Annotated in this window: 109 protein-coding genes and 1 pseudogene (1 of these 110 only partly in view); 55 read left to right on the forward strand and 55 right to left on the reverse strand. The window is 65.4% G+C overall.

The window, feature by feature from the left end; all coding sequences use genetic code 11:
• Positions 1-19: 19 nt before the first annotated feature.
• Together hisI and folE are read right to left on the reverse strand one after the other, a co-directional pair.
• Entirely contained in the window at positions 20-442 is a 423-nt protein-coding gene (gene hisI / locus ACXJMY_RS07005; RefSeq protein ID WP_456618579.1) for a phosphoribosyl-AMP cyclohydrolase, read from the reverse strand.
• Positions 443-469: 27 nt separating this feature from the next.
• Positions 470-1159, reverse strand: a complete 690-nt coding sequence (gene folE, locus ACXJMY_RS07010) for a GTP cyclohydrolase I FolE (RefSeq protein ID WP_456618580.1) — start codon at positions 1157-1159, stop codon at positions 470-472.
• 245 nt (positions 1160-1404) lie between these two features.
• Here folE and ACXJMY_RS07015 point away from each other — a divergent pair, with 245 nt between their 5' ends.
• On the forward strand, positions 1405-1860 hold the full coding sequence (locus tag ACXJMY_RS07015; RefSeq protein ID WP_456618581.1) for an iron-sulfur cluster assembly scaffold protein: 456 nt from the start codon (positions 1405-1407) through the stop codon (positions 1858-1860).
• A 118-nt stretch (positions 1861-1978) separates the two neighbouring features.
• Here the strand turns inward: ACXJMY_RS07015 and ACXJMY_RS07020 are convergent, their stop codons facing one another.
• Positions 1979-2872, reverse strand: a complete 894-nt coding sequence (locus ACXJMY_RS07020; protein ID WP_456618582.1) for a hypothetical protein — start codon at positions 2870-2872, stop codon at positions 1979-1981.
• 248 nt (positions 2873-3120) lie between these two features.
• Here ACXJMY_RS07020 and yidD point away from each other — a divergent pair, with 248 nt between their 5' ends.
• Together yidD and ACXJMY_RS07030 are read left to right on the forward strand one after the other, a co-directional pair.
• Positions 3121-3459 (forward strand): membrane protein insertion efficiency factor YidD, encoded by a 339-nt coding sequence (gene yidD / locus ACXJMY_RS07025; protein ID WP_456618583.1) that lies wholly within the window; start codon positions 3121-3123, stop codon positions 3457-3459.
• Between the two features lie 101 nt (positions 3460-3560).
• Positions 3561-3773, forward strand: a complete 213-nt coding sequence (locus ACXJMY_RS07030) for a hypothetical protein (RefSeq protein WP_456618584.1) — start codon at positions 3561-3563, stop codon at positions 3771-3773.
• Between the two features lies 1 nt (position 3774).
• Here ACXJMY_RS07030 and ACXJMY_RS07035 read toward each other — a convergent pair whose 3' ends face one another.
• Genes ACXJMY_RS07035 through ACXJMY_RS07045 form a run of 3 tightly spaced genes read right to left on the reverse strand, consistent with a single transcriptional unit; the run spans position 3775 to position 6618 of the window.
• A complete protein-coding gene (locus tag ACXJMY_RS07035) occupies positions 3775-4731 on the reverse strand; it encodes a PDR/VanB family oxidoreductase (protein ID WP_456618585.1) in 957 nt (318 codons plus the stop codon).
• Entirely contained in the window at positions 4728-5249 is a 522-nt protein-coding gene (locus ACXJMY_RS07040) for an MOSC domain-containing protein (protein WP_456618586.1), read from the reverse strand. The genes ACXJMY_RS07035 and ACXJMY_RS07040 overlap by 4 nt, the downstream gene beginning before the upstream one ends.
• Before the next feature lie 55 nt (positions 5250-5304).
• Positions 5305-6618 (reverse strand): MFS transporter, encoded by a 1314-nt coding sequence (locus ACXJMY_RS07045; protein WP_456618587.1) that lies wholly within the window; start codon positions 6616-6618, stop codon positions 5305-5307.
• A 347-nt stretch (positions 6619-6965) separates the two neighbouring features.
• Between ACXJMY_RS07045 and ACXJMY_RS07050 the strand changes: the two genes are divergently transcribed.
• A complete protein-coding gene (locus ACXJMY_RS07050; RefSeq protein WP_456618588.1) occupies positions 6966-7526 on the forward strand; it encodes a helix-turn-helix domain-containing protein in 561 nt (186 codons plus the stop codon).
• A 9-nt stretch (positions 7527-7535) separates the two neighbouring features.
• On the opposite strand, the gene ACXJMY_RS07055 is transcribed toward ACXJMY_RS07050, so the two are convergent.
• Together ACXJMY_RS07055 and ACXJMY_RS07060 are read right to left on the reverse strand one after the other, a co-directional pair.
• Positions 7536-8747, reverse strand: a complete 1212-nt coding sequence (locus ACXJMY_RS07055) for a hypothetical protein (RefSeq protein WP_456618589.1) — start codon at positions 8745-8747, stop codon at positions 7536-7538.
• 14 nt (positions 8748-8761) lie between these two features.
• Positions 8762-10117 carry an APC family permease gene (locus ACXJMY_RS07060; RefSeq protein WP_456618590.1) on the reverse strand — a complete coding sequence of 452 codons (1356 nt, stop codon included), beginning with the start codon at positions 10115-10117 and terminating at the stop codon, positions 8762-8764.
• A gap of 316 nt (positions 10118-10433) precedes the next feature.
• On the opposite strand from ACXJMY_RS07060, the gene ACXJMY_RS07065 reads away from it, so the two are divergent.
• Positions 10434-11765, forward strand: coding sequence for an alpha/beta hydrolase (locus ACXJMY_RS07065; protein WP_456618591.1), 1332 nt, complete (start codon positions 10434-10436; stop codon positions 11763-11765).
• A gap of 171 nt (positions 11766-11936) precedes the next feature.
• Positions 11937-12263 (forward strand): hypothetical protein, encoded by a 327-nt coding sequence (locus tag ACXJMY_RS07070; protein WP_456618592.1) that lies wholly within the window; start codon positions 11937-11939, stop codon positions 12261-12263.
• Between the two features lie 31 nt (positions 12264-12294).
• On the opposite strand, the gene ACXJMY_RS07075 is transcribed toward ACXJMY_RS07070, so the two are convergent.
• Complete coding sequence (locus ACXJMY_RS07075) at positions 12295-12687, reverse strand: hypothetical protein (RefSeq protein WP_456618593.1); 393 nt, start codon at positions 12685-12687, stop codon at positions 12295-12297.
• Positions 12688-12778: 91 nt separating this feature from the next.
• Positions 12779-13951, reverse strand: a complete 1173-nt coding sequence (locus ACXJMY_RS07080) for an MFS transporter (RefSeq protein ID WP_456618594.1) — start codon at positions 13949-13951, stop codon at positions 12779-12781.
• A gap of 184 nt (positions 13952-14135) precedes the next feature.
• On the opposite strand from ACXJMY_RS07080, the gene thrS reads away from it, so the two are divergent.
• From thrS to ACXJMY_RS07095, 3 genes are all read left to right on the forward strand, one after another.
• A complete protein-coding gene (gene thrS / locus ACXJMY_RS07085) occupies positions 14136-16190 on the forward strand; it encodes a threonine--tRNA ligase (RefSeq protein ID WP_456618595.1) in 2055 nt (684 codons plus the stop codon).
• A gap of 93 nt (positions 16191-16283) precedes the next feature.
• On the forward strand, positions 16284-16847 hold the full coding sequence (locus tag ACXJMY_RS07090; protein ID WP_456618596.1) for a nitroreductase family protein: 564 nt from the start codon (positions 16284-16286) through the stop codon (positions 16845-16847).
• A gap of 63 nt (positions 16848-16910) precedes the next feature.
• Entirely contained in the window at positions 16911-18170 is a 1260-nt protein-coding gene (locus tag ACXJMY_RS07095) for a serine hydrolase domain-containing protein (protein ID WP_456618597.1), read from the forward strand.
• On the opposite strand, the gene ACXJMY_RS07100 is transcribed toward ACXJMY_RS07095, so the two are convergent.
• Together ACXJMY_RS07100 and ACXJMY_RS07105 are read right to left on the reverse strand one after the other, a co-directional pair.
• The gene (locus ACXJMY_RS07100; protein ID WP_456618598.1) at positions 18156-20618 is read right to left on the reverse strand and encodes a putative bifunctional diguanylate cyclase/phosphodiesterase; all 2463 of its coding nucleotides are present in this window, start codon (positions 20616-20618) and stop codon (positions 18156-18158) included. The genes ACXJMY_RS07095 and ACXJMY_RS07100 overlap by 15 nt on opposite strands.
• A 1140-nt stretch (positions 20619-21758) precedes the next feature.
• Entirely contained in the window at positions 21759-22391 is a 633-nt protein-coding gene (locus tag ACXJMY_RS07105) for a PadR family transcriptional regulator (RefSeq protein WP_456618599.1), read from the reverse strand.
• Between the two features lie 159 nt (positions 22392-22550).
• Here ACXJMY_RS07105 and ACXJMY_RS07110 point away from each other — a divergent pair, with 159 nt between their 5' ends.
• The 9 genes from ACXJMY_RS07110 to ACXJMY_RS07150 all read left to right on the forward strand — a co-directional run bounded on the left by ACXJMY_RS07110 (position 22551) and on the right by ACXJMY_RS07150 (position 33371).
• Positions 22551-23228: a GntR family transcriptional regulator gene (locus ACXJMY_RS07110; RefSeq protein WP_456618600.1), complete on the forward strand. Its 678-nt coding sequence runs from the start codon at positions 22551-22553 to the stop codon at positions 23226-23228.
• The gene (locus ACXJMY_RS07115) at positions 23225-24487 is read left to right on the forward strand and encodes a dicarboxylate/amino acid:cation symporter (protein ID WP_456618601.1); all 1263 of its coding nucleotides are present in this window, start codon (positions 23225-23227) and stop codon (positions 24485-24487) included. The genes ACXJMY_RS07110 and ACXJMY_RS07115 overlap by 4 nt, the downstream gene beginning before the upstream one ends.
• Entirely contained in the window at positions 24487-25539 is a 1053-nt protein-coding gene (locus tag ACXJMY_RS07120; protein WP_456618602.1) for a GntG family PLP-dependent aldolase, read from the forward strand. Before ACXJMY_RS07115 ends, ACXJMY_RS07120 begins: the two co-directional genes overlap by 1 nt.
• 45 nt (positions 25540-25584) lie before the next feature.
• A complete protein-coding gene (locus ACXJMY_RS07125) occupies positions 25585-25959 on the forward strand; it encodes an MmcQ/YjbR family DNA-binding protein (RefSeq protein ID WP_456618603.1) in 375 nt (124 codons plus the stop codon).
• A 98-nt stretch (positions 25960-26057) separates the two neighbouring features.
• Positions 26058-27446, forward strand: a complete 1389-nt coding sequence (locus ACXJMY_RS07130; RefSeq protein WP_456618604.1) for an SWIM zinc finger family protein — start codon at positions 26058-26060, stop codon at positions 27444-27446.
• Positions 27439-28869 carry a DUF5691 domain-containing protein gene (locus ACXJMY_RS07135; protein WP_456618605.1) on the forward strand — a complete coding sequence of 477 codons (1431 nt, stop codon included), beginning with the start codon at positions 27439-27441 and terminating at the stop codon, positions 28867-28869. The genes ACXJMY_RS07130 and ACXJMY_RS07135 overlap by 8 nt, the downstream gene beginning before the upstream one ends.
• Entirely contained in the window at positions 28866-29942 is a 1077-nt protein-coding gene (locus tag ACXJMY_RS07140; protein WP_456618606.1) for an ATP-binding protein, read from the forward strand. Before ACXJMY_RS07135 ends, ACXJMY_RS07140 begins: the two co-directional genes overlap by 4 nt.
• A gap of 16 nt (positions 29943-29958) precedes the next feature.
• Positions 29959-32184, forward strand: a complete 2226-nt coding sequence (locus ACXJMY_RS07145; RefSeq protein ID WP_456618607.1) for a DUF5682 family protein — start codon at positions 29959-29961, stop codon at positions 32182-32184.
• Positions 32181-33371 carry a VWA domain-containing protein gene (locus tag ACXJMY_RS07150; RefSeq protein WP_456618608.1) on the forward strand — a complete coding sequence of 397 codons (1191 nt, stop codon included), beginning with the start codon at positions 32181-32183 and terminating at the stop codon, positions 33369-33371. Before ACXJMY_RS07145 ends, ACXJMY_RS07150 begins: the two co-directional genes overlap by 4 nt.
• A gap of 6 nt (positions 33372-33377) precedes the next feature.
• Here the strand turns inward: ACXJMY_RS07150 and ACXJMY_RS07155 are convergent, their stop codons facing one another.
• On the reverse strand, positions 33378-34271 hold the full coding sequence (locus ACXJMY_RS07155) for a LysR family transcriptional regulator (RefSeq protein ID WP_456618609.1): 894 nt from the start codon (positions 34269-34271) through the stop codon (positions 33378-33380).
• A 178-nt stretch (positions 34272-34449) separates the two neighbouring features.
• On the opposite strand from ACXJMY_RS07155, the gene ACXJMY_RS07160 reads away from it, so the two are divergent.
• Positions 34450-35097, forward strand: coding sequence for a VOC family protein (locus ACXJMY_RS07160; RefSeq protein ID WP_456618610.1), 648 nt, complete (start codon positions 34450-34452; stop codon positions 35095-35097).
• A 139-nt stretch (positions 35098-35236) separates the two neighbouring features.
• Here the strand turns inward: ACXJMY_RS07160 and ACXJMY_RS07165 are convergent, their stop codons facing one another.
• Complete coding sequence (locus ACXJMY_RS07165; RefSeq protein ID WP_456618611.1) at positions 35237-35737, reverse strand: MarR family winged helix-turn-helix transcriptional regulator; 501 nt, start codon at positions 35735-35737, stop codon at positions 35237-35239.
• 118 nt (positions 35738-35855) lie between these two features.
• Between ACXJMY_RS07165 and ACXJMY_RS07170 the strand changes: the two genes are divergently transcribed.
• The 4 genes from ACXJMY_RS07170 (at position 35856) to ACXJMY_RS07185 (ending at position 38115) form a co-directional block, all read left to right on the forward strand.
• Positions 35856-36257: an Ohr family peroxiredoxin gene (locus tag ACXJMY_RS07170; RefSeq protein WP_456618612.1), complete on the forward strand. Its 402-nt coding sequence runs from the start codon at positions 35856-35858 to the stop codon at positions 36255-36257.
• A gap of 83 nt (positions 36258-36340) precedes the next feature.
• Positions 36341-36751 carry a cupin domain-containing protein gene (locus tag ACXJMY_RS07175; protein ID WP_456618613.1) on the forward strand — a complete coding sequence of 137 codons (411 nt, stop codon included), beginning with the start codon at positions 36341-36343 and terminating at the stop codon, positions 36749-36751.
• Between the two features lie 47 nt (positions 36752-36798).
• Positions 36799-37671, forward strand: a complete 873-nt coding sequence (locus tag ACXJMY_RS07180; RefSeq protein ID WP_456618614.1) for a bifunctional helix-turn-helix transcriptional regulator/GNAT family N-acetyltransferase — start codon at positions 36799-36801, stop codon at positions 37669-37671.
• A gap of 57 nt (positions 37672-37728) precedes the next feature.
• Positions 37729-38115 (forward strand): ester cyclase, encoded by a 387-nt coding sequence (locus tag ACXJMY_RS07185; RefSeq protein WP_456618615.1) that lies wholly within the window; start codon positions 37729-37731, stop codon positions 38113-38115.
• A gap of 23 nt (positions 38116-38138) precedes the next feature.
• Here the strand turns inward: ACXJMY_RS07185 and ACXJMY_RS07190 are convergent, their stop codons facing one another.
• Entirely contained in the window at positions 38139-39359 is a 1221-nt protein-coding gene (locus tag ACXJMY_RS07190; protein WP_456618616.1) for an MFS transporter, read from the reverse strand.
• A 78-nt stretch (positions 39360-39437) separates the two neighbouring features.
• Positions 39438-40406 (reverse strand): LysR substrate-binding domain-containing protein, encoded by a 969-nt coding sequence (locus ACXJMY_RS07195; RefSeq protein WP_456618617.1) that lies wholly within the window; start codon positions 40404-40406, stop codon positions 39438-39440.
• Between the two features lie 98 nt (positions 40407-40504).
• On the opposite strand from ACXJMY_RS07195, the gene ACXJMY_RS07200 reads away from it, so the two are divergent.
• Together ACXJMY_RS07200 and ACXJMY_RS07205 are read left to right on the forward strand one after the other, a co-directional pair.
• Positions 40505-41575 (forward strand): alkene reductase, encoded by a 1071-nt coding sequence (locus tag ACXJMY_RS07200; protein ID WP_456618618.1) that lies wholly within the window; start codon positions 40505-40507, stop codon positions 41573-41575.
• Positions 41576-41606: 31 nt separating this feature from the next.
• Positions 41607-42191, forward strand: a complete 585-nt coding sequence (locus ACXJMY_RS07205) for an isochorismatase family protein (RefSeq protein ID WP_456618619.1) — start codon at positions 41607-41609, stop codon at positions 42189-42191.
• A 44-nt stretch (positions 42192-42235) separates the two neighbouring features.
• Here the strand turns inward: ACXJMY_RS07205 and ACXJMY_RS07210 are convergent, their stop codons facing one another.
• Together ACXJMY_RS07210 and ACXJMY_RS07215 are read right to left on the reverse strand one after the other, a co-directional pair.
• Positions 42236-43255 carry an esterase gene (locus ACXJMY_RS07210; protein WP_456618620.1) on the reverse strand — a complete coding sequence of 340 codons (1020 nt, stop codon included), beginning with the start codon at positions 43253-43255 and terminating at the stop codon, positions 42236-42238.
• Positions 43256-43368: 113 nt separating this feature from the next.
• Positions 43369-44793: an amidase gene (locus tag ACXJMY_RS07215; RefSeq protein WP_456618621.1), complete on the reverse strand. Its 1425-nt coding sequence runs from the start codon at positions 44791-44793 to the stop codon at positions 43369-43371.
• Positions 44794-45026: 233 nt separating this feature from the next.
• Here ACXJMY_RS07215 and ACXJMY_RS07220 point away from each other — a divergent pair, with 233 nt between their 5' ends.
• Positions 45027-45488 carry a cupin domain-containing protein gene (locus ACXJMY_RS07220; protein WP_456618622.1) on the forward strand — a complete coding sequence of 154 codons (462 nt, stop codon included), beginning with the start codon at positions 45027-45029 and terminating at the stop codon, positions 45486-45488.
• Positions 45489-45499: 11 nt separating this feature from the next.
• On the opposite strand, the gene ACXJMY_RS07225 is transcribed toward ACXJMY_RS07220, so the two are convergent.
• Positions 45500-46075: a DUF308 domain-containing protein gene (locus ACXJMY_RS07225; RefSeq protein WP_456618623.1), complete on the reverse strand. Its 576-nt coding sequence runs from the start codon at positions 46073-46075 to the stop codon at positions 45500-45502.
• 101 nt (positions 46076-46176) lie between these two features.
• On the reverse strand, positions 46177-46761 hold the full coding sequence (locus tag ACXJMY_RS07230; protein WP_456618624.1) for a TetR/AcrR family transcriptional regulator: 585 nt from the start codon (positions 46759-46761) through the stop codon (positions 46177-46179).
• 77 nt (positions 46762-46838) lie between these two features.
• On the opposite strand from ACXJMY_RS07230, the gene ACXJMY_RS07235 reads away from it, so the two are divergent.
• Entirely contained in the window at positions 46839-47336 is a 498-nt protein-coding gene (locus tag ACXJMY_RS07235) for a peptide deformylase (RefSeq protein ID WP_456618625.1), read from the forward strand.
• Between the two features lie 31 nt (positions 47337-47367).
• On the opposite strand, the gene ACXJMY_RS07240 is transcribed toward ACXJMY_RS07235, so the two are convergent.
• A complete protein-coding gene (locus ACXJMY_RS07240) occupies positions 47368-48522 on the reverse strand; it encodes a DJ-1/PfpI family protein (RefSeq protein ID WP_456618626.1) in 1155 nt (384 codons plus the stop codon).
• A gap of 95 nt (positions 48523-48617) precedes the next feature.
• On the opposite strand from ACXJMY_RS07240, the gene ACXJMY_RS07245 reads away from it, so the two are divergent.
• The gene (locus ACXJMY_RS07245) at positions 48618-49517 is read left to right on the forward strand and encodes a LysR family transcriptional regulator (protein WP_456618627.1); all 900 of its coding nucleotides are present in this window, start codon (positions 48618-48620) and stop codon (positions 49515-49517) included.
• 65 nt (positions 49518-49582) lie between these two features.
• Here the strand turns inward: ACXJMY_RS07245 and ACXJMY_RS07250 are convergent, their stop codons facing one another.
• The 6 genes from ACXJMY_RS07250 to ACXJMY_RS07275 form a co-directional block, all read right to left on the reverse strand.
• Positions 49583-50464 carry an AraC family transcriptional regulator gene (locus tag ACXJMY_RS07250; protein WP_456618628.1) on the reverse strand — a complete coding sequence of 294 codons (882 nt, stop codon included), beginning with the start codon at positions 50462-50464 and terminating at the stop codon, positions 49583-49585.
• 238 nt (positions 50465-50702) lie between these two features.
• Entirely contained in the window at positions 50703-51962 is a 1260-nt protein-coding gene (locus ACXJMY_RS07255) for a serine hydrolase domain-containing protein (RefSeq protein ID WP_456618629.1), read from the reverse strand.
• Positions 51963-52092: 130 nt separating this feature from the next.
• On the reverse strand, positions 52093-52455 hold the full coding sequence (locus tag ACXJMY_RS07260; RefSeq protein ID WP_456618630.1) for an ArsR/SmtB family transcription factor: 363 nt from the start codon (positions 52453-52455) through the stop codon (positions 52093-52095).
• Complete coding sequence (locus ACXJMY_RS07265) at positions 52455-53117, reverse strand: SRPBCC family protein (protein ID WP_456618631.1); 663 nt, start codon at positions 53115-53117, stop codon at positions 52455-52457. The genes ACXJMY_RS07260 and ACXJMY_RS07265 overlap by 1 nt, the downstream gene beginning before the upstream one ends.
• A 187-nt stretch (positions 53118-53304) precedes the next feature.
• Positions 53305-53688 carry a glyoxalase gene (locus ACXJMY_RS07270; RefSeq protein WP_456618632.1) on the reverse strand — a complete coding sequence of 128 codons (384 nt, stop codon included), beginning with the start codon at positions 53686-53688 and terminating at the stop codon, positions 53305-53307.
• Positions 53689-53761: 73 nt separating this feature from the next.
• Positions 53762-54502, reverse strand: a complete 741-nt coding sequence (locus ACXJMY_RS07275) for an SGNH/GDSL hydrolase family protein (RefSeq protein ID WP_456618633.1) — start codon at positions 54500-54502, stop codon at positions 53762-53764.
• A gap of 149 nt (positions 54503-54651) precedes the next feature.
• On the opposite strand from ACXJMY_RS07275, the gene ACXJMY_RS07280 reads away from it, so the two are divergent.
• Entirely contained in the window at positions 54652-55113 is a 462-nt protein-coding gene (locus ACXJMY_RS07280) for a GbsR/MarR family transcriptional regulator (RefSeq protein WP_456618634.1), read from the forward strand.
• Between the two features lie 63 nt (positions 55114-55176).
• A complete protein-coding gene (locus ACXJMY_RS07285; RefSeq protein WP_456618635.1) occupies positions 55177-55860 on the forward strand; it encodes a methyltransferase family protein in 684 nt (227 codons plus the stop codon).
• A gap of 78 nt (positions 55861-55938) precedes the next feature.
• Here ACXJMY_RS07285 and ACXJMY_RS07290 read toward each other — a convergent pair whose 3' ends face one another.
• On the reverse strand, positions 55939-56835 hold the full coding sequence (locus ACXJMY_RS07290; RefSeq protein WP_456618636.1) for a LysR family transcriptional regulator: 897 nt from the start codon (positions 56833-56835) through the stop codon (positions 55939-55941).
• Positions 56836-57108: 273 nt separating this feature from the next.
• Here ACXJMY_RS07290 and ACXJMY_RS07295 point away from each other — a divergent pair, with 273 nt between their 5' ends.
• Positions 57109-57843: an SDR family NAD(P)-dependent oxidoreductase gene (locus ACXJMY_RS07295; protein ID WP_456618637.1), complete on the forward strand. Its 735-nt coding sequence runs from the start codon at positions 57109-57111 to the stop codon at positions 57841-57843.
• A gap of 15 nt (positions 57844-57858) precedes the next feature.
• On the forward strand, positions 57859-58452 hold the full coding sequence (locus tag ACXJMY_RS07300) for an NADPH-dependent F420 reductase (RefSeq protein ID WP_456618638.1): 594 nt from the start codon (positions 57859-57861) through the stop codon (positions 58450-58452).
• Positions 58453-58592: 140 nt separating this feature from the next.
• Here ACXJMY_RS07300 and ACXJMY_RS07305 read toward each other — a convergent pair whose 3' ends face one another.
• From ACXJMY_RS07305 to guaA, 4 genes are all read right to left on the reverse strand, one after another.
• The gene (locus ACXJMY_RS07305; RefSeq protein ID WP_456618639.1) at positions 58593-58976 is read right to left on the reverse strand and encodes a hypothetical protein; all 384 of its coding nucleotides are present in this window, start codon (positions 58974-58976) and stop codon (positions 58593-58595) included.
• Positions 58976-59128 carry an integrase gene (locus tag ACXJMY_RS07310; RefSeq protein WP_456618640.1) on the reverse strand — a complete coding sequence of 51 codons (153 nt, stop codon included), beginning with the start codon at positions 59126-59128 and terminating at the stop codon, positions 58976-58978. The genes ACXJMY_RS07305 and ACXJMY_RS07310 overlap by 1 nt, the downstream gene beginning before the upstream one ends.
• A gap of 187 nt (positions 59129-59315) precedes the next feature.
• Positions 59316-59726 (reverse strand): SMI1/KNR4 family protein, encoded by a 411-nt coding sequence (locus tag ACXJMY_RS07315; RefSeq protein ID WP_456618641.1) that lies wholly within the window; start codon positions 59724-59726, stop codon positions 59316-59318.
• Positions 59727-59893: 167 nt separating this feature from the next.
• Positions 59894-61492 carry a glutamine-hydrolyzing GMP synthase gene (gene guaA / locus ACXJMY_RS07320; RefSeq protein ID WP_456618807.1) on the reverse strand — a complete coding sequence of 533 codons (1599 nt, stop codon included), beginning with the start codon at positions 61490-61492 and terminating at the stop codon, positions 59894-59896.
• Positions 61493-61641: 149 nt separating this feature from the next.
• On the opposite strand from guaA, the gene ACXJMY_RS07325 reads away from it, so the two are divergent.
• From ACXJMY_RS07325 to ACXJMY_RS07335, 3 genes are all read left to right on the forward strand, one after another.
• On the forward strand, positions 61642-62013 hold the full coding sequence (locus ACXJMY_RS07325) for a nuclear transport factor 2 family protein (RefSeq protein WP_456618642.1): 372 nt from the start codon (positions 61642-61644) through the stop codon (positions 62011-62013).
• Positions 62014-62321: 308 nt separating this feature from the next.
• The gene (locus tag ACXJMY_RS07330; protein ID WP_456618643.1) at positions 62322-62654 is read left to right on the forward strand and encodes a DHCW motif cupin fold protein; all 333 of its coding nucleotides are present in this window, start codon (positions 62322-62324) and stop codon (positions 62652-62654) included.
• A gap of 262 nt (positions 62655-62916) precedes the next feature.
• Complete coding sequence (locus ACXJMY_RS07335) at positions 62917-63126, forward strand: cold-shock protein (protein WP_045000506.1); 210 nt, start codon at positions 62917-62919, stop codon at positions 63124-63126.
• Between the two features lie 150 nt (positions 63127-63276).
• Here the strand turns inward: ACXJMY_RS07335 and ACXJMY_RS07340 are convergent, their stop codons facing one another.
• Both ACXJMY_RS07340 and ACXJMY_RS07345 read right to left on the reverse strand, forming a co-directional pair.
• Positions 63277-64578, reverse strand: a complete 1302-nt coding sequence (locus tag ACXJMY_RS07340) for an RsmB/NOP family class I SAM-dependent RNA methyltransferase (RefSeq protein ID WP_456618644.1) — start codon at positions 64576-64578, stop codon at positions 63277-63279.
• Positions 64579-64612: 34 nt separating this feature from the next.
• Positions 64613-65035: an MAPEG family protein gene (locus ACXJMY_RS07345; protein ID WP_456618645.1), complete on the reverse strand. Its 423-nt coding sequence runs from the start codon at positions 65033-65035 to the stop codon at positions 64613-64615.
• A 157-nt stretch (positions 65036-65192) separates the two neighbouring features.
• On the opposite strand from ACXJMY_RS07345, the gene ACXJMY_RS07350 reads away from it, so the two are divergent.
• The 10 genes from ACXJMY_RS07350 (at position 65193) to ACXJMY_RS07395 (ending at position 73815) form a co-directional block, all read left to right on the forward strand.
• Entirely contained in the window at positions 65193-65816 is a 624-nt protein-coding gene (locus ACXJMY_RS07350; protein ID WP_456618646.1) for an acriflavin resistance protein, read from the forward strand.
• A 70-nt stretch (positions 65817-65886) separates the two neighbouring features.
• The gene (locus ACXJMY_RS07355) at positions 65887-66726 is read left to right on the forward strand and encodes a metallophosphoesterase family protein (RefSeq protein ID WP_456618647.1); all 840 of its coding nucleotides are present in this window, start codon (positions 65887-65889) and stop codon (positions 66724-66726) included.
• Between the two features lie 142 nt (positions 66727-66868).
• On the forward strand, positions 66869-68164 hold the full coding sequence (locus tag ACXJMY_RS07360) for an amino acid deaminase (RefSeq protein ID WP_456618648.1): 1296 nt from the start codon (positions 66869-66871) through the stop codon (positions 68162-68164).
• Positions 68165-68178: 14 nt separating this feature from the next.
• A complete protein-coding gene (locus ACXJMY_RS07365; RefSeq protein WP_456618649.1) occupies positions 68179-68838 on the forward strand; it encodes an amino acid ABC transporter permease in 660 nt (219 codons plus the stop codon).
• Between the two features lie 10 nt (positions 68839-68848).
• Complete coding sequence (locus ACXJMY_RS07370) at positions 68849-69499, forward strand: amino acid ABC transporter permease (protein WP_456618650.1); 651 nt, start codon at positions 68849-68851, stop codon at positions 69497-69499.
• Entirely contained in the window at positions 69486-70214 is a 729-nt protein-coding gene (locus tag ACXJMY_RS07375; protein WP_456618651.1) for an amino acid ABC transporter ATP-binding protein, read from the forward strand. The genes ACXJMY_RS07370 and ACXJMY_RS07375 overlap by 14 nt, the downstream gene beginning before the upstream one ends.
• A 34-nt stretch (positions 70215-70248) precedes the next feature.
• Entirely contained in the window at positions 70249-71046 is a 798-nt protein-coding gene (locus ACXJMY_RS07380) for a transporter substrate-binding domain-containing protein (RefSeq protein ID WP_456618652.1), read from the forward strand.
• 56 nt (positions 71047-71102) lie between these two features.
• A complete protein-coding gene (locus tag ACXJMY_RS07385; RefSeq protein ID WP_456618653.1) occupies positions 71103-71447 on the forward strand; it encodes a RidA family protein in 345 nt (114 codons plus the stop codon).
• Between the two features lie 57 nt (positions 71448-71504).
• Entirely contained in the window at positions 71505-72533 is a 1029-nt protein-coding gene (locus tag ACXJMY_RS07390) for a succinylglutamate desuccinylase/aspartoacylase family protein (protein ID WP_456618654.1), read from the forward strand.
• A gap of 217 nt (positions 72534-72750) precedes the next feature.
• Positions 72751-73815: a LacI family DNA-binding transcriptional regulator gene (locus tag ACXJMY_RS07395; RefSeq protein ID WP_456618655.1), complete on the forward strand. Its 1065-nt coding sequence runs from the start codon at positions 72751-72753 to the stop codon at positions 73813-73815.
• A gap of 10 nt (positions 73816-73825) precedes the next feature.
• Here the strand turns inward: ACXJMY_RS07395 and ACXJMY_RS07400 are convergent, their stop codons facing one another.
• From ACXJMY_RS07400 to guaB, 3 genes are all read right to left on the reverse strand, one after another.
• Complete coding sequence (locus tag ACXJMY_RS07400; protein ID WP_456618656.1) at positions 73826-74152, reverse strand: hypothetical protein; 327 nt, start codon at positions 74150-74152, stop codon at positions 73826-73828.
• 165 nt (positions 74153-74317) lie between these two features.
• On the reverse strand, positions 74318-75340 hold the full coding sequence (locus tag ACXJMY_RS07405) for an NADP-dependent oxidoreductase (protein ID WP_456618657.1): 1023 nt from the start codon (positions 75338-75340) through the stop codon (positions 74318-74320).
• Between the two features lie 255 nt (positions 75341-75595).
• Entirely contained in the window at positions 75596-77089 is a 1494-nt protein-coding gene (gene guaB, locus ACXJMY_RS07410) for an IMP dehydrogenase (RefSeq protein WP_456618658.1), read from the reverse strand.
• 474 nt (positions 77090-77563) lie between these two features.
• Between guaB and ACXJMY_RS07415 the strand changes: the two genes are divergently transcribed.
• Entirely contained in the window at positions 77564-79054 is a 1491-nt protein-coding gene (locus ACXJMY_RS07415; RefSeq protein WP_456618659.1) for an MFS transporter, read from the forward strand.
• On the opposite strand, the gene ACXJMY_RS07420 is transcribed toward ACXJMY_RS07415, so the two are convergent.
• From ACXJMY_RS07420 to ACXJMY_RS07430, 3 genes are all read right to left on the reverse strand, one after another.
• Complete coding sequence (locus ACXJMY_RS07420) at positions 79051-80910, reverse strand: hypothetical protein (RefSeq protein ID WP_456618660.1); 1860 nt, start codon at positions 80908-80910, stop codon at positions 79051-79053. The genes ACXJMY_RS07415 and ACXJMY_RS07420 overlap by 4 nt on opposite strands.
• A 161-nt stretch (positions 80911-81071) precedes the next feature.
• Positions 81072-81749: an RlmE family RNA methyltransferase gene (locus tag ACXJMY_RS07425; RefSeq protein WP_456618661.1), complete on the reverse strand. Its 678-nt coding sequence runs from the start codon at positions 81747-81749 to the stop codon at positions 81072-81074.
• A 1-nt stretch (position 81750) separates the two neighbouring features.
• A complete protein-coding gene (locus ACXJMY_RS07430) occupies positions 81751-82824 on the reverse strand; it encodes a Ppx/GppA phosphatase family protein (RefSeq protein ID WP_456618662.1) in 1074 nt (357 codons plus the stop codon).
• A gap of 210 nt (positions 82825-83034) precedes the next feature.
• On the opposite strand from ACXJMY_RS07430, the gene ACXJMY_RS07435 reads away from it, so the two are divergent.
• Positions 83035-85404: a xanthine dehydrogenase family protein molybdopterin-binding subunit gene (locus tag ACXJMY_RS07435; RefSeq protein ID WP_456618663.1), complete on the forward strand. Its 2370-nt coding sequence runs from the start codon at positions 83035-83037 to the stop codon at positions 85402-85404.
• Between the two features lie 57 nt (positions 85405-85461).
• On the opposite strand, the gene ACXJMY_RS07440 is transcribed toward ACXJMY_RS07435, so the two are convergent.
• Both ACXJMY_RS07440 and ACXJMY_RS07445 read right to left on the reverse strand, forming a co-directional pair.
• Positions 85462-86904 (reverse strand): DUF5107 domain-containing protein, encoded by a 1443-nt coding sequence (locus tag ACXJMY_RS07440; RefSeq protein ID WP_456618664.1) that lies wholly within the window; start codon positions 86902-86904, stop codon positions 85462-85464.
• Positions 86905-87705: a hypothetical protein gene (locus tag ACXJMY_RS07445; protein ID WP_456618665.1), complete on the reverse strand. Its 801-nt coding sequence runs from the start codon at positions 87703-87705 to the stop codon at positions 86905-86907.
• 105 nt (positions 87706-87810) lie between these two features.
• Here ACXJMY_RS07445 and ACXJMY_RS07450 point away from each other — a divergent pair, with 105 nt between their 5' ends.
• From ACXJMY_RS07450 to ACXJMY_RS07460, 3 genes are read left to right on the forward strand one after another with little or no spacing between them, the layout of a single operon-like run.
• Positions 87811-88320: a YaiI/YqxD family protein gene (locus ACXJMY_RS07450; protein WP_456618666.1), complete on the forward strand. Its 510-nt coding sequence runs from the start codon at positions 87811-87813 to the stop codon at positions 88318-88320.
• Between the two features lie 2 nt (positions 88321-88322).
• A complete protein-coding gene (locus ACXJMY_RS07455) occupies positions 88323-90134 on the forward strand; it encodes an ABC-F family ATP-binding cassette domain-containing protein (RefSeq protein ID WP_456618667.1) in 1812 nt (603 codons plus the stop codon).
• Between the two features lie 3 nt (positions 90135-90137).
• On the forward strand, positions 90138-91217 hold the full coding sequence (locus ACXJMY_RS07460; protein WP_456618668.1) for a D-TA family PLP-dependent enzyme: 1080 nt from the start codon (positions 90138-90140) through the stop codon (positions 91215-91217).
• A 36-nt stretch (positions 91218-91253) separates the two neighbouring features.
• Here ACXJMY_RS07460 and ACXJMY_RS07465 read toward each other — a convergent pair whose 3' ends face one another.
• The 8 genes and pseudogenes from ACXJMY_RS07465 to ACXJMY_RS07500 all read right to left on the reverse strand — a co-directional run bounded on the left by ACXJMY_RS07465 (position 91254) and on the right by ACXJMY_RS07500 (position 100774).
• Positions 91254-92486, reverse strand: a complete 1233-nt coding sequence (locus ACXJMY_RS07465) for an NAD(P)/FAD-dependent oxidoreductase (RefSeq protein ID WP_456618669.1) — start codon at positions 92484-92486, stop codon at positions 91254-91256.
• A gap of 143 nt (positions 92487-92629) precedes the next feature.
• A complete protein-coding gene (locus ACXJMY_RS07470; RefSeq protein WP_456618670.1) occupies positions 92630-93547 on the reverse strand; it encodes an SDR family NAD(P)-dependent oxidoreductase in 918 nt (305 codons plus the stop codon).
• Between the two features lie 119 nt (positions 93548-93666).
• Positions 93667-94146: a MaoC family dehydratase gene (locus ACXJMY_RS07475; protein ID WP_456618671.1), complete on the reverse strand. Its 480-nt coding sequence runs from the start codon at positions 94144-94146 to the stop codon at positions 93667-93669.
• A 132-nt stretch (positions 94147-94278) separates the two neighbouring features.
• Positions 94279-95997, reverse strand: coding sequence for an AMP-binding protein (locus ACXJMY_RS07480; RefSeq protein WP_456618672.1), 1719 nt, complete (start codon positions 95995-95997; stop codon positions 94279-94281).
• Between the two features lie 132 nt (positions 95998-96129).
• Positions 96130-97035 (reverse strand): annotated as a pseudogene (gene mmsB / locus ACXJMY_RS07485) (3-hydroxyisobutyrate dehydrogenase); the annotation flags it as partial.
• 10 nt (positions 97036-97045) lie between these two features.
• Positions 97046-98113 carry an enoyl-CoA hydratase/isomerase family protein gene (locus ACXJMY_RS07490; protein WP_456618673.1) on the reverse strand — a complete coding sequence of 356 codons (1068 nt, stop codon included), beginning with the start codon at positions 98111-98113 and terminating at the stop codon, positions 97046-97048.
• Positions 98110-99255, reverse strand: a complete 1146-nt coding sequence (locus tag ACXJMY_RS07495; RefSeq protein ID WP_456618674.1) for an acyl-CoA dehydrogenase family protein — start codon at positions 99253-99255, stop codon at positions 98110-98112. The genes ACXJMY_RS07490 and ACXJMY_RS07495 overlap by 4 nt, the downstream gene beginning before the upstream one ends.
• A 22-nt stretch (positions 99256-99277) precedes the next feature.
• Positions 99278-100774 (reverse strand): CoA-acylating methylmalonate-semialdehyde dehydrogenase, encoded by a 1497-nt coding sequence (locus tag ACXJMY_RS07500; protein ID WP_456618675.1) that lies wholly within the window; start codon positions 100772-100774, stop codon positions 99278-99280.
• 102 nt (positions 100775-100876) lie between these two features.
• On the opposite strand from ACXJMY_RS07500, the gene ACXJMY_RS07505 reads away from it, so the two are divergent.
• Positions 100877-101785 carry a LysR family transcriptional regulator gene (locus ACXJMY_RS07505; RefSeq protein WP_456618676.1) on the forward strand — a complete coding sequence of 303 codons (909 nt, stop codon included), beginning with the start codon at positions 100877-100879 and terminating at the stop codon, positions 101783-101785.
• 112 nt (positions 101786-101897) lie between these two features.
• Here ACXJMY_RS07505 and ACXJMY_RS07510 read toward each other — a convergent pair whose 3' ends face one another.
• Together ACXJMY_RS07510 and ACXJMY_RS07515 are read right to left on the reverse strand one after the other, a co-directional pair.
• Positions 101898-102518, reverse strand: a complete 621-nt coding sequence (locus tag ACXJMY_RS07510) for a TetR/AcrR family transcriptional regulator (protein ID WP_456618677.1) — start codon at positions 102516-102518, stop codon at positions 101898-101900.
• A 59-nt stretch (positions 102519-102577) separates the two neighbouring features.
• Entirely contained in the window at positions 102578-103117 is a 540-nt protein-coding gene (locus ACXJMY_RS07515) for a PaaI family thioesterase (protein WP_456618678.1), read from the reverse strand.
• A gap of 155 nt (positions 103118-103272) precedes the next feature.
• On the opposite strand from ACXJMY_RS07515, the gene ACXJMY_RS07520 reads away from it, so the two are divergent.
• The 3 genes from ACXJMY_RS07520 (at position 103273) to ACXJMY_RS07530 (ending at position 107462) form a co-directional block, all read left to right on the forward strand.
• Positions 103273-104043, forward strand: a complete 771-nt coding sequence (locus ACXJMY_RS07520) for an enoyl-CoA hydratase (protein WP_456618679.1) — start codon at positions 103273-103275, stop codon at positions 104041-104043.
• A gap of 816 nt (positions 104044-104859) precedes the next feature.
• On the forward strand, positions 104860-106056 hold the full coding sequence (locus ACXJMY_RS07525; RefSeq protein ID WP_456618680.1) for an acetyl-CoA C-acyltransferase: 1197 nt from the start codon (positions 104860-104862) through the stop codon (positions 106054-106056).
• 110 nt (positions 106057-106166) lie between these two features.
• Positions 106167-107462, forward strand: coding sequence for an MFS transporter (locus ACXJMY_RS07530; RefSeq protein WP_456618681.1), 1296 nt, complete (start codon positions 106167-106169; stop codon positions 107460-107462).
• Positions 107463-107468: 6 nt separating this feature from the next.
• Here ACXJMY_RS07530 and ACXJMY_RS07535 read toward each other — a convergent pair whose 3' ends face one another.
• The 3 genes from ACXJMY_RS07535 to ACXJMY_RS07545 form a co-directional block, all read right to left on the reverse strand.
• A complete protein-coding gene (locus ACXJMY_RS07535) occupies positions 107469-108872 on the reverse strand; it encodes a carbohydrate porin (protein ID WP_456618682.1) in 1404 nt (467 codons plus the stop codon).
• Positions 108873-108884: 12 nt separating this feature from the next.
• On the reverse strand, positions 108885-109901 hold the full coding sequence (locus ACXJMY_RS07540) for a transporter (RefSeq protein WP_456618683.1): 1017 nt from the start codon (positions 109899-109901) through the stop codon (positions 108885-108887).
• A gap of 116 nt (positions 109902-110017) precedes the next feature.
• The gene (locus ACXJMY_RS07545) at positions 110018-110800 is read right to left on the reverse strand and encodes an acetoacetate decarboxylase (RefSeq protein WP_456618684.1); all 783 of its coding nucleotides are present in this window, start codon (positions 110798-110800) and stop codon (positions 110018-110020) included.
• A gap of 227 nt (positions 110801-111027) precedes the next feature.
• On the opposite strand from ACXJMY_RS07545, the gene ACXJMY_RS07550 reads away from it, so the two are divergent.
• Positions 111028-111435, forward strand: the 5' portion of a protein-coding gene (locus ACXJMY_RS07550; RefSeq protein WP_456618685.1) for a patatin-like phospholipase family protein. The gene runs 759 nt beyond the window's last position; the window shows 408 of its 1167 coding nt (coding positions 1-408); the start codon lies at positions 111028-111030; its stop codon lies off the right edge, out of view.

Raw genomic sequence — 111435 nt, forward strand, 5'->3', positions numbered from 1 at the left:
CCCCGGAATGACAGAGGGGCTACTTCTTATAGACCGCGCTGGGATCGAACAGCCGCTCGGCATCGACGAAGACGAGCTTGGCGCCGCCGCCCTCGGCCTCGACCTTGCGGTAGAAGCAGGACCGGCGGCCGGTGTGGCAGGCCGCGCCGATCTGCTCGACACGAAGCCAGACCGCGTCCTGGTCGCAATCAGTGCGCATCTCGACCACGCGCTGGGTCTGACCTGACGTCTCACCTTTTCGCCACAAGGCATTGCGGGAACGGCTGAAGTACCAGGCCTCGCCGGTCGCGATGGTCTTGCGCAGCGCCTCGCCATTCATGTGGGCGACCATCAGCACGTCACCGGTGGCAACGTCGGTCGCCACGCAGGTCACGAGGCCGGCGGCGTCGAACCTGGGCAGGAAGGAGAGGCCTTCCTCGATCTCATGGGAGTGAGCGGACACAGAAACCTCGCCAGTCAACTCGCGAGGTCAGCGCGTGCCTCGCACCAGGGACAGGAAACGGGCCTGCTCCGCCGGATTGTCGCGGAACATGCCGGTAAAGCGGCTGGTGAACGTGGAGGCGCCATGCTTGGCGACACCGCGCACCGACATGCAGGTATGCTCGGCCTCGATCAGCACGGCAACACCGCGGGGCTTCAACACCTCGTCGATGGCCGCTGCGATCTGCGCCGTCAGATGCTCCTGGGTCTGGAGCCTGCGGGCGAAGATGTCGGTCAGGCGCGCGAGCTTCGACAGGCCGACGACGCGCTCCACCGGGGTATAGGCGATGTGCGCCCTGCCGTAGAACGGCATCATGTGGTGTTCGCACTGCGAGGTGAACTCGATGTCGCGCACCAGCACGAAGTCGTCATAGCCGGCGGTCTCGCCGAAGGTGCGGTCGAGCACTTCGGCCGGGCACTGGTGGTAGCCCTGATAGAGCTCGTCGAAGGCCTCGACCACGCGGCGCGGCGTGTCGAGCAAGCCCTCGCGCTCGGTGTTCTCGCCGATATAGGCGAGCAGCGTCTTCACCGCGTGCTCGGCCTCGGCACGCGCCGGGCGCGGCTGGTCGGCGCGGACGGCGGCCGCGAGGAATTCGGCAGGGTCCAGCTCCGCGGGGCGGCTCTCGGGCTGCTTGTCGGAAGGCTTGCTGGGGCGAAGGGATTTGATCGCAGCGTCCATGTCTACTCCGTTCGACGGCCTAGCGGCCGGAGTGTCACCGGCAGACGGGGCGGCAAAGCCGCCGGACGCCTGAAGAGTACAGTTTTGGCGAAAGAGGTCTCAACTCTAACGTCGGCCGCGCGGCTCTGGATCAGCACCGCCGGACCGGACCGCTGGACTGTTTTTCCGCCAGTTCCGACCCTATATAGGACCGTGGACGGCGCCCGCCAAGGCCGATCCCGCCCGGAAGTGCTGGACTCCATCACATGCTGAACGACATCTACAACAAGCGAATCATCGAGCTGGCCGGGAATATTCCGCGGCTCGGGCGGCTTTCGGACCCCGACGCCACCGCCACCGCACACTCAAAACTGTGCGGCTCGACCGTGAAGGTCGATCTCAAGATGGACGGCGCCACTGTCACCGACTTCGCCCACGACGTGAAGGCCTGTGCGCTCGGCCAGGCCTCCTCATCCATCATGGCAAGTCACGTCGTTGGCTCGACCGCGAGCGAACTCCGTGAGTTACGCGAAACTGTTCGCAAGATGCTGAAGGAAAATGGCGCGCCGCCGGACGGCAAATGGGCCGAGATCAAGTTCCTGGAGCCGGTCCGCGACTACAAGGCGCGCCACGCCTCGACACTGCTGACCTTCGATGCCGTGGTCGACGCCATCGGTCAGATCGAGGCGAAGGCGAAGCAGCCGGCTGCGGCGCAGGGCTGAACCCCGCCCGCGTCGTTCCGGGCGTCGCGAAGCGACGAACCCGGAATCCCGAGATTACAGCGCGGGACTCCGGGTTTGCGCTACGCGCGCCCCGGAATGACTGCCAAGATTTGAGATCCTACTTCTGCGAGCCCGCGCTCGGCGCCGTCCCGGTCGGCACGACGGCTTCCGCCGTCTTGGTCGACCTGGCCGCCTGCTCCGGTTCCACGCCAAACCTGGCCTGCGTCTTCGGTGTCAGCTCCGCCATCGCCGGCGCCGAGACATCGACATGCGGCAGCACGTCGGCCACGAGATCGGTCGTCACCAGATTGGTGAGCTTGAGCTCGCCGGCGTCCAGCTCGTGCAGATCTTCCCACGGCGGCACATTCAGCGCGAGCGACAGGAGGTCGCCGGCACCGCCCATGTCGAAGGTGTATTTGGCGAGCCGGCCGATGTCGCGCTCCACGATCATCAGGTCCTGCGCGCTATAGGTTGCCGCCTTCGCATCGTCGGCACGGTCGCCCATCCAGATCTGATGGACCCGGACATGGGCGGCTTCCGGCACGTAGCGCTTCTTGCCGGCCAGCAGCAGGAACACGCACATGGATTCGCAATAGGCCTCGGGAGCGACGGCTGGACGGGCGCTCTGTCCGCCGCGGCTCTGCTGCGAGATCCCGACCGTGGTCAAAAGGCCGAGATTGCGGAAGCGCCGGCCGAGCGTGATCGCGTCATTGACGGAACCGCCGCTGGAGTCGAGCACGACGGTGGCGCCGCCGAGCTGGCGCCCGCGGGCAAACTCCTCGAAATCCTTGGGCGTATCAGCGGTGATGATGCCGACCGCGCTGACCCAGCCGCGGCAGTTCGGCTCGCAAGCGACCCAGTTGAACTTCATCGGCAGCTTGCGCTCTTCGAGCGTGGCACCGGCATGAGCCGTTGTGCCGGTCGTGGCGACAGCTCCGAAGAGCGCGACGCCAAGTGCGGCAGCCCCAAGCAACAACCAGCCGCGACGATCAAGGGAGTTCAGAAGTCTCAATCTGGTTCCTTCCCCAAGCCCCAAAGGTCCCCCAACAATCCCCGGTAGCGCCCTCTGAGTCCATCATACAGGCGTATGTTTCTACACACGGGCGTCATAAAAATGGTATCCGGGGGAATACAGATCGTCCACAGGTACTTGCTGCACTGCTCCCAAAAAGCACGATAAATATGGCGCAGAAACAACAACTTGCGGTTCCCTGCGCCGGAACCGCGCAATACCTCGCTCACGATCGCAGCACAGCGCCCATGAAGCATTCAGCCTGCGAGCACTGTTCCACTCACGTCGAGGGCGCGCTCCGGCTCCCGCGCAGATTCGGCCGCGCACTGATCTGGCTCTACCGCCACACGCTCTCGCCGCTGGTCGGCTACAATTGCCGGCACCTGCCGACCTGCTCTGTCTATGGCGACGAGGCGATCGAACGGTTCGGACTCTGGGCCGGCGGCTGGATGACGCTCGCGCGACTGCTCCGCTGCAATCCTTTCGGCACCTCGGGGATCGACAACGTCCCCCTCACCGCACCGCAAGGCGCGCGCTGGTATCTGCCCTGGCGCTATGGCCGCTGGCGCGGCGTCAACGCGTCCTGAATATGACCAGGAACGCCGCGGCGCCTCACGCATCGCCGCCTTGAATGGAACCGGAACTTCCCGCTCGCGTTGTTGTGATGCTCCCACGGGAGGAAACAAGAATGCGCTGGAAAATCAGCCCTCATTTTCACTTCAGGTTTGGGCCAAATCCCGATCACCGCGGGCATCATCACGATCCCAGAACCCTCGACATGCTCGCCATCATCGCACTGCTGGCGCTCGTGCTCGGCTCGGGCTGGTACCTGGCGACGAGCTTGGCCACGCCGCCGGGCACGACGGCGTTCATCGTGCCCAGCCAGAGCGTACACTGGTAGGCTAGAGATCCAGCACCAATCGATCCGCGTCTGAGCCTGCGACGCACACCATGAGATAGCGTTCGCGCTCGTAGGGCGACAGGATGCGGTCGCGATGGACGGGCTCGCCCTCGAGCCAGCCGACCTTGCAGGCGCCGCAGATGCCGCCGCAGCAGGACGTCGCGATGTCGACGCCTGCTTGCTGCAAGGCGGCCAGCATGGTCTGGCCGGCGCGAACCTGGATCTCGGCGCCGGAGCGCGCCAGTGACAGCGTGAAGGGCTTTGCGTCGGGATCGATGACCGGCGGCGGCGCGACGAAACGCTCGATATGAACATTGGCCGCGGGCCAGGCGGCGGTCACCCGCTCGAAATCGCCGGTCATGCTTTCCGGACCGCAGCAAGCGACCAAGGTCTCCGAGCCGCCCTTACCGACCAGCGACGCAAGATCCGGACGTCCGCCCCGGGACGTCCGATGCACGACGATGCGACCATCGCCGATCAAGGGCGCGAGGTGAGACGCGAGCGGCACCTCCTCGCGCACGATCAGATGAAGCGTGAAGTCGGCATGTCCCGTTCGTGCGAGGTGCCGCGCCATCGACAGGAACGGCGTCACGCCGATGCCGCCTGCGACGAACACATGGCGCGCAATCTGCGCGCCTGGCTCCAGCCCGCCGCGTGGCAGCGAGACGCCGATGACGTCGCCAAGGCCGACATCATCGTGAAGCGCGCGCGAACCGCCGCGCCCATCGGCCTCGCGCTTGACCGCGATGACATAGCGCGTGTTGTCGGCGGGCTCGTTGCACAGCGAATAGGTGCGGACGAGGCCGTTCGGCAAGTGCAGATCGATATGCGCGCCGGGCTTGAAGGGTGGCAATTCCCATCTATCGGGATCGGCCAGCGCAAACAGTTTTATTCCGTCGCCAGCCTCTTCGATGCCGGCGACGACTGTCTTGATCGTCGTGATCGGACGCGCCTTCATGCTGCGTTCCGCACGGTGTCGCCGACCCTGACGATGCCGCCTTGAAGGATTTTGCAGTTCAGCCCGGAGCGGTTGATGAGCGGATCGAAGATCGCCTTGCCGGTGATCTCCTCGATATGCCGGCATGGAATCGACAAGCGGGTTGCCTCCAGCAAGGTCTCGCCAAGCCAGAAGCGGCGTCCGACCAGATGGTTCAGCGGCACGCCCTCGACCGTCACGTTGCGGCGATGCTCCTCGGGGCCGAGCTCGATCCCGGCGTCGCGCTTGAGCGCAACCAGGGTCTCGAACTCGAACAGCGTGACTTGGCGGCCTTCTTCCGGCTTGTGCGAATAAAAACCCTCCTCGCGTCCGATCATGTAGCGGTCGCCTTCGATGCCACGGCCGGCGACGAGAGCAAGCTGCTCCATGGCGCGCATCGGCAGGAACGCGCGCGGGGCGAGATGGAGGAAGCGCACCACGCCGGTCCAGCCGAGGCGTGCTGCGCTCTGCGCGGAGCCGGTGTCGATCTTGTCAAGCATGACGGTATCCTCGTGAGAAGCGATGGCGCGCCGCAAGACGCGGCGCGCCCCGGGATCAGGTCAGTTCCTTGTTCGCCATCTCCGGCGCGAACGTGGTCGCGGTCGCGGTGATCGCCGCGCAGGCCATCAGCAGCAGCGAGACCGGCCACGTGGCGCCGCCGCTCCAGGCCATCAGAGATGCGGCAATCAGCGGCGTCAACCCGCCGCTGATGGCCGCGCCGACCTGAAACCCGAGCGAGGCGCCGCTGTAGCGCAGCCGCGCGGAGAACAGCTCGGAGTACCAGGGCGCGCCGATGCCGAACATCACCATCTGTCCGAACGTGATCGCGACCACGATGGTGCAGATGACGATGGTGGGATCGCGGGTATTGAGCAGCCAGAACAGCGGGAAGGCAAACAGCGCCGAGAACAGGCAGCTCCCGTAGAACATCGTCTTGCGGCCAAGGATATCGGACAGCCAGCCGAACAGCGGAATGGCAACCAGCGCGACCAACGATGCCGCGAAGGCGCCGTTCAGCACCACCGTGCGCGACAGGCCGAGACTCGTCGTCGCGTAGGACATCACGAACACGCCGCCGATGCTGGCATAGGCGATCTCAGAAATCTTGAGCCCGACCGCAGTGAAGAACGGCCTGCGGTGATGCCTGAAGATCTCGACCAGCGGCAGCTTCGCGACCTCCTTCTTGGCCTGGACCTGGCGGAAGGCCGAGGTCTCCTCCATGTTGAGGCGGATGTAGAGGCCGACGCCGACGAGGAGGATCGAGATCAGGAACGGAATGCGCCAGCCATAGGTCATGAACTCGCTTTCCGGCAGGCCCGCCACCAGCGCAAACATGCCGATCGCGGCGAGATTGCCGATGGGGTTGCCGACCTGCACCATGCTGCCGAGCAGGCCGCGGCGGTGCGTCGGGCAGTTCTCGACCACCATCAGCACGGCGCCACCCCATTCCCCGCCGAGGCCGATGCCCTGGAGGAAGCGCAAGCCGATCAGCAGCAGCGGCGCGGCGATGCCGATCTGCTGATAGGTCGGAAGCAAACCGATCAGGAAGGTGCCGACGCCCATTACCATGATCGTGATCGCGAGCATCGCCTTGCGGCCGACCCGGTCGCCGTAATGACCGAAGATCGCAGCGCCGAGCGGCCGCGCCAGGAATCCGACCGCATAGGTTCCGAAGGCCGCGATGGTGGCGAGCGCGGGGTTGCCCGCGGCGAAGAAGACCTTGTTGAAGACCAGCGCGGTCGCCGTCCCGTAGATCAGGAAGTCATACCATTCGACCGCGGTGCCGATCACGCTCGACCACACGATCCGTCGCAAGCTCGCCGCTTCGTCCGGCGCCACGTTCAGGGTTACGTCGTCTGCTACGGTCATCGATCTCTCCAAAAAGTACCGGCGCCAGGGGAAGCAGGTGGTTCTGTCCGTGGAGCCCATCGGCAGCCAGGAACGTCAAAAATCGACCATGTTTACTGTTGGAAATCAACGACGCGGAACGCGGCAAATGCCGCATCGATCGGCAAAACCCGCAATTTGCACTGTTTTTCAGCTATTATACGTGGAATGCCAGCGTCTCTGCCCACAATATCCGCGGCCCTGCTTGAAATTTCCGCGCATAAGTTTTCCATTGGGATACATCCGCGAGCGGCTGGCGCGAGCCGCCGGGCTGGCAGTCGGGCGGCATCTGATGCAAAAGAGGCATCAGCAGTTCAGGAGACTCATGCGTGCTTGACGTCAGCAAAGCGACGGCCGTCGGGGCCAACATCCGCCAGGCGCGGATCGCCAAGGGCCTGACGCTGGACCAGCTCGCCAGGCAGAGCGATCTCACGCGCGGCTACATCTCCCTGGTCGAGCGCAATCTGAAAATCCCCTCGCTCGCCGCCCTGCTGCGGATGGCCGCCGCGCTCGAGGTCAATGTCGCGAACTTCTTCGACCCCAACGCCGAGCCCGCGCCGCGCTACACGCTGTTCCGCCGTGAAGGCGGCAATGTGCCGCTGTTCCAGGACACGTTTGGCGTAGTCCCGCTGGTCACCGGGCGCACCCGCAAGATGATGGAGCCGTTCCTGCTGAGCCCGCCGCACAAATCGGCGACGCGCGCCTCGCATGCCGGCGAGGAGCTGCTGTTCGTCATCAACGGCAAGATCGCGATCAAGCTCGACGGCGAGGAGCTGACGCTCGGCAAGGGCGATTGCCTGTATTTTTCAGGTGAGACCCCGCACGAAGTCAGAAGCCTCGGCCGGCAGAAGGCTGAGGTTCTTGTCGTCGTGGCCCAGAGCCCGACCTGACGGCCGGTCCTAGCGGAACCAGAAAAAACGTCCGGACGACGGCGGGATAGATTCGGGCGGACGCGACCGCTTCGGACGCGGCTTCGGCGGCGGCTCGGCGGACGACGTTGTCTCCGCCGCCGGTGTCGTCTCGCTGCCCGGCACCCTCACCGACAGCAGCAGGTTAGATTCATGCATGCGCCAGCGATAGCCGACGCCGAAGTCGATCGGCTGGGCGCGCGCGAACAATTCGGCGTAGCGCTCCTGGTAGCGGCCCGGGAATTCGTTGATCGGGCCGAGATAGCGGCCGAACGGGAAGAACCGCCATTGCCGCGCATTGTAGTTCGCGAGCGGAATGCCGGAATCGTCCTGGATGATGGTCGCGCTGTTGGCGAGCAGCCAGTCGCGAGCAACCGTGAAATTTCCGGAGTGCAGCAGATAGGACGCGCTCTTGAGCAGGCTGTTACCGGGCCCGAGCGTCTCGCAGAACTTGAGGAAGCCCGCGGCGCGCGCGCCCGGGTTGGAGAGATCGGTCGAGAAATAATACAGCGTGCGCGCCTCGCCGTCGCTGCCGGCAAAGATGATGCGGACACCGTGCGTGGCGTTCGGCCCCGGATTGTCGTTGCCGGTATGCACCCCGCCCTTGTTGTCGAGCGCGACCGTCTCGACGTTGCGGATGGTCTTGCCGGACCGCGCGAGGAAGACATAGAGGATCGGCAAGGTGCCGTTGACCTGGTTGGCATGCAGGTCGACCTTCATCTGCTTGGTGATGAAGAAGGAGAAGCTCAGGATCGAGCCGAGCGAGCGCTCGACATTGTAGAGCGCGGCGCCGACCGAACCGCGCGGCAGCCGCGTCAAATCGGGCACCGCACCGACCGGCTCCAGCGCGCCGAGCACATAGGTGCTGGCCTTGGAATAGAAGGCATTGGCGTAGAGGAAATCCGGGCCGCTGAACATGTAGAACATGGTCGGCCTGGGCGCGGCCAGGTTGACCTCGGCCCAGTTGCGGATCTTCGAGAGCTGCCGCTGCTCGAGCTGGGCAAAGGCGCCGTCGAAGAATTTTGCGTGGCGCTGCCATCCCGGGTCCTTCGTCAACGGCACGAGCGGCGAGTCCGCCGAAGGCTGCATGCCCGCAAGGAAGCGCGCAGTGTCGTCGAAGGTGACGTCGGCGGCGTGCGCGGACGCGACGGCCGCAACCAGCAGGGCAAGAGCGATAGCCGCAATTCTCAGGGGTCGAAACATGTCTATTCGCGATGTTATGACGTGCCAGCGGCGACCGGCCGCCTGCGGAAAACAGCATAAATCAACAGGCCCGAGACCATGACGAGCATCCCCGAGAGCGACTGCACCGGCCGCTCGGTCAAGAGGTAGTACATCATGAACGCGGTCACGAGCAGGAAAACCAGAGGCGTGAACGGGTATCCCCAGGCGCGATACGGGCGCGGCAGATCGGGATCGGTGATGCGCAGCTTGATGACGCCGGCGACCGTGAAGAACGAGCAGAACAGCAGTGCGAACTGGATGAAGTCGAGCACCGCCTCGAAGCTGCGCGTGAACAGCAGCAGGTTCGCGACCGCGAGCTGGAACAGGATGGCATAGGCAGGCGCGCCCCTTACCGACCTCCGCGAGAAAACGCGCAGGGCCGGAATGTCCTCGCCCATCGTCATCATCACGCGCGGCCCGATCCACATCATCGCACTGATCGAGGAAATCAGGCCAACGCAGATCATCGCGCCGACGATCCGGCCGCCGAGGCTGCCGAAGATGGCGCTGCCGGCAACGCTGGCGACGTCGATCTGCCCGGCGAGCGCACTGATCGGCGTGGAGTAGAGGAACACCGCATTGAGCGCGACGTACAAGACGAGCACGATCAGCGTGCCCGTGAGCAGCGCGCGCGGCAGGCTCTGCTGCGGGGTGCTCATCTCCCCGATGATGTAGGTCGCGGCATTCCAGCCCGAGAACGAGTACATCACGAAGACCAGCCCGATCGCGAAGGGCGCGCTGACGATATGGACGAGATCGCCGGCCTGCGGCGCAAAGGAGATTGGCTGCGGCACRCCGACGACGAAGCCGGCGACCAGGAAGGCGACGATCAGCACGACCTTCAAGATGGTCGAGATCAACTGGAACGTGGAGGAGTGCCTGACGCCGGTCAGTTGCACGAGCGAGACCAGCCACACGACGCCAATGGCAAGCGGGATCGGCGGCAGATCGGGGACGACCGACTTGGCGTATTCGCCGAAGGCCATGGCGGCGAGCGCGACCGGCGCCGCAAAGCCGACCGTCGCCGAGACCCAGCCGGCGAGAAAGCCGAAGGCAGGATGATAGGCGCGGCCGAGGAAATTGTACTCGCCGCTCGAGCGCGGAAACATCGCCCCGAGCTCGCTGTAGGAGAACACGCCGCACAGCGCCACGATGCCGCCGATCGTCCACAGCGAGAGGATCGAGAAGCCGGAGGGGATGTCCTTGACCTGGAAGCCGAGGCTGGTGAAGACGCCGACCCCGATCATGTCGGCCACGACGATGGCGGTCGCGACCAGAACCGAGACGCCGGACCCGCCACCGGTCAGCCGGGCAATCCATGGCACGGTTCCCGCGTCTGATGCCGTCATCGGGGTCCCTAACCTCAGGCGTCACGCCTTGTGCGAAGCATCGTGCAGATTGGTCCAGTCAATTCAAGCAGGGTTAACAAGGGCTAAATGAGGCAGCCGATATCGGTATCATGCAACCGATTATGCACGCTCCTGGGCAATAAACCTAGGCAAACACCGGAGAATCCCGTTTCCCGCCCCCACAATCACGACACGATTGCGTGGTCCTTTTGAGCGTTCCGGATGTGGGGAAGTTTCTCCGGACACTTAACGTCGCCTAAACGCCAGTCGGCTCAATTTGCTTAAACATCGCCGCTGGACTCGGGGTCATGGGTGGATGGTCGGGGCCGTTCCGAACTTGAGAGCTGACATTCGTGCCGATCGGACGACGTCCGGCGCGCGCGGCCGTGCGCTCCGGATCGGCCTGATCTCAGCCTTGGTGCCGCTGTCGCTGACGCTGGTTCAATGCGGCAAGGCGCCCAATCCGGCCGCACTCGCGGCGAACTCGCAGGCCAACGTCCCGGTCGTCAATCAGGTCGTCGCCAAGACCAATCCGCAAGTCGCAAGCAACGTCACGTTCGAGGATCGCTTCCCGGCCCCGCAGTTCAAGGAGCGCTTCCCGTCGGCGAGCGAGAGCCTCCTGCAACGGCAGATGTCTGACTTTTCGCCGAAGCGTGCCGTACAGCAGCAGCCGGAGCATGCGCCCTACAAGGTGGCCTCGCTCGAGCCGCAGATCCCCTACACGCGTCCGCCGCGCGACGACCTGACGACGCTCGTCAGCATGAAGTCGTCCGCCTTCCCCTATTTTGGCAACAACCCCGCCTCCGAGGCGCCCTTCCTCAACATCGCCAAGGGCGACCGCCGCGGCCACCGCAGTTACTCCGGGCGCGTCTATTGGCAGGACGAGACCTACAGCGACAGCCGCGTTCTGATGCATGTCCCCGAGCATTTCGACGTGCGCAAGCCGGGCGTGATCGTGGTGTTCTTCCACGGCAATGGCGCGACGCTGGAGCGTGACGTGCGTGACCGGCAGCTGGTGCCGCAGCAGATCACCGATTCCGGTGCGAATGCCGTGCTCCTTGCGCCGCAGATGGCCGTCGACGCCGCCGATTCCAGCGCCGGAAAATTCTGGCAGCCCGGCGGTTTCAAGCGCTTCATGGAGGAATCGGCCAACCATCTCGCCCGCGTCACCGGCGATCCCAACAGCGTACGTGCCTTCGCCAACATGCCGATCGTGATCGTCGGCTATAGCGGCGGCTTCCTGCCGACCGCCTGGAGCCTCGAGGTCGGCGGCATCCGCGACCGCGTCCGCGGCGTCGTGCTGCTCGACGCCGTCTATGGCGAAATGGACAAGTTCGCCTCCTGGATCGCGAGCCACCGCTCCGGCTTCTTCGTCAGCTCCTACACCCACTACACCGCGCGGCGCGACCGCGAGCTGATGAGCATGCTGCGGCAGAAGGGCATCAGCGTCTCCGAGGACATGGACGGGCCGCTGCGTCCCGGCAGCGTGGTGTTCGTCGAAACCGGCGACGGCATCACCCATCGCGACTACGTGACCCGCGCCTGGACGAAAGATCCTCTCAAGGACGTGCTGGTGAAGATGTCGGCGACGCCGGCGCTGGCGCTGACGCGCGTGGCCGCCACCGCCTCCTCAACATCGAACCGCTAGGCCTGATATTGCGCCAGCCGGCATTTGGCGGCACTTGCCTGCAATTCTCCCACGCATTGATCAAAATGTAATGTTGATGGCCGAAGCTCCCGTGGGACACCGGATTGTTTCCGCCAGCCGTGGACATAATTTGCCGACCGGATTGCAATCGGAATTTCGCGGGGACGGGTCGTGCGTCAGGGATTGTACAAGGTCGACTTCCATACCGTGCATGGAACGGGCTGCGGCGTCGTCTATGTGACCGATGGCAAGATGCGGGGCGGCAATTCCGCCTTCGCCTTCGTCGGCAGCTATACCGGCGAAGGCGACGGCATCAAGGTCAAGATCTCCACCGAGCGCTACAACGACGACCCGTCCTTCAGGCCGTTGTTCGGCAACGACAGGATCACGCTGACGCTCAGCGGCCGGGAAGACGGCGACATGGCGGAATTCGAAGGCACCGCGCTACAGGCGCCGGGCGTTGCATTCAGAGCGGTGCTGAGCCGGATCAGCGACTAACCGTCCGACTCGAACCCACAGCGCTTGATTCTCAGTTCTTGGGCAGCTTCGGAATGCTCTCGGCAAAGCCGTTGAAGCAGGCCAGCCGCTCGTCCTCTTCCTTGAAGAAGCGGCAATCGGCGTAGCCCTTGGCCTTCGCCGGCTTCGGCTTCGGCGCCGGCGGAATCACCGCGTCGTAGCAGTTGAGACGGTCCTTGGTGCCGTCATCGAGGTCGAGACAGGCCTGGAGCCGTACCGCGATCGATTGCGGCTTGCCCTTCGGCGCCGCGGCGGCAGGCTTTGCAGCCGCCTCCTTGGTGCCCTCTTTGGTCCCCTTCGGCTTGACCTGCACCAGCGGCTTGTCCCCCACCATCGGTGGCTTGTCGGTTTGTGCGAACGCGGAGGCTGAATAGAGCACCGCGGCAACCGCCAAAATCATCCTCATTTCAGTCAACTCTCTTTGGTCCCCATGCCTCGCCTTCTAGCGCCCTCCCGCGCGGTTTGCCAAGCGCCTTGCGCACAGGAAAACGCTGCCTTCAGGCCGGAGCGGCAGCAGCCGGCCGCGGCCGGGTCGACATGACCAGGACCAGCGCCACAATGACGAAGCCGACCGCCACGAAGCCGAGCGTGTGCAGCAGTTCGCGGGCGAACAGCAGCCCGCCGACGGCGGAGCCGACAGCCTGGCCGATATAGAGGACGGACGTGTTGAGCGCGACGGTCGCCGATGCAAGCGGCGGCGCGGCCGCGACCAGCCGCACCTGCTGCATCGAATTGGTCGAGGCAAAACCCAATCCCCAGATCGCGACCGCGAACGCCATCAGAACGAGGGTGCCGGCGCTCAGCGCCCACCCCGTGATGCCCGCCAGCAGCAGGCAGGTGAACAGCAGCGAGGTCCGGTAGGGCCCCCTTGTATCGACAATGCGCGTTGCGATGACGACGCCGAGGAAGCCGCAGACGCCATAGATGCCGAACACCAGGCCGATCGCATCCGGGCTCGCCTCGGTCAGCTTCTTGAGCAGCGGGCCCATGAAGGTGAACACCACGAACTGTCCGGACATTTGCAGCATGGTGATCGCAAGCAGGAGCAGAATCGTTCTGCTGCGGCCGACCGCCGCCCAGGTCTTCAAATCCACCGGCGTGCCCTTCAACCCGCCAGGCAGGCGCATCAGCAGCAACAGGAAGCTGACACAGCCGAGCGCGCCGATCTCGCCATAGGCCGCGCGCCAGCCGTAGCGGCTGGCGATGAAGGTGATCAGCGGAAGACCCACGGCGGCAGCCAACGACCAGCCGAGAAAGATATAGGCGATCGTGCTGCCGCGCCGCTCGACCGGCACGATCAGCGCCGCGGTGCCGGCGGCCTGCGGCGTGTAGAGCGCACCGACCGCAAGCATCGCGAGGCGGATGACGAGGAGGCTCGTGTAGTCGGGTGCGAACGCCGAAGCCAGATTGCCGGCGGCAAGCACGGCGAGCGTCGTTGCGAGCAAGGTCCGCCGCTCGATGCGGCTGGTCAGCCACGCCGTCAGCGGCGAGCCGATGCACAGCGTGATCGCGCCGAACGTGATCAGGAGCGCGGCCGCATGGATGCTGATCCCAAGCCCCGCCGACAATTCCGGCAGCATCCCTGCCGGCGCCAGCACCGAGCAGCCGGTGACGAAATTTCCGAGCATCAGGGCGGTTGGCACGAAACGGCCGGCGCGGGCACTTTCCATGCAGGTGCATGTAGAGGAGACTCCCGGCCTGTTAAAGGGCCTCTGCGAAATAGTTGGTGCGCGACGGCGGCTTTACGGCCGATTTTCTTGGAATTGCCGGATTGCACAGGCCGAATCGCCTGATATATCGCTCGTTCCCGCTTACCTGCGCTCGTTCGCAGGAGTGAGCCTCAGGAGAAAAGCAATGACCGACCAGCCCAAGGACCAACCCAAGTCCGAATCCGGCTTCCAATACAGCCTCAGCAATTTGAGACCCGTGACCCCGCCGGAAAAGATCACCCTCACCTTCCCCGATGGCGCCCGGCGCGAATACGCCAAGAGCATCACTGGCCTTGAGATCGCCAAGGGCATCTCGCCGTCGCTGGCCAAGCGCACGGTGGCGATGGCGCTCGACGGCGAACTCGCCGACCTCAACGATCCGATCGAGGCCGACGCCAAGATCGAGCTGGTCAACCGCGACGATCCGCGCGCGCTCGAATTGATCCGCCACGACTGCGCGCACGTGCTGGCCGAGGCCGTGCAGTCGCTGTGGCCGGGCACCCAGGTCACGATCGGCCCGGTGATCGAGAACGGCTTCTATTACGACTTCTTCCGCAACGAGCCGTTCACACCGGACGACTTTGCCGCGATCGAGAAAAAGATGCGCGAGATCATCGCGCGCGACAAATCCTTCACGAAAGAGGTTTGGGATCGCGAAAAGACCAAGCAGGTGTTCCGCGACAAGGGCGAGGCGTTCAAGGTCGAGCTGGTCGACGCCATTCCCGGCACCGAGCCGATCAAGATCTACTACCAGGGCGACTGGTTCGATCTGTGCCGCGGCCCGCACATGACCTCGACCGGCAAGGTCGGCAACGCCTTCAAACTGATGAAGGTGGCCGGCGCCTATTGGCGCGGTGATTCCAACAACCCGATGCTGACCCGCATCTACGGCACCGCCTTCGCCAAGCAGGAGGACCTCGACGGCTACCTCAAGCAGATCGAGGAAGCCGAAAAGCGCGACCATCGCAAGCTCGGACGCGAGCTCGACCTCTTCCACTTCCAGGAGGAAGGCCCGGGCGTGGTGTTCTGGCACGCCAAGGGCTGGACCATCTTCCAGCAGCTCATCGCCTATATGCGGCGGCGCCTGACTGGCGACTACAGCGAGGTCAACGCGCCGCAGATCCTCGACAAGTCGTTGTGGGAGACCTCGGGCCATTGGGGCTGGTACCGCGAAAACATGTTCGCGGCGCAGTCGGCAGGCGACGAGGCCGAGGACAAGCGCTGGTTCGCGCTGAAGCCGATGAACTGCCCCGGCCACGTGCAGATCTTCAAGCACGGCCTGAAGAGCTACCGCGACCTGCCGTTGCGGCTCGCCGAATTCGGCGTGGTGCATCGCTACGAGCCGTCGGGCGCCATGCATGGCCTGATGCGCGTGCGCGGCTTCACCCAGGACGACGCGCATGTCTTCTGCACCGAGGATCAGCTTGCGGACGAGTGCCTCAAGATCAACGATCTCATCCTGTCGACCTATGCCGATTTCGGCTTCACCGGCGATCTCACCGTCAAGCTGTCGACCCGACCGGACAAGCGCGTCGGCACGGACGAGATGTGGGATCACGCCGAGCGCGTGATGGCGACGGTGCTGCGCGAGATCCAGTCGCAGAACAACCACATCAAGACCGAGATCAATCCGGGCGAAGGCGCCTTCTACGGGCCGAAGTTCGAATACGTGCTGCGCGACGCCATCGGCCGCGACTGGCAGTGCGGCACCACGCAGGTCGACTTCAACCTGCCGGAGCGGTTCGGCGCGTTCTACATCGATCATGACGGATCGAAGAAACCGCCGGTCATGGTGCACCGCGCGATCTGCGGTTCGATGGAGCGCTATATCGGCATCCTGATCGAGCACTATGCCGGCAACTTCCCGCTCTGGCTCTCGCCGGTGCAGGCGGTGGTCACGACCATCACCTCGGAAGGCGACGAGTACGCCAAGCAGGTCATGGAAGCCGCACGGCGTGCCGGTCTGCGGGTCGAGATCGACCTGCGCAACGAAAAGATCAACTACAAGGTCCGCGAGCACTCGCTGGCCAAGATTCCGGCGCTGCTCGTGGTCGGCAAGAAGGAGGCCGAGACGCATTCGGTCTCCGTCCGCCGCCTCGGCAGCGACGGGCAGAAGGTGATGCCGACGGCCGAGGCAATCGCCGCCCTGGTCGAGGAAGCAACCCCGCCGGACGTCGTGCGGGCACGGGGCGCGGCCTGACCTCTGAAATCGGTCTAAACTCGCTTTCGGTTGCGGGCGTGCATTCCTATGTGAGGACTGCACGCCCGACGACCAGCCGAAGAGGATACCGCAGTGCCCGACGCCATTGAACTCCTGAAGACCCGCCGCTCGGTCAAGCCGCGCGAGATGACCGGGCCCGGCCCTTCGGCGGCCGAGCTCGAGACGATCCTCACCATCGGCGCGCGCGTGCCGGATCACGGCAAGCTCACGCCCTGGCGCTTCATCATTTTCGAAGGCGATGCGCGCCAGCGCGCCGGCGAGGTGATTGCGAAGGTGTTTGCCCGGAAGAATCCGGGCGCACCGGCGGCCGATATCGAGACCGAGCGGAAACGGCTCACCGATGCCCCGCTGGTGATCGGCGTGGTCAGCTTCACCAGGCCGCATCCGAAGGTACCGGCCTTCGAGCAGGAACTGTCCGCGGGCGCCAGCGCCATGAACATCGTCACGGCCGCGACCGCGCTCGGCTACGGCGCCTGCTGGCTCACCGGCTGGTTCTCCTTCGATCGCGACGTGCTGGACGGGTTTGGCCTCAAGCCGGACGAAAAGCTCGCCGGCCTCGTTCACATCGGCACGCCGACCAAGCCGAGCGAGGATCGTCCGCGACCGTTCCTTTCGGAAATCGTGACGCGATTTTAATCGATGGCTTGTTGACGCCTCGAACGTCTTGCGGCTTTGATCCCGGCCAGGGAGGAAGCCCGGATGAGACGTCGCGAATTTCTGGTCGGGGCCGCGCTGTTGGCCGGCACGATGGCGCGAGGCCGTGCCGCCGACATCCCCGCGCCGTCGCCCGACGGACTCGAGCGCATCACCGCATATTTTGACAACGAGGTGACGAGCGGCCGGCTGCCGGGCGCGGTGATCCTGGTGCAGCAGCACGGCAAGCCGGTCTACTTCAAGACCTTCGGCGTACGCGACACCAGGACCGGCCTCGCGATGACGCCGGATACGATCTTCGCCATCCACTCGATGACCAAGCCGATCACGTGCCTTGGCGCGATGATGCTGATCGACGAGGGCAAGCTCGCGCTCACCGATCCCGTGTCGAAATACATTCCCCTCTTTGCCGACACCAAGGTGGGCGTGGAGCCGGACGGCAACTCAAAGCTCGAACTCGAGCCGCCGATCCGTCCCGTCAACATCGAGGATCTGCTGCGGCACACGTCGGGCATCAGCTACGACTATATCGGCGCCCCCTGGGTCATGCAGGTCTACACCGCCGCCAATATTTTCGAGGGGCCCTTCAACAACAGACAATTCGCCGACCGCATCGCCAAGCTGCCGCTGACGCGTCAGCCCGGGACGCTGTGGCGCTACGGCCATTCCACCGACGTGCTCGGCGCCGTCATCGAGATCATCTCGGGGCAGACGCTGTACGAATTCCTCAAGCAACGCATTCTCGATCCGCTCGGGATGAGCAGCACCAAATTCGTGCTGAAGACGCCCGAAGAGCGCGCACGGATGGCACGGCCGCTGCCGAACGACCCGATCCTGCTCGCCGGCGAGCGCGACCGTCTCGACCATCCCGAATGGGAGTCCGGCGGCGGCGGGCTACTCTCGACCATCACCGATTATCAGCGTTTCTCGCAGATGCTGCTCAATGGCGGCAAGTTCGAGGGCAAGCGTTACCTCAGCCCCGCCGCGTTCAAGGCCATGACGACCGATCAAATCGGGCCCGGCTCCGGCGTCGGACGCGATTATTTCTATTTTCCGGGCGACGGCTTCGGCTATGGCTACGGCATCGGTGTGCGGACCGATCCCGGCAACGCGAAACCGCCGCCGCCCGGCTCGATCGGCGAGTTGAAATGGGACAGTGGCAGCGGCACCTATTTCGGCGTCGATCCCAAGCTCGACATGGTCTACATCATGATGCAGCAGACCCAGAACGAGCGCAGCCGCATCACGCCCGCCTTCAGGGCGCTGGTCTACGACACCTTCCCGCCCGCGCTACGCCGCCCGTGAGGCACGCTGGCCGAAATCGGCAAGCAACTTGGCGATCTCGGCGGCGGGCCGCGCCGCGCTGAACAGAAAACCCTGCACTTCGTTGCAGCCTTCGGCGCGCAGCCAGTCGAGCTGATCCTCGGTCTCGACGCCCTCCGCGGTCGTGGTGATGTTGAGGCTGCGCCCGAGCCCCGAGATCGCGCGCACGATCGCGACGCAATCGGGCCGCTGCGCCAGGTCCTTGACGAAGGAGCGGTCGATCTTGATCTTGTCGAAGGGGAAGCTGCGCAGATAGCTCAGGCTGGAATAGCCGGTGCCGAAATCATCCATGGAGATGCTGACGCCAAGCTCGCGCAACTGATGCAATATCGCGAGATTGGCATCGGTCTCGGCCAGGAAGATCGACTCGGTGATCTCCAGCTCGAGCCGCCTGGGTGACAGGCCCGACTGCGCCAGCGCCGAGATCACGACCTGGACCAGGTTGCGGCTGCGGAACTGTGCGGGTGACAGATTGACCGCGACCTTGACGTCGGCCGGCCATTTGATTGCTTCGGCGCAGGCTTCGCGCAACACCCACTCGCCGAGCTGGGAGATCAAGCCGATGTCCTCGGCGACCGGGATGAATTCCGCCGGCGAGATCATGCCCTTGTCGGGGTGATGCCAGCGCAGCAGCGACTCGAAGCCGGAGATGCGGTCGGACGCGATCGACACCAGCGGCTGGTAGTGCAACTCGAACTCGCCATTGGCGAAGGCGCGGCGCAGATCGAGCTCCATGTCGCGCCGCTTCTGCGCCTGGAGGTCCATCTCGCGCTCGAAGAAATGGTGCACGCCGCCACCGTCCGACTTCGCCCGATACAGCGCCATGTCGGCGTTGCGCATCAATTCCTCCGACGTCACGCCGTCGCCCGGCGACAGCGCGATACCGATGCTGGCGCCGATCACCATCTCCTGGCCATCGAGGTCATAGGGCGCTCTCAGCATGTCGATCAGCAAGGTCGCGCAGGCACTGGCCTCGTTCGGCGAAACGTCGGCCGCGAGGATCACGGCGAATTCGTCGCCGCCGAGACGCGCCCCAAGATTGGCGCCGCGGACGGCGGTGGTCAGGCGTTCGGCGACTTGCTTCAGCAGACGGTCGCCCGCCGGATGCCCGAAGGAATCATTGATGTTCTTGAACAGGTCGAGATCGATATAGAGCACGCCGACCCGCTTGCCTCCGGCCTGGGCGAGCGTCTGTTTCAGACGTTCCTGGAAATATTCGCGGTTCGGAAGGTCGGTGAGCCCGTCATGGTGAGCCATGTGGGCGATCCGCGCCTCGGCCTTGCGCCGCTCGGTGATGTCGACCACCGCGACCAGGTAACCGTCGCGATCGTCGAAGGCAACGCGGCGGCCGAAAGTGAGCACCTCGATCTCGCTGCCGTCGGCGCGCAGATGCCGCCAGTTGCGCGAGGAGTGATAGGTTTCGCCGATGCGTTCGAGCGCCTCGGCGTGGCTGTCCCATTCGTCCTGCGGCCAGATCTCGTGCAACGTCATGCGCAGGAAGGCGGCGCGGCTGTAACCGTAATGCTGGACCGCGGCGTCGTTGACGCTGAGGAATTCCTTGGTTTGTGCGTCGAACACCCACATCGGCATCGGGTTGTTGTCGAACAACAGGCGGAACGAGGCGTCGCGCCGTTTCAGCGCGGTGACGTCCGAGATAGTCAGCGAGACCACGTCGGCGAAGGCGGTGGCGCTAAGCCGGAGATTCCGCCCCTCGCTTTCGATCTCGAGCTGTTCGCCGCGACCGCCGGAAACAGCCTTGAGCAGAAACTTGATGATGTCGGGCGAGGCGAGCAAATTGTCCCCCTCGCCGATCCGGCGCCATTGCAGGCCCGCGCTGCCGGCCCTCAGCAGCAATGCTGCACTCTTGTTGTGGTGCACGACCTGAAGATCAAACGGCCGTCCATTGGCGTCGCGCAGCGTCGCCAGCGAGACGACCGCATCGTCGGTCGAGGAAAAGATTGCGTCCAGCAGATTGTATTGCGTACCGCGCTCGTTGACGTAAGCGCCGACCAGCGTGGCGCCCCAGCGCGAGGCGGTCGGCAGCGCCAGCAGATCGTAGGTCCTGACCATGCCGTCGCGCACGCAATGCGCGCTGGCATGATGCGGCCGCCCGTTCGCGAGCGCGCTCGCCGCTGCTTCCGACAGCGCCGTGGCGCAATCGGGCGGCAGCTCCGCCAAAGGAATGTCCCAGCGCTCCTCGCCGAGCCATTTCTGCACGTAACGTCCGCTGCGCGACAGCTCGAGCGCGCCATCGCCCTTGAGCAGCGCGATGTGGTCGGCGAGCCGTCCGAGGCTGCCGAGCATGACGTCCTCGTAGCGCGGCAGCCGTTCGCCCGGCTTCAACGCGGCACGCCATTTGCGCTGAAGCACCGGTATGTCGTCGAACATTTCGGTGGCCGGTTTTCCCGGCGCTTTCTTCGCGGCACTCATTGCAGTCCCCAACGCACTATCCCGCCGCATCCAACGCAGGCCCGCTTAATGGCTTGTAAAGAACGTGCAGGCGCGGGTTTCCATCAGTGATTATGACAGTTTTAAGTCGGGCGTTGGTTAGCGCGCGTTAGAGACTATGACGGTTGTGTTCGAGGTGAGCGTTGCCACCCCCTCACTGTCGTCCTGGCGAAAGCCAGGACCCATAATCACCGAAGTTCGTTGTTGCGAACGCTTTGGCCACATCGTGCTTCGACAACGCCGACCGGGGTAATGAGTCCTGGCTTTCGCCAGGACGACGATGGAGGAGCATTGTGCGTACCTGCTTCAACACCGTCATTGCAGACACAGCCTCGCATCCTCGCGGCTTGCYTCGCCCGAGYTYTGCRTCGTCGCCTCACCCTCGCAAATGAAAGAGGGCGCAGGGAAGACCGGGAGCCGGCTGGCTCCTATTGATCCGCTATGCGCAAGGTAGATTGCGCTACGATGCACAGCGGGAAACAGGGCAACCGGAGACATCCCGGCCTTTCCCTGCGCAGTGGTTGGAACGGCTTATGTCGCGCTCTCCCCGGGGAGCGATGCACTATTGCCCCCGTCGCCCTGCGGATGGCTGATGCGYGYGCYCGGTYGGGCAGCRCACATCACCACAGGACTTGGCGCACAGACCCCGGGCGCCAGGACGACACGATTTGGCCGTACGCCGATCACACCGGTCGTGTGCGCGATGGTTTCGCTCACGGTTGCCCGCCCTGCGAAGCTTTTCGCGCCGATGTGACCCACGTCCACCGCCGCCCGGCCCGCGTGTCGTGACGATCGCGATACGCCCCTCTTCCTCGGGCCGGAGTGCGCGCACTATCCGCCAATTCCGAATTTCGGTAAAGCGGAATTTTTTTGCCACCGCGCATTGACCTACGGCTCGGGTGTTTTGCCCGACGGGCAACGCAAGGGATTGTAGCCCGGATGGAGCGCAGCGTAATCCGGGATTCGCGCCAGCGGACACAGCGGTCCCGGATTACGCTGCGCTCCATCCGGGCTACGGGAGATAGACCGTCCTCTCACTTCACCTTCAGCGACAGCTCCGTGCCGCCCTTGAGCGGCAGCGTCATCGAGACGAAGCCGATCATTCATTTCCTTTGCAGTCCGTCACTTCCCGAGAATTTCCGCTGCGGCGCGGTCCAGGATCGCAGCGATACGGCGCGCTTCGGCGGAATCGCAGCCGTGCTTGCTGCGCAGCGCGCGCTTGAGATTGTGGCGAGCCCGGTGCAGTTCGTCGGAGGCATCCGCGTCGAGATCGCCGATTCCGGCAAAGGCCTCGCGCACCTCGTCCATGCGGCGCCCGATCCGCGACAGCGCCTGAAGGATCGCGTCCGCGGTCGCACGCTGCTCGGCGAGATGCGCCTCGCCCTGCGGGGTGATGCTGTAGAGCTTGCGGCCGCCATCCTGTTCGACGCTGCTGTGGCCGACCTCTTCCAGATAGGTGAGTGCCGGATAGATCACGCCGGGGCTCGGCGTGTAAAAGCCGTCCGAACGCTCCTCGATGATCTTGATCAGCTCGTAGCCATGCGCCGGATTCTCGGCGAGCAGCGCCAGGATCACGAGCTGGAGGTCCTGCGAGGACAGCCGCCGCGCGCCCGGAAAATCACCGCCACCGCCGCGCCCGAAAAAGCCATGCCCGCCGCGGCCGAAGCGATGCCCGCCATGACGGCCCATGGCGAATGCGAAACGGAATTCCCGGTCGTCTCTGCCGTGTCGATTGTGATGCTTGTCTCGAAACATATCGTACGTCTCCTCTTTAGATATATCGTAAGATATATTTTCCGATGAGAAGCGCAAGCCACGAGACCGTGATTGCTGCTCGCGACCTCAGTTGGGCGACGAAATCAGGTCGATAGCTTGACATCCCGCTGATATGTCGCTGGTATGTCAGTTATGCCCATGGCCTCCCTCGACCGCGACCGCGCCTATGCCCTGCTCCGCGACCTCGTCATCTCCGGCGAGTTCGCCCCCGACGAACCGCTCTCCGAACGCAGCCTGTCGACCAGGCTGGCGCTCGGGCGCACGCCGGTCCGCGAGGCGTTGAGGGCGCTCGCCAAGGACGGCCTGCTCACCATTCATCCGATGCGCGGCACCTTCGTGCGGCAAATGTCGTTCGACGATCTGCGCGAAATTCACGAATTGCGGCTCGCGCTCGAAGGCATGGCGGCCTATCTCGCCGCAACGCGGGGCCCGACCGAGCCGCTGCGACATTGCGCGGAAGAGCTGCGCAGGATCTCCGCGGCCACGACCCTCGATGTCGAAGAGGCGCAGCAGGTCGGCTGGGCCTTCCACGACGAACTGTTCCGCGCCACCGGCAACGGCCGGCTGGCGCAGGCCTACGACAATCTGCGCGCCCAGAGCGGCCTCGCCCTTCAGAAGATGCGGCAATACAGCGTCGAGCGCACGCGCCAGGCGGTCAGCGAGCATCTCGACATCTACGCGGCCGTCGAAGCCCACGACCCCGATACCGCGCAGCAGCGCATGTGGCGGCATCTCGCGTCCGCCTTCGAGGCGCGCCTCACGGCGCTCGGCGCCATTCGCACGCAATATCCCGGACAAGGAGACCATCACGCATGATCTGGCGATTGATCCGGCTGCCGTTCGCGCTGCCGCTCGTGTTTCAGATGCTGATCGGGCTCGGCTTCGGCCTTTGCGCCGGATTGCTCTGGCCCGATTTCGGCGCAAGCCTGCGCCCGATCGGCACCGCCTTCGTCGAAGCGGTGAAGATGATCGTCATTCCCGTCGTCTTCGCCTCCGTCACGCTCGGCATCTACCGGATGGGCAGCGAGCTGAAAGTTCTCGGGCGCGTCGCCGCGATCAGCCTCGGCTATTTCTACCTCGCCACCGTGATCTCGATCCTGATCGGCCTGCTGCTCAACGCCGCCTTCCATCCCGGCGCCGGCGCCCCGCTGGCTGCAACCGGCAAGCTGCCGCAGAATCTTGCGGTGTCGGTCGACTGGATCAAGTTCTTCATGGACATGATCCCCTCCAACATCGTCGCGGCGATGGCCGAGCAGAAGATTTTGCCGACGCTCGTCTTCGCCATTCTCTTTGGTCTGGCACTGGCCTCGGTCGGCAAGGTCGGCGAACCCATGATCGCCGTGCTCGAGGCGGTGATCGCGGCGATGTTCAAGATCACCAGATGGATCACCAACCTCGCGCCGATCGCCATCTTCGCGGTGATGGCGTGGCTGTTCGCAACCCAAGGCCTCGCCACCGTGATCGCGCTCGCAAAGCTCGTCGGCGTGATGTATCTCGGCCTCGCGATCATGGTCCTGATCTTCTGGCTGATGCTGCTCGCGATTGGCGAGAAGCCGCTTGCCGTCACCAAGGCAGTGATGGAGCCGATGATCCTGGCCTTCTCCACCCGCTCCTCGGAGGTGACGCTGCCGCTGCACATGGAGAAGCTGCGGGCGATGGGGACATCCGAGCGCATCGTCTCGGTGGTGCTGCCGCTTGGCTATGCCTTCAACCGCGACGGCGCCATCATGTATTTCGCGCTCGCCGTCACCTTCCTCGCCGAGGCCTATGGCGTGCCGCTGACCTGGTCGACGCTGTTCACCATCGTGATGGTCACGACCATCGCGAGCAAGGGCAGCGCCAATGTTCCCTCCGGCGGGCTTGTCGCCATCGCCATGGTGCTGTCGGCGATCGGGCTGCCGATCGAGGCGCTGGCGGTCATTGCCGGCGTCGACGCCTTCCTCGACATGGGCCGCACCGCGATCAACGTGTTCGGCAACACGGTTGCGGTGAAGCTGGTCGAGCGGTTTGCCGGCGACGTCGTGGCGGATGAGGCCGAGCCGGCCGCAGCCGGCCTGCAAATGCAGGACGCCTGATGGCCGCGCAGGACAGCCGCAGCGACGGCATCGTCGATTTGCGCAGCGACACCGTCACGCTTCCGACGGCGGCGATGCTGGAGCGCATGCAGCGCGCTCCGCTCGGCGACGACGGCCGCGAGGGCGATCCCACCGTTCGCGAGCTCGAAGCACGCAGTGCCGCGTTGACGGGCAAGGAGGCAGCCCTGTTCGTGCCGAGCGGCACCATGGGCAATCTGCTGGCGATGTTCGTCCATGCCGAGCCCGGCGCGATCATCCTCGCCGATGGCGGAGCGCATCTCCTCAACTCGGAGATCGGCAGCGTCACCCGGATCGCTGGACTGGTGCCGGCGCCGGTGCCGGGCCACCAAGGCGCGATGGATGAAGCCGCGCTCGAAGCGACAATCCGGGCCTCCAGCGCTTCCGGCCGGCCCGGCCTGATTGCGATGGAGACGACGCATAACGGGGCCGGCGGCGCCGTATTGCCACTCTCGCACATGGCGCGGATCCATGCGCTCGGGCGGGCCAACGGAATCCCCGTGCATCTCGACGGCGCACGCCTGTTCAATGCATCCGTCGCGCTCGGCGTGCCGGCGGCACGCATCGCCCAGCATGCCGACAGCGCGATGTTCTGCGTGTCCAAGGGCCTGAGCGCGCCGGTCGGCAGCCTGCTCTGCGGCTCCAGCGATATCATCGCGAAGGCGCGCGGCTTGCGCAAGTTCATCGGCGGCACCATGCGCCAGGCCGGTGTCGTCGCGGCCGCGGGCCTCGTGGCGCTTGAGACGATGATCGAACGGTTGCGAGACGATCATGCGCGGGCGAAGCGGCTCGCCGCCGCGCTGACCTGGCTCGACCCGGCGCTCGCCGAGCCCGATCACGTGCAAACCAACATCCTGCGCCTCGACGTCTCGGCAAGCCCGCGCGACGCCGCCGCATGGGCCGACGGCATGAAGCAGCGCGGCATTCTGGTGCAGGCGAGCGGCCCGGCGCAGCTCCGGCTCGTCACCCATCGTCACATCGACGACGTGGCGGTCGATCGCACCATCGCCGCCTTCGCCGCGCTCGGTCGCTAGGGCGCGGGCGTTGCAAGCTCCGCGCGCCGTGCTATCGCTCGCGCCATGACGCCAAGAACCTTTGAAGCACGCTGTCTTCGTCTTCCCGCCGTCACCAAGGTGGTGCAGTGGGAGGGCACCTCCGTGTTCAAGGTCGGCGGCAAGATGTTCGCGCTCAGCGGCGGCTTCGCTGCGGGGTCGGGCGGCTACATGTTCAAGACCTCTGACATGGCCTATGCGATGCTGATCGAGCACGGCATGGCGCGGCCGGCGCCGTATCTGGCGCGCGCCAAATGGGTGCAGCTCGTCAGCAACGATGCCCTGCCCGATGCCGAGCTCGCGGGCTATCTGGCGCAGGCCCATGCGTTGGTGGTCGCAAAGCTGACGCGGAAGACCCGCAAGGAACTTGGCCTCGACTCTCCGGAGGGGCGACCGGCATAACGATCACCGCGTGCAGCCAACCGGCCACTCGCGGCGACATTGAGCTTTCATCCGTCCCCGATATACTGCCTGCTCTGGATTCGATTTGGGACATCGGCGTGGCGATTGATCTGAAGGCGGTCGAGCAACTCGCTACCGATCAATCCTCGCTCAAGGCGGCCGCCGGGCTTGCCAAGCCTGCCAAATGGTCCGGGGTCGGCGGAAGCCGGGACGGCGCTCTGATTTGGGGTGAATGCGCGGGTTCCGGCGCGAATCCCTACCGGGTGATGGCCGACCTCCGCGACCTCGGCAACAAGTGCACCTGTCCGTCGCGCAAATTTCCCTGCAAGCACGTGCTCGGCCTGTTGTGGCTGAACGCGGAAGCGATCGTGCCGTTCGCGCCCGCCGACACGCCGGCCTGGGTCAGCGATTGGCTGGGTCGCCGGCGCGGCGCATCCGCGGCGAAGCCGGCAGGCAATGCCGCACCGAGCAACGAGAAAGACTTGCGCGCCGCACGCGCCGTCGAACCGGAAACCGCCGAGGATCCGAAGGATGCGGCACGGCGGGAGGCCCAGGCAGCCAGGCGAAACGAGGAAACCGAGCGCCCCATCCTCGATGCGATGGATGCGCTCGAGCAATGGATTGGCGATCAGCTCCGCATGGGATTGTCAGGCTTCATCGACGATGCCACGGCACGATGCCGGCGGATCGCGGCGCGGCTGGTCGATGGCAAGGCCGCGGTGCTCGCCGGTCGGATCGACGAATTGCCGGCCCGTCTCCTCGCGCTTCCGGCAGGCGACCGGCCGCGCGGCGCAGTCGTCGAGCTCGGCAAGCTCGTGCTGCTCGCGCGCGCCTTCCGCGCCGCGCCGCGCGATGCCGAGACAAGGCGCGCCATCGCGACATCGGAAACCCGCGAGACGGTGCTGGCCGATCCGCAAGCGCTGCGGATCGAGGCGCGCTGGGAGGTGCTCGCCGAGCAGGTACAGACGCGCCGCGACGGGCTGGTGTCACAGACTACGTGGCTGCTCAATCTTGCCGCGGCCAGGCCGCGCTTCGCCATGCTGCTCGACTTCTTCCCTGCAAGCGCCGGACGGCGCGGCTCGGTCTTCACGCCCGGCGAGCGCTTCCACGGCGAGCTCGTCTTCTACCCGTCGCAACAGCCGCTGCGCGCCTTGCTGCTACGGCGCGACGCCGCGGAAGAGACGCCGGTTCTCAAATGGCCCGCGCCGGATGAAACGCTCTCCGACGCGTTGACGCGGCCGCTGCTGGCCGAGCCGTGGACGATCGACGTTCCCCTGCTGCTGCCACAGGGGCGGATCGCGCGCGACGACGCAGGACATGCGTGGTGGCGATCTGGCGACGGCACCGCCAAATTGCCGGTCGCCAACAACGCGGAGGGCCTGCTTTGCGGCACCGATCTCACGCGCACCGCCGCGATCTGGTCGGGCAGCCGGCTCACGATCCTTGCCGCGCAGACCCCCTGGGGACGGATCGGCAGTCATGACTGATGCGGTCAAGGCCGATACGATCTACGACGCGATGGGCGCGGTGCTGACGCGCTGGACCATGGGATCGGCGGCCGCGCCAGCAGCCTCGTTCTGGCGCGCCGAGCTTGGCGACGATCCCGCCGAGGCGGAGTTGCGGCTGCTCGCTTTGTCGGGCCAGTTCCTCGGCATCGCGGTGACGGCAGAGCCAGCCTCGGCGCTCCGCGTCCTGCCCGACATTCCCGCGCTCGCATTGCCGACATTGCCCGAGGCCCTGCGTCCGCTGGCGTGCCGCATCCTGGCGGCGAAGAGGCAGACGCAGGTCAAGACCGAACTCGTCCACTTCCTCGCGGCCCGCGGCTGGGCGATGCATCCCGCCGACTGGATGCCCGAGGCCGGCGATGATGATGTGCCCGATGTCTATGCGGCATGGCGCGACTGGGCAGAGATTGCAGCGTCCAACACCCCCGCGCGGCAGCAGACGAACGACCGGATTACCGCCGACAATTGGGAGGACTTCTGGCCGGCCGCGCGCAAAGCGACGCTGGCCGAGCTGAGGCGGCGCGATCCATCCACAGCACGCGCTGTGCTCGAGGCAAAGCTCGGCGGCGAGAATGCCGAGGCGCGATTGCGCCTGCTGTCGCTGCTGTCGGAGCGGCTGTCCGATGACGATATCCCCTTCCTCGAAGGCGTTGCGCAGGACGACCGCGCGCCCAAGGTCAAGGCGCTTGCGGCCTCACTGCTCGCACGTCTCGGCCGCGGCCCTGCGATCGGGGAGGATGCCGCCGAGCTCGCCGGCTTTTTCTCGGTGAAGACCAAGGGGCTGTTGCGCCGCTCGCGCGTCATCCAGGCCGAACCAGCCAAGACGCCGGCGCAATGGCAACGCCGCAAGGCGCTGTTCGATAGCGCCGACCTCGCGTCGTTTTCGGGCGCGCTCGGCGTGACGCAGCAGGAGCTGATTGCCGCCTGGGACTGGAACGTGGACCAGGCTGCCGATCTGGCGCTGGTCAACCTGATCGTGACGACTGGAACCGATGCGCAGGTCACGCAAGCGGCGGACATCATCAGCGAACGCGATGCGACCGGACTCGTGGTGACGCTGGCTCCGCGGCTTGCGCCTGCCGCGCGCGCAGAGCATGCCGGGGCAGCTTTGAACGCACACGGCATCCGCTTCGAACTGGCGCAGCTGATGGCGGGACCGGCGGCGCGGCTTAACAATCCGCTGTCCGCGCCTGCAGGCAAGGCGTTGCTTGCCGCGCTCCAGCGCGACGATGCAAAGCCTTCCGACCAGGCCGCAGAACTCCATGCGCTGGGCCTCATCGCCTCGCGCGAGGGCGCGCGACGATCGCTGGAACGCCTGACCGGCGCGGGCCTGGTGCAGGGCGACCCGCGCCTCGACATGCTGCGGCTCAACGCCGCTTTGGACGACAAGGGAGCGAAGCCATGAGCGAGAAACTGCGGTTGCCCGCCGAGGAGACCTATGCGGCCGAGCTGAAGGCGCTTGCCGCGGGCGATCAGCATCGCCCGCCGGGCTGGGCGCTCGCCCCACGTCAGGTCGTGACCTATCTGATGGGCGGAAAGGCAGCCGACGGCACGACGATCACGCCGAAATATGTCGGCGACAGGCGCCTGATCGAAACCGCCGTTGCGACCCTTGCGACCGATCGCGCGCTGTTGCTGCTCGGCGTGCCCGGCACGGCCAAGTCGTGGGTCTCCGAGCATCTCGCCGCGGGCATCACCGGCGACTCGACGCTCGTGATCCAGTGCACGGCGGGAACCGACGAGAACCAGATCCGCTACGGCTGGAATTACGCCCAGTTGCTCGCGCACGGGCCGAGCCGCGACGCGCTGGTTCCGACCCCGCTGATGCGCGCGATGGAAGGCGGCAAGCTCTGCCGCTTCGAGGAGCTGACGCGGATGGGCAGCGACGTGCAGGACACTCTGATCACGGTACTGTCCGAAAAGATGATGCCGGTCCCGGAACTCAACACCGCTATCTATGCGCAGCGCGGCTTCAACATCATCGCGACCGCCAACAACCGCGACAAGGGCGTCAACGAATTGTCCTCCGCGCTCAAGCGCCGCTTCAACGTCGTCGTGCTGCCGTTGCCTGACAACGCCGAGGAAGAAGTCGCGATCATCGTCAAGCGCGTCGGCGAGATGGCGCAGAACCTCGACCTGCCGGCGCCGAAGAACGTCGCCGACGAAGTGGCGCGGGTGGTCTCGATCTTCCGCGAGCTGCGCTCGGGCTCGACCGAAGATGGCAAGGTCGCCCTGAAGTCGCCGTCGGGCGGGCTATCGACGGCCGAAGCGATCGCAGTGATGATCGGCGGGATCAGCCAGGCGACTTTCTTCAACGACGGCAAGCTGACGCCGGAAACGCTCGCCAGCAACATGATCGGCGCGGTCGTGAAGGATCCGGTGCAGGATACTGCCGTGCTTGGCGAATATCTGGAGACGGTGCTGAAGAAGAAGCGCGGCTTCGAAGGCTATTATGCCTCGCTGACCGATCGGATCTGAGACAGGGACGGGCCAGATGGCAGGCCAGATCTCACTGTTCGGCATCCGGCATCACGGGCCGGGATCGGCACGGCGGCTTTTGGAGGCGCTCGACGCGCTCAAACCTGCCGCAGTGCTGATCGAGGGGCCTGCGGACGCATCGGAGCTGTTGCCGATGCTCGCCGATCCCGACATGGTGACGCCCGTGGCGCTGCTCGCTTACGCCGAGGACAATCCGGCGAACGCCAGCTTCTTTCCCTTTACCGACTATTCGCCGGAATATCAGGCCGCGTGCTGGGCGGTGCGCCACGGCGCGACCTTGCGCTTCATCGACCTGCCGGCATCGGATCGGCTGGGCGCCACTGCCGGCGACATCGCGGCGGAAAGCGCGGCAAGGTCGGAGGACGATCCGGTGAGTCGCGATCCGATCGGCGCGCTCGCGACGGCAGCCGGCTATGACGATGGCGAGTCCTGGTGGTCCGACGTCATCGAGGAGAATCCTGCGACGGGCCCGGTGTTCGCAGCCGTCGCCGACGCAATGACGGCGCTGCGCGCCGAAGCCAAGCCGCTGTCGGCGCGCGAGGCCGCGCGCGAAGCGCATATGCGGATCGAGATCGCGAAGGCGGTGAAGGAATGCGATGGCGCCGTCGCGGTCGTCTGCGGCGCCTGGCACGTGCCCGCGCTCGCCGAGCGGCGCAGCCTTGCCGCGGATCGCGAACTGCTCAAGGGCCGGCCGAAGGCGAAGATCAAGGCGACCTGGGCGCCATGGACCGCGCCGCGGCTGTCGCGCGCGAGCGGCTATGGCGCGGGCGTGGTCGCGCCCGGCTGGTGCACGCATCTCTGGGAGACGCGCGACGGCGACCGCGCAACCCTGTGGCTTGCAAAGGTGACGCGCACGCTACGCGATCGCGGCCATTTCGTCTCGACGGCCTCGGTGATCGAGGCGCAGCGGCTCGGCACCGCGCTCGCAGCGCTGCGCGACCGGCCCTCGCCCGGCTTCGAGGAGCTGCGCGAGGCGGCAATCGCCTGCCTGTGCAATGGCGAACGTGCGGTGTGGAACGATGTCGCCGCCGAACTCCTGATCGGCGCAGGCGTTGGATCTATACCGCCGGCGACGCCGCTCGCGCCGCTGCTCGAGGACCTGCAGCGCCAGCAGAAGGCGACGCGGCTCAAGCCGGAAGCGCTGGAGCGGCCGCTGACGCTCGATCTGCGCAGCGAAAGCGGGCTGATGCGCTCGACGCTGCTGCACCGGCTCAATGCGCTCGACGTGCCCTGGGGGCGGATGCTGGACGCCGGGCGCAGCCGCGGCACGTTTCGCGAGAACTGGCAGCTGCGCTGGGAGCCGGAATTCGCCGTACGGCTTGTCGAAAATCTGCTCTATGGCTCAACCATCGCGGAAGCCGCCGCCGGCCGCCTGATCGAGGCGATGGACAAGGAGGCGGAGCTCGGCGAGCTGGCGAGCCTCGTGCGTAGCGCCATGATCGCCGATCTGCCGCGCGCCACGGAACGCGGCATCGCGGCACTGGAGACGAAGGCGGCGCTCACCAGCGATGGCCACGCCCTGCTCGGCGCGCTGCCGCCGATGGCCGATATCCTGCGCTATGGCGAGGCGCGCGCCGGCACGGTCGAGCATCTTGCGGCGCTGATGCCGCGCATCGTGGTACAGGCAGCCCTTGCCCTGCCCTATGCCGCGCGCAATCTCGACGCTCCTGCAGCAGCCAAGCTGCGCGGCGCGATCCTAGCGGCCGATGCCGCGATCCAGCTCGCGCTGCTCGACACCGATGTCGTCGCCAAATGGCGCGACGCACTGACAACCCTGCTGCACGATAGCCAGGCGACCCGGCTGATCGCCGGCACCGCGGCGCGGCTGCTCTATGAGGCCGAGCTGCTCGCCGCCGATCACGCGGCGGATCTGCTGGCGCGGATGCTTTCGCCCGGCACGCCGGTCGCGGAAGCGGCCGGCTTCTTCGAAGGCTTCTTCGAGGGCGCAGGCCAGCGGCTGATCCATGATGCGGCGTTGCGCAGCGCGGTGGATGCCTGGTTGATGGCGCTGGACGAGGAGGCCTTCACCGCCAGCCTGCCACTGTTCCGTCGCGTGTTCTCGGCGCTCGACCGCACCGAGCGCAGGCGCCTGATGGATGCGTTGTTCGCGCGCAGCCCGAACGGCGCGAAGGGATACCGGCTGATCGCGGACGCGGACGCGATCTGGCCGATGCACCAGGCACGCGTGATCGAACTCCTCAGATCGGGAGCGGCGCGATGAGCGAGACCGACGAACGCGGCCGCCGCTGGACGCTTGCCCTCGGTGCCGACGCCGAAGACAGCGAGAACGGCCCTGCTCTGTCCGCCAGCGACCGCCGCATGTCCGAAGCCTTGACGGCGCTCTATGGCAACAGCGACGACGCGCCGAAGAAGGGCCGCGGCGGCCTCGGCGGCTCGGCGCCGCGCGTCGCAAAATGGCTTGGCGACATCAGGGAGTTCTTCCCCGCGCCGGTGGTGCAGGTGATCCAGAAGGACGCTTTCGAGCGCAAGGGGCTGCGCCAGATGCTGCTCGAGCCCGAATTCCTCGCAACAGTCGAAGCGGATGTAAACCTGATCGCCGATCTGGTCGCACTGCGCGGTGTGATGCCGGAGAAGACCAAGGACACCGCCCGCATCGTGATCGCCAAGGTGGTGGCCGAACTGATGGAGCGGCTCGAGCGGCGCACGGCGGACGCGGTCCGCGGCGCCTTGAACCGCTCGCTGCGCACCAATCGCCCGCGCTTTGCCGATATCGACTGGCCGCGCACCATCAAGGCTAATCTCCGCCACTACCAGGCGGAGCATCGCACCGTGGTGCCCGAACGGCTGATTGGTTTCCTGCGCCAGCAGCGTCGCATCGTCGATCTGGAGGAAGTCATCCTGTGCGTCGACCAGTCGGGATCGATGGCAACCTCCGTCGTCTATGCCTCGATCTTCGCGGCGGTGATGGCCTCGCTGCCGGTGGTCGCGACCAAGCTCGTCTGCTTCGACACCGCGATCGTAGACCTGACCGAGGAGCTCGCAGACCCCGTCGAAGTGCTGTTCGGCGTCCAGCTCGGTGGCGGCACTGACATCAACCGCGCCGTCGCCTATTGCGAGGAGCGCATCGAGCGGCCCGCGAAAGCGCACCTGATCCTGATCACCGATCTCTATGAAGGCGGCGACGCAGACGCGCTGGTCGACCGCCTGGCGCGGCTCGCAACGCGCGGCATCAACGTGATCGTGCTGCTGGCACTGACCGACACCGGCCGCCCGTCCTATAACCCCGCGCTCTCGGCAAGAGTGGCAAACCTCGGCATTCCCGTCTTCGCCTGCACGCCGGACCAGTTTCCGGACCTGATGGCAACTGCACTGAAGCGCGAGGACATTGCCGATTGGGCCGCCGATCAGGACATCAAGCTGATCCGGCCCGAAACCTCGGCGCTTTGAGTCCGGCTAGAGCCTGGCTTCGCCAAAGATGCGGCCGATCCAGTCGAGGAAGACACGCAGGCGCAACGTGAGCTGACGGTTTTGCGGATAGAGCGCCGACAACGGCGTCGGCGACGGCGGATGGTCCGGCAGCACCTCGACCAGCGCACCGCTGGCGAGATCGTCCGCAAAGCGATAGCGCGGCGCCTGAACCAGGCCGAAGCCGAGTCGCGCGAGGTCGGCCATGGTGTCGGAATTGTTCACCCTGATCCGGCTCGGCAGCACGATCTCGCGCAAGGCACCATCGACAGAAAACTCCAGCGGCAGCACGTCGCCGGTCCGCGACGAGATGAAGCCGACCATCTGGTGGCCGTCGAGCGCATCCGGCGTTGCCGGCGTGCCGTGTTTTGCCAGATAGGCCGGGCTTGCCACGGTGATCTCGGCGATCGTGCCGAGGCGGCGCTGGATCATGCCGCTGTCCTCGGGCTGGCCGGCGCGGATGACGCAGTCGACGCCCTCGCGCACGAGATCGACCAGGCGGTCGCCCTGCCCGATCTGCAACTCCAGCAGCGGATGGCGCGCCAGGAATTCCGGCAGCTTGGGCAAGATGAAGGTGCGCGTCAGCAGCGGGTGCGCATCGACGCGCAGCAGGCCGCGCGGCTGCGCATCGCGCATCGCGGCCTCCGCCTCCTCGACCTCCGACAGAATCGCGACGCAGCGCCGATAATATTCCTCGCCGTCGAGCGTCGGGGTGACGTGCCGCGTGGTGCGCTCGAGCAGGCGCACGCCGAGATGCGCCTCGAGGCTCCGCAAGACCTCGCTCGCCGTCGAACGCGGCAGTCCCAGATCGGCCGCGGCGGCGGTAAAGCTGCGCCTTTCGACGAGACGGACGAACAGGCGCATGGTGTCGAAACGATCCATGCCGATTGTTCAACATAGCCGACAGGTGATGGCAAGTGCGGCCGAATGATCCGCGCCGCGCGATCGGTTGTTTGGTGGACAGCGTGTATTTGGCCGTGGATCGCGCTAACCTAAATCCGTGTCGATCCGAAATGCACGCCCGCGCGGATGCCTTGCTGCGGGAACAATGGAGAGAGCCATGACCGAAGCCCCTCACGTCGACTTCAAGTTCGAGATCGCCGTTATCCCCGTCTCCGACGTCGATCGCGCCAAGGCGTTCTACACCAGGCTCGGCTGGCGGCTCGACGCCGACTTTGCCGCGGGCGACGACTGGCGCGTGATCCAGTTCACACCGCCCGGCTCGAACGCCTCGGTGATCTTCGGCAGGAACGTCACGCCCGCGGCGCCGGGCTCGGCGCAGGGGCTGTACCTGATCGTGTCCGACGTCGTGGCTGCTCGCGATGCGCTGTTGGCGCGCGGCGTCGAGGTCGGCGACATCTTCCACGGCGGCGACGTGCACAGCGGCACGGACACGCCGTATATCTCCGGACGGCGGCGCGAATGGGGTCTCGATCCCGCGCGCGGCAGCTACCGCTCATTCGCCTCGTTCAGCGATCCCGACGGCAATGGCTGGCTGCTCCAGGAGATCACGAGCCGCCTGCCCGGACGCGTCGACGCGGACACGACGTTCAACTCGCCGCGCGATCTCGCGGCGGCGCTGCGACGTGCGGCCGCCGCCCATGGCGAGCACGAGAAGCGGACCGGCGGCAAACACGACGACAACTGGCCGGACTGGTACGCCGACTACATCGTCAAGGAGCAGGCCGGCGAAGCGCTGCCGGTGTGAGCGGCGGCTCCGCGGCCGACGAAGCAGCCTCTCCACAACGTGGTGACATGATCATCACCGGCGCGCCGATCCGGCGCGCTTGCGTCGGAAGCGGTCTCGCTTCCGGCCTTTTATCCGGAACGAGCGCCGCGCGTTTCGCTCACCGCTTGTTCTCGCCGTCGCCCTGCGTCGCGCGCAGCAGATTGTCGCGCAGCCGGCTCACGGTCTTCTGCACCACCGGAAAATCATCGCCGAGTCCGGTTGCCTCGATCACGGACCCGCCGAGATCCTGCTCGATCAGCTTTCGCCCCGCCGGCGTCAGGCTCACCCGCACCTGACGCTCGTCGGCGGGATCGCGCTGACGCTTGATGTAGCCGGTCTGCTCCAGCTTCTTCAGGATCGGCGTCAGCGTGTTGGATTCCAGGAACAGCTTTTCGCCGAGCACGCTGACGGTCTGCTCGTCTTCCTCCGACAGCGCGACCATGGCGATGTACTGGGTGTAGGTCAGCCCGACCTTGTCCAGCAGCGGCTTGTAGGCCCGGCCGAAGGCGAGATTGGCCGAATAGACCGCAAAGCACAGGAAATTCGACAGTTTTCGGCCCTGGCCGGCGGCTTTGGGGGGACGGGACACAGGAACCTCCGCAATTCGTGATCTCGCCATCCATATAACTCGTATGCGATTAAATCGGAAGAGCTTGACCGGGCCGGGCGGCAGGGTTATTTCACATCGTATCCGATTAGATCGGACGCGATCAAAATCCAGCCCGAAAGGACACGCCATGTCATCCGCCGCAAAAGTTCTCTTCACTGGCAAGACCCACGTCACCGCCGGCCACGACGGCGCCGCGCGCTCACGGGACGGCCAGCTCGACATCAAGCTGCCGCAGCCGCACCCGGCCGCCGAAAACCTGTTCGCCGCCGCCTGGTCGGCCTGCTACCTCGGCGCAATCGGCCTCGCCGCCGCCCAGCGCAAGGTCAAGCTGCCGAGCGAGCCATCGGTCGACACCGCAATCGACCTGAACAATGCCGGCGGCTCCTTCTTCCTCCGCGCCCGTCTCGACGTCAGCGTTCCCGGCGTCGATCGCGCCGTCGCGCAGGAGCTGATCGAGGCCGCGCATGGCATCTGCCCCTACTCCAAGGCCGTTCACGGCAACATCGAAGTGACCACCACGCTGGTCTGAAGCGCCTCACCCCGACGCGGACCGGCCGGTTATCGGCCGGGCCCGCGCGGTGCCGACCATCACGCGACCACAAGGAGCCGACCATGAGCCATCGTCTGTTGCGAACCGTGCGTGTCCTCGCGAGCGCAGCCGTGCTCGCTGCAAATCTCGTCACCTTGCCGGCGGCGGCGCAGCCGGCCGGCGTCACCCGCACCGACCTCCAGCGCCACGATCTCAGCGCGCCCGGACGCGAGGCCATCCAGGTCCGCGTCGATCTCGCGCCCGGCGTGGCGTTCGGCCGCCACACCCATCCGGGCGAGGAGATCATTTATGTGCTGACCGGCGCGATCGAGTACGAGGTCGAAGGCCGGGCGCCGGTGACGCTGAAGGCCGGCGACGTGCTCTTTATCCCGGCCGGAACGGTCCATGCGGCAAAGAATGTCGGCAACGACACCGCGAGCGAGCTTGCGACCTATATCGTCGAGAAGGACAAGCCGCTGCTAACGTTGAAGTGAGCAGCGCCCCGATTGACTGAAGATTATATCTGACTAAAGTCAGATATATGCTTGACCCCGTTTCCCGCGTCCGCCGCTTCAACCGCGCCGTCACCTCCGCCGTCGGCGCGCTCGATACCTCGTTCCTCGGACGCGGCCGCCCGCTCGGCGCGGCGCGCGTGCTCAACGCGATCGGCCATGGGCGTTCGGATGTGGCCGACATCCGCGACTATCTCGGCCTCGATTCCGGGCTGATGAGCCGCCTTCTGCGCTCGCTCGAGGATGAAGGGCTGATCGAGACGACCGCGCATGACGACGATGCCCGCCGCCGCGTCGCCAGACTGACCCGCGCCGGCCGGCGCGAGTTCAACGCCTACGAGGCGCTGTCGAACGCGCAGGCCGAGGACTTCCTCGCCCAGCATGCACAACGCGAGGCGCTGCTGGCGGCGATGGACCTGATCGCCTCGGCTCTGACCCGCAGCCGCATCACCCTGGATGACACGGATCCGCAGAGCGACGCGGCGCGCTACTGCCTCGGCGAGTACTATGCCGAGCTTGGCCGCCGCTTCAAACAGGGTTTTGACGTCTCGCTGTCGCGCGATCCCGATGCCAAGGACATGCGCCGCCCGCGCGGCACGTTCATCGTCGCGATGTCGGACACGCTGCCGATCGGTTGCGTCGGGCTGAAGGGAACCGATCACGGCTATGCCGAGATCAAGCGGCTGTGGGTCGCGCCAGCCGCACGCGGACTGGGGCTCGGCCGGCGCCTGATGGATGCAGTCGAGAGCGCCGCGCGCGAGCTCGGCATCGCGCTGTTGAGGCTCGACACCAACAGCGCGCTGGCGGAGGCCAGCCAGCTCTACCGCCGCACGGGCTGGAGCGAGATCCCGCGCTTCAACGACGACCCCTACCCGGATTTGTTCTTCGAAAAACGCCTTTGAGCGCGGGCGTCGATTCCCCTGCTGCGGCGTTATGGTCGGAGCCGCAGGAGCATTGCCGTGACAAGGTCCGATCTCGCCGATATCTACCGCAACTACATCGCCTGCCTGAACCGGCAGGACTGGCCGACACTCGGACAGTTCGTTCACGATGACGTCGCCCACAACGCGCGACCGTTCGGACTGGCCGGCTATCGCGCGATGCTTGAGCAGGATTTTCGCGAGATTCCGGACCTGCATTTCAAGATCGAGCTATTGGCATCGGACCCACCCCGGATTGCCTGCCGTCTCAAGTTCGATTGCACGCCGGTCGGAAAATTCCTCGGGCTCGATGTGAACGGCAGACGCGTGTCCTTTTTCGAGAACGTCTTCTACGAATTCCGCGACGCAAAGATCTGGCAGGTCTGGTCCGTGCTCGACAAGGCCGCGATCGAGGCGCAGCTCTAGCGCTGCGCCTCGGATGGCCCTGCTCAAGCCGCCGCAGCCGCCGCCTCGCCTTGCGGCTTCGCAAACGGCCGGAACGTCATCGCCATCAGGAACGCACCGAGGCCCATGGCCCAGGAGCCGATATAAAGCCAGGCGTAGCTCGAGAACGCGTCGTAGATCAGGCCGCCGGCGAGCGGGCCCGTGGCCATGCCGAGGCTGCCGGCCATCGCCGTGCCGCCGATCACCGTGCCCATCATCTTGAGCGGAAAGTTTTCGCGCGCCAGCACCGCATAGAGCGGCATGGTGCCGGCATAGATGAAGCCGAAGATGGCCCCGACCACGTAGAACGTCGCGAGCTGTTGCGCGAAGACATAGCCAAGCGCGCCGAAGGCCTGCAACAGCAGGCCCGAGACCAGCACGCGCTTGGCACCGAAACGGTCGCCCATCAGGCCGAAGGCGATGCGGCCGCCCATGCCGGCAAAACCCTCGATGCTGTAGATCGTCACCGCCGCGATCAGCGGGATGCCGCAGCTCACGGCATAGCTGACGGTGTGGATGATCGGGCCGGAATGGGTGGCGCAGCAGAAGAAATTGGTGGCGAGCAGGATCAGGAATTGCGGCGAGCGCAGCGCCTCGCCCATCGACATCTCGGCCTGCGGCGCGCCCTCGCCCGACGGCGCGGACGGCGCCTGCGCAAGCGCCGGCGGACGGCGCACCAGCAGCGACACCGGGATCATGATGGCGGCGACCACCAGCGCCACGATCTGCATCGAGGTGCGCCAGTCGTGGTTGGAGACGAGCCAGGCCGCGAGCGGCGCCATCGTCATCGGCGCCATGCCCATGCCGGCGGACACCAGCGAGACCGCGAGGCTGCGATGGGTGTCGAACCAGCCGGTCACGGTCGCCATCATCGGCGCGAAAATCGCGGCGCAGGACGCACCGACCAGCAGGCCGAACACGAACTGGAACGCGATGAGCGAGGTCGCATGGCTCGCGGCGAACAGGCTCAGCGCCAACACCAATGATCCCGTCAGCACCACCGGCCGCGGCCCGAACCGGTCCGTGGCCGTGCCCCAGGCCATGCTGGTGCAGGCCATCGCCAGAAAGCCGACCGTCATCGCGCTCGATATGCCGGTCACCGACCAGCCGGTGTCCTTTGCGATCGGCTGCAAGAACACTGGCAGTGAAAACATGCCGCCAATCGCGACGCAGCCCAGCAGGCCGCCGGCGGCGACGATCACCCAGCGATAGTTGGAGGAGTTCATTTTCTTGTCTCCGTCAGTCTGTCCGGCTGAAAGACGAATGGGATCGGATGGAACCGACAGGCCCACCGACGTTCCGTCTTATTTTTTTCTGGTCCGGCTCGGCCTTGCGGTCGACGAAGATACACCTTGGCGGGCTCGCCGGCCGCCGGTCTCGGCCGCTTCCGCATGTCGTTCGCCCCGTCCCAGATTTGCCCCGAGGAACTCGATGAAGCGCTGCGTTTTTGCCGGCAGCAGGCGCGTCTCGGTGATCGCGTAGACGGAGATCGGAGCGGCCTGCCAATGCGGCAGCACGCGACGCAGCCGGCCAGCCGCCAGGTCATCGGCGACGATCGCTTCCGCGAGCAGCGCAATGCCCTGGTCGTGCGCCGCAAGGCGGGCGATCATGCCGACGCTGTTGAGCGTGAAGCGGCCCTTGACCGCGACCTCGACCTTCCTGGTGCCGGCATGGAGCTTCCAGATCGACGCCCGCGGCATGCACAGGCACTGATGCCGCACAAGATCGTCCGGCTGCCTGGGCTCGCCAGCCAGTTCGAGATATTGCGGCGAGGCATAGAGGTAGCCCGGCAAGCGCGCGAGCTGACGCGCAATCAGACCGGAATCGGCGAGCTCCCCCATGCGGATTGCGACATCGAACGGCTCGGCAACGAGATCGACGCGCCGCGGCGTCAGGTCGAACTCAAAGCTGATGCCGGGATAGCGCCGGGCAAATTCAGCGATCAGCGGCGTGAGATAGATCGCGGCAAAATCCACCGGCAGGGAGACGCGGAGCACCCCGCTTGGCTGCGCCACCATCTCGCCGAGTTGCTCGTGCGCCAGCCTCGCCTCCTCGACGATGCGCTTGGAACGCTCGAAGTAGAGCTGGCCGGCCTCGGTCAGCTCGATCCTGCGCGTCGTGCGGTTCAGGAGCCGCAGTCCGATCGCCTTCTCGAGGCCGCTGATCCGGCGCGACAGCGTCGAGTTCGGCACGCCGATCGCTTCGGCCGCGCGCCGGAAGCTTTTGGCCTTCACGACCTCGACGAACAGGCCCATGTCGTTGAGGTGCTCCATGCGGATTGCTCCATTATTGGATCAGTGATTTCAATTTCCCTGTATTTATCCCATTTATGATCTGGCGGACAATGCCCTCAACAATGGAGAGCACACCCATGAGCCCGCTATTCACCCCGGTCGATATCGGCCGCGCCACGCTTCGCAACCGCCTGGTCATGGCGCCGATGACACGCTCGCGCGCCGACAATGCCGGCGTGCCCAGCGACCTGGTGGCGACCTATTACGCCCAGCGCGCCGGCGCCGGCCTGATCGTCAGCGAAGGCGTCTATCCGGCGGCGATGGGCAAGGGCTATCTGCGGACGCCGGGGATCGAGACCGATGCGCAGGTCGCCGCCTGGAAGCGCATCACCGCGGCCGTGCACGCACGCGGCGGCCGCATCTTCATGCAGCTGATGCATTGCGGGCGGATCTCGCACCCGTCGCTGCTGCCCGGCAACGCCCTTCCCGTGGCGCCATCGGCGATCAAGCCGGCCGGCCAATCCTGGACCAATGAGGGCCTCAAGGATTTCGTCACGCCGCGCGCGCTGAGCGTGGGCGAGATCGCCGACGTCGTCGCGAGCTACGGTACCGCGACCCGCCGCGCGCTTGAAGCGGGTTTCGATGGCGTCGAACTGCATGGCGCGACGGGTTACCTGCCCGAGCAGTTCCTCTCCTCCGGCAGCAATACGCGCGACGACCGCTATGGCGGCTCGATCCAGAACCGCGCGCGCTTCGTGCTCGAGGTGCTGGAGGCCATGACGGCGGAAGCCGGCGGCAATCGCGTCGGCATCAAGCTGTCGCCGGAGATGGGATTCAACGACATGTCCGACGCGGCGCCGCAGGAAACCTACACCTATCTCGTCGACCAGCTGCGTGGCTTCGGTCTGGCCTATCTGCACGTGGCCCTGTTCGGCGCCAAGGTCGACTACCACGCGCTGCTGCGACCCCGCTTCGAGGGCGCGTATCTGATCGGCGGCGGCCTCGACAAGGCCACGGCCGAGTCCGCGCTGACGAGCGGGCGCGCCGACGCCGCCGTGTTCGGCGGCGCGTTCCTCGCCAACCCCGACCTGCCCGAACGCCTGCAACAGGACGCGCCGCTCAACGCGCCGGACAGGACGACATTCTACAGCCCGGGCGCGCAGGGCTACACCGACTATCCCCTGCTGAGCGCCACCGAGAACGCATGAGGCGGGCGACCAGCCCGTGAGGAGAGACGTCATGACTTACGAGAAATTCAGCGCCGACAACGCCGCGCTGCTGCTGATCGATCATCAGGTCGGCACCATGAGCTGGGTCAAGTCGATCCCGTTCGAGGAGATGAAGCGGAACGCGCTGATGCTCGCCAAGGTCGCCGGGATCTACAAGCTGCCGGTGGTCCTGACCTCCAGCATGGAGGAGTATGCGCAAGGCCCGCTGCTGGACGAGCTCGCACAGATCCTGCCCAAGGCGTTCGCGGCCCGCGTCAAGCGCATCGGGATCGTCAACGCCATGGACGACGCGAATTTCGCCGCGGCAGTGAAGGCGACCGGCCGCAAGAAGCTGATCATCGCCGGCGTCACCAATGACGTGTGCACGGTATTTCCGGCGCTCAGCCTGGTGCGCGAGGGGTTTGAGGTGCAGGTCGTCGCCGACGCCGGCGGCTCGCCGAGCAAGCTCAGCGACGACATCGCACTGCGCCGGATGGAGCGTGGCGGCGTGACGCTCACGAGCACCAATCAGCTCGTCGCAGAACTCGTCGGCAATTGGACCACGCCTGAAGGAAGCCAGGCGGTGCAGATCATCATGGAGGCGTTCCAGGCCTGAGGGCGCGCCACAGGCCCTGCCCCTTCGGCAGCGACGATCGCCCGCTAATTCGCCAGACCCTGCTTTTCAATCCAGTCGTTGACCAGCCTGGCGATGTCGTCGGAGTTGCGGTCCATCATCATCATGTGGGTGTTGCCCTTGATTCCCATCCTGGGCAGCTCGAACGTATCGACCTTGCCGCCGGCGGCTGCGATCGCCTGACCCCACTTGGTCGGATTGACCACGAGCTTCGACCACACCGGGACCCGGTCGAGGAAATCGCCCCATACGATCAGATGCGGCACGCCCTTCAGCGTGGCCGCATCGGCCTTCGCAGGATCCGGCGCGCCGGAGGGCTCGAGCGCGATCAGCGCCTTCACCTTGTCCGGCGCGTTCAGCGCGGCGGTGAAGCCGAAATTGCCGCCCTGGCTGTGCACCAGGACGATGCAGGGGCACACTTTCTGCACCAGTGCGTCATAGGCTTTTTGCGTGGCCGCGTCGTTCGTCGCCCAGCGCGGGATGCTCTGCTTGGCGAACTGGTCGAACGCCTCGACCGGGAATTGCTCGCCATCGAACGCCTCGCGCTTGCCGCCGACCTCATAGCTCGGCCCGATGCGGAATAGCTCCCAGGCCTCTTTCTTGGGCCGGAAGAACGGCTCGCTCTTGAAGATCTCGGGATAGCGCGCCCAGGAGGCGCGGCCGCGCTCGACCGCATCCGAGACGTAGACATCATAACCCGCATTGAGGAAGAATTGCTGCCAGCCCGGCTTGCCGTCGGGCTTGGTCTCCCATGTGACGCCCGCAAGCCCGCCGCCATGCCACAACAATATCGGCAGCTTCGACTTCGGCGCGGCCTGCTTGACGAACTGGACATACATCTGCTCGACCTCGAACTCGCCGTTCGGATCGACCTTGATCGGCGGCGCGCCGGGCGAGAACACGATCTCCTTCGACGGGAGCCCGTTCAGCGTTTCGGTGTGTCCGCCGACATGGAAGCTGCCGACCTCCTTGACCAGGTAGTCGGCCGCGGCCGGCGTCGCCGCCGCCGTGATGGCTGTCGCCAGTGCGATCATAATCGCGCGCATAAATTGCTTCCTCCGCTATCGACGCTTCTTGTTGGCGACATTGTTAGGCCATGCGCCGATGCGGGGCAATTCCCACATCGCGGTTACGCCGGGGAACGCCTATCGATCGGACATCATTGTCCTTGAGGAAAAGCTCGCGCTGCTCCGTCGACGAGGCCTGGTCGCGCAGCATTGGCGCAGGCCTGCTCGACGCACCGGCTCGCGCGCAGGATATTCTCCTCGCCGAACATCGGCCCCACGATCTGCAGCCCGATCGGCAGCCCCGCGACAAATCCGCAGGGCACCGAGGCCGCGGGCTGGCGCGTCAGGTTGAACGGCCATGTCAGCGGCGTCCAATCGAACCATTGCGGGAAGCGCGCGGCGTCGGGCGTATCGATGCCGGCCGCGAAAGCGGTGATGGGAACGGTCGGCGTCAGCAGCAGGTCGTAATCCCCGTGAAACAGCTGCATCTGCTGGCTCAATGCGCGCATCTCGACATGGGCCGCCTGCAACTCGCTCGCCGAAAATTCCTGGGCGGCAACGATCAATCGCAGCAGGCCCGGATCGAGCGCCGCCAGTTGCGCGCCGGTGAAATCGCGCACCAGCGCGGCATGCGACGCGCCCCAGATCACTTCCAGCGCATGCTGCGCGCCGGACAGATCGAGAGCAACATCCTGCACGTCGGCGCCCGCCGTCACCAGCGCGTCGAGCGCCGGCCGCATGCCGGCCACCACGGCGGGATCGGCGACCGGAAAGCCGAGATCGGGCGACCAGGCGATCCGCAGGCCCGCGACACCGCGGTCGAGGCCGTCGAGATAATCGATGCCGCGATAGGGAATGGCAAAGGAATCACGCGGGTCCGGGCCCGTGAGCACGTTCAACAACAGCGCGCTGTCGGCGACATCGCGCGACAGGCCGCCATAGACCGCGAGCGTCCCCATGACGCCGGGGAAATTCGGCACCACGCCGTAACTCGGCTTCAATCCGAACACGCCACTGAACGCCGCCGGGATGCGAATGGAGCCGCCGCCGTCGCCACCGGTGGCGAGAGGGACCACACCGGCCGCCACCAAGGCGGCCGAGCCGCCACTGGAGCCGCCGGGCGTGCGGGAAATATCCCAGGGATTGCGCGTGATTCCAGTCAGCGGGCCGTGGGTGATGCCCTTCCAGCCGAATTCGGGGGTCGTCGTCTTGCAGAAGAACACGGCGCCGGCCTCGCGCAGCCGGGCGACACCGGGCGTATCCTGCGTGCTGGGCGCAGCCGGAGTGGCGTGGGAGCCGATGCGCATCGGCCAACCCGCGACCTGCGCGGTGTCCTTGATCGCGACAGGCACGCCGTCGAGCGGCCCGAGCGGTGTACCGCGGCGCCAACGTTCCGCGGACTCCGCCGCCAGACGCCGCCCCTGTGGCTCGTCCAACAGGCAGACCGCGTTCAGGATGGGATTGACCGCGTGCAGCCGCGCCAGGGTCGCGTCCAGCATATCGACCGGCGACAGCTCGCCGTTGGCAAAACGCCGGACCATCTCGCGGGCGGGAAGCCAGTTCAGATCGTCAGACATGGCGAGCGCATTCGCGTGTGGAGAAGCTTCGCGCATTTTGGGTCATCGCCTGTACCTGCATGCAACGGATGTCATGGCGCCGCCGCCACGTCATAGACCAATCGTCGGCCACCCGATCATGCAATTTTCAAAGAGAGCACATGCGCGTTTTGCCCATGGTTCCGCAGCCGAGGCCGCTGGCGCAGCCCCGAGGCCCCGCCTAGACTTGAATGCAAAATTTCTGGGAAGATCATATGCCGAAAATCGACGTCGCGGCCGTACCGGCCCGCAAAGGCTCCGGCTATCCCGCGCCCTTCGACGCCCCTTGCGCCGAGCGCATTCGCAAGCGGCTCGGCAATGCCGGCGGCCTATCGGATTTCGGTGTCAACCTGATGCGCCTGCCGCCCGGCAATTGGTCGAGCCAGCGGCACTGGCACTCGCACGAGGACGAATTCGTCTACGTGCTCGAAGGCGAACTGACGCTGATCGAGGACGAATGCGAAACCGTGCTGCGCGCCGGCGATTGCGCCGCCTTCCCGAAAGGCACCGGCAACGGCCATCACATGATCAACCGGTCGGACGCGATCGCCGTCTATCTCGAAGTGGGATCGCGCTCGCCCGACGACCTCATCACCTGCTCCGACGTTGACATGATGAGCCCGGCTTCTGACGGCCGTTTCCTGCACAAGGATGGCACGCCCTATCGGGACGAATGAACGGCAACGCCTCAGATGGCTGCGCGACGCCGCCATTCGGTTACGGTCAGCCATACCGCCGAGACCAGGAAGTAGATCGCGCCGACTGCAGCGTAGCCCGCGACATTGGCGATCGTTGGAGACATTGGCGTCGTGGCCTGAAAGATGAAGAAGCCGCCGGCCAGGGCCGACTGGCCACCACTCAGCACCATGGCCCATTGCGCGCCCAAACTCCTCCAGCGCCGGATTGCCGTCCCTAACTGGAGCAAGCCGGACAGGATCGCCCATGCCCCGAACACGCCGAGCACCCAATTCATGCTGACCTGCAAGGCAAGAAGCACCGCGACGGTGGTCGCCAGGCTGACCAGGACATTCAGCGCCTGCGTGCGGTTTTGATTCATGCCGCCGCTGCGCAACGCGTCCACGAAATTGGCCGCGGCATCCCAAGCCGGATAGAGCACGAGCAAGACACCGGCAATCAAGGACGACGCCCCGACGGAAAACGCAGCAACGACCCAGGCGACGGAGAACGCCGCCCGAATGAAGTAGTATTGCTTCAGCCATCGCTCGCGATCGGCAAGAACGAGATCCAATTGATAATGCGCCACTACGGCCTCCTTTACCTACTAGTTGGTAGTTTTCATTCGTAGCAAGATTGGCTTCACGCCAGCTTGCCTGCGGGGTGTCGTTGCCGTCTCGCTGATCTCTCTCAGGGCTTGGCGGACAGCCGATCCAGCAGCGGCGCGGTAATCACACCGAACATTTTTGGATCGCCATAGGCACGCGCCGACAGCATCGCGCCGTGAATGGTCGCCATGAAGCCTTCAGCCTCGACCCGGGCTGTGCCGGAGAACTGCAACCGCCCCTTCCGCTTGCCGCGCTCCATCACCGAAGTCAGCCACGAAGCCAGCGCGCGGAAGTGAGCCCGGACTTCAAGCGCAACCTCCTCCGGCAGTATAGGAAGCTCGCTGGCGAGAAGCGCACACACGCAGAACGGCGCCGTCGCGTCGCTGATGCACGCCTCCCAATACGCGACATAGGTTTTAAGCTGGTCGCGCGGGTCCGGGATGTTGCGCTCGAGCGCCGACAATCCCGCCTGGGCTTCCTCGCGGTAGCGCGACACGAGGGTGCGGACCAGATCGACCTTGCTGGCGAAATGGTGGTGGATGCTCGGTTTGCGGATGCCGACGATTTCGGCCACGTCGGCGTAGCTGAAGCCGTTGTAGCCGCCTGCGATGATCAGCGTGCGTGCGCAGGCCAGAATGTCGTCGGCAGTCGAGGAAAGGTTGGTCATGGCGATTTAACTACCTTCCAGTTGGTAGGTCGTCAAGAACGGGGTGCTTCAACCATCCGTGAGTGTTAGGAGCCTGCATGACCATTCGCCCGATCGTCCGCTATCCCGACCGCCGGCTCGCGATGCCGGCCCGCCCCGTCACCGCATTCGACGACGCATTGCGCGAGCTTGCGCAGGATCTGCTCGACACCATGCGCGCCGCGCCCGGCATCGGCATCACCGCGCCGCATATCGGCGTGCCCTTGCGCGTCGTGGTGCTCGAGCTCGACGCCAGGGACGGCGCGCGGACCTACGTCAATCCGGCGATCGAATGGGCTTCGCCCGAGATGATCCTGCACCGCGAAGGCAGCGTCTCGATGCCCGGCGTCAATGACGAGGTCCAACGCCACGCGCGGGTGCGGATCAGCTATCAGGATCTCGACGGCACCATGCAAAGCGAGGAGTCCGACGGCTTGCGCGCCGTTTGCCACCAGCACGAGATCGACCAGCTCGATGGCATGTTCTGGATCCAGCGGCTGTCGCGGCTGAAGCGGGAGCGGCTGGTGAAGAAATTTGAGAAGATGTCGCGGGGGTGACGCATCGGCCGCCCCTCGCGGGCCGGCATGACTAGGCATCGAACAGATCGAATGTCTCGATGACGGGATCGCTGCCGAGAAAGGCACCGAATTGGGCGAGGTCGCCGCGCGCCTGACGCCACGCGATATAGCCCTGTTGCTGCTCCAGGGAGTCCCAGCCCTGGACCAGCAGGAACTCGCTCGGCGTCTTGGTGTGCTGATAGGAGTGGCTGTAGCGACATCCCGACGCGAGCCTGGTCACCGGGATCACTTTGAGAAGATGCTGTTTGAATGCGTCAGCATTCTTCGCGCTGAGCCGCAGCGTGACCATGACGGCCCTCGCATTGGGCGGAGCCGCAACGGCCGGCGGCCGATCGGTGGCCGAAGCGGAGGCGCCTGTTGCAGCCAGGACTGCGCCTGCCGCGGTACCGGCAACCAGCGCATCACGGCGGGTGAGACTCTCGGACGATGACATCGGTATTTCCTGCTTCTGTTGGGTGGACACTGGATTGGACGTGCGCGGCTTTTCGTCGAGCGCCTGGAGCACGAGCCTCGCCACGTCCGCCGATGATGCCGGGTTTTGCCCGGTGATCAGATTTCCGTCGCGAATCGCAAAGGATTCGAAATTGGGTCCTCTCTCGAACCTCGCACCCAGTTCGCGCAGGCGGGTCTCGAGCAGGAAGGGAACGATTGCGGCTAGCGCCTCGGCCTCCTCCTCGGCATTGGTGAAGCCGGCGACAAGGCCGCCCGCGACGATCGGCCTGCCGTCGCGCCGCCGGGCCGACACGAGCCCTGCCACGCCATGGCACAATGCGGCGATCACGCGCCGCTCATCGAACGCCTCGCCGAGAGCAAGCGCCAACGCTTCGCTTCCCGGCAGGTCCCACATCGCCCCATGCCCGCCGGGCAGGAAGATCGCGTCGTAGTCCCCGGCACGGATCGCTTCGATCGCGGGCGTTGCCTCGATGGCGGCCATGGCCCGCGCATCGCCGAGGAAGCCTTGCACCGCGGGCGGAGCACCAGTCGTCTTCGAGCTGCGTTGATCGACCGGCATGCGGCCACCTCTCACGGAGGCGATCGTCACCTCGTGGCCGACATCAAGGAACATGCAATAGGGTACGGCCAGCTCCTCGAGCCAGACGCCCGTCGCGCGTCCGGTATCGCCGAGTTTGCCGTGAGAGGTCGTCACGAAGAGAACGTTCGGCATGTCATTCCTAGGTTGAAGTGGATATGCCCCCGAACATAGGGCTCGCCCTCACCTTGGAAAAATCGTATTATCTGAAAGCATCGATCAGAATTCTTATGAGTCAGCTGACCCATCTCCGGACCTTCCTTGCCGTCTACCGCGCCGGCAGCGTGACCAAGGCTTCGTTGCAACTCGCGATCACGCAGCCCGCAGCATCAGGCCACATCAAGGCACTCGAGGCCCACCTCAAGCGAAGCCTGTTCAGGCGCGTCGGGCGCGGCATTGAGCCAACCGCCGCGGCGGACTGGCTCGCGCGTGCCGCGGCTCCTTATCTCGACGGGCTCGAGGAAACGCTGGGGGTAGCAGCAATGCGCCCAAACGGCCTCGCCGGCCCGCTGCGCCTCGGCGGTCCGGCGGAATTCCTTGCGGGAAAAGTGCTTCCCGGCCTCGGCGGATTGCCTGAGCTCGGCATGCACCTGGAGACGAAATTCGGCCTGACGCAGGATCTGGTCGAGCATCTCGAGGCCGGGCAGCTCGATCTTGTGGTTGCAACCGTTCGGATTCCACGCAAGGCGATCGGATACCAGGGCATCTACCGCGAGGATTTCGTCCTCGTTGGCGCGCCGAAATGGGCTGCCAAGGTTCCACCCGAGCTCGTTGCGAAGCGCGGAGCGGAAGCCGTGATCGATCTGCCATGGCTCGCCTATGGTCCTGAGCTTCCCATCATCCGCCGCTATTTTCGCCAGGTCTTCCGGGCCAGGCCGCCAAAGAAGGTCGTGCAGATCGTTCCCGACCTCAGGGCCCTCGCGGCGTCGTGCGCGGCAGGCCTCGGACTGACCGTGCTGCCGAGCTATCTCTGCGCAACGCAGCTCAGGGATGGCACGCTCGTCCGGTTGCACGAGCCGACGGAAATCCCAGGCAACGAGATATTCCTTGCCTGGAACCGTCTCGGACTACAGCAGCCACGTGTCGCCTTCATGCGGCGACGGCTGCTTGAGACTGCCGCCGATTGGTGAGGCCAGTTCCAGCGTGGCCAGTCCGTCTCTTGCGACCGAAACGGACAGGCCGCCGCCGGCGGGCGCTATTTCAGCGGCAAGAAAACGTCCGCGACCGCCTCATGCTCCGGCACCTCCGGGAAGAGGCTCAGCCGCTGGCAATAGATCGGGAAGTCGCGTGCTTCCTCGCCGCTGGCCGGAAGCCAGTCGCGATAAAGATAGAGCGCGGCGGGCTCCAGATTGTCGGTGTAGCCGACGACGCGCAGCACGGCACAGCGTCCGCCGGGGATCTCACCGGCCTTGATCTGCTCGCCATTCGCCGCGATCGGTTGGTCGGTCCCGACGCAAAGGTCGATGCTATATTCGTCCTGCTGCGCGGGACGGCCCTCGGAATGCCAGACATTGAAGGTCGGACTTGTCCTGGGGTGCAGGCCGGCGCCCCTGCGCCACGCGATAAACCGCCGGATCGTGTCACCAAGTGTCTCGGGGCTTCCCCGATGCTCCATGATCGCCACCCTCGTCGCCGGCACTTCGCGGATCGTCACGTCGTCACTGGTAAAACTCGTCTGCATGAGCTTGCTCCTCGCATTGTCCAGAGGCCCGAAGGCCGCAAGCCACGGCTCCCAGTCGGGAGATTTCCGGAACGACGACGGCGATTGCCCGAACCGTTGCCGAAAGGCGCGGGCGAAGGCGTCCGGTGCGTCGTAGCCGGCATCCATCGCGATATCAGTGACGCTCTGCGCGTTATTGTAGGCCAGCTGATGCGACGCGCGCTTCAGACGGGCCAGCTGGACATAGCGATGCACCGACAATCCGAAGGTCGCCGCGAACTGCCGGTGGAAATGAAATTTCGAGAAGGCTGCAACCGCGCTTAAGCTGTCCAGATCCAGATCAGCGTCGAGATGCCGGTCGATATGGTCCAGCACCCGCCGCATCCGGTCCTGATAGTTTTGCAGCGCCGCCTTCATCGTCCCTCCTCCGTGGCGGCTCCAGTTAAGCGGTGACGGCCGTGATGCGCTCGACCGATCTTGCGGTTTGGCAGAACCGTAGCCCGGATGGAGCCAACGGGTCGGCGCGAAGCGCCGCCCGATGACAGGCTCCGCGCAATCCGGGGTTCGTTCCGCACAGGCAGTCGCGCGATGCGGTTGGTCTGTCCCGGATTACGCTTTCGCTCCATCCGGGCTACGAAGAGACCAAGTCGCGCCCCTACCCACCCGCCACCAGCTGCTTCGCCAGCGCCATGTAGGCCGGCAGCGTCACCGGATCGTTGGCGGCGTTGCCTGCCACGGGATGCGAGGCGTAGCGGGCGATCACCATCTCGGCCTTGGGATCGATGTAGACGCCCTGGCCGTGAACGCCGCGCGCCATGTAGGCGCCGTGGGCGTTGTGCGTGACCCACCACTGATTGCGGTAGGAGGCGCCGGGCAACGTGGTGTAGCCGGCCGGCTTGAACTTTTCGGGATCGCCGCCGCGCGAAATGTCCTCGACCACGGATGACGGCACGATCTGGCGGCCGTTGAAACGGCCGTGATTGCGCATGGTTTCACCGAAGCGGGTGAGATCGCGCAGCGTCGTCGAGAGACCGCCGCCGCCGCTTTCGGTGCCGATGCGGTCGACGTGATAATGCGCGTCTTCCTCCGCACCCATGGGAATCCAGATGCGTTCCGAGAGAAGATCTGACAGCGTCATGCCGCTGGCGCGCCGGCAGATCCAGGCGAGCACGTCGGTGTTGACGGTCTTGTAGGCAAAGGCCTTGCCGTGCTCGCCCTGCTTCTTCTGCGCGACGAGGAAATCGAAGATGGTGGTCGGGCCGTCATAGTCGGGCGGAATCGGCGCCATGCCGTTGGCGCGCCGCAATCCCCACACATGCGAATTCCTGTCGGTGTAGACCTCGGTGTATTCGAGCCCCGTGGTCATATCCATGACCTCGTGCACGCGCGCATCGCCGAAGGCGCTCGCCTTCAGCTCCGGCACATAATCCGTCACGGGCGCCTGCGGATCGATCCTGCCCTCGCTGACCAGCATGCCCGCCAGCACGCCGGTGAACGATTTCGTCACCGACATCGCGATGTGCGGCTTGTGCGGCTTCAGCGCGCCGAAATAACGCTCGTAGATCAGCTTACCCCGATGCAGCACGGCGATGCCGTCGGTGTAGGTCTCCTCCAGCATTTTTGCGAACGTCATGGGCCGACCGTCCATCGTGGTCGAGGCGACCGCGCCGATGTCATGGTCCTCGCGCGACAGCGGAGACGCCGGCCCTGCCCCGCGCCAGACGTTCACCGTCGGCACCAGCTGGCGGATGTTGCTCCAAGCCCAGCGGAGCTCGGGGAAACGGCGGAACGAGCCGTCCTGGAAGGCGATGATGCGGTCGGGGGCCGGCGGGAAGCCCGTCATCCAGCCGAGCGTTTCCGGGTCGGTTTCGGTGGCAGATGCGGGTTGTTGGCTGGCGGCGGTAGCGACGGACATGCAAGCAAGCTCCGGAAGCGGATGAAGAGCTCGCTCGTATCATGGCGTCACGTGGTCAACATCCAGCATTTGCGCCGAGGTGACCGTCGCCGTGCGCTTGGCAATGAGCGGGACACGCAGGTCTCCCCGATCAGGCCCTCTTCCCGCTCCGTTTGGTCATCGGCGCGTTACGCCGCTCCCGTTTGCCGCGCGCGATCTCGGTCGCCAGCGCGTCCAGCTTCGGCTCCCAGAAATTCCTGAATTGACCGATCCACGCATCCACCGCCTGAAGCCCCGCAATGTCGACCGAATAGAGTCGTCTTTGCGCCTCCGCCCGAACCGTCGCAAAGCCGCTCTCGCGCAGCACCTTCAGATGCTGCGACACGGCGGCCTGCGTGATCCCGAACTCGGCCCCGATCACCTCCACGACCTCCCCGGACGCCATCTCCCTGGGGGCGAGCAGCTCGAGGATGCGACGGCGCACGGGATCGGCGAGGACCTCGAAGACGTGCATCAGCTTCCTGTACCGGGGTGCGCGATGTCAGGCGGCATCTCGCCGCGATAGAAAGCGATGGTGCGGTCTGAGCGTTCCTTTGCCAAGGCCGGATCGACCCCGCTCGCGACATGCGCTGCGCGCCAGTACTCGCCGCTCGTCGTCATGAATTCCTTGCCCGCAGGAGAGCCCATCCATGCCTCGGCCGTCTCGTGGTCGACCGATGCCCCGGTCACAAGATATCGTTCAAGTCCCGCAATGGCGAGGTCCCAACCGATACCCACCGCGCCTGGACCGAACTGGCTCCAATGATCCTCGATGATCGCGGTGTGCTCCAGCGTCAGGCGTGCCTGGCTACGTTCTGCCGCCAGCCTGACATCGATCCAGCTCATCGCCCCGCCGAACTCCCACGTCGCTGCAAAATGAGTTGGCGGCGCACAAGCCGTGATGGTGCCGCCCGCATTCCCCTTGAGCTGGTACCTTCCGCCGAGCTGGAGGTCTCCCTCGACCGGCAGAAACCAGCGCGGGATGCGCTCCTTGCTCGTCACTGCGTCCCAGAGATCGTCGACGCTCGTGTCGTAAAGCCGCGTCAACGTGACCGCGCTGGCCGCTTTCCCATCCTTCTCGAAATCGCGCACCGAACGCGTGACAAGCCCCAATACCCTGGCGACGTCGATCTCCATCCCGGTTCTCCCTGTCGTTTCACGCCGATGGATATCGGTATCGACTTATATAAGTCAATACTTAATTTAACAGCGGATCCGGGCCCTGCCGCAGGTGTTCGTCGTCGTCCACAGTGTGAACGTGCGTGTGAGATGCTTCACAAGGTGCGACGATCGAGCGCCGAAGAGGCTTGCGCCAGCGCCAGACCTACTCCGTCATCAGCCGGCACGGCCAGCCCACGCGGACGAGCAGGTCGTCGGGGCCATTGAGCGCGAATTCATACATGCCCCACGGCTTGTGCTCGGCCGCACCGCTCGGCTCGGCGATCTCCGGCAACATCGCCGCGGCCAGGCCGCGGACCCGGGGCGTGTAGACGTAGACGCCAAACGGGTTGCTCCCCGGAGTGAGCCAGCCTTCCACCGCCTGCTGCAGGTGCACCTCGCCACCAACACCATCTGACAGCATCCGATAGTCTTCGTAGCCTTGATCGACCGGCCTGAAGAAGCCGAGCCTGTTCCACCACCGCTCCGCTGCATCGAGGTCGTTGCAGGGAATGATTGCGATCACGCTCGATGTCTGCCGCTCGTCCATGGCGCTGCTCCGTTGAATATCATGCAGTGATTGTACCTTGTGCCTTGCTCGTGACCTCGCTTCGAGGATCACCCTAGCAGGCGTCGATGAACTCTTGAATGCGATCCGCCACGATCCGTCCCACGCGGCTGTTCAGGTGCACGCCATCGGTATGGAAACGCCATCCATTCATGCGCGCGACCTCGTCGATGCTTCGCCGCAGCACGAGCACACGGAACGCGTCACGATAGAATGGCAAAAAACTGAATGACGTGAATGCCTGACCGGGTGAAGCGCGAAGCTCCTCCGCGATCGCTTCATAGAGTTCAATGTAGCGGCAGTTCTCCTCATCTGCGACGGCAGCCACGATATCGGAATATTCCTTGACCCGGCGGTTGAGCTCCTTCTGGAACGGGTCCTCCGAATCCAGGTTCTCGCCGATCGGGCAGAGTGAGCAAAGCCCGATATCTGCAGCCGCGTCGCTCTTCAGCCTGCGGGCCAGTTCGGTGAGGTTCTCGCGGAACCAGCCAGGCGACGGGGCGCATGGAAGGTGCTTCGAAATCGAGAAGAAGCGCCGCGCCCGCCTTGACACGAGGGCGAGGACATCGTTGCCACCAACCCAAACGACGACCTTGCCGGGACGACAGGCAAGCACCGCAGGCAATCGCTTGAGCGCATTGTAGGCCAGGTCACCACCGACACCGAAGTTCTCGAACTCAACTTGCGCATTGCGCGGCCGGGTGCGCAGCTCGGCGATCCAGTCGAAGGCCTGCCCTTTGCCTGCCGTGCTGCTCGATCCGAGGCACGCCACGGTTTTCTGCTCGACGACCGTCATGGTGCTATGGCTCCCGCCGAAGCGTGAACGCCGGCGACATGATGCCGATCCTGCAAAACACGGGCAACAGCGCACTGACAGGGAGGCATGAGCCCCCGCTTGACACTTGCAGCCGGCCTTTAATTCTATATATTCGGGATATGCCGAATATGTCAAACAAAACCAGCAGGGACGAGCAGCGGTTCACAGAGGACGTGGCACGGCTGCTCACGCCCTGGGGCGTACCGCCCGTCGCCGCCCGTCTCTATGGCTATTTGCTTCTCTGCCCTCGCCCCGTCAGCCTCGATCAGATCACCGAAGACCTCGGGATCAGCAAGAGCAGCGCAAGCGTCGCCGCTCGACTGTTGGAGAGTTACACGCTGGCGCGTCGCCATAGCGAACCTGGGACGAAACGCGCGCTTTATGCCGTAGCAGACGACTACGAAGTCATGGTCCGGCAGCAGAATCGTCTGCTCGACGCGTTGGCCGGGCAGTTGAACGCCGGGGCTGAAATAGCTGCGTCCAAGGCGGCAAGCGCGCGTCTCAGGGAGATGGCCGACTTCTATCGGGTCATGCGCGGCGCCATGGAGGACGCCATCAGCCGCTGGACGCGCGGCCGACGACGGCAATGAGGAATCCCGCAGCGGCGCTGACCGTGCGGAAGACTCCGAACCTTCGACGGGAAAGGCAGAAAGATGGGTCTCGTACTAAATCTCATCGTCCAAACGATCGTCTGGTTCGCCTTCATGGGCGCGATCATCTTTGGTGCTGCAGGCACGACGGACTACACCGGCGGGTGGTTCTATCTCGGAGTGATGGTCGGGCTCTCGGTCGTGTTTGGAACAACCATGGCGCGGGTCGATCCGAGCCTGCTCAGAGAGCGCCTCAAGCCGCCCGTACAGAAAGATCAGCCGCTCGCGGACAAGCTGATTCTCGTCCCAATCCTGCTCCTCATATTTGGAGGAATGGGCTTCATGGCGGCAGATGCGGCGCGCTGGCGCTGGTCAGCAATGCCATCTTCCGTGCAGTGGGCAGGCTGCGGGCTCCTCCTGGCGGCGATGTTGTTCATTTACTGGACCATGCGCACGAACAGCTTCGCGGCGCCGGTCGTGAAACTGCAAAGGGACCGCGGGCAGGCGGTCATCACAACAGGCCCCTATGCCATCGTCCGCCATCCCATGTATTTCGGCACGCTCTTCTACATCGCCGGGACATCGCTCGTGCTCGGCTCGTGGTGGGGACTTGCGACGGTCCCCATCCTCGCCCTCTTGTTTGGCATCCGGATCGGCGTCGAGGAGCAGACGCTGCGCGCGGGCCTCGAGGGCTATGACGACTACGCGCGCCGTGTGCGCCGGCGCCTGATTCCGTTCATCTGGTGAGACGGTTCATCCTGCATGGCAACGCGAGAACGATCGCCTGCTATTGCTGACGCAACATCGCCTTAGTATGACGCCGCGTCAGTCGCGCGATACGGACAGCCCCGCGAGAAGCGGCGCATACGCGGCGAGCCTGCGGGATACGAACTCGGTGAAGAGCCGCACGCGCTTGGTCTTGCGTGTCTCGCCCTGTGTGAGAAGCCAGAGCGTTCCGTACATGTGCAGGCCGGTGCCCGGCACCCTCACCAGCAGGGGGTCGGCATCGCCGACGAAGCACGGCAGTGTCGTGATCCCGAGCCCTTGCCGTACGGCAACGATCTGCGCTCCGGCATCTGTGACCCTGAACGGAACCTCGGCGGTGCGAACCTCACCCGCGCTGGCCCAATCCGGAATTCCGTGAATGCTGATGACGATCCACCTGACAGGATCAGGCGCGCCGGCACGCCACGCGGCCAGTCGATCCCGGGACATGTAGACGCCGCCGAACACCTCCGGTCCCTTCAGGCCGTGAAGATTGAGCGGCAGGGTTTTGCGGTCGTAGACGACGCGGATCGCCACGTCGGCCTCCCGGTTGGTCAGATTTGCCAGCTCGCCGTACGACAGGATCTCCATCTCGATGTCAGGATGCTGACGCGCGAAATCGGCGAAATCAGGCATGAGCAGGTGAGTCGCAAGCGGCGGCGCCAGCGTCACCCGCAGACGCCCGCGCACGCTCTGGTCGCGCCCAAAGACGCGCGTCTCCAGCTGGTGCGACGACGCTTCCATCTGGTCCGCGAACTCGAGGACCTCCTCGCCCGCAGCCGTCAGGCGATAGCCCGACGGCAACTTCTCGAACATGTGGACCCCGAGGCGTTCCTCGAGCTGGGCGATGCGTCGCAGCACGGTCGCGTGGTTCACGCCGAGGCGCTCGGCGGCAGCCCGCACCGAGCCGCCGCGCGCGACGGCAAGAAAATAGCGAACGTCGTCCCAGTCGATCATGGTGCAATCCCGCACCGCGCGGTGCGCCTTCCAAAGCCCGTACCTAACACATCGAACAGCAGTACAGGCAGTCTTCACAGCCTGTGCCGACGAGCGTGGCCCAATTCCGAACCGCGGATACCGATCGTCGCGGCTGGCGTCGGCCGCCCAGCCGGATCGATTTCGCACCACCGATGTGCGCGCTTCCGCACTCAACGCATGCCTCCCGCGGACCTATGTCGAGCCTCTCGGGGGCGTCCCCGAACGACCGAAGACGGAGTCTGAAAGGAAGTCATGGGAAAGCTTGAAGGTAAGATCGCAGTCGTCACGGGTGGATCGAGCGGCATGGCGCTGGCGAGCGCCAGGCGGTTCGTTGAAGAAGGCGCCTATGTCTTCATCACGGGCCGGAGGCAGGAAGCGCTCGACGAGGCCGTCAGGCTGATTGGCCGGAACGTGACCGGCGTGCGCGGCGACGCAGCCAATCTCGACGACCTCGACCGCCTGTTCGACACGGTCAAGCGGGACAAGGGCAAGATCGACGTCCTGTACGCCAGCGCCGGCATGGGCGAAGCCGTCCCGCTGGGCGAGATCACCGAGCAGCATTTCGATGCGACCTTCGGCCTGAACACGCGCGGCACGCTGTTCGCGGTTCAGAAGGCGCTGCCGCTGTTTCGCGATGGCGGGTCGATCTTCATGACCGGGTCGGTTGCGTCGGTGAAAGGTTTTCCCGGCTACGGCGTGTACGCGGCGAGCAAGGCGGCGTTGCGCTCATTCGCACGCACCTGGCTCAACGAACTGAAGGGCCGGAATATCCGGGTGAACGTGCTGAGCCCGGGGCCGATCGCCACACCGATGCAGGACCAGGTTCTCACCGAGGAAGCGAAGCGGATGTTCGAATCCCTGATCCCCAGGGGAACGATGGGTCGTCCCGAGGAAATCGCGGCGGTCGCGCTGTTTCTGGCGTCAGACGATTCGAGCTTCGTGAACGGGGTGGAGTTGTCCGTCGACGGCGGCTTCTCGGCCATCTGAAAAAGGAGGAGCATTATGAGCTACGCAATCATAGGATTCGGCAAGATAGGCCAGGCCCTCGCCCATGCCTTCGCCCGCAAGAACATCGAGGTATCAGTCGCGAGCCGCCGGCCGCCCGAGGCGTTGGCGCCGCAGGCTCGGGCGATCGGCCCCACGGTCGTCGCCAGGTCGCTGTGGGACGCACTCGAGGCCGACACCATCATCCTGGCAGTCCCGTTCGGGGAGCATCGCGAAGTTGCGAAGGCGCTGCCGAGCTGGAAAGGCAAGACGATCATCGACGCGACCAACGGGTTTGGAGAAGAGCTGGACGGTCTTCTGTCCTCCGCCGTCGTCGCGAAAGCGTTCACCGGTGCCAGGCTCGTGAAAGGCTTCAATCATTTGGGTGCGACCAAACTGGCGGCCGATCCGGTCGTCGAGGGCGGCCACCGGGTCGTCTTTCTCTCGAGCGACGACGAGGACGCGACCGCTCCCGTGGCGGCCTTGGCCAAGCAACTCGGCTTCGCACCCGTCAAGCTGGGCAAGCTCAACGAGGGTGGCGCGCTGGTGCACGCCCGCGGCCGCGTTTGGGGTCCGCTCATCTTCCAGGATTTGTTCAGGAAGGAGCAGTAATCGATCGACGACCGTGGGATTGACACCGAGAACCGGTCGCGCGCACTAACTTCTTCGAGCGGCGCGCGACCGAATATTCTCTATCGCCTGGGGGTGCGCTGCGGGTCAATTACAGTTCTTGAGCTTTCGGTGCAGCCGGATCACTTTTTAGTCGTGCCCTCAGATGGCTGCTCTGCCGACCCGCCGATTTTCTTCGAGACCACGTAGACGTCGACGCCGCTCATCGAACATTCCTCGCTTGATGCCTGGCTTTTCGTGATGACCTCGATCGTCTTGCCATCCTTGGTGTGAAACGTGATGTCGTAAACCTGCTGGTAGAGGTCTTTGCCGATCTTTTCGGATGCGAGACGAACGGCCTTGGTCTGCGCCTCGATCACTGATGGGATATCAATCAGGCCGGCGTTCTTGAGGTGCGTGAGGGCCATGTTCGTGGGCCAACTCGCGCAGTCCGGAGACTTCGCCAGAGCCACCGCAGCCGGCATAGCAAATATTGCGGCCATCACCACTTTCAACGCAGCGCGCATCAATGCACCACCTTGATCGTGTGGTCGCCACTTTCCCAGATCTGCTTGCGCCTATTGATGGGCAGGACGGCAACGTACATGCCGTCGCGGTCGCCGCGCCTGTAAAGCTTCTCGCCAGGCTTGAGCTTCTGAGGTCCCGTATCGGTCAACAAGGTATTCTCCGTTCGGTTCGCCGCCAGATACCATCATGGACCATGATGGTACAGAACCGACCGAAACGGAGCCCCTAAAAATGTGCCCTCGACACTCAGTCTCTAAAAGTTACTCCCACTCAATCGTCCTAGGCGGCTTGTTCGTCACGTCGTACATGCACTGTCGCGATCCAATCTGTCGAAGCCGCTACGAATCGGGGACTAAAACAGCGAGAAACGCCGGGAAGCTCGTCGCGACCAACTCGACGCGATCCTCGCCAAGCTCCTGTTCATGATCCCACCAATAGACGGCTCCCGTGCTCGGACCGGTGCGGCAATCCAAAAGGTAGAGGTTACCACCTTGGTCTTCGCCAACCGGCAACATCCCATCGGGAAGGACGTCGGCAACCAGTGCGTAACAACGATCGACCTGAAGATAACTTTTAGCGTCGCCAATTTCGAAGATGCAGCTCACATCCCAGTAGTCTGGATTGGTCGAGACGACTTGAACCGGACGAGATGGCTCTTCCCTGTGTGACCTCAGGAAGGCGCGATACGCCACGGGCAAGCTGGTCCCAAGCGCTGCTTCCAAACTCTCAATTCGTTGTTCGGCGTTCACGACGCGATGCTAGAACTCGATCCGATTTGGATCAATCCCCAGATGATCGTCTTCCTCCCGAACCGTTCAAGGTCGCAAAGAGCACTATAACGATCGATCTCCAAGACTTAGATCTGCTGCTCCTCGAACAGATACCGGGACGCGACACTGCGATATCGGACGTCGGATCACTCCCACTCAATCGTCCCAGGCGGCTTGCTGGTCACGTCGTACACCACCCGGTTCACGCCCTTCACCTCGTTGATGATGCGTGTGGCGGTCTCGCCCAGGAATTTCATGTCGAACGGATAGAAGTCCGCGGTCATGCCGTCCGTCGACGTCACCGCGCGCAGGCCGACCACGAAATCGTAGGTGCGGCCGTCACCCATGACGCCGACGGTCTTCACCGGGAGCAGCACGGCGAAGGCCTGCCAGATGTCGTCGTAGAGGCCGTGCTTGCGGATCTGGTCGATGTAGACGGCGTCGGCCTTGCGCAGGATGTCGAGTTTTTCGCGCGTGATGTCGCCGGGGCAGCGGATGGCGAGGCCCGGGCCCGGGAACGGGTGGCGGCCGACGAAGATTTCGGGGAGGCCGAGCTCGCGGCCGAGCTTGCGCACCTCGTCCTTGAACAGCTCGCGCAGGGGCTCGACGAGCTTCATGTTCATGCGCTCAGGCAGACCGCCGACATTGTGGTGCGACTTGATCGTCACCGAGGGGCCGCCGGTGAAGGAGACGCTCTCGATCACGTCGGGATAGAGCGTGCCCTGCGCCAGGAAGTCGGCGCCGCCGATCTTCTTGGCCTCCTGCTCGAACACCTCGATGAAGAGACGGCCGATGGTCTTGCGCTTGGTTTCGGGATCGGTGACGCCTTCGAGTGCGCCGAGGAATTGCTTCGACGCATCCACGTGCACGAGCGGGATGTTGTAGTGGTGGCGGAACAAATCGACCACCGTCTTGGCTTCATCAAGACGCAGCATGCCGTGATCGACGAACACACAGGTCAGCTGGTCGCCGATGGCTTCGTGGATCAGCACGGCCGCGACGGCTGAATCGACGCCGCCGGAGAGGCCGCAGATCACCTTGCCCTTGCCGACCTGCTGGCGGATCTTCGCGATCTCCTCCTCGCGGAAGGCGCGCATGGTCCAGTCGCCGGTGAGGCCCGCGATCTTGCGCACGAAATTGCGGATCAGCTTGGCGCCGTCGGGCGTGTGCACCACTTCGGGGTGGAACATCAGGCCGTAATATTTGCGCGTCTCGTCCTGGATGATCGCGAATGGCGCGTTCGGCGAGGTGCCGGCGACGGAAAAGCCCGGCGGCATCTTGGTGATGCGGTCGCCATGGCTCATCCAGACCTGGTTCTTGCCGCCTGGCGACCAGACGTCCTCGAACAGCTTGCTCGGCGCCTTCACCTCGACATCGGCGCGGCCGAATTCGCGGTGGTGGCCGCCCTCGACGGTGCCGCCGAGCTGCTCCGCCATGGTCATCTGGCCGTAGCAGATGCCCATCACGGGAACGCCGGAGGCGAAGATCAGCTGCGGGGCGCGGGGCGAGCCTGCCTCGTGGACCGACTCCGGCCCGCCGGAGAGAATCACCGCCTTCGGCTTCATCTCCTTGAAGGCTTCTTCGGCCTTGTTGAACGGGACGATTTCGCAATAGACGCCGTCCTCGCGGACGCGACGCGCGATCAGCTGCGTCACCTGGCTGCCGAAGTCGACGATGAGAATCTTGTCATGCGCCGAGGCCACGGAGGGCGTCGACGCGGAGCGGTCGTGCTGTGCTGCTGTCATGGCAAGCAAATACGCGACCATGCCCCCGCCCGCAACCGCGCGGCGCGCGCGCCCACATTCTTCTTTGGGCATGGACAAATCAATATAGGTAAGTATTATTGACCTAATATGCCTCGCAGCCAACCAAGGGGCCAATCAGGGAGGAAACCATGCCACAGCACCATCAGCCATCCGAGCTCGCAGCCCTCGGCCGGACCTGGGTCGAAGCCTGGAATGCGCGCGACCTCGAGCGCGTGCTCACGCTCTACGACGAGGCCGCGGAGATGACCTCGGACCGGATCCCCGCGCTGGGGTTCGACGCCAGCGGCACCGTGCGCGGCAAGGACGCGCTTCGGGCCTATTGGGGCAACGCGCTCGGGCTGGTGCCGGAGCTGCATTTCTCGCTGATCGATGTGTTCGTCAGCCCGGACAGCGTCGTGGTGTTCTACGCGAACGAGCGGGGCAAGCGGATCTGCGAGTATCTGCGGGTCAACGCCGCGGGGCTGATTGTGCAGGGATCGGCGAATCATCTGGTGCAGTGAGCGCCTCGTCCACCGCCGTCATTCCCCGCGAAGGCGGGGAATCCAGTACGCCGCGGCTTCTCGATCAACCACGGACGTCTCGGAGTACTGGATCGCCCGCCCCAGTGCGCAAGTGCGCACAAGGCGGGCGATGACACCGAGAGTGAGGCACGAGCGTGCCTCAAGCTCGTCATTGCGAACGCAGCGAAGCAATCCAGACTGCCTCCACGGCTGCATCACTGGATTGCTTCGCTGCGCTGGCAATGACGGAGACTGCGGCGACGGCGTGCGATAACAGAAGCACTGCCGGCTCTGACATAGGATTCCCCATGAAACTCCCCACCTCCCCCTTCACCGTCACCGACTGGAGCAAGGTCGAGCCGACGACGCATCCAGGCGAGACCGGTCAAGCCCAGTGGCGGACGCTGAACATCGGCGATCTCCGGGTGCGGATGGTCGAGTATTCGCCGGGTTATCTCGCCGATCACTGGTGCGACCGCGGCCACGTGCTCTACGTGCTGCAAGGCGAGCTTGACAGCGAGCTGCGCGACGGGCGCAAATTCAAGCTGACGGCGGGGATGAGCTACCAGGTCTCGGATTTCGGCGACGCCGCGCACCGGTCGTCGACGGCTGTGGGCGCGACGCTCTTCATCGTGGATTGACGGAACCGCTGGCGGGCACGTTTGCACCGCAAAATAGAAAACCGTGCCGCGCTCGCGACGAGCGCGTGCTGCCTTGAAGTTGCCCCAAAAAATCGCTAGATTGTGATCATCGATCCTTGGCCGAACGACTGGGCCGCTCCGTCTCATTTCCAATGGACGAGCACGTTTCAGGTATTTCTCCAAAATCGACCAACCGGGACGATGGGCGCAAGCGATTGCGCATTTGTCCCCCTGAGTGCATCGTCAATGAAAGGAAATGACTATGGCAATGGGCACCGTGAAGTGGTTCAACAACCAAAAGGGTTTTGGTTTCATCCAGCCGGACAACGGCGACAAGGACGTCTTCGTTCACATCAGCGCGGTTGAACGCGCTGGTCTGAGCACCCTCAACGAGGGTCAGAAGGTTTCGTTCGACATCGTCGCGGACCGCCGCAGCGGCAAGTCCTCGGCTGACAACCTCCGCGCCGGCTAGTTCGCCGCGCATCTCGCGATCTGACCGCGGACGTACCGGCAGGTCGTAGGAATACCCAGGCCCCGCCCCCGAGATATCGGTGGCGGGGCTTTCGTTTGCGCCGTCATTCCCGGGCTCGCCCCTCGGGCGCCCCGGAATGATGGCGCGAGTTCAGCCAGTCTTCTTCAGCACCGAGACGAAGAACCCATCCGTGCCGGTCCGCCGCGGCGTCATCAGCCAGCCCTCGTCGGATTGCAGCGCGGCCTGCGCAAACTCCTCGGCCTTGTCCCAGAGCACGCTCGCGATCTGCTCGGGTGGCACAACCGAGAACGCGGGATGGCGAGCGACGAACGCCCTCACCTGCTCGCCGTTCTCTTCCGCTAGCACCGAGCAGGTGATGTAGGCGATGCGGCCGCCCGGCTTCACCAGCGGCACGGCGCGCTCCAGCACCTCGGCCTGGTCCTTCAGGCGGATCTCCAGCGCGCCGGGGCGCATGCGCCATTTGGCATCGGGATTGCGGCGCCAGGTGCCGGTTCCCGTGCAGGGGGCGTCGATGACGACGAGATCGGCCGAGGCGTGGATGTCCTGGAGCGTATCGGCCTCGCCCTTGGGCGTGCGGACGTCGGCATTGTGCACGCCGGCGCGCGACAGGCGTTCGTGAATGGGAGCAAGTTGCCGCTTGTCGCTGTCGGTCGCGATCAGCCGGCCCTTGCCCTGCATCTGGGCTGCGAGCGCCAGCGTCTTGCCGCCGGCCCCCGCACAGAGATCGATCACCTGCTCGCCGGGTTTTGCCGCGGTGAACTGGGCCGCAAGCTGCGATCCCTCATCCTGCACTTCAACGGCGCCCTTGATGAAATCCTCCTCAGCCTGGATGCCGGGATTGCGCGCATCGGCCGAAAGCGCGATGCGCAGACCGGTTGGCGACCAATGCGTCGGTTGCGCATGAAGATGAGCAAGCGCCTTCAGCACCTTGTCGCGATTGGACTTTAGCGTGTTGACGCGCAAATCGAGCGGGGCCCGGCTCGCCATCGCGGCCGCCTCCGCCGCGCGGTCCTCGCCGAACACTTTTGCCAGATGGGAATCGAGCCATTCGGGATAGTCGCCGGCCACCGCAGCCGGCGCGTCCTTCAGGGACCGGGAGGCGAGCGCCGCCTGCTCGGCCTCCGTCAGCGGCGCTGGCGCGAACCGGCTGCCGTCGAACAGCGCGGCCATGGTGGCGGTGTCCATGTCGCGCTCGAGGCGCAGCATGCCGATCAGCCGCGCCCGCGCGGTGTCGGCGTCCATCAGGAACGCGCTCGAGGCGTAGCGGCGCAGCACGTCCCAGACCAGGCCGGCAATCGCGGCGCGGTCGCCGGAGCCGGCAAAGCGGTGCGCGGTGCCCCACTCCTTCAGCGCTTTCGCCGCCGGCACGCGGTCTCTCTCGATGGTGTCGATCAGTTCGATGGCCGCGGACAGCCGGGCAGCAGGAGTCATTTGAATCTTTCAGATTGGATCCGAGGGCTAACCGTCAGATCAGCAACAGCATCTTCAGCGCGAAGTAGATCCACATCGCCAGCAGCACCAGCGCGCCCGCGAGCCAGATCGTCGAGCGCCGGCCAAAATCGTTCGAGGAGACGAAGATTCCGGCATGGGCAAAGCGCGTCACCACGAACACCCAGGACATCAGCACGATGAAGAGGTCGGCATGGCGCAGCGGCAGCGCCAGTGCGATCAGGGCATAGAACAGCACCGGCAACTCGAACTGGTTGCGGTAGCAATTGGCGATTTGTGTGGCGCCCTTCGACCAGTTCGGCTCGCCCAGCGCAACGTCGCGGATCTTGGTCTCGCCGGAGACGAGCGCCTGCCGGCGCCCCAGCGCCATGGCGATCAGGAGCGCGAAGGTGAGCCCGACCTGCACAAAGACCGGCAGCAAAACCATCTGAACGGACATCGGAATTTTCCCGGGAGGCGAAACGCCGCCGATCGTCAATAGCTGCGACTGCTGGCGCTGACAATGAACGACTTGAACCGGCGTTCCCGGTCTTGCGACCAAATATCGAGAGTTTAAGCGATTTCGGCCCCCGCGGGCCGCAAGGCGAGAGACCGCCATGAACACCCTGTCGAGCTTGCTCGGCATTTTGAGCGAATCTGCCGAGGCTCAGCTCGGCATCCTGATGTCGGCACTGGCCGGCATTGCGGCCGCGCTGGCCGTTGCGCTGGCGATGACGGTCTATTTCCGCATGAGCTACCGGACCTGGCGTGACGTCCTCAGGCACGGTCTCGCCGCCACGGCCGCGGCCGTCCTGTTCGTCTTTGTCGCCTACGACATGCGTCACGCCGCGCTGGCCTATCTCGGCCTCAACCCGTCCAAGCCCGCAGTCGAATTCGAGATCCGCATGCCCAGGGACACCCTGGGCTCCGCTGCCGGCACCCAGATCGAGCTGCACACCGACCGCAACCAGAAGCTGGCGCTTGTCGATGGCGTGACTGATTTGGCCGACGGACGCGCGCTGCTGCGCGGCGCGGTGGCGCTCAACTACCGCACCGCGGACCGGGTGCTGGTCGTGAGCCTGCCCGGGAAAGGCACGTTCGAATTCCGCCTCCGCCTGCCCGCAGAGCCGCATCGCTCCGAGCAATTCGGCCCCTGGCACCTCGCCGACCGCATCGCCTCGCCGCTGGCCGGCAGCGTCGCGCCGCAGGACGCCTACACCATCCGCTATCGGGTGCTTTAAACATTGTTCGATCGCGGATCGTGCGCGCGCCGTCATCGTTCCGACGCTTGGCCGGGCTATGCTTTGCTCCATGTCCGAATTTCGCCTGACGCAGATTTCCGACACCCATCTCGGCCAACGCTTTCCCGGCCTGATCGCAAACTTCCATCGCGTCAGCGAGCATATCGACGCTGATAGGCCCGATCTCGTCATCAACACCGGCGACGTCTCGTTCGACGGGCCGACCAGCCGCGACGATGTCGAATTCGCCAGGGGCCTGCACGACGCCCTGCCCGTCGCCTGCCGCTACCTGCCAGGCAATCACGACATCGGCGATAATCCCACCGCAATCGGTCCGGCGCCCAAGCCGCCGGTCGAGGAAGCGCACCGCCAGCAATTCCGCGACATCATCGGCGACGACCATTGGTCGTTCGAAGCCGCCGGCTGGCGCTTCATCGGCCTCAATTCGCTGGTGATGAATTCAGGGCTGGCCTTCGAGGCTGAACAGTTCGACTGGCTGGCCTCGGAAGTTTCGCGCGTGAACGGCAGGCCGGTGGCGCTGTTCGTACACAAGCCGCTGTTCCTCAACCTGCCCGACGATCCCGAACTGCCGGAGACCTCGATCCGCTACGTGCCGCAGCCGGCGCGGGCGCGGCTGATCAAGATGTTCTCGACGGTCGACCTACGTTTGATCGCCAGCGGCCACGTGCACCAGCGGCGCGACTTCACCTATCGCCACACGCGTCATGTCTGGGCGCCGTCGGCCGGGTTCAAGATCAATGACGCGCGCCAGGACCGGATCGCGATCAAGGAGACGGGCCTGGTCGAGTACCGCTTCCAGCCCGAAAGTTTCGAGGTCCGGCACGTCCGGGCGGCCGGCCAAGTCGATATCGACATCGAAGAGCTGCTCGCCCAGATGGGCGCGCATTAGCCTGGTCCACGGGCACTCATCCTTACCTTGATACCTCAATGCATCGATCTTGGTCCGAAAATGACTAAAAGACGCTAATGACAACGTTGTCATTTGCACATATCGTCACCGCCGGCGGTCGAGGGCCGCAGACGGAGTGACAATGCAGTCCATTTCCCGGTGGGGCGCCCTGCGCCTGTCGACGGCCATTCGGGGCATCCCCCTGGTCGACGGCCTGCCCGCCGAGGAGATCGGAAACCAGCGCTGGTCGCCGGCCCACGGCGATCTGGCCCTCCCCGCCCTCACCCTCGATGAGGCCGCCTTCGCGGCCAATCGCGACCTCTTCCTGCGCTGGTGCGCGAGCGCCGGCGTCAGCGTCGCGCCGCACGCCAAGACGCCGATGTCGCCGGAGCTGGCCCGCTCGCTGCGCGAGGCCGGCGCCTGGGGCACCACGGTCGCCAATATCCAGCAGGCCGCGGTGCTGCTCGCCCACGGCGAGCGGCGCCTGCTGCTGGCCAACGAGATCGGCGGGCTCGCGGCCGGCCGGCGGCTCGGCGCGCTGCTCGCCGCGTACCCCGATGTCGAATTTCATGCGTTTGCGGATTCGCCGGCCGCGGTCGCGGCACTGGCCGAGGCGGCGCGGATTGCGGAGCGCCGCGAATTGTCCGTGCTGGTCGAGCTCGGCGCCGGCCKGGCCGGCGCGCGCGACCGCGCCGCGATCGAGGCAACCACCGCAGCCGTGGTCGCCGCCGATCGGCTGGCGCTCGGTGGCGTCGCCACCTACGAGGGCGCAGCCGCAACACAAGATGCCGACGAGACCCTGCGCGCCATCGCGGCGCTGATGGAACGCACCATCGAGACATTCGCGCTGGTGCGCGCAGCCGCCCCGGGCCGCAAACTGATCATCAGCGCGGGCGGATCGGCCTATTTCGACATCGTGGCGCGGGCGCTCGCGCCGGCCGCGCAGGCTGATGGCAACGCCACCGTAATCCTTCGCTCCGGCGCGCTGTTCTTTGCCGATCACGGCGTCTATGCGCGCGCCTTCACCGAGCTCGACCGGCGCGGCGGTCTCGTCATCGCGGGAACGCGACATTCCGCGGCGGAAAGCTTTCGTCCTGCCCTGACGCTGTGGGCCGAGGTGCTGTCGCGGCCCGAGACCGGGCTCGCGATCGCGGGCTTCGGCATGCGCGATGCCTCCTTCGATCAGGGACTGCCGGTGCCGTTGCGGGTGTTCCGGGACGGCGTCGCGCAGCAAGGCCTTGCCGACGGCCTGGCGGTCACCCGCCTCAACGACCAGCACGCATTCCTCTCCGTCGCACCCGGCGGCGCGCTTGCGGTCGGCGACATCATCGCCTTCGGCATCTCGCATCCCTGCACCTGTCTCGATCGCTGGCGCGTGATCCTCGGCCTCGACACCGAGGGCGTCGTGACGCGCGCGCTCGCCACCCAGTTCGGCTGAGAGCGGACCGCGCGATGAATTTCCTGCCGCTCTGGCGCTATCAGAACCAGCTCATCGACGGGGCCATCGTCACGCTCGAGCTGACGGTGATCGCGGCACTGTTCGGGCTCCTGATCGGCGTCGCCGGCGCGGTCGCGCTCAGGGGACGCATCACGCCGCTGCGCTGGCTGGTGCGCGGCTACATCGAGCTGTTCCGCAACACGCCGTCGCTGATCCAGATCTTCATCGTGTTCTTCGTGCTGCCGAGCTTCGGCCTGAAGCTGCCGGCCTTCGAAGCCGCCGCCGTCGCGCTGTCGCTCTATTTCGGCGCCTATTCGGTCGAGATCGTCCGGTCGGGGCTCGACTCCGTGCCGAAGAGTCAGATCGAAGCCGGCCAATGCCTTGGCCTGTCCGGCTGGCAGGTGTTTCGCCACATCCTGCTGCCGCCGGCGCTGCGCAACGCCTATCCGGCCGTCACCAGCCAGTTCGTCCTCCTGCTGCTCGGCACCTCGCTCGCCTCGCAGGTCTCGGCCGACGAGCTGTTCCACGTCGCCGGCTTCGTCGAGAGCCGCACCTATCGCAGCTTCGAGGTCTATGCGGTGATCTGCGCCGTCTATTTCGCGATGGCGATGTCGTTCAAGGCGCTGTTTGCGATCGTCGGCGCGGCCGCCTTCCGCTGGCCGCGACGGCGCTAGAGGGCACGCGATGCGATCGTTCTCCCTCATCGATTTCGTCTCGCTGTTCGCCGCGCTGCGCTGGACCGTCGTGCTCGTCGTGCTCGCGCTCGGTTTCGGCGCGCCGCTGGCGCTTGGCCTCGCGATGGGCCGCATCAGCCGCTTCGCCGGCTTGCGCTGGGCGATGGCCGCCTGCATCCAGATGATCCAGGGCGTGCCGCTGCTCGGCCTGTTGTTCTTCTTCTATTTCGGCATGCCGGTGTTCCTCGGCATCCAGGTGCCGGCGCTGATCGCCGTGACCGTCGCTTACACGCTCTACACCGCGGCCTTTCTCGGCGAGATCTGGCGCGGCGGGCTGGAAGCCGTGAAACAGACGCAGTGGGAGGCCGGCGCCTGTCTTGGCCTGTCGGCCTGGCAGCAGTTCCGCCACATCATCGCGCCGCAGGCGCTGCGCCTGTCGCTGCCGCCGACGGTCGGCTTCCTGGTCCAGCTCATCAAGGGCACCTCGCTCGCCTCCATCCTCGGCTTCGTCGAGCTCGCCCGCGCGGGCCAGGTGGTGAGCGCGGCGACGTTCCAGCCGCTGCTCACCTACGCGCTCGTCGCCGCGATCTATTTCGCGCTCTGCCTGCCGATCACGCTCTGGTCCCGCTCCCTGGAGGCCCGCCTCGATGGCTCTCGTTGAAATCCGCGACGTTCACAAGAAATTCGGCCGGGTCGACGTGCTCAAGGGCGTCTCGCTCGACGTCGAGGAAGGCGAGATCGTCACCATCATCGGCCGCTCCGGCTCGGGCAAGTCGACGCTGCTTCGCTGCATCAACGCGCTGGAGACGGTCGACGGCGGCCAGATCCACGTCGAGGGGGAGAAGGTCCATGCCGGGATGCGCGATCTCAAGCAGTTCCGTCAGCGCGTCGGCATCGTGTTCCAGGCCTTCAACCTGTTTCCGCATCTGAAGGTCGAGCGCAACATCACGCTCGCGCCGCTCCTGACCGGCCGCATCGACAAGTCGAAGGCCCGCGCGCTCGCCGAGGACGTGCTCGCCCGCGTGGGGCTTGCCGACAAGATCGACGCCTGGCCGGAGCAGCTTTCCGGCGGCCAGCAGCAGCGCGTCGCGATCGCGCGCTGCCTCGCCATGGCCCCTCACCTGATGCTGTTTGACGAAGTGACCTCCGCGCTCGACCCCGAGCTCGTCGGCGAAGTGCTGAAGGTGATGGAGGCGATGGCGAAGCAGGGCATGACCATGATCCTCGTCACTCATGAGATGGGCTTTGCCCGCAACGTCGCCGACCGCATCGTCTTCATGCACGAGGGCCGCGTCTGGGAACAGGGCCCGCCGGCAAAGCTGTTCGCAAGCCCCGAGACGCCCGAACTCGCAAGCTTCATCGCATCGTCGAAATGAACATCGTCCACCAATCCACCACCAGGAGAGAGTCATGAGAACACTGAAGTCCCTCTTCACGATCGCAGCCGCGGCGCTTGCCGTACTCGCTGCGCCCAGCCTCGCCAAAGCCGACAAGCTCCAGGACGTGCTCGGCTCAGGCAAGCTGCGCATCGGCATCCTCACCGATGCCGCGCCATGGGGCTTCAAGGACGACAAGGGCGAGATCGCAGGTCTCGACGCCGATCTCGCCCGGCTGATCGCCGCCGACATGGGCGTGAAACTCGAGCTCGTCCCGGTCACCGGTGCTGCGCGCATCCCGAGCCTGCTGTCCGACAAGATCGACCTGCTGATCGCGGGCCTCGGCGCCACGCCGGAGCGTGCCCAGCAGGTGATGTTCTCGCAGCCCTATGCGGTGGTGAATCTCGGCGTCTACGGCGCGAAATCGCTTCCCGCGGCCACCGGCAAGAGGCCCGACAATCTCGACGGACGCAGCGTCGCAGTAGCCAAGGGCTCGACGCTCGACGTCTGGCTCACCGACAACGCACCGAAGGTGAAGCTGGTGCGATTCGAGGACACGCCGGCGGCCCTCGCCGCTTATCTGGCCGGCCAGGCCGACACGTTCGCGGAGAACAGCGCGATCGCGCTGAAGGTGCAGGAGCAGAACCCGACCAAGGAGGTCGAGCTGAAATTCCTGATCCGCCAGTCGCCGGCCCATGTCGGCGTCCGCCAGGGCGAGCAGAACCTGCTCAACTGGATCAACACCGACATCTTCACCAACAAGCTGAACGGCAAGCTCGGCGCATTGCAGCTGAAATGGTTCAAGGAAGAACAGTCGCTGCCGACGCTGTAAGCTCGCACACGGCTCCCGCATCATGCGGGAGCCAATCTTCACGAGGAGAATCTCAGATGATCAAACGTTATGTCGTGGGCTCACGCATGAGCCAGGCCGTCGCCGCCGGTGGCTTGGTGCACATCGCCGGCCAGGTCGCGGACGACCGCAAGGCCGGCATCGTGTCACAGACCCAGCAGGTGCTCGCCAAGATCGATGCGCTGCTGAAGGAGGCCGGCTCCGACCGCTCCAAGCTCATCGCGGTCAACGTCTTCCTGCCGCACATCACCGACTTCGACACCATGAACTCGGTCTATGATTCCTGGATCGATCCGGCCAATCCGCCGGCGCGGGCCTGCGTCGAGGCCCGCCTTGCCGACCCCGACCTCCGCGTCGAGATGACCGCCGTCGCCCTGCTCTAACGCGCATCCTTTCAACCTTCGGCCGGCGTCGGCGTCGACGCGGCCTCGAGGCAAGCCATGCATACCGGACTTTTCCACGAGATCGATTTCGAGAAGGACCAGAAATGGTCCGGCCATCTCGGCATTCCCTTCTCGATCGACCGCTCCCCCTATTACCAGCTCAAGATCCCGATCTTCCGGATCAAGAACGGCGCCGGCCCGAAGCTGCTGTTGATGGCCGGCAATCATGGCGACGAATATGAGGGCGAGATCACTCTGACGCGGCTGTATCGCCGGCTCGATGCGGCGGCGGTGAAGGGCGAGATCACCATCCTGCCCTTCGCCAATTTGCCGGCGGTGATGGCGGCGCGCCGCCGCTCGCCGCTCGACGAGGGCAATCTCAATCGCGCCTTCCCCGGCGATGCCGGGGGAACGCCGACCTTCCGGCTGGCGCATTTTCTCGAGCACGAGCTGTTTCCGCGTCACGACGTCGTCTTCGACATCCACTCCGGCGGCACGTCGATGGCGCATGTTCCTTGCGCGCTGATCGAGCGGCAGGGCACGCCGGAGATGTTCGGCCACGCGCTGCGCCTGATGGAGGGGCTGGGCATGCCCTTCGCCTTCGTCGCCGAGAACGGCGCCACTGCACCGACCTCGATGGCGGCCGCCGCACGCGCCGGCGCGATCGGGCTCTCCGGCGAATTCGGCGGCGGCGGCACCGTCACGCCGCAGACGATGGCGCTCACCGCGCGCGCCGTCGACCGGCTGCTGCTCGCGCTCGGCCTCGTCCAGGCCCCCGTGCTGGGGCCGCACGCACCGGTCGAGCGCGCCACCGAACTGCTGGCGCTGCAAAGCCATGCGCAGGCGGTGTTCGCGACGCGGCGCGGCTGGTTCGAGCCGGCGGTCATGGTCGGCGCGCGGGTTGCGGCCGGCGACGTTGCCGGCTGGTATCATGATTTCGAGCGCCCCGAGCTGCCGGAAGAGGTGCTGCGCTTCCCCGCCGACGGCATCGTGATCTCGCAACGCCTGCACACCGACAGCCAGAGCGGCGACTGCCTGGTCCAGGTCGGCCGCGCGCTCGCGCGCGACGAGGTCATGGTGCGGTGAACTTTGGCCGCACACTCGCTGCACCTCTCCCGCTTGCGGGAGAGGTCGGTGCGAAGCGCCGGGTGAGGGCTGTCTCCTCTTGGGGGTTCTCGATTGCGGAGACACCCTCTCCCCAGCCCTCCCCCGCAAGCGGGGGAGGGAGCGCACCTTCGGCGCGGTTGCAATACGACCCGATCTCATCATGCGCTAACCTAGCGTCGTTCTCTCCAGGGATTCGATGACCGATCCGGTGAAGCCGAGCTACGACGACGTGGTGCGCATTCCGGCGCCGCCCGGCCGGGCGAGCGCGACCGGACGACCGCCGCGCATCGAGGAGGTGGCGGAGCGCGCCGGCGTGTCGCCGATCACGGTGTCACGCGTGCTGCGCCATCCCGAGAAGGTCAATCGCGACACCCGCGACCGCATCCTCGAGGTGATCGAGGCGACCGGCTATGCCTCCAACCCGCATGCGCGCGCGCTGCGCTCGGGGCGGTCCAACGTGGTGGTGGCCTTCGTTTCCAACATCCTCAGCCAGCAATTCGGGCTCGCCGTGCGCAGTCTCGCCGCCACGCTGGAGCCGGAAGGCTTTGAGGTGCTGGTCGGCCAGACCTCCTACTCCTATGCCAAGGAAGTCGCGATGATCCAGTCGCTGCGCGGCATCCGGCCGGCCGCGGTGATGTTCACCGGCGTGATCGAGCTCCAGGAGAACCGCGCCGCGCTCGAGGAGCTCGGCATTCCCGTGATCGAGACCTGGGCGTATCCGCGCGATCCCATCGACATGCTGGTTGGCCTGCCCAATGCCGATGCCGGCGCGATGGCGGCACGGCGTCTTGCGGACGCCGGGCATCGCCGCGTCGCCTTCATCGGACGCAGCAGCGGCCGTGGCGCGCTCCGCCGCGACGGGTTTCGCGCGGCGGCGGCGCAACTGGGCCTCGATATCGTCCACGAGATCGGGGTCGGCGAGATCACGGGGCTCGTCGATGGCCGCGCCGCCTTCACCGCCCTGCTCGATCGCGGCGACCGCGTCGATGCCGTGTTCTGCGCCAACGACCTGCTCGCGACCGGCGCGCTGATCGAGGCCCGCGCGCGCGGCCTGTCGGTGCCGCGCGATCTCGCGCTGCTCGGCTTCGGCGACAACGACGTGGCGGATCAGATCACGCCCGGTCTCACCACCATCTCCTTCGACGCAGCGGCCGTGGGGCGCATCGCGGGCGAACTGCTGCTGGCACGGCTTGCCGGTGCGCCGCCAGCCGAACAGCGGCTTGCGGTCGACTTGTTCCTGGTCGAGCGCGGCAGCGTCTGAGGGTTGCGGCTTACGCGACGCTCTTGAGATCCTGCTGGATCGCGGCCAGCAAGGATTGCAGCGCCTCGCTGTTCACCGGCTTGGCCTCAGCCTTGCCAGATTGAATATTGCCGGACTGAACATTGGCAGGCTGGACATCAGCGGGTCGCGCAGCTTTGACCGGACGCTTCGGGAACGGCGGCCGTGGCGCCGGCATCGAAGGCTGGCTGAGGTCGCTCTCGTCGTCGGCGTGGACGAACTTGCCATGGATGACGTCGTCGCGGCGGCCCATGACGAACAAGGTCGTCCAATAGCCGGCGGCCAGAAGGATTACGCAGAAAATACCAATCTCTAACATCGCAGCACCTGAAATATGCGCGATGATTCAATGCCTTCGCCGGCTCGTCAATGAACCGACGGTCACACAAGCGGCTTTTGCCGGCAGGTGTGGCCGATCGGTGACTCTTTTTTAACCATCCAGCCCGCGAAAGGCGCTGGATTGCAGCCAAATCAGGCTTTGCAGCTAAGCCCTATCCTGCCCGACCCGGACCAGCTGCTTGCCGAAATTGGCGCCCTTCAGCAGGCCCATGAAGGCGCCCGGCGCGCTCTCCAGGCCCTCGGTGACGAACTCCTTGTACTTCACCCGGCCCTCGCGGACCCAGCCCGACATGTCGCGCAGGAAGTCACCGTGGCGTGCGGCGAAGTCGGAGACGATGAAGCCGCGGAAGGTCAGCCGCTTGGTCAGGGTCGCGCGCATCATGGACGCGGCCCATTTCGGCGGCTTGGCCTCGGTGTCGTTGTAATGGGCGATCAGGCCGCAGACCGGCACGCGCGCGAACGGATTGAGCAGCGGGAAGACCGCCTCGAACACGGCGCCACCGACATTCTCGAAATAGACGTCGATGCCCTTCGGGCAGGCGAACTTCAGCTTGGCCGGAAAATCGGTTTCGCGATGATCGAGACACGCGTCGAAGCCGAGCTCCTTCACGACGTAGTCGCACTTGTCCTTGCCGCCGGCAATGCCGACAGCGCGTGCGCCCTTGATCCTGGCGATCTGGCCGACGGCCGAGCCGACCGCACCGGAGGCGCCGGCCACGACGACGGTCTCGCCTTCCTGAGGCTTGCCGATGTCGAGCAGCCCCGTATAGGCGGTCATGCCGGGCATGCCGAGCACGCCGATGGAGGTCGAGATCGGGCCGAGCTTGGGATCGACCTTGATCAGGCCCTTGCCGCTGGAGATCGCATGCGTCTGCCAGCCCGAGCGGATGCGCACGATGTCGCCTACCGCGAAATCAGGATTGTTGGAGGCCGCGACCTCGCTGACCGCCTCGCCCTCCATCACGCCGCCGATCGGCACCGGCGCGGCGTAGGACGGCCCCTCGCTCATGCGCCCGCGCATGTAGGGATCGAGCGACAGCCAGATCGTGCGCAGCAGGACTTCGCCCTGCCCCGGCGCTGGGACTGCGAATTCCTCGATGCGGAAATCGGACGGCTTGGGCTCACCGACGGGACGCGCGGCGAGAACGATGCGCTTGCCTTGGGACATGATGGCTTCCTCCTGAGTTTCTTCGGCGCGAGCGAAGCGGAGGGAGCGGAGCGCGTCAATACAAAACCGGTGGAGCGCTTCGTCGCTCGCGTTTGTCGCATTGGCGAATTTGAGAAAGCCGACGCCTCATTCTCCGTCGTCATGCCCGGGCTTGACCCGGGCATCCACGGGCCACAGAGCGAGCCGCCAGACGTGGATGGCCGGGTCAAGCCCGGCCATGACGAAGGAGAGAGCGGAGCGATCGAGCGAAGCGACCTAACCCCCGCCCGGATAGTTCGGCGCCTCGCGCGTGATCGTGACGTCGTGGACGTGGCTTTCGCGCAGGCCCGCGCCGGTGATGCGGACGAACTGGGCCTTGGAATGCAGCTCGCTCAAATCGCGCGCGCCGACATAGCCCATCGCGGCGCGTAAGCCGCCGGCGAGCTGGTGCATGACGTTGCCGACCGGGCCCTTGTAGGGCACCTGGCCCTCGATGCCTTCAGGGACGAGCTTGAGCGTGTCCTTGATGTCCTGCTGGAAGTAGCGGTCGGCCGAACCGCGCGCCATCGCGCCGACCGAGCCCATGCCGCGATAGGCCTTGTAGGAGCGGCCCTGCCACAGGAACACTTCGCCGGGCGTCTCGTCGGTTCCGGCCAGCAGCGAGCCGACCATGGCGATGTCGGCGCCGGCGGCGAGCGCCTTGGCGAGGTCGCCGGAGAACTTGATGCCGCCATCGGCGATGACGGGGATGTCGGACTTCTTCGCCGCCTCGACCGCATCCATGATCGCGGTGAGCTGCGGCACCCCGACACCGGCGACGATGCGCGTGGTGCAGATCGAGCCCGGACCGATGCCGACCTTGATGCAGTCCGCGCCGGCGTCGATCAGCGCCTGCGCGCCCTCTGTGGTCGCAACGTTGCCGGCGACGACCTGCACCGAGTTGGAGAGACGCTTGATGCGGTTCACCGCGTGCAGCACGTGGCGCGAATGGCCGTGTGCGGTGTCGACGACGACGAGGTCGACGCCGGCGTCGATCAGCCGCTCGGTGCGCTCGAAGCCGGTGTCGCCGACGGTGGTGGCGGCGGCGACGCGGAGGCGGCCCTGCGCGTCCTTGCAGGCGAGCGGATGGGCGACCGCCTTCTCCATGTCCTTCACGGTGACGAGGCCGACGCAGCGATATTGCTCATCGACCACCAGCAATTTCTCGATGCGATGCTGGTGCAGCATCCGCCGCGCCTCGTCCTGGCTGACGTTCTCGCGCACGGTGACGAGACCTTCATGCGTCATCAGCTCGGAGACTTTTTGCCGACGGTCGGTGGCGAACCGCACGTCGCGGTTGGTGAGGATGCCGACCAGCTTGCCCGGCGTGGACTTGCCTGCGCCGGTGACGACGGGAATGCCGGAGATGCCGTGATCGCTCATCAGCTTCAGCGCATCGTCGAGCGTGGCATCGGGGCTGATGGTGAGCGGGTTCACCACCATGCCCGACTCGTAGCGCTTGACCTGGCGGACCTGGGCGGCCTGCCCTTCGGGGTCGAAATTGCGATGGATGACGCCGATGCCGCCGGCCTGCGCCATGGCGATCGCCATGCGGGCCTCGGTCACGGTGTCCATGGCGGAGGCCATGATCGGGATGTTGAGCGGGATGGCGCGGGTGACGCGGGAGCGGATGTCGACCTCGCCCGGCATGACGTCCGAGAGGCCTGGCTTCAACAGCACGTCGTCGAACGTAAGGGCTTCGCGGATGCCTTGAACTTGCACCGTGGCCATCTGCCAACTCCTTCCTGCGGCCCTGCCGCAAATAGCTATGGATGAGCGCCGCCCTCGGCGTACCTTGCGGCATCGCCGGAGAATCGGAGCCCATCGGTGGGGTTGACGCGGGTCGATAGCACGGCCGGGTGACGAATCAAAGCAATTCGGACCGCTGGCCAGCCATGCACAGGCTTTTTCGGTAAATTCAGCGTGGATAGCCGGGGGCAGCCCCTCCTCGTCATTCCGGGGAGCGACGACCTCGCGAGCCCGGAATCCATCCCGCAGCGGTCCCTGCGGCCCAATGGATTCCGGGCTCGCGCCAAGTGGCGCGCCCCGGAATGACGAAGGAGCGCGACACGCAACCCTGGAGAGAGGTCACACCGTTGTTACGCGGGATCTAGGTGCTATGCGTCGATCCGCAATGGTCCCGGGTCGGTGGCGGTGATAAGCCGCAATTCCACCCCTCCTTCCGATTTTCATTACCAATCCGTCATGGTCGACAAGCAACGCGTCATTCCGCTGATCGTGGCCACCGCGCTTTTCATGGAGAACATGGATTCGACGGTGATCGCCACCTCGCTGCCGGCGATCGCGGCCGACATCGGCACCAGCCCGCTGACGCTGAAGCTCGCGATCACGTCCTATCTGCTGTCGCTTGCGGTGTTCATCCCGGCGAGCGGCTGGACCGCGGACCGCTTCGGCGCGCGCATGGTGTTTGCGATCGCCGTCGGCGTGTTCATGGTCGGCTCGGTCGGCTGCGCGCTCTCGACCTCCGTCACCGATTTCGTGTTCGCGCGCATCCTGCAGGGCATGGGCGGGGCGATGATGACGCCGGTCGGGCGCCTCGTGCTGCTGCGCTCGGTCGACAAGAGCGCGCTGGTCAACGCCATGGCCTGGGTGACGGTCCCTGCCCTGATCGGTCCGGTGATCGGGCCGCCGCTCGGCGGCTTCATCACGACCTACGCGTCCTGGCACTGGATCTTCCTGATCAACATCCCGATCGGGCTGCTCGGCATCTTCATGGCGCTGCGCTTCATCGATCCCATCACCAGCGAGGAACGCGAGCCGTTCGATCTCTACGGCATGGTGCTCGCCGGGCTCGGGCTTGCCGGCATTGCGTTCGGCCTGTCGGTGGCCGGCCTCAATTTGCTGCCGTGGAGCACGGTCGCCGCCCTGGTCGTCGGCGGATCGATCGCGATGACGCTGTATGTGCTGCACGCCCGGCGGACCGGATCTCCGGTGCTGGATTTCTCGCTGCTCAACCTCCCGACGCTGCGCGCGGCCGTGCTCGGCGGCTTCCTGTTCCGGCTCGGCATCGGCGCGCTGCCGTTCCTGCTCCCGCTCCTGATGCAGATCGGCTTCGGGCTGACGCCGTTCCATTCCGGCCTCGTCACCTTCGCCTCCTCGCTCGGCGCCATGGGCATGAAGACGCTGGCGGCGCGGATCATCCGCACATTCGGCTTCCGCAATCTGATGACGGTGAACGCGATCGTCAGCGCGGTCTTCCTCGCCGCCTGTGCGCTGTTCACGGTGACGACGCCGCTGCTGATCATCATGATCATCCTGGTGGTCGGCGGCTTCTTCCGTTCGCTGGAGTTCACCGCGATCAACACGGTGGCCTATGCCGAGGTCGAGACCGCGCAGATGAGCCGCGCCACCACGCTCGTCAGCGTCAACCAGCAGCTCGCGGTCTCCGCCGGCGTCGCCGTCGGCGCAGCTTCCGTGGAGACGACGATGTGGCTCGGCCATGTCAGCGAGCTCAACGCCACCGTGTTCGCGCCCGCCTTCGTGGTGGTCGCGCTGACCTCGGCGGCGTCGAGCTGGTTCTTCTGGCAGATGCCTGCCGACGCCGGCCACGAGATCTCCGGCCGCAAGGCGGTGGAGATTTCCAGCCGCAAGGGCGCGGACAAGGGTGCGGCCAAAGCCGCCGTCAAGGCTGCGACGGAGGATACGCAGGACGTGCGGGATCAGCGGCTGGGTTAGGGAACCAGCGTCGGCGGCAATATGCGGTAGAGCACGACACCCAGCCCGAGCGCGTCGCCCGTCAGGACGAGCTTTCCGCTATTGATCGTTCGCTGCAGCCATATCCTCTGCAGGTTGGGATCGGGGTGGGCCGGATCGGAATAGAACTTCGCCAGATTGCCGGTATTCGCATCGATCAGGTAGCGCTCGATCGTCACCGTCGAGCCGTCGCTGAACGGCAGGTTGGCGACCTCAAGCGAAATTCCCTCCGGCGTCTCGGTCGAAACGTTGCTGCCGAAGACACGTGTCGGATCGTAGTTGTAGACCATGATGTTCGCGGTCGAGTTGGCGCCGTCCCAGGTCGCGAACGTCTTGAGATTGGTGCTTGATCCACCGGGGCTCACAATAGCCTGCCTGCGCTGGCCGGACATCTTGTTGTACATCGCAAACAGGTTGGCCACGGGCTTTGGATAGTAATCGGCCGGGAGGTCCCGTCCGTTGGCGTCTTTTCCGTTGCTTTGCTTGTGCAGCAGGCTCGCCTGCCCGAGCTGGGACGGCCCAGCGCCCTGTCCGTCCCCGATGACGAGATACGAGCCCAGGGCGATCTTTTTCCTCACCGCTTCGGGCAGGAAGGCGGCCGCCCACGCGGCTCCCTTGTGCGAGTAATTGACGTCGCTGCTTTCGTCGACCGCCGGACCCCATTCAGATACGAACAGCGTGACGTCGGGCATGGCCGCGTTGCCTTGCTTCAAGCCTTGCAGCTTGGCATTGATCTTGTCGATCATCTGACCGAACAAGGCGAAGCCGGCGGTACCGTCGGTCGAGCCGTAGTAGTGGAACGAGAAGCGATTCAGGTGCGCGTTGAATTGGGGCGCGTAGCTGCCGGCCAGCGGATTGAAGGTTTGTTCCAGAAACTGTTCCTCCAGGGTGGGGCTTGGGGGCGTGTCCAGCGGATATGAGAGGAACGTCAGCCCGGTGAGGGCCGGACCGGCGATCTCGAGCGTTTTTTCGCGATAGGCGTTGATGCCGGAGAGTTGTCCCCTGACGGTGTCGATGGCGTCCGAAACGATCTTCTGCACCGGCAACAACTGCCGGCCGAGTCGGCGGGCATCCTGCCGGTAGGGATACGCCAGCGTCCTGTCCTCGGCGCCGGATAGCAGGTGCGTCTGGAGCGGCGGCCACTGGTGCAGGACATACCGGTCCGGGGCGATCCACCACAGCCAGTTGCCCCACGGTCCCAACGGCTTGAGCGTGTAGGTCGACGGATCGGTGTAGTTGAAATTTTCCGGCTCGGAATCGGCGATGTCGAGTTCGTTGCTGACCTCGAAGATAACGCTCGAGGCTCCGCCATCGAAGGCCTTCGTGGCGATATAGCGTACCAGCGCTCGCACATACTTCCGATATCGCTCCAGAACAGCGGGGCTCTGCGAAGCCCAGGTCTCACCGGCTCCATACTGCACCATGCTCTGCGGCATGTAGGACGCGACGGCCACGTGCGGCGACAGCCCACGACCCACCGCCCAATCGAGATGCCAACGCAGCGGATAGCAGTCTCCTGCGTGAAACCCCTCGCCGTCGGTGTATCCGAAAACGTTCCCGGTCTGGTCGAGGTCGCAATAGACGTCGCTTTGCAGCAGTCGCGCCCGCTTCATGCCGGTATCCGCGATCACCTTGTTGAACTGATCGAGCGCCTGTTCGGTCGGGCTATTCGCGCTCTGGTAGATTCGCTTGAGGTCGCCGAGATCGTCGTTGCCGCTGATGCCCTCGTTGAACGGCACCAGCGTGTCCACGACGATCGATGCAGATGCAGCCGAGGGCGTGGTGGAATCGAGGATTGCCGAGAACGACGTCAGGAAGAGAGTCGAGGCAGCGAGCATGGCGCGCTTCCAGGCATGGAAACGCCGACGTCCTGAAAGGCACTGCATATCGAACCACCCGCTGGAATTGTCGAGGTGGCGATTAACATCTCAAGATGTTGCTGATGTGAACGTTGTGTTATCGTCGGGCGACTACCGCGGGATGTGCGGCGCCGTGCGACTTATTGTCCGCGAAACCCCGTCGCCAGCACGTAGCGCTCCGACGAATCCTGCCGACTCGCGGCCGGCTTGACGTGGCGCACGGTCGCAAAATCGCGCTTGAGCTGGGCGAGCAGCTCGGCATCGGCGCCGCTCTGGAAGGTCTTGGCAAGGAACGCCCCGCCCGGCTTCAGCACGTCGCAGGCAAACGCCGCCGCGGTCTCGATCAGGCCGACAATGCGCAGCTGGTCGGTCTTGCGGTGACCGGTGGTGTTGGCGGCCATGTCGGACATCACGACGTCGGCGCCGCCGCCGAGCATCGCGGTGAGCTTGCCAGGAGCGTCATTGTCCATGAAGTCGAGCTGCGCGAACTCCACGCCGGCAATCTCCGGCATGTCCAAGAGATCAATCGCAACGACCTTGCCCTTGCCGTCGACCGAGCCGACGCGCTTGGCGGCGATCTGGCTCCAGCCGCCCGGCGCAGCACCAAGATCGACCACCGCCATACCGTGCTTCAGCAGGCGGTACTTGTCGTCGATCTCGAGCAGCTTGAACGCGGCGCGCGAGCGATAGCCGAGCGCCTTGGCCTTGACCACATAGGGATCGTTGAGCTGCCGCTCCAGCCAGAGCTTCGACGACAATTTGCGCTTGCCGCCGGTCTTGACCTGGACGTGCAAGCGGCCGGTGGTGTCCTTGGCCATCTCACCAGCTCCTGAGCGCGCCGTCCTCGCGCATCATCTCGACCAGCATGCCTTCGCGCAGGCCCCGGTCGGCGACGCGCAGGCGTGGCAGCGGAAAGGCGCGACGGATCGCATCGAGGATGGCGCAGCCGGCCAGCACCAGATCGGCGCGCTCGACGCTGATGCAGCTGTTGTTCGCGCGCTCCTCGTAGCTCATGCCGAGCAGCTTGTTGATGGTCGCGGTGATGTCGGAATCGTTCATCCAGATGCTGTCGATGCGGCGGCGGTCGTAGCGCGCCAGATTGAGATGGATGCCGGCGAGCGTCGTCACGGTGCCGGAGGTGCCGAGCAGGTGCATGTCGGCGAGATCGCGGCCATGCGCTTCGGCGAACGGCGCCACGTGGTTTGCGACCTCCTGCTCCATCGCGGCATAGATTTCCGGCGTCACGTCACGGCCGCCGAACTGCTCGGCGAGCGTCACGACGCCGAACGGGATCGACATCCAGGCTTTGATGCGCGGCTCCGGATTTGCGGGATCACGTTCGATCCGCACCAGCTCGGTCGAGCCGCCGCCGATATCGAACAGGATCGCGCCCCTGCCCCTGGGATCGACCAGCGGCGAGCAGCCGAGCACGGCCAGCGCGGCTTCGGTCTCGCGGTCGATCACCTCGAGCTCAATGCCGGTCTCGGCCACGACACGGCTGCGAAAGCCTTCCGCATTCGAGGCCGCGCGGCAGGCTTCGGTGGCGATCAACCGCAACCGCCGCGCTTTCCTCAAGTTGATCTTGTCGCGGCAGATGCTGAGCGCCGCGATGGCGCGCTCGATCGCGGCCTCGCTGATGCACCCCGTGGCGGAGACGCCCTCGCCGAGCCGGATGATGCGCGAGAAGGAATCGACCACGCGAAAGCCGTCGCTGGTCGGACAGGCGATCAGGAGCCTGCAATTGTTGGTTCCGAGGTCCAGCGCCGCATAGACGCCGGTTCCCGGCGCTTGTGCGGCGACGGCCGGCTCAGTGGCCAATACCACCGCCGCCATCGACCCCTCCAGCTCACCGTGCGGCGCAAGGCCGTCGCGGAGCCGCGTGTGGTCATTCATACAAACTGTCTTTCCGCGGCCCGTTGGGCCGATCTGGAATTGCTTTTTCGCCTGAAACATTAGCAGCGCGTCAGGTCTGCGCAACAACGCATCACATAGGACCATGCCCATTCGTGCGTTGTCGTGAACGGGGCGGTGCGTTATTTGAGGGGAGTCCGGCCCTCCAGGCGCCCACAAAACGCGCAATTGCCGGCTTTTCAGGTCAATCCCATGCAAGAACACACCAAATCGTCCACGCTCGAAAACGCTATTGCACTGCAAAAATACGGCGTCGGGCAGCCGGTCCGCCGCAAGGAGGATGACACCCTGGTGCGCGGCAAGGGCCGCTACACCGACGATTTCAACCTGCCCGGCCAGGCCCATGCCGTGGTCGTCCGCTCGACCCATGCCCATGGCGTCATCCGCGGCATCAACACCGACGCCGCCAGGGCGATGCCGGGCGTGCTGGGGGTCTGGATCGGCACCGACCTCGATGCCGCCGGCTATGGCCCCTTCACCTGCGGCCTGCCGCTGAAAAGCCGCGACGGCTCCCCCCTGCGCCAGACCAACCGCCAGCCGCTCGCGACCGACAAGGTCCGCTTCGTCGGCGATCCCATCGCCTTCGTGGTGGCCGAGACGCTGGCGCAGGCGCGCGACGCGGCCGAGGCGGTCGAGGTCGACATCGAGCCGCTGCCGGCGGTGACCGATCCCGAAGCGGCGGCGAAACCCGGCGCGCCGCTTCTCTACGACCACATCCCCAACAACGTCGCGCTCGACTACCATTATGGCGACATGGACAAGGTCAACGCCGCCTTCGCCGGCGCCGCCCATGTGACCAGGCTCGACATCGAGAACACCCGCGTCGCCGTCGTCTCGATGGAGCCGCGCGTCGGGCTTGCCTCCTACGACAAGAAGACCGAGCGTTACACCATCCAGATGCCGACGCAGGGCGTCGCGGGCAACCGCGCCAACCTCGCCAAGAACCTGAAGGTGCCGAACGAGAAGGTGCGCATCCTCACCGCCAATGTCGGCGGCTCCTTCGGCATGAAGAACGTCAACTATCCCGAGTACATGTGCATCCTGTATGCGGCCAAAGTGCTCGGCCGCCCGGTGAAATGGCTCGACGAGCGCTCGACCAGCTTCCTCTCCGACAGCCATGGCCGCGCGCAGAAGATCCATGCCGAGCTCGCGCTCGATGCCGAGGGGCATTTCCTTGCCGCAAAGCTCGAAGGCTACGGCAATCTCGGCGCCTACATCACCGGCGTCGCGCCGGGGCCGCTCTCGCTCAACACCGGCAAGAACTTCTCCAGCGTCTATCGCACGCCGCTGATGGCGGTCGACATCAAGACCGTCTTGACCAACACCACGCTGATGGGCGCCTATCGCGGCGCCGGCCGGCCCGAGGCGAACTACTACATGGAGCGGCTGATCGACCGCGCCGCCGACGAGATGGGCATCAACCGGCTGACCCTGCGCAAGCGCAACTTCATCAAGCCGAACCAGATGCCGTTCCCGGCCTCCTCCGGCGTCACCTATGACAGCGGCGACTTCCAGGCGGTGTTCAACAAGGCGCTCGAAATCTCCGACCACGAGAATTTCGCCAAGCGCAAGAAGGAGAGCAAGAAGGCCGGCAAGCTGCGCGGCATCGCCGTCGGCTCCTATCTCGAGGTCACCGCGCCGCCGAGCCCCGAGCTCGGCAAGATCGTGTTCGATCCCGATGGAAGCGTGCAGCTCGTCACCGGCACGCTCGATTACGGCCAGGGCCATGCGACGCCGTTCGCACAGGTGCTGTGCGCGCAGCTCGGCGTCCCCTTCGAAAGCGTCAAGCTGGTGCAGGGCGACAGCGACATCGTCCACACCGGCAACGGCACCGGCGGCTCGCGCTCGATCACGGCGACCGGCATGGCGATCGTGGAAGCCTCGAAACTCGTGATCGAGAAGGGCAAGCGCGCCGCAGCCCACATGCTCGAGGCCTCCGAGGCCGACATCGAGTTCGCCGATGGCAGCTTCACCATCGCCGGCACCGACCGCAGCCTCGACATCATGGAGCTCGCCAAGAAGCTGCATGACGGCAAGGTGCCGGACGGCGTACCCGAGACGCTCGACGTCGATCACACCAGCGAGCCGGTGCCCTCGGCGTTCCCGAACGGCTGCCACGTCGCCGAGGTCGAGATCGACCCTGATACCGGCGTGGTGCAGATCGTGCGCTACAGCGCGGTGAACGATTTCGGCACGGTGATCAACCCGATGCTGGTCGCAGGCCAGCTCCATGGCGGCGTCGTCCAGGGCATTGGACAAGCGCTGATGGAGCAGGTCCGCTACGACGAGAGCGGCCAGCCGATCACGGGCTCGCTGATGGACTACGCGCTGCCGCGCGCGGAGGACGTTCCGAACATGACGGTCGGCGACCACCCCGTACCGGCCAAGAGCAATCCCTTGGGCACCAAGGGCTGCGGCGAAGCCGGCTGCGCCGGCAGCATGTCCACGGTGGTGAATGCGGTGGTCGATGCGCTCTCCGACTACGGCATCAAGCACATCGACATGCCGCTGACGCCGGAGCGGGTGTGGCGCGCGATCCAGGATGCGAAGGGGACGGCGTAAGGGGGAGTTTCGCGATCGTGATAACGCCGGGGGCTTCGACCGGCATTCCGAAAGAGATCACTTGATCGCCGTTTCGGCGGCGATCAACTCCTTTCCCTCCGTCGTCGTGATCGTTAGCCGTATCTTTTCCCCGCTGCGGCCGTCGGCAATCGCTGCCGAAATGCGATTTCCGTTGTTCGGATCGGCGCTCACGACCCCGCTGAACAGAGCCGTGTCACCCTGTTTCAACGTGACAAGCAACGGGATGGCCGGTTCGACGCTGAAGAACTCGAGAACGGCGCGAGACGCCTCGGCCGAGAAATTGATCAGGATTTTCTCGTTCGCATGCGTCACGTTGCTCATGCCGACGGTGGGGCTGTAGGTTTCCGGAATCGACACCTCACTGCGTGCGGGAAAGTCTGCGCTGTGGAAAAACTGGTCTGACATGCCCGCCCATAATTCGACATACGGCCGCCACTCGTTCGGATCCTTCCGGGCATCGGTTTCGCCGGTGAGCGACGGAAACCCCCACGTCCACATTTTCAAGCCCCGCGTGAGGGTATTGTCCGCAATGCGAATAATTCCTTCTGCATTGTCATGGTTGATGACGCCCCAGAAATTTCCGCCCTGCATATCTGGTGCAGCATAGGCGATGCCCATCGTTCGCCAGTTCTTGAAGTAGCGCAGGTTTTCGAAGCGCCGCCTGCCCATGCCCGCGCTCTCGTCGCCGTCTGCCAGACTGGTCGACCAGGCAGGCGTCGTGAAAGTTCGGATCGGCGCGATGATTTCGGCGCCGCCCGTTGCCCTGGGATTTTTCGGCTCCGATCCCGGAGCGAGCGTCGTGCACGTCCAATACTCATATTGGACAGCCTCGTCGTTCGGATTCTTCAGCACCACGCGCGCATCGAGTGYGGCACGATCGGCCTTTAGCGTGACGTAGTAATTCGCCTCGATGCCGGTCGCGCCCCTGAACTTGCTCGGCCGCGCGGAATAGTCGAAGTCATCCCGGAACGACATCACGACCGTGACTTCGTCGGCGCCCTCCTTCACCACCCGGAAAGCCCACGGCTTCAGCCACGTCTTGCCGTGCTCGGCATCCGGGAACGTGGGAAAGATTCCGCCGTACACCATCAGCCAGTCGTAGTAGAAATTTCCGGCCTTCATGCCGTAAGGCACTCCGACTTCCGTTCGATAAAGCTGCTCGTGGCCGGTCGGCTTGTAGACCATGGAAAGAATACGCCCTCCGAATTCGGGCACGAGCGTTACCCTCAGATATCGATTCTCAAGCACGTAGGATTTGAAACTGCGTTCGACGATCATGCTTTTGTTGAGCGACCCGCTGACAAAGCCATTGTCCGCATCGACGGCGAACTTGACGGCGCTCCACGTCGTCGTCTGCTCGCTGAGCGACACACTATCGGGCACCGGTGCGGCGGCATGCACGGCGCAAAGCGCATGGAGCGACAAAAGGAGTGCTATTCCAAAACAAACGAGGGCACGCAAGGAGACCTCAACTGGCATTCAGGCCGCCGCCTGCTCGCGCGGCTGGTAGATCGCAGTATGCTGGCAGTGCGCCAGCGGCGTCGTGCCGTTGGCGACGACCAGCGCGTCGAGCTCGACGAAGCGGTGGCCCTTTTTCTCGTAGTTCGCGGTGACTTTTGCCCGCGCGGTGATCTCGTCGCCGGCATGTGCGGCCGACAGCAGATGCATGCGGCTGCCGGCATGAATCCACGGGCCCAGAATGGTGTTGTCGACGAGCACGCGGTTCATGACCCGCTGGATCAGGCCGGGATGGCCAAGCCCCTCGCGTGCGAAGATCGGATCGGTTTCCCTGATATCGGCGAGATAGTCCGCGGCGGCCTGCCCGATCCATCGGCGCGGCTCTGTGCCAAGCCATTTGCCGGTCTCGAACGTCGCCGGGCTGACCGGCTTGCGCATGGCGACCGCGGGGACCGCGCGATAGTCGCTCAAATCCACCGCCGGCGCAGCCGCCGGCAGCGAGGCTGTCCCGGTGGCGCAGAGCTCGGTACGGCTGAACACCTCGATCGTGAGCAGGCCGTTGTGCTCGGTCGCATCGACGTCGGCCGTCTCGCCGTCATAGACCGGCTTGATGAAGCGAGCCTCCACCAGTCCGCGGGTGAGGAAATCGCGGCCCCACCGCGCCACCGGCACGTGCATCATATAGGCGAAGACATCGACGCCCGGGACCAGCCCGCCGGAGAAGCCGAAGCGGCGCGCCACCGTGTCGTCATGCATCTTGTTTTCGGATTGTTTTGCGGTGTTGTGGGCCTCGACGCGGTAGGTTTCGAGCCGGTTCGGCATGGGGGTTTTCCCTGGATTCTTGTTGGTTCCGGGCCGATCGTAGGCCCCAGGGAAACGCGGTCAATCCCCTCGCCTTTGCGGCCCGAATGGGGTACCACGCCGCCAATGGCTGACACCCCAAGCATCACCCGCATCTATGTCGACGCCGACGCCTGTCCCGTGAAGGACGAGATCTATCGCGTCGCGGCCCGGCATGGCGTACCGGTGAGCGTCGTCGCCGGCAATTTCATCCGCGTGCCCCAGGATCCCTCGATCGAACGCATCGCGGCTGGCGCCGGCATGGATGCCGCCGACGACTGGATCGCGGAGCGCGCCGGTCCCGGCGACGTCGTCGTCACCGCGGATATTCCGCTTGCAAGCCGCTGCGTGAAGGCCGGCGCCGACGTGATCGCGCCGAACGGAAAACCGTTCACGGAAGAATCGATCGGGATGACGCTGGCGGTACGCAATTTGATGACCGATTTGCGCTCGGCCGGCGAAGTCACCGGCGGCCCGCGATCGTTCGCGCCGCGCGACCGTTCGACTTTTCTCTCGGCCCTCGACCAGACGCTGCGCCGGATCCAGCGCCGCCGCGCCGACCAGGTCGCAACGAGCCAAAATCCAAGTCAAGGCTGACCATGGCGCCGCCGCTGATTCAACTCAAAGACATCCGGCTGACCTTTGGCGGCACGCCGCTTCTAAACGGCGTCGAGCTCAATGTCGCGGCGGGCGAGCGCGTCTGCCTGATCGGCCGCAACGGCTCCGGCAAGTCGACATTGCTGAAGATCGCGGCCGGTATCGTCGAGTCCGACGGCGGTACGCGCTTCGTGCAGCCGGGCGCCACGGTCCGCTACCTGCCGCAGGAGCCGGATTTCGGCGACCACAAGACCACGCTCGCCTATGTCGAGGCCGGGCTCGCGCCCGGGGACGATCCCTACCAGGCACGCTATCTGCTGGAGCAGCTCGGGCTGACCGGCAACGAGAACCCCGCAAACGTCTCCGGCGGCGAGGCCCGCCGCGCGGCGCTGGCGTGCGTGCTGGCGCCCTCTCCCGACATCCTGCTGCTGGACGAGCCGACCAACCATCTCGATCTCTCCACCATCGAGTGGCTGGAAAAGGAGCTCGACAGCCGCCGCAGCGCGCTGGTGCTGATCAGCCACGACCGTCGCTTCCTCACCAATCTGTCGCGTTCGACCGCCTGGCTCGACCGCGGCCGGATCAAGCAGATCGACCGCGGCTTTGCCTCGTTCGAGACCTGGCGCGACGACGTGCTGGCGGAAGAAGAGCGCGACCAGCACAAGCTCGACCGCAAGATCGTCGACGAGGAGCACTGGCTGCGCCACGGCGTCTCCGGCCGGCGCAAGCGCAACGTCAAGCGGCTCGGCAATCTGCATGCGCTGCGCGACCAGCGCCGCAACTATCGCGGCACCGCCGGCAGCGCCAATCTCGCAGCCTCCGAGGCCGAGCAATCCGGCAAGCTGGTGATCGAGGCAAAGGGCGTCACCAAGGCGTTTGGCGCGCGCTTGATCGTCGACAATTTCTCGACCCGCATCCAGCGCGGCGACCGGCTCGGCATCGTCGGCCCGAACGGCGCCGGCAAGACCACGCTGGTCAATCTTTTGACCGGCGGGGCGGAGCCCGACTCCGGCACCGTGCGGTTAGGGGCCAATCTGGAGATGGCGACGCTCGACCAGCACCGCGAAAGCCTCGATCCCAAGTCGACGCTGGCGGAGGCGCTGACTGGCGGCCGCGGCGACCAGATCATGGTCGGCGGCAAGCCGAAGCACGTCGTCGGCTACATGAAGGACTTTCTGTTCGCGCAGGAGCAGCGCGGCACCCCACTCGAAGTGCTCTCGGGCGGCGAACGCGGCCGGCTGATGCTGGCGCGCGCGCTGGCAAAACCGTCGAACCTGCTGGTGCTGGACGAGCCGACCAACGATCTCGACCTGGAAACCCTCGACGTGCTCGAGGACATGCTCGGCGACTACGAGGGCACGGTGATCCTGATCAGCCACGACCGCGATTTCCTCGACCGCGTCGTGACCTCGGTGATCGCGCCGGAAGGCGACGGCAGATGGATCGAATATGCCGGCGGCTACAGCGACATGCTGGCGCAGCGCGGCGCCGACCTCAAGCGCGAGACGGCGAAGGCGCAAGCCCCCGCTGAGAAGAAAGAGGACCGGTCCACCGCTCCTGCTGCCGCGCAAAAACGCCGATTGAGCTTCAACGAGAAGCACGCGCTTGAAACCCTGCCGAAGAAGATGGAAAAATTGCAGGCCGATATCGCCAAGTTACAGCGCGTGATCGATGATCCCAACCTCTACGCCAAGGATCGCAAAAAATTCGACGATACCTCTGCTGCCATCGCCAAGGCGCATGACGAATTGTCCGCCGCCGAAGAGCGCTGGCTCGAACTGGAAATGCTCCGCGAAGAGATAGAACAGGCATAACCCATGACAACTCCCCTCGCCGCCAAGATCGCCCGTGAATATGGCACGCCGTGTGCCGTGATCGACATGGACAAGGTCGAGCGCAACATCGCGCGCATCCAGAAGGCCTGCGACGACGCCGGCATTGCCAGCCGGCCGCATATCAAGACCCACAAGAACCCGACGATCGCGAAGATGCAGGTCGCGGCCGGCGCCAAGGGCATCACCTGCCAGAAGCTCGGCGAGGCCGAGATCATGGCCAATGCCGGCATCGACGACATCCTGATCAGCTACAATCTGCTGGGCGAGGAGAAGATGGCGCGGCTCGGCGCGCTGCAGGCGAAGGCGAACATGACGGTGGCCGCGGACAATTCGACCGTCGTCGCCGGCCTGCCCAAGGCAGCCGCCGCCTCGGGCCGCCCGCTCTCGGTCGTGGTCGAATGCGACACCGGCCGCAAGCGCGCCGGCGTCGAGACGCCGGCGGAGGCGATTGCGCTGGCGCGCGAGATCGCGGCGTCCAAGGGGCTGCACTTCGCCGGCTTCATGCTTTATCCGACCGAGACCGGCTGGGGTGACGCGCAGAAGTTTTACGACGAAGCACTGGCCGGCGTGCGCGCCCATGGGTTGGAGGCCACCATCGTCTCGACCGGCGGCACGCCGAACCTCAAGTATATCGGCAAGCTCAAGGGCGGCACCGAGCATCGTTTCGGCACCTATATCTACAACGACCGCATGCAGGTCGCGGCCGGCTCCGCCACCTGGGACGACTGCGCGCTGCACATCTATTCCACTGTCGTCAGCCGCGCCGCACCCGAACGCGGCATTCTGGACGCCGGCTCGAAGACGCTGACGACGGACACCGGCGGGCTCGACGGCCACGGCCTGATCCTGGAGCACCCCGAAGCCAAGATCGCGCGCTTCGCCGAGGAGCACGGCTTCCTCGACCTCTCCCGCAGTAACACCCGCCCGAATGTCGGCGACGTCGTGCGCATCGTGCCCAATCACGTCTGCGTCGTCGTCAACATGATGGACGAGGTGGTGATGGTGCGCGGCGAGGAGATCATCGGCACGCTGCCGGTGGCGGCACGGGGAAAGCTGAGGTAAGGGCGCGCTGCGGAGGCATCGAAGGGCGACGGCGTTCTAAGACCGCTTGAGCCACTGCAACACACCCCTGCCCGCCGCGGCTCCTGTCGCGAACGACGCCTGCAGCAGATAGCCGCCGGTCGGGGCCTCCCAGTCCAGCATCTCGCCGGCTGCGAACACGGCGGGCAGCTTGCGGAGCATGAAGTCGGAATCGAGTTCGTCGAGTGCAATCCCGCCTGCGGTCGAGATAGCGCGATCGATCGCGGCGACGCCGGTGAGCTGAATCGGAATTGCGTTCACCAGATGGGCGAGTTCCGCGGGCGACAGCGATGCCAGCGACCGGCCGGATGCAATGGCCGCTTCTTGCATCAGACCGATGCCGACCGGGGACAGTTGCGCCGCCTTGCGCAGGAAGTTCGCCAGCGATTGCTTGCCGCGCGTGCCCGACAGACGCGTGGTCAGCGCGGCCACATCGAGGTCGGGCCGGAGTGCAATCGTCAGTGTCGCCCGTCCGAGACCCAGCACCGCCTCGCGCAGCTCTGCCGACAGCGCATAGATCGCACCGCCTTCGATACCGCTGCGCGTGATCATCGCTTCGCCGCGCACCGTCTGCGCGCGAACCGTAAGCGCCACACCCTTGAGCGGCTGGCCTTCAAAGCGGTCGCGGAACACATCGGACCAGGCAACCGTGAAGCCGGAATTGGCCGGCCGCAGCTTTGAGACAGCGATGCCTTTTGCCGCGACAAGATCGACCCAGCCACCGTCCGACCCAAGCCGCGGCCAGCTTGCGCCGCCGAGTGCGAGCACGGTCGCGTCTGCGGCGATGGCAACTGTGCCGTTGGGTGTTTCAAAGACCAGTCGCCGTTCCCCGTCCCAGCCGATCCAGCGATGACGAAAGGCAAAGCGCACGCCAGAGGCATCGAGCCGCCGCAGCCAGGCGCGCAGCAAGGGCGAGGCCTTGAACGCTTTTGGAAACACCCGCCCGCTGCTGCCGACGAAGGTTGGCTCCCCCAGTGCCTCGCTCCAGGCGCGCAGCGCGTCGGGTGATAAGGCTTCGACCGCCGCTTGGAGCTTCGGCGCCGCCTCGCGATAGCGCGGCATGAACTGCGGCAGCGGCTCGCTGTGGGTGAGATTGAGCCCGCCCCGGCCTGCCATCAGGAATTTGCGGCCAGCGGACGGCATCGCGTCGTAAACGGTGACGCGCGCCCCGCCCTGCGCCAGCACCTCCGCCGCCATGAGGCCAGCGGGGCCGGCGCCGATGATGGCGACGTGGGATTCGGATGCGATCATGGCGGGAGTTTAGGCCAGATTCTAGCGCCTAGCTCGTCATTCCGGGGCGCGCCTTCTTGGGCGCGAACCGGAATCCATTAGACGGCGGATTCTGTGGCACGATGGATTCCGGGTTCGCGCTACGCGCGCCCCGGAATGACAACTCAGAGCTTGATGCCCGCCCTCGCTGCGGCCTGCGCCACGTATTTCTGCGTCTGCTCGAATGCGCCCTGCAAGGCCTTCGCCTTCGACATGTCGCTGATCTCGGCGAAATGCGCGGCGACCGCGTCCGGCGTCCATTCGGACTCCGGCAGGTTGATGCCCTCGCTCTCGACGATCTTGATCACCGCAAACGAGCCGGCGCCGGCGCCCATGATGGTGCGGGTGGGCGCGTCCTCGCTCAGCATGTACTCGACGGCCGGCGTGATCGCGTTCGGCCTCATCAGCTGCAGCGCCTGCGGCGGCAGCAGCTCTTCGGTCATGCGGGTCGCCGCGGTCGGCGAGATGATGTTGACGCGGATGTCGCTCTTGCGGCCTTCCTCGGCCAGCACGTTCATCAGGCCGACCATGCCGGACTTCGCCGCGCCGTAATTGGCCTGGCCGAAATTGCCGTAGAGGCCGGAGGACGAGGTGGTGAGCACGATGCGGCCGTAGTTGCGGTCGCGCATGCCGGCCCAGGCCGCCTTGCAGCAGTAGAAGGTGCCGACGAGGTGCACGTCGAGCACCTTCTGGAAATCGGCCGCCTCCATCTTGCCGAACGACTTGTCGCGCAAAATGCCGGCATTGGCGCACAAGAGGTCGACGCTGCCCCACTCCTTGGTGGCACGCTCGACCATCGCGGTGACCTGCTCGAAATTGGAGACGTCGGCGCCGTCGGCCATCGCGGTGCCGCCGGCCTTGCGGATCTCCTCGACCACGGTCTCCGCGGGCGACAGCGAGCCGCCGGTGCCGTCGCGCGCGCCGCCGAAATCGTTGACCACGACCTTGGCGCCGCGGCTCGCCAGCCCCAGCGCGTGCGCCCGTCCGAGACCATTGCCCGCGCCGGTGACGATGGCGACGCGTCCGTCGAACCTGATTGCCATGAGTGCGTTTCCCAAATGTTGGATCGTCGTGGCCGGGCTTGACCCGGCCATCCATCAAAATCGAAAAGCTTTTGACCAGCGATGGATGGCCGGGTCAAGCCCGGCAATGACGAGCCCGCTCAGGCGAAATAGATCAACCCCAGCCACTCGGCGACCAGCGCGGGCTTGTCCTCGCCCTCGATCTCGACCGTCACGTGGGTGCGCGACTGCAACTCGTTCGGCTTGCGCAGCTTGGCTTCGGCCAGCGCAAACCTGCCACGGACGCGCTTTCCCGAACGCACCGGCGAGATGAAGCGCAGCTTGTCGAAGCCGTAATTGACGCCCATCGTGGTGCCGGCGATGACCGGCATGACTTCATAAGACATGATCGACAGCAGCGACATCGTCAGGAAACCGTGCGCGATGGTGGTGCCGAAGGCGGTTTCTCTTTTCGCGCGCTCGGGATCGACGTGGATGAACTGGTGGTCCTCGATCACGTCGGCATAGGTGTCGATGCGCGGCTGGTCGACCAGGTGCCACGACGACACGCCGACCTCCTTGCCGACCATGGCTTGGTAGGCGTCCAGCGTAATCGGCGGCTTCTTCCAGACTTCGTTCATTGCTAGCTCCAGATCGCGTCATTCCGGGGCGATGCGCAGCATCGAGCCCGGAATCCATTGTGCCACAGAGTTTGTTGCCGAATGGATTCCGGGTTCGCGCTCCGCGCGCCCCGGAATGACCAAGGTACCCACTTAACTTTCACCCCTGGCTTTCGGCAGCTCCAGGAAATCCTCTTCCCGGAATTCGCGGCCGCGCAGGGAATCATCGCGGTCGTCGTCGCGCTCCAACCGGCGCAGCTGCACGCGGCGGATTTTTCCGGAGATCGTCTTCGGCAGCTCGGTGACGATCTCGATGCGGCGGATGCGCTTGAACGGCGCAAGCCGCGTGTGCAGATGCTGGAAGATGGACAGCGCGGTCTCCGGCGAGCGCTCCGCGCCCGAGATCAGCAGCACGAAGGCCTTGGGGATCGCGAGCCGGATCGGATCAGGGCTCGGCACCACGGCGGCCTCGGCGACGAGCTCGTGCTCGAGCAAGACACTCTCGAGCTCGAACGGGCTGATGCGATAGTCGGAGGATTTGAAGACGTCGTCGGAGCGGCCGACGAAGGTGAGATAACCGTCCTCGTCTTCGAACACGACATCGCCGCTGCGATAGAGCTCGCCTTCCGCGCCCGACACTGCGCCGGCGTCGTCCTGATAGCCCTGCATCAGGCCGGCGGGACGCTCAGTGCCGAGCACCAGCGTCACCTCGCCCTCCTTCGCGGGATTGCCGTCGGCGTCGCTGACCTGCACGCGATAGCCCGGCAGCGGCCGTCCCATCGAGCCGACCTTGATCTTTTGCCCGGGCGAGTTGCCCGCGAGCGCCGTGGTCTCGGTCTGGCCGTAGCCGTCGCGGATGGTGAGCCCCCAGGCCGCCTGCACCTGGTCGATCACCTCCGGATTAAGCGGCTCGCCGGCGCCGCAGACCTCACGCAACGTGACCTTGAACGACGCCAGGTTCTCCTGGATGAAGAGCCGCCACACCGTCGGCGGCGCGCACAGCGTGGTGACGCCGCAGCGGCCGATGGTGGCGAGCAAGCCCTTGGCATCGAAGCGCGGCTGGTTGACCACGAACACCGTGGCGCCCGCATTCCAGGGCGCGAAGAAGCAGCTCCAGGCGTGCTTGGCCCAGCCGGGCGAGGAAATGTTGAGGTGGACGTCGCCCGGCTTCAGCCCGACCCAGTACATGGTGGAGAGATGGCCGACGGGATAGCTGCGCTGGCTGTGCCGCACCAGCTTCGGTTTTGCGGTGGTGCCGGAGGTGAAATAGAGCAGCATCGGATCGTCGGCGTTGGTCGGGCCGTCGGGCGCAAAGCTCTCGGAAGCCTGGGCCGCCTCGTCGAACGAGAGCCAGCCGTCAGACGCGGCCCCGACGACGACACGCACGAGACCATCGGCATCAAGGCTTGCGAACTTCGCGACCTGATCCTGCGCGGCAACCACCGCCCTCGCCTTGCCGCGATCGAGGCGGTCGCGGAGCTCGTCCGCCGTCAGCAGCGTGGTGGCGGGGATGACGACGACGCCGAGCTTCATCGCAGCCAGCATGGTCTCCCACAGCGGAACCACGTTGCCGAGCAGCAGCAGAAGATGATCGCCACGCTTCAAGCCCTGCGCGCGGAGGAAGTTCGCGACCTGGTTGGAGCGGCGCGACAGCGCGGCGAAGGACAGTTTTGTCTGCCGGTCCTGCGCGGCATCGACGATCCAGAGCGCTGGCCGGTCCTTGCTCTCCGCATTCCCTGCCAACTCGGCGTCGAACCAGTCGAGCGCCCAGTTGAAGGGAACCGGATCGGGCCAGCGGAAGCCTTTGACCGCTGTCTCGTAATCCGTGCGGTGCTGTAGAAGGAACGCGCGCGCTTCCTGAAATGTCGTCATGGTCCGGGCCCGTCGAATTGACCTGCGAGCGTAGCCCGGATGGAGCGAAGCGCAATCCGGGGCCGGCTACGCAATTGGAAGCAGCTGTCCCGGATTTCGCTTCGCTCGATCCGGGCTACGGGCAAAGCCTCGCTATTTTCCAGCGAGGCCGCGAACGTGCTTGATAATTCCGGAAAAATCCACCCCGCCCTGGCCCGCCTTGTCGAAGGCCTGGTAAATTTCCTGCGCATGCTGGCCGAGCGGCGTCGCCGCGCCCGCGGCCTTCGCGGCGTCCTGCGCCAGGGTCAGATCCTTCACCATCAGCGCCGAGGCGAAGCCCGGCTTGTAATCGTTGTTCGCCGGCGAGGTCGGCACCGGGCCCGGCACCGGGCAATAGGTCGTCAGCGACCAGCACTGACCTGAAGATGTCGAGGCGACATCGAACAACGCCTGGTGCGAGAGCCCGAGCTTCTCGCCCAGCGCAAAGGCTTCGCTGACGGCGATCATGGAAATGCCGAGGATCATGTTGTTGCAGATCTTCGCCGCCTGCCCCGCGCCGGCGCCGCCGCAATGCACGATCTTCTTGCCCATGTTTTCCAGCACGGGCTTTGCCGCCGCAAACGCCTTGTCGTCGCCGCCGCACATGAACGTGAGCGTGGCGCCCTTGGCCCCGCCGGTGCCGCCCGAGACCGGTGCATCGACCGAGAGCACGCCGTTCTTGGCGGCGAGCGCATGCGCCTGCCGCGCGCTCTCGACGTCGATGGTGGAGCTATCGATGATCAGCGCGCCCTTGGTCATGGCGGGAACGACCTCGTTCCAGACGCCGAGCACGTGCTTGCCCGCGGGCAGCATGGTGACGACAACATCGGCGCCCTTCACCGCGCCGGCCGCGCTGTCGGCGATGCCGGCACCGTCGGCCTTGGCCTGCGCGCGCGAGGCTTCGACGAGGTCGAAGGCCACCACCTTGTGGCCGGCCTTGACCAGATTGGCCGCCATCGGGCCGCCCATGTTGCCGAGACCGATGAATGCGATCGTGGCCATCTTCGTTTCCTCCGCTTGAAAGTCGTTATTAGTTGAACTTCAGTTCGTCGGCGCCGATCTCGGCGAAGTACGGTGCAACCACCTCCGGCGTCACATCCTCGATCCGCGGCGGCGACCAGGCCGGATTGCGGTCCTTGTCGATCACGGCGGCGCGCACGCCCTCGCGGAAATCGTCGCTGCGGAACACTTCCAGCGCGGCGCGATATTCGCGCACCAGGCACTCTTCCAGGCTCGACGCGGCGCGCGCGAGCCGCAGCAGCTTCAAGGTCACCACCATGCCGCGCGGCGATTTTTCGTTGAGCGTCTTCAGCGTCGCCTGCGCGAACTCGGAGCCATCGCGCTTCAGCGCCGCGACGATGTCCTCCATGCGGTCGAAGCCGAACAGAGCGTCGATGATCGGCTCTTTTGCGGCGACCGGCCCCGCAGTCTCGCCGGTCGCAAAACCGTTGATGAGCCTGCTGACCTCGGCTGCGGTCACGCCTGGGCGAATCCTGGTCAGCGCCTCGCGCAGCTCAGGCCATTTGGCGGCCAGCACCACGGCGTCGGCGAACTTCGCATGGATCGCATCCGGCCCGTTCATGGTCTGGCCGGTCAGGCCGAAATAGGTGCCGATCTCGCCCGGCGAACGGGACAACAGCCAGGTGCCGCCGACATCGGGGAAGAAGCCGAGCCCGACCTCCGGCATCGCAAGTTTCGTGCGATCGGTGACGACGCGATGGCTCGCATGCGCGGAGAGGCCGACGCCGCCGCCCATCACGATGCCGTCCATGAAGGCGACATACGGTTTTGGAAACTTCTTGATCCGGGCGTTGAGGATGTACTCCTCGCGCCACAGGATCTTGCCGAGATCGCCATTGACCTTCGAGCTTTCCCAGAGCGTGCGGATGTCGCCGCCGGCGCACAGGCCGCGCTCGCCGGCGCCTTCGAGCAGGATCACGGCGACGGCCGGATCGGCCTCGAAGCGGTCGAGTGCGGTCTCGATATCGCGAAACATCTCCAGCGTCACGGCATTGATGGCCTTGGGACGGTTGAGCCTGATCACGCCGGCCGCACCCTCGACGCGGGCGACCAGATCGCCCTCCTCCACTGCATTCATCGCGCGCCCTCGATCAGTTTGCGCGCCACGATCAGCCGCATGATCTCGTTGGTGCCTTCGAGGATCTGGTGCACGCGCAGATCGCGCACGATCTTCTCGATGCCGTATTCGCTGAGATAGCCGTAGCCGCCATGAAGCTGGAGCGCCTGGTTGGCGACCTCGAAGCCGACGTCGGTGCCGAAGCGCTTGGCCATCGCGCAGAGCATGGTGGCGTCCGGGTCCTTGCGGTCGAGCGCGGCGGCGGCACGCCACAGGAAGGTGCGCGCGGCCTCGAGCTCGATCGCCATGTCGGCGAGCTTGAATTGCAGCGCCTGGAATTCGTCGAGCCGCTTGCCGAACGCCTTGCGCTCCTTCATGTAGGCGCGCGCCTTGTCGAGCGCGGTCTGCGCGCCGCCGAGCGAGCAGGCCGTGATGTTGAGGCGGCCGCCATCGAGCCCGGCCATCGCGATCTTGAAGCCGATGCCCTCCTCGCCCAGCCGGTTGGCGACCGGGACGCGGGCATTCTCGAACATCACGGCGCGGGTCGGCTGTGCGTTCCAGCCCATCTTGCGCTCGTTGGCGCCGAAGGAGACACCCGGCGTCTTGCCGTCGACGACGAGGGTCGAGATGCCGCCAGGGCCGTCGCCGCCGGTGCGCACCATTGCGACCAGCAGATCGGTGCCGCCGGCGCCCGAGATGAACTGCTTCTGGCCGTTGAGCACATAATGGTCGCCGTCGCGCGCCGCGCGGGTGCGCAGCGCCGCCGCATCCGAGCCTGCGCCCGGCTCGGTCAGGCAGTAGCTGGCGATCAACTCCATGGTGCAGAGTTTTGGCAACCACTTCTGGCGCTGGGTGTCGCTGCCATAGGCATCGATCATCCAGGACGCCATGTTGTGGATGGAGATGAAGGCTGATGTGGTCGGACAGCCCGTCGCCAGCGCCTCGAAGATCAGCGCCGCGTCGAACCGCGACATCGCGGAGCCGCCGACGTCGTCGCGGATGTAGATGCCGCCCATGCCGAGGGCTGCCGCCTCGCGCATCACGTCGACGGGGAAATGCTTCTCCTCGTCCCAGCGCAGCGCGTGCGGCGCGATCTTCTCCGCCGCAAACGCCAACGCCATGTCGCGAACCGCGATCTGATCCTCGTTCAGAGCGAACTGCATCGTGCCCTCGCTCTAAGGAGAATCACTTCATCAGCGGGATCGAGAACTCCGCGCCTTCCTTGACGCCGGACGGCCAGCGCGAGGTCACCGTCTTGGTCTTGGTGTAGAAGCGGACCGAGTCCGGGCCGTGCTGGTTGAGATCGCCGAAGCCGGACTTCTTCCAGCCGCCGAAGGTGTAATAGGCGATCGGCACCGGGATCGGCACGTTGATGCCGACCATGCCGACATTGACCTTGGCCGCGAAGTCGCGTGCGGCGTCGCCGTCGCGGGTGAAGATCGCGACGCCGTTGCCATAGTCATGCTCGGAGGGCAGCGCCAGCGCTTCCTTGTAGTCGTGCGCGCGCACGACCGAGAGCACCGGGCCAAAGATCTCTTCCTTGTAGATCCGCATGTCCTTGGTGACGTTGTCGAACAGCGAACCGCCGAGATAGAAGCCGTTCTCGTAGCCCTGCATCTTGAAGCCGCGGCCGTCGACGGCGAGCGTCGCGCCTTCCTTGATGCCGATGTCGATGTAGCCCTTGACCTTCTCGACCGCCTCGCGGGTCACCAGCGGACCGTAATCGGCGGACGGATCGATCGAGGTGCCGATCTTGAGGCTCTCGACGCGCGGAATCAGCTTGTCCATCAGGCGGTCCGCGGTGGTCTTGCCGACGGGCACGGCCACGGAGACGGCCATGCAGCGCTCGCCGGCCGAGCCGTAGCCCGCGCCGATCAGCGCGTCGACGGCCTGGTCCATGTCCGCGTCGGGCATGATGATGGCGTGGTTCTTGGCGCCGCCGAAGCATTGGCAGCGCTTGCCGGTCTGGGCGGCGCGCTCATAGATGTATTGCGCGATCGGCGTGGAGCCGACGAAGCCGACGGCCTTGATATCGGGATCGTCCAGGATCGCGTCGACCGCTTCCTTGTCGCCGTTGACGACGTTGAGGATGCCGGCCGGCAGGCCCGCCTCCATCATCAGCTCGGCCAGCAGCATCGGCACGCCAGGATCGCGCTCCGACGGCTTCAGGATGAAGGCATTGCCGCAGGCGATCGCGGGGGCGAACTTCCACATCGGGATCATCGCCGGAAAGTTGAACGGCGTGATGCCGGCGACGACGCCGAGCGCCTGGCGCATGGAATAGATGTCGATGCCGGGGCCGGCGCCTTCGGTGTACTCGCCCTTCATCAGGTGCGGAATGCCGCAGGCGAATTCCGCGACCTCAAGGCCGCGCTGGATGTCGCCCTTGGCGTCCGGCACGGTCTTGCCGTGCTCGCGCGCCAGCAGCTCGGCGAGCTTGTCGTAGTCGCGCTGAACCAGCTCGACGAATCTCATCATGACGCGGGCGCGGCGCTGCGGATTGGTCGCGGCCCACTCGGGCTGTGCTGCGCGCGCGTTCTCGACGGCGGCGCGGACTTCCGCCTTGGACGCCAGCGCCACCTTGGCCTGGACGTCGCCGGTCATCGGCTCGAACACGTCGGCCGTCCGGCCCGACGTCCCCTTGATCTCCTTGCCGCCGATGAAATGTCCGATTGAGCGCATGGCAAAGATCTCCTTGAAGCCGGGCTGAACGCTTTGACAAATCCTATTGACCTGCATTTTATAGGATTCAAGTCTGATATATTGCACCATAGATGTGCGAAAATGCTGGATCAAGGCGCGATCGACTGGGACGACTTCCGCTTCGTGCTGGCCATCGTGCGGGGCGGCTCGGTCTCGGCTGCCGCAAAGCAGCTGGGGGTGGACCATGCCACGGTGATCCGCCGGGTCGACCGGCTGGAAAAGCACCTCTCGGCGAAGCTGTTTGACCGCCGCAAGACCGGCTATCTCCTGACCGAGGCCGGCCAGCGCGTCGCCGACAGCGCGGAGGCGATGGAATCGACCATCGTCGCCAATCAGGAACAGGTGGGCGGCTCGGTCGCGCGCCTGACCGGCACGGTGCGGATCGGCGCCCCCGACGGGTTCGGCACCGCCTTCCTGGCGCCACGGCTCGCTGCCTTCGCCGACCGGTATCCCGATCTCGACCTGCAACTTGTAGCCACTGCGCGGCTGTTCAGTCTCTCCAAGCGCGAGGCCGACATCGCCATCAGCCTGACGATGCCCAAGGAAGGCCGGATCGTCGGACGCAAGCTGCTCGACTACCGCCTCGGGCTTTACGCCGCACCCTCCTATCTCGACCGGTTCCCGACGATCGCCTCACGCGAGGTGCTGCCGCAGCACCGCTTCGTCGGTTACATCGAGGAGCTCCTGTTCACGCCCGAGCTGGACTATCTGCCGCAGGTGTCGCCGCGGATTTCCGCGCGCTTGCGCAGCGCCAATTTGATCGCGCAGCTCAACGCCACGCTCGCCGGCTTCGGCATTGCCGTGCTGCCTCATTTCATGGCGAGCGACTATCCGCAGCTTGTCCCGGTGCTGCCTGAGGAGATCTCGATCACCCGCACCTTCTGGATGCTGATGCATGCCGACAGCAAGGATCTGGCGCGGATCAGGGCGGTGGCGGATTACATCAGCGAGATCGTGGAGCGCGAGCGGGGGCTGTTTGCGGGGCGGTGAGAATTCGCCGGCTTCGTAGGGTGGGTTAGCCGAAGGCGTAACCCACCAACTGTGTCTCCGCCGAAAGAGAAGTGGTGGGTTACGCTTCGCTAACCCACCCTACGCATCCTGCCTAACTCTGCTTCGGCTTCTTCGCAGCCGCCAGCTTCGGCTCACGCTTCGCGCCATCCAGCGCGCTGTCCTTGCCGGCCTTCAACACCTCGTCCGACAGCTCGCTGGAGCCGGCGATGCGCGCCAGCAGCATGGTGCCGGCCATCGTCGCAAGCGTCGCAATCGCCTGCTTGCGGGCGGCCTTGCGCGGCTGGCCGGGGATGTAGTCCGCCATCATCTCGATCATCTCGTCGAGCTTGCCGGCAAAGGCCTTGCGCGTCTTCGGGCTTTCACGGGCGATCTCGGCACCCAGCGCGGGGATCGAGCAGCCATGACCGGGATTGTCGCGATGCAGCGTCGAGAGATAGGTCTCGACGATCTGAGTGAACTGCTTCTCGGGCGCGACCTGATCGGACTGCTTGCGCCAGTGCTCCATCGAGCGGTCCATCGCATAACCGAAGGCCTCGATCACCAGCGCCTCGCGGGAATCGAAATGCGCGTAGAAGCCGCCATGGGTCAGGCCCGCCTCCTTCATGAGGTCGGCGACGCCGATGCCGTGGGCGCCCTTTTCGCGCAGCCGCACGGAAGCCTTCTTCACGATGCGATCGTGGGTTTCCTGCTTGTGTTCCCGGGAGTAGCGCATGCGGCTCTCATTGAATGTCGGAGGTCATTTCATAACACGCAAATGCCGCGAATGGCTTCTTAATTCGCATTTAAATTGTTACCAATCATGGAAAAGGTTGCAGTTGCATGGACTGCGAGCGCGCCCTTGCCGTCGCGGACGAAGCCTTCGGTGTAGCTGCTCTGGCGTCCCAGCTTGATCACTTTACCTTCGGCGGAGATCACCCCGGAACGGACCGAGAGCGGACGCAGGAAGGTCAGCTTCAGATCGAGCGTGACGGACCCCTGCCCGGCCTCCAGCCTGGTCGAAACCGCGCATCCCATGGCGGTGTCGAGCAGCGCCGCGGCGGTCGCCCCGTGCAGGAGGCCGATGGTATTTTCGAGATCCTCGCGCGGCTCCAGTTCCATCACGATCCGGCCCGGCTCGACCACGGCCATGGTGAAGCCAATCAGTTTTGCGAAGGGTGGCGGCGGCAGCCGACCGTCGCGGATCCCGAGCATGGCGTCCATACCGGAAAGCCCCATCGCCGCCTTGGCGACCGGCGCCGGCACCTGCCAGTCCACCACGCGCTCGCGCCGTTGCGCCGGCGAATACAGATCGAGTTGGTCGATGTTGGTCATGGCCGCCCCTTTGTATGATATGTGTCATACTATGCTGCGGACTTCGCGCTGGCAACTCCGTCTCCCGCCCGCTTGACAAGCACGGCGTTTCGGCCCGGAAGTGAGCACGGCCTGCGCTCCCTCGCGCGCGTCCACGAAACCTCCGAGACCCCGCCATGGAAATGCTCAATCAACACTGCGGCGTGACGCGCGATGCGCGCGGCGTCGTTCATGTCACGATCTGCAACGCCGGCTCGCTCAACATCCTGGGCTCGCCCGTGACCGACGCGGTCCGCCAAGGCTTGCAGCAGCTTGCCTCCGATCGCGGCATCCGTGTCGTGGTGCTGCGCGGCCAGAGCGAGAAGAGCATGATCGGCGGCGCCGACATCAAGGAGATGGCCAGGCTCGACCAGAAGTCCGCGGAAGCCTTCATCAGCCGCCTGCGCGATCTCTGCGAGGCCGTGCGCGCCTTCCCGGCCCCGGTGATCGCACGCATGCCCGGCTGGTGCCTTGGCGGCGGGCTCGAAGTGGCGGCCGCCTGCGATTTCCGGATCGCAGGCCACGATGCGCATTTCGGCATGCCGGAGGTCCGCGTCGGCATTCCCTCCGTAATCCACGCCGCGCTGCTGCCGCGCCTGATCGGCTGGGCCCGCGCGCGCTGGCTGGTGATGACGGCGGAGAACATCGACACGCCGACCGCGCTGGCCTGGGGACTGGTGGACAAGGTCGCCGCGCCCGGCGGACTGGATGCCGAGGTCGAGCACCTTGTGAAGGCGCTGCTCGAATGCGGCCCCGAGGCACTCCGGTCGCAGAAGGCGCTGCTGCGGCAGTGGGAGGAACTGCCGCTGACGGAGTCGGTGAATTTGAGCGTCAAGGTGTTCGGCGAGTCGTTTTTGACCGACGAGCCGACGCGGCTGATGCAGGCGTTTGTGAACAGGAAGCGGTAGTCTCGCAAGGACAAGCGCCTCCTTGCGACAACAATTCGCCACAAATGATAGCCGAGTAGGAGGACAATCAAGGCCAACACGGCTTGAGAGGCTTCTATGTTCGGATATGAACAATCCGGTCCATGCATCGGACCGATCATCCAACTGGGATGAAAGACCAAGGCGAGAGTTACGACAATCAGGCTCAAGACCCAGCGTCCACGGTGGAACGCCAGAAGAATGCAGATGAGGCCGAGAAAGCCCGAAGCCAGCAAATAGTAGTTTGAAATCCTGATCGACTCCGCGCCGGCAGCCGCTTCGTCAACAAATGAGCAAGCTAAGAGTGGATCGACCCGTAGCCCGGCAGCCGCTTCGATTGCGAGCGCGAGGATGATTCGGGACACAACAACGCTGGTCCTCATTGGCAAAGCCGCTCTCGCTGCAGATGTTCCCGTTCTCTATGACATTCGAGAGTGGCAGAATCGAATGCTCCCCACAACCATTGCGTTAGGCGAGCAAGCTACGCATCGTGCGTCCTTTATTGATTGCCCCGCTCCTGCGGACTCCACCCTTTGTGTCGTCCCGGCGAAGGCCGGGACCCATAACCCCAGGGAGAAGTTGCGGCGCGAACTGGCAACCACGGGTCTTCGTCAAATTTGACTCGGTGGGTATGGGTCCCGGCCTTCGCCGGGACGACGTTGGAGATGAATCTCGGCTCTCACTCACAAATCTCATCCGAACCACGACAATTTCTCATGCCGGGCGCCGTTGCATTTCTTGCGCCGCATCATATGATGATCATAATTCTACACATCCGCCATCGCAGGGAGCTCCACCATGGCCGAAGCCGCCGATCCCGTCGTCATCGTCTCCGCCGCCCGCACGCCGCTCGGCCGCTTCATGGGCGAGTTGTCGCCGCTCCCCGCACACAAGCTCGGATCGCACGTGATCGGCGCGGCGCTGGAACGCGCCAAGCTCGCACCGGAGAAGGTCGACGAAGTCTTCATGGGCTGCGTGCTGCCGGCGGGACAAGGCCAGGCGCCGGCGCGCCAGGCCGCGCGCGCAGCCGGCCTGCCCGATGCCACCGGCGCCACCACGGTCAACAAGGTCTGCGGCTCCGGCATGAAGGCGACCATGCTGGCGCACGACATCATCCGCGCGGGCTCGGCCGACATCGTCGTCTCCGGCGGCATGGAGAGCATGAGCAATGCGCCCTACCTGCTGGCGAAGGCGCGCGGCGGCTACCGCGCCGGCCACGACCGCATCATCGACCACATGATGATGGACGGGCTGGAGGACGCCTACGAGACCGGCCGCTCCATGGGCGATTTCGGCGAAGCGACCGCAGAGGCCTATCAGTTCACCCGCAAGGACCAGGACGCCTATGCGATGGAAACGCTGAGCCGCGCCCGCAAGGCGGTCGAGGGCGGGGCGTTCAAGGCCGAGATCGCGCCGATCACGCTCACCGAGAAGGCTGGTCCCCGCATCATCGCCAATGACGAGCATCCGCTGAAGGTCGACCCGGCCAAGATCCCCGGCCTGAAACCGGCGTTCCGCGCCAACGGCACCATCACGCCGGCAGCTTCCTCCGCCAACGCCGACGGCGCCGCGGCGCTGGTGCTGACGAAGCGGTCGCTGGCCGATCGCAACGGCCTGCCGGCGCTGGCAGTGATCAAAGGCCACGCCACCCACAGCCAGGAACCGCAATGGTTCACCACGGCGCCGATCCCGGCGATCCGCAAGCTGCTCGACAAGGTCGGCTGGAGCGCCGGCGACGTCGACCTGTTCGAGATCAACGAGGCCTTCGCCGTGGTGGCGATGGCGGCGCAGCGCGATCTCGGCATTCCCCGCGACAAGCTCAACATCAATGGCGGCGCCTGCGCGCTCGGCCACCCTATCGGCGCCACCGGCGCGCGGCTGATCGTGACGCTGCTGCATGCGCTGGAGGCGCAGAACCTCAGGCGCGGCGTCGCCGCACTCTGCATCGGCGGCGGCGAGGCCACGGCGATCGCGGTCGAGCGTCTCGTGCACTGACCCGGTGCATGTCCTGAAATGAGGGAACTCTGTCATTTGCGACAGACGATTCCCGTGCCATTCTGCAGGCTCGCGCAGGTCTCAAACCTGCCCATCAACGTTGAGGCCCAATGATCTCGAACTGGCTCGCGGCATCCCTCAGCCGCCGCAATATCCACTACGGCTGGGTGATGGTCGGCGTGACCTTCCTCGCCGCACTGATCAGCGCCGGCACGGTCGGTGCGCCCGGCGTGTTCATCGTTCCCCTGCAAAAGGAGTTCGGCTGGAGCACGGCGCAAATCTCCTCCGCGCTCTCCATCCGCTTCATCCTGTTCGGACTGATGGCGCCGTTCGCAGCCGCGCTGCTCAACCGCTACGGCCTGCGCAACGTCACGCTGACCGCGCAGCTCATCGTGGTCACGGCGCTGGTGCTATCGCTCGGCATGACCGAGGTCTGGCAGCTCGTGGCGCTGTGGGGTGTCGTGATCGGCATCGGCACCGGCATGACCGCGCTGGTGCTGGGCGCCACCATTGCCACGCGCTGGTTCGCAGCAAGGCGCGGCCTCGTCGTCGGCATCATGACCGCCAGCGTCGCCACTGGCCAGCTGGTGTTCCTGCCGCTGCTGGCAAGCCTCACCGAGCGCTTCGGCTGGCGGCTGGCACTCGGCTTCGTCTGCATCATGCTCGGCGTTTCCGCGCTGGCGGTCCTGCTCGCGATGCGCGACCGCCCGAGCGATCTCGGCCTGCGTCCGTTCGGTGACGAGGGCACCGAGCCCCTGCCCGCGCCGCCCGTCAACCACGGATCGATCACCGCGGTGGCGCTGGGCACGCTGCGCGACGCCTCGAAGTCGAGCGCGTTCTGGATCCTGTTTGCGACCTTCTTCGTCTGCGGCGCCTCGACCAACGGCCTCGTCCAGGTCCACCTGATCCCGATGTGCCTGGATTTCGGCATTCCGCAGGTGCAGGCAGCGAGCCTGCTGGCGGCGATGGGCATCTTCGACTTCTTCGGCACCATCTTCTCGGGCTGGCTGTCGGACCGATACGACAACCGCTGGCTGCTGTTCTGGTACTACGGCCTGCGCGGGCTCTCGCTGATCTTCCTGCCCTTCAGCGACTTCTCGTTCTACGGGCTGTCGATCTTCGCGATGTTCTACGGGCTCGACTGGATCGCAACGGTGCCACCGACGGTGCGCCTGACCGCACAGAAGTTCGGCCCTGAGCGCGCCAATCTGGTGTTCGGCTGGATCTTTGCCGGCCATCAGCTCGGCGCCGGCACCGCGGCGTTCGGCGCGGGCCTGTCGCGGACGCTGCTGGCGAGCTACCTGCCCGCCTTCTTCGTCGCCGGCGCGCTCTGCGTGTTCGCTTCGCTGATCGTGCTGGCGATCTCGCGGCAGCCGCGGCCCGAACCGAAGCCCGCGATGGCGTAGTCCGGGTCAGTACCTGATCGTGGTGGTGACGCCGAAGACTGCGGCGTCACCGATCCGCGAAACTCCGGTCGGATCATTCGGGTTCGGGATGCCGCCGGAGGGGCGGAACACATATTGGAAGTACGGCGCCACCAGCCAGCCAGGCTTGATGTGCGCCTCGTAGATCATCTCGAGCAAGGTCTCGTTGCTGCGCACGGGACTCAGGACGCCGGTGAAGGCCTGGGTATCGACATCGAGGTTGCGGGCGGTGTTGGAGATCCGCATGTAGGCCATCGCCACGCCGAAGCGGTCGAGCGGACGGCCTGGCGTGAAGCCGACGAAGCCGATGCCGCCGTCCACATAAAGGTCGATCAGATTGCGGTCCGGCGGGCTGTAGGCGATGCGGCCGAACGCCGTGACGCCGGGGATCGAGGCCGAGGTGCTGTTGTCCGTGACCTCCGGCGGGCGGTAGAGCACCTGCTCCACGACCGCAAAGATTCCGTAGTTGCCGCGAAGCTTTGCCGGAATGCCGGACCCGTCGGGATCCGCGATCGACATGCCCTCCGCGGTAAACCGCTGGCTGTCGAACGAACCATAATGCTTCCAGGCCCCCGGCGTGAAATTGCCGGCGAGCGGACGGCCGCCGATATCGATGTCGTAGTTGAAGCGGACCTGCCCGATCACCCAGGGCGGATCGTTGACGCGGAATGCGAGACCGTGATGGTCGCGAATCTGCGGATCGGCGTCGCCCGGGCCTGACGGATCGCCGTTGAACACCGCGCCGTAGGCGATGATCTTGTCCGTCAAGGCGGCCTTGACGCGAATGCCGGGCACCGCGATCGGCGGCGCCGGGCCGCCGGCCGGAAGGTTGCTCGCCTTGATCGCGGGCCAGCCGAAGGTGCCGTTGATGAAGAGGTCGTCGGTCTGGCTGTCGAAGAACTCGACGTCCGCGGCCTGCTGGCCCGCCCGGATGTTCAGCCTGTCGCCAAAGAAGCTCTGCTCGAAATAGGCGTTGTAGAGCCGCTGGTCGGGCAGCGCCTCGATCTCGCTGATGGTGGCGAGGTTTTGCACGTAGTTGCGGGAGAGCCCGCGGCCGTAGATCACGAAGGCGTTGGCGTAGAAGCGGCCACCGGTCCAGCCGACGAGCTTGTCGAGATCGGCGTCGACCGACAGATCGAGGCGGCCGAAATGGATGGCGCCGCGCGCGACCCCGCCCGAGACATTGCCGATGTTGTCGGCGATGTAGGTGGCGCCGAAGTTCAGGCCCTTGTTGGCAAGCCCGTCATGCCATTCGTTGAACCATTTGGGCGCCAGCCATTCGGCCGCGCTTTCGTCCTTGGCGCCGGCGAACGCGCCGGTGCTGGCCGCCGTGCAGGCCAGCACAATCGCGGTTGCGCATCGCAACGCAGATCTTTGGGCAGTCCCGATCACGCCTGGCGTACGCTATTTGAAAATACCTGTGCGCCGCATGAACAGATAGGCGGCACCAATCGACGAAGCCATCAAGGCGGCGGCCCAGAGGAAACCGGTCTCGACATCGGTGAGCGGCAAACCCTTGGTGTTCATGCCGAAGATGCCAGTCACCAGCGTCGGCGGCAACAGCAGCGTCGTCACGATCGACAGCGTGTGGAGGTGCCGGTTGCTCTCCTCCTCGTTCTTGAAGCGCAGCTCCTCCTCGAGCAGGCGGCTGCGTTCCCGGAGTTCGACGATGTCGTGATCGAGCCCGTCCAGCCGCTGCGCCAGCTTGCCGGCATGGATGCGCAAGGACGGCGAGAGGTGATCGGTGTTCTTCTGGTCGAGGCGGTGAAACAGCACGCGCAATCCGGTGAGCTGGCGATGCAGCCTGACGCAGGTCCGGCGCAGCCGGCCGAGGATGCGGCGCATCTCCGGCTTGGCCTCGTCGGCCAGAATCCGTTCCTCGATATCGTCGACCTCCTGCCCGAGCTTGTCGGCCATCCGGTCCAGGGTGTCGGCGACCTCGTCGACGATCTTCTCCAGGAGATGGGCGACATTGTCGACGCGGTAGCCGCCTTCGAGCACCCGGCGCGTCGCGTCGGCCGAGCACAGCGCCTGATGGCGGCCGCTGACCAGGAGATGCTCGGTCATGGCGAAGCGCAGGAACGCGGTCTCTTCCGTCGCGCTGTCGATGTCGCGCACGAGATCGGAGAACACGCCGTAGACGCAATTGTCGATGACGTGAAGCTGCTGGAAGGTGTCGTGGGACAGCAGGAGCTCGCGGGAGAGCGGCGGCAGCTGCGAGGCCGTGATCCACGGCCGCACGCGCGCGTCGGTCAGGTTGAAATGCAGCCAGAGCCGGCCGTCATGGCTGAACTCGATCGGCTGGTCGATCGGCAGCGCCTCGGCGCTGCCGTCGCCGTGCAGCCGGAATGCCCAGACGAGGCCAGGGATCGACGGCGCAGCATCCGAAATCGCGCTGACAAGCTTTGCCGGCTCAGCCATGGCCAACCCCAACCGTCAACAGATGCCCCGCTCCGGAAGACGGCTGACGGCATCTTCCGGACCCACGCGGGGTACTCAATTACGGCTTTGTTACAGTTTGATGATAGCGAGCCGCGCTACTCCGCGGCCAGCCCCGTCGCGGCCGCCGCCTCGGCTTCCCTGATGTAGTCATGGACCACGCGGCCGAACGGCAGCGTCAGATCGGCGATGTAGTGATGCGCGCCGACGACGCGGCGAACCGGAAAATCGGCAACCGGCGCATTGACGTGCGGCACCAGATGCAGGCGGCCCGGCCCCATCCACGACCCCTTCGGCACGATGTCGGTGAGGTTGATCGCGACGAGCTGGCAGACCTCGAGACGGCCGTCGACGCCGGGGATCATCTTCAGATTGATCTGCGTCTTCGACAGCGTGGCGCGGGTGAGATCGCCGTTGCCGGCCATGCTCTCGTGCTTGTAGCCCATCGTGCCCATGGCGACGAGCTGGCCGGCATATTCCAGCGTGCCGGTCAGCGTGTCCTTGACGATCTCGAGTTTCGGATGGGCGTATTTCTTGGGAAAGCCCCAGATCTCGCGCCCCGCCGCGATCGGCGGATCGTCGTCCAGATACATCTGCGAGACGAAGTTCACCTCCTCGCCGTGCAGACGCGCCGGAATGACCAGGCCGGATTCGGTGTAGCTGCCGAAGCCGGAGGAGTCCGGCATCCTGATCCATTCATAGTGCACGATCGGCTGCTCGATCGGCTCCAGCGGCTCAGGCAGGCCGGCGCGGATCAGGTCCGGGTCGGTCTCGTAGGTGATGACGAGGAATTCGCGATTGACGAAGCGATAAGGGCCGGCCGGATAGCTCGGCCCGGCAGCCGGCATGGACGGAAGTCTCAGCAAATCTTCCCTGCGCATCGCTGGTCTCCTGTGTGATGTCTGTGAGGCCCGCCCGGCGGCTTCGAGCCCGATGCAAATTGCTAGCCGTCGTCATTGACTGCGATGTGAAGGTTTTCCGTCAGGCGCACGACCCGGCGCCATTCCCGGCGCGGTTGACCAGCATGCGAACGATGCATCGGCGCCGACATTGTCATCACGCCGTCACCGCGGGCCGCAATCGTCGAGCTAAGGCAGGAGACATCACCATGGACGCCCGAACGTCACATCCGTCACATCAGAGCTTTGCGCGGGGCTGGCGCCCCGAGCGCTGCGATCGCGTCGCGCTGGTGCTGCAAGGCGGCGGTGCGCTCGGCGCGTATCAGGCCGGCGTCTATCAGGCGCTGCACGAGGCCGGCATCGAGCCCGACTGGGTCTGCGGCGTCTCGATCGGCGCGATCAACTCCGCCATCATCGCCGGCAACAAGCCGGAGAACCGGCTCGATGCGTTGCGCATCTTCTGGGAGCGCATCACCAACCGCAAGATCTGGCATTATACGCCGGACGGCGACATCTTCCGCCAGGCCCGCAATCTGATGAGCGCCTACATGACCTCGGCGCTCGGCCAGCCCGGCTTCTTCACGCCGCACCAGGTCAATCCGTGGTTCAGCCCGGTC

The sequence above is a fragment of the Bradyrhizobium sp. P5_C12 genome (assembly GCF_054049735.1).

What these genes read in the sequence shown, in the direction of transcription:
- yidD (WP_456618583.1), top strand. Translation starts at nt 3,121, where the DNA reads ATGAAGCATTCAGCCTGCGAGCACTGTTCCACTCACGTCGAGGGCGCG.
- ACXJMY_RS07270 (WP_456618632.1), bottom strand. Translation starts at nt 53,688, where the DNA reads ATGGACGAGCGGCAGACATCGAGCGTGATCGCAATCATTCCCTGCAAC.
- ACXJMY_RS07325 (WP_456618642.1), top strand. Translation starts at nt 61,642, where the DNA reads ATGCCACAGCACCATCAGCCATCCGAGCTCGCAGCCCTCGGCCGGACC.
- ACXJMY_RS07230 (WP_456618624.1), bottom strand. Translation starts at nt 46,761, where the DNA reads ATGACCAACCTTTCCTCGACTGCCGACGACATTCTGGCCTGCGCACGC.
- ACXJMY_RS07515 (WP_456618678.1), bottom strand. Translation starts at nt 103,117, where the DNA reads ATGACCAACATCGACCAACTCGATCTGTATTCGCCGGCGCAACGGCGC.
- ACXJMY_RS07170 (WP_456618612.1), top strand. Translation starts at nt 35,856, where the DNA reads ATGTCATCCGCCGCAAAAGTTCTCTTCACTGGCAAGACCCACGTCACC.
- ACXJMY_RS07075 (WP_456618593.1), bottom strand. Translation starts at nt 12,687, where the DNA reads ATGAGGATGATTTTGGCGGTTGCCGCGGTGCTCTATTCAGCCTCCGCG.
- ACXJMY_RS07335 (WP_045000506.1), top strand. Translation starts at nt 62,917, where the DNA reads ATGGCAATGGGCACCGTGAAGTGGTTCAACAACCAAAAGGGTTTTGGT.
- ACXJMY_RS07235 (WP_456618625.1), top strand. Translation starts at nt 46,839, where the DNA reads ATGACCATTCGCCCGATCGTCCGCTATCCCGACCGCCGGCTCGCGATG.
- ACXJMY_RS07210 (WP_456618620.1), bottom strand. Translation starts at nt 43,255, where the DNA reads ATGCGCGCGATTATGATCGCACTGGCGACAGCCATCACGGCGGCGGCG.
- ACXJMY_RS07465 (WP_456618669.1), bottom strand. Translation starts at nt 92,486, where the DNA reads ATGATCGCATCCGAATCCCACGTCGCCATCATCGGCGCCGGCCCCGCT.
- ACXJMY_RS07425 (WP_456618661.1), bottom strand. Translation starts at nt 81,749, where the DNA reads ATGGCCAAGGACACCACCGGCCGCTTGCACGTCCAGGTCAAGACCGGC.
- ACXJMY_RS07120 (WP_456618602.1), top strand. Translation starts at nt 24,487, where the DNA reads ATGGCCGCGCAGGACAGCCGCAGCGACGGCATCGTCGATTTGCGCAGC.
- ACXJMY_RS07160 (WP_456618610.1), top strand. Translation starts at nt 34,450, where the DNA reads ATGACCGAAGCCCCTCACGTCGACTTCAAGTTCGAGATCGCCGTTATC.
- ACXJMY_RS07155 (WP_456618609.1), bottom strand. Translation starts at nt 34,271, where the DNA reads ATGGATCGTTTCGACACCATGCGCCTGTTCGTCCGTCTCGTCGAAAGG.
- ACXJMY_RS07400 (WP_456618656.1), bottom strand. Translation starts at nt 74,152, where the DNA reads ATGTTAGAGATTGGTATTTTCTGCGTAATCCTTCTGGCCGCCGGCTAT.
- ACXJMY_RS07100 (WP_456618598.1), bottom strand. Translation starts at nt 20,618, where the DNA reads ATGAGTGCCGCGAAGAAAGCGCCGGGAAAACCGGCCACCGAAATGTTC.
- ACXJMY_RS07150 (WP_456618608.1), top strand. Translation starts at nt 32,181, where the DNA reads ATGAGCGAGACCGACGAACGCGGCCGCCGCTGGACGCTTGCCCTCGGT.
- ACXJMY_RS07385 (WP_456618653.1), top strand. Translation starts at nt 71,103, where the DNA reads ATGATCAAACGTTATGTCGTGGGCTCACGCATGAGCCAGGCCGTCGCC.
- ACXJMY_RS07015 (WP_456618581.1), top strand. Translation starts at nt 1,405, where the DNA reads ATGCTGAACGACATCTACAACAAGCGAATCATCGAGCTGGCCGGGAAT.
- guaA (WP_456618807.1), bottom strand. Translation starts at nt 61,492, where the DNA reads ATGACAGCAGCACAGCACGACCGCTCCGCGTCGACGCCCTCCGTGGCC.
- ACXJMY_RS07125 (WP_456618603.1), top strand. Translation starts at nt 25,585, where the DNA reads ATGACGCCAAGAACCTTTGAAGCACGCTGTCTTCGTCTTCCCGCCGTC.
- ACXJMY_RS07415 (WP_456618659.1), top strand. Translation starts at nt 77,564, where the DNA reads ATGGTCGACAAGCAACGCGTCATTCCGCTGATCGTGGCCACCGCGCTT.
- ACXJMY_RS07220 (WP_456618622.1), top strand. Translation starts at nt 45,027, where the DNA reads ATGCCGAAAATCGACGTCGCGGCCGTACCGGCCCGCAAAGGCTCCGGC.
- ACXJMY_RS07140 (WP_456618606.1), top strand. Translation starts at nt 28,866, where the DNA reads ATGAGCGAGAAACTGCGGTTGCCCGCCGAGGAGACCTATGCGGCCGAG.
- ACXJMY_RS07505 (WP_456618676.1), top strand. Translation starts at nt 100,877, where the DNA reads ATGCTGGATCAAGGCGCGATCGACTGGGACGACTTCCGCTTCGTGCTG.
- ACXJMY_RS07165 (WP_456618611.1), bottom strand. Translation starts at nt 35,737, where the DNA reads ATGGCGAGATCACGAATTGCGGAGGTTCCTGTGTCCCGTCCCCCCAAA.
- ACXJMY_RS07370 (WP_456618650.1), top strand. Translation starts at nt 68,849, where the DNA reads ATGCGATCGTTCTCCCTCATCGATTTCGTCTCGCTGTTCGCCGCGCTG.
- ACXJMY_RS07065 (WP_456618591.1), top strand. Translation starts at nt 10,434, where the DNA reads ATGGTCGGGGCCGTTCCGAACTTGAGAGCTGACATTCGTGCCGATCGG.
- ACXJMY_RS07470 (WP_456618670.1), bottom strand. Translation starts at nt 93,547, where the DNA reads ATGGCAATCAGGTTCGACGGACGCGTCGCCATCGTCACCGGCGCGGGC.
- ACXJMY_RS07495 (WP_456618674.1), bottom strand. Translation starts at nt 99,255, where the DNA reads ATGCAGTTCGCTCTGAACGAGGATCAGATCGCGGTTCGCGACATGGCG.
- ACXJMY_RS07045 (WP_456618587.1), bottom strand. Translation starts at nt 6,618, where the DNA reads ATGACCGTAGCAGACGACGTAACCCTGAACGTGGCGCCGGACGAAGCG.
- ACXJMY_RS07350 (WP_456618646.1), top strand. Translation starts at nt 65,193, where the DNA reads ATGAACACCCTGTCGAGCTTGCTCGGCATTTTGAGCGAATCTGCCGAG.
- ACXJMY_RS07110 (WP_456618600.1), top strand. Translation starts at nt 22,551, where the DNA reads ATGGCCTCCCTCGACCGCGACCGCGCCTATGCCCTGCTCCGCGACCTC.
- ACXJMY_RS07545 (WP_456618684.1), bottom strand. Translation starts at nt 110,800, where the DNA reads ATGCGCAGGGAAGATTTGCTGAGACTTCCGTCCATGCCGGCTGCCGGG.
- ACXJMY_RS07510 (WP_456618677.1), bottom strand. Translation starts at nt 102,518, where the DNA reads ATGCGCTACTCCCGGGAACACAAGCAGGAAACCCACGATCGCATCGTG.
- ACXJMY_RS07280 (WP_456618634.1), top strand. Translation starts at nt 54,652, where the DNA reads ATGTCAAACAAAACCAGCAGGGACGAGCAGCGGTTCACAGAGGACGTG.
- ACXJMY_RS07030 (WP_456618584.1), top strand. Translation starts at nt 3,561, where the DNA reads ATGCGCTGGAAAATCAGCCCTCATTTTCACTTCAGGTTTGGGCCAAAT.
- ACXJMY_RS07095 (WP_456618597.1), top strand. Translation starts at nt 16,911, where the DNA reads ATGAGACGTCGCGAATTTCTGGTCGGGGCCGCGCTGTTGGCCGGCACG.
- ACXJMY_RS07430 (WP_456618662.1), bottom strand. Translation starts at nt 82,824, where the DNA reads ATGAATGACCACACGCGGCTCCGCGACGGCCTTGCGCCGCACGGTGAG.
- ACXJMY_RS07215 (WP_456618621.1), bottom strand. Translation starts at nt 44,793, where the DNA reads ATGTCTGACGATCTGAACTGGCTTCCCGCCCGCGAGATGGTCCGGCGT.
- ACXJMY_RS07145 (WP_456618607.1), top strand. Translation starts at nt 29,959, where the DNA reads ATGGCAGGCCAGATCTCACTGTTCGGCATCCGGCATCACGGGCCGGGA.
- ACXJMY_RS07500 (WP_456618675.1), bottom strand. Translation starts at nt 100,774, where the DNA reads ATGCGCTCAATCGGACATTTCATCGGCGGCAAGGAGATCAAGGGGACG.
- ACXJMY_RS07205 (WP_456618619.1), top strand. Translation starts at nt 41,607, where the DNA reads ATGACTTACGAGAAATTCAGCGCCGACAACGCCGCGCTGCTGCTGATC.
- guaB (WP_456618658.1), bottom strand. Translation starts at nt 77,089, where the DNA reads ATGGCCACGGTGCAAGTTCAAGGCATCCGCGAAGCCCTTACGTTCGAC.
- ACXJMY_RS07460 (WP_456618668.1), top strand. Translation starts at nt 90,138, where the DNA reads ATGACAACTCCCCTCGCCGCCAAGATCGCCCGTGAATATGGCACGCCG.
- ACXJMY_RS07035 (WP_456618585.1), bottom strand. Translation starts at nt 4,731, where the DNA reads ATGAAGGCGCGTCCGATCACGACGATCAAGACAGTCGTCGCCGGCATC.
- ACXJMY_RS07195 (WP_456618617.1), bottom strand. Translation starts at nt 40,406, where the DNA reads ATGGAGCACCTCAACGACATGGGCCTGTTCGTCGAGGTCGTGAAGGCC.
- ACXJMY_RS07300 (WP_456618638.1), top strand. Translation starts at nt 57,859, where the DNA reads ATGAGCTACGCAATCATAGGATTCGGCAAGATAGGCCAGGCCCTCGCC.
- ACXJMY_RS07305 (WP_456618639.1), bottom strand. Translation starts at nt 58,976, where the DNA reads ATGCGCGCTGCGTTGAAAGTGGTGATGGCCGCAATATTTGCTATGCCG.
- ACXJMY_RS07255 (WP_456618629.1), bottom strand. Translation starts at nt 51,962, where the DNA reads ATGTCCGTCGCTACCGCCGCCAGCCAACAACCCGCATCTGCCACCGAA.
- ACXJMY_RS07055 (WP_456618589.1), bottom strand. Translation starts at nt 8,747, where the DNA reads ATGTTTCGACCCCTGAGAATTGCGGCTATCGCTCTTGCCCTGCTGGTT.
- ACXJMY_RS07540 (WP_456618683.1), bottom strand. Translation starts at nt 109,901, where the DNA reads ATGGCTGAGCCGGCAAAGCTTGTCAGCGCGATTTCGGATGCTGCGCCG.
- ACXJMY_RS07080 (WP_456618594.1), bottom strand. Translation starts at nt 13,951, where the DNA reads ATGGAAAGTGCCCGCGCCGGCCGTTTCGTGCCAACCGCCCTGATGCTC.
- ACXJMY_RS07355 (WP_456618647.1), top strand. Translation starts at nt 65,887, where the DNA reads ATGTCCGAATTTCGCCTGACGCAGATTTCCGACACCCATCTCGGCCAA.
- ACXJMY_RS07420 (WP_456618660.1), bottom strand. Translation starts at nt 80,910, where the DNA reads ATGCTCGCTGCCTCGACTCTCTTCCTGACGTCGTTCTCGGCAATCCTC.
- ACXJMY_RS07380 (WP_456618652.1), top strand. Translation starts at nt 70,249, where the DNA reads ATGAGAACACTGAAGTCCCTCTTCACGATCGCAGCCGCGGCGCTTGCC.
- ACXJMY_RS07135 (WP_456618605.1), top strand. Translation starts at nt 27,439, where the DNA reads ATGACTGATGCGGTCAAGGCCGATACGATCTACGACGCGATGGGCGCG.
- ACXJMY_RS07490 (WP_456618673.1), bottom strand. Translation starts at nt 98,113, where the DNA reads ATGAATGCAGTGGAGGAGGGCGATCTGGTCGCCCGCGTCGAGGGTGCG.
- ACXJMY_RS07345 (WP_456618645.1), bottom strand. Translation starts at nt 65,035, where the DNA reads ATGTCCGTTCAGATGGTTTTGCTGCCGGTCTTTGTGCAGGTCGGGCTC.
- folE (WP_456618580.1), bottom strand. Translation starts at nt 1,159, where the DNA reads ATGGACGCTGCGATCAAATCCCTTCGCCCCAGCAAGCCTTCCGACAAG.
- ACXJMY_RS07250 (WP_456618628.1), bottom strand. Translation starts at nt 50,464, where the DNA reads ATGAAGGCGGCGCTGCAAAACTATCAGGACCGGATGCGGCGGGTGCTG.
- ACXJMY_RS07480 (WP_456618672.1), bottom strand. Translation starts at nt 95,997, where the DNA reads ATGACGACATTTCAGGAAGCGCGCGCGTTCCTTCTACAGCACCGCACG.
- ACXJMY_RS07375 (WP_456618651.1), top strand. Translation starts at nt 69,486, where the DNA reads ATGGCTCTCGTTGAAATCCGCGACGTTCACAAGAAATTCGGCCGGGTC.
- ACXJMY_RS07040 (WP_456618586.1), bottom strand. Translation starts at nt 5,249, where the DNA reads ATGCTTGACAAGATCGACACCGGCTCCGCGCAGAGCGCAGCACGCCTC.
- ACXJMY_RS07340 (WP_456618644.1), bottom strand. Translation starts at nt 64,578, where the DNA reads ATGACTCCTGCTGCCCGGCTGTCCGCGGCCATCGAACTGATCGACACC.
- ACXJMY_RS07445 (WP_456618665.1), bottom strand. Translation starts at nt 87,705, where the DNA reads ATGCCGAACCGGCTCGAAACCTACCGCGTCGAGGCCCACAACACCGCA.
- ACXJMY_RS07295 (WP_456618637.1), top strand. Translation starts at nt 57,109, where the DNA reads ATGGGAAAGCTTGAAGGTAAGATCGCAGTCGTCACGGGTGGATCGAGC.
- ACXJMY_RS07365 (WP_456618649.1), top strand. Translation starts at nt 68,179, where the DNA reads ATGAATTTCCTGCCGCTCTGGCGCTATCAGAACCAGCTCATCGACGGG.
- ACXJMY_RS07260 (WP_456618630.1), bottom strand. Translation starts at nt 52,455, where the DNA reads ATGCACGTCTTCGAGGTCCTCGCCGATCCCGTGCGCCGTCGCATCCTC.
- ACXJMY_RS07200 (WP_456618618.1), top strand. Translation starts at nt 40,505, where the DNA reads ATGAGCCCGCTATTCACCCCGGTCGATATCGGCCGCGCCACGCTTCGC.
- ACXJMY_RS07175 (WP_456618613.1), top strand. Translation starts at nt 36,341, where the DNA reads ATGAGCCATCGTCTGTTGCGAACCGTGCGTGTCCTCGCGAGCGCAGCC.
- ACXJMY_RS07530 (WP_456618681.1), top strand. Translation starts at nt 106,167, where the DNA reads ATGATCTCGAACTGGCTCGCGGCATCCCTCAGCCGCCGCAATATCCAC.
- ACXJMY_RS07405 (WP_456618657.1), bottom strand. Translation starts at nt 75,340, where the DNA reads ATGTCCCAAGGCAAGCGCATCGTTCTCGCCGCGCGTCCCGTCGGTGAG.
- ACXJMY_RS07275 (WP_456618633.1), bottom strand. Translation starts at nt 54,502, where the DNA reads ATGACGGTCGTCGAGCAGAAAACCGTGGCGTGCCTCGGATCGAGCAGC.
- ACXJMY_RS07455 (WP_456618667.1), top strand. Translation starts at nt 88,323, where the DNA reads ATGGCGCCGCCGCTGATTCAACTCAAAGACATCCGGCTGACCTTTGGC.
- ACXJMY_RS07435 (WP_456618663.1), top strand. Translation starts at nt 83,035, where the DNA reads ATGCAAGAACACACCAAATCGTCCACGCTCGAAAACGCTATTGCACTG.
- ACXJMY_RS07105 (WP_456618599.1), bottom strand. Translation starts at nt 22,391, where the DNA reads ATGTTTCGAGACAAGCATCACAATCGACACGGCAGAGACGACCGGGAA.
- ACXJMY_RS07240 (WP_456618626.1), bottom strand. Translation starts at nt 48,522, where the DNA reads ATGCCGAACGTTCTCTTCGTGACGACCTCTCACGGCAAACTCGGCGAT.
- ACXJMY_RS07190 (WP_456618616.1), bottom strand. Translation starts at nt 39,359, where the DNA reads ATGAACTCCTCCAACTATCGCTGGGTGATCGTCGCCGCCGGCGGCCTG.
- ACXJMY_RS07395 (WP_456618655.1), top strand. Translation starts at nt 72,751, where the DNA reads ATGACCGATCCGGTGAAGCCGAGCTACGACGACGTGGTGCGCATTCCG.
- ACXJMY_RS07450 (WP_456618666.1), top strand. Translation starts at nt 87,811, where the DNA reads ATGGCTGACACCCCAAGCATCACCCGCATCTATGTCGACGCCGACGCC.
- ACXJMY_RS07520 (WP_456618679.1), top strand. Translation starts at nt 103,273, where the DNA reads ATGGAAATGCTCAATCAACACTGCGGCGTGACGCGCGATGCGCGCGGC.
- ACXJMY_RS07330 (WP_456618643.1), top strand. Translation starts at nt 62,322, where the DNA reads ATGAAACTCCCCACCTCCCCCTTCACCGTCACCGACTGGAGCAAGGTC.
- thrS (WP_456618595.1), top strand. Translation starts at nt 14,136, where the DNA reads ATGACCGACCAGCCCAAGGACCAACCCAAGTCCGAATCCGGCTTCCAA.
- ACXJMY_RS07180 (WP_456618614.1), top strand. Translation starts at nt 36,799, where the DNA reads ATGCTTGACCCCGTTTCCCGCGTCCGCCGCTTCAACCGCGCCGTCACC.
- ACXJMY_RS07525 (WP_456618680.1), top strand. Translation starts at nt 104,860, where the DNA reads ATGGCCGAAGCCGCCGATCCCGTCGTCATCGTCTCCGCCGCCCGCACG.
- ACXJMY_RS07285 (WP_456618635.1), top strand. Translation starts at nt 55,177, where the DNA reads ATGGGTCTCGTACTAAATCTCATCGTCCAAACGATCGTCTGGTTCGCC.
- ACXJMY_RS07115 (WP_456618601.1), top strand. Translation starts at nt 23,225, where the DNA reads ATGATCTGGCGATTGATCCGGCTGCCGTTCGCGCTGCCGCTCGTGTTT.
- ACXJMY_RS07290 (WP_456618636.1), bottom strand. Translation starts at nt 56,835, where the DNA reads ATGATCGACTGGGACGACGTTCGCTATTTTCTTGCCGTCGCGCGCGGC.
- ACXJMY_RS07475 (WP_456618671.1), bottom strand. Translation starts at nt 94,146, where the DNA reads ATGAACGAAGTCTGGAAGAAGCCGCCGATTACGCTGGACGCCTACCAA.
- ACXJMY_RS07390 (WP_456618654.1), top strand. Translation starts at nt 71,505, where the DNA reads ATGCATACCGGACTTTTCCACGAGATCGATTTCGAGAAGGACCAGAAA.
- ACXJMY_RS07265 (WP_456618631.1), bottom strand. Translation starts at nt 53,117, where the DNA reads ATGGAGATCGACGTCGCCAGGGTATTGGGGCTTGTCACGCGTTCGGTG.
- ACXJMY_RS07245 (WP_456618627.1), top strand. Translation starts at nt 48,618, where the DNA reads ATGAGTCAGCTGACCCATCTCCGGACCTTCCTTGCCGTCTACCGCGCC.